Origin of the sequence: Mammaliicoccus sp. F-M27 (genome assembly GCF_022387115.1) — a bacterium.
GTDB lineage: Bacteria > Bacillota > Bacilli > Staphylococcales > Staphylococcaceae > Mammaliicoccus > Mammaliicoccus vitulinus.
In genome coordinates, this window is the sequence record NZ_JAJNIE010000011.1 from 1 (window position 1) to 85,433 (window position 85,433).

Below are 85,433 nucleotides of genomic sequence, written 5' to 3' on the forward strand. Positions count from 1 at the left end.
CAGGATCAAACTCTCCATAATAGAAGTAAGCTTGATTAGCTCATCTTTGATTGGTTAAGCCAATCACTCTTTGAAGTACTTTCAGTACTCATTTATCAGAATTAAACGTTGACATATTGTCATTCAGTTTTCAATGTTCATGTTAAAAAATTTATGGAGCGGGTGATCGGAATCGAACCGACAACATCAGCTTGGAAGGCTGAGGTTTTACCACTAAACTACACCCGCTTAGCTCTATTATTAATTTGATGAATGGTGCGGCCGAGAGGAGTTGAACCTCCACGGGATTTCTCCCACTAGGCCCTCAACCTAGCGCGTCTGCCATTCCGCCACGACCGCGCATGGTTTGCAGTACTTTAATCAATATGTTGTTCAAGTGACTGTCATTAATTATATTACATCGCATTTACAAAGTCAACACAATCGCTCAACTTTTAAATGTAATTTTACATTGCTTACTAACTCTTAAAGTTTGTTGCGTTTTGTTTAAGCAACGTTTACTATCATACGACGAATCTTACATTTCGTCAATAACTTTCACTCATTTTTTTACAAAAAAAGTACTACACCCCAAATTATCAGTGTAGTACTTTCCTTAATATAATTTATGTTATATTTTTTAACTTTCCACCACAACGTCCGCATCTATATTTAACCGTATTCACCTTTCTAATACGTTTGAATTCTAGATTGCAACTTGAACATTTGTATAAATAGTTCGCTCTTTCATTATAACTTTTAACAGGTTTGCAAAATCTCGGTGCACCAACTTCTTTACTCAACGCCCTAAAATCTTTATCTCTATGCTGGTAACCTTTACCTTCTATATGTAAATGGTAATGGCACAGTTCATGTTTAATAATGTCTTTTAGAGCTTCGATACCATAATATTCAAGTTGCTGAGGATTGATTTCGATATTATGACTACTAAGTATATAACGTCCACCAGTTGTCTTCAGTCTTTTGTTAAAAGTTGCGTTATGTTTAAATGGTTTCTTAAATGATTCTAAAGAGATGTTTGTTACAAGTTCTTGAAGTTCATTATTTTCCATTAGGATCTATCATTGTTAATGAAACTTTTTGCCTTTCATGATTAACATCTAATACCCACACATCTACTATATCTCCGACGCTCACGATATTCATCGGATGTTTAACATACCCTTTAGATAATTTTGAAATATGGACTAACCCATCTTGCTTAACACCAATATCTACGAAAGCACCAAAGTCTACAACATTTCTCACAGTTCCGCTTAAAGCCATATTTGGTTTCAAGTCTTCCATAGAGAGTACATCAGATTTTAAAATTGGTGTTTCAAATTCATCTCTAGGATCTCTTAAAGGTGCTATTAAAGAAACAATAATATCCTCTAATGTTGGAACCCCTATATTGAGGGTTGTACTTGTCTCTTGTAAATCTAGTTTATTCAATTTATCTTTAAGCACATCTGTACCGATATCTTCTTTACTTAACCCTACATGTTTTATCAATTGATAAGCAGCGTTATAGCTTTCTGGATGTATAGCAGTTTTATCAAGAGGTTCTGTTCCATCTAATATTCTTAAGAAACCTATACTTTGTTCAAAAGTTTTGTTACCTAACCTTGGTACTTTAGCAATTTCTGAATGATGTGAAATGGCGCCTTTTTCTTCTCTAAATTTTATAATATTATTTGCAACAGTATTACTCAATCCTGAAACATAGCTTAACAACGAAGGAGATGCCGTATTAACATCTACACCTACTTGGTTTACAGCCGTTTCAACAACGAATTTCAATGTCTCACTTAATGCTTTTTGATTCACATCATGTTGATATTGACCTACGCCTATAGATTTAGGATCTATTTTCACAAGTTCGCTTAATGGATCTTGCACACGTCTACCTATTGAAACTGCACTTCTTTCTTCTACTTTAAAATCTGGGAATTCAGCTCGCGCGATGTCTGAAGCAGAATATACAGAAGCACCCGCTTCATTTACAATTACAAATTGACAAGCTAGTTGATGTTTTTTAATCATTTCTGCTACAAACTGTTCTGATTCTCTACTTGCTGTTCCGTTACCAATAGCTACCAATTCAATACTATGTTTATTAATCAGGTCTATAAATATCTTCTCGGCTTGATCAGTTTTTGAAACTGGAGGATGAGGATAAATAACATTTTTATCTACGAATGACCCGTATTCATTAATAACCGCCAATTTACAGCCTGTTCTATATGCTGGATCGAGACCTAATATTTTCTTGCCCTTCAACGGGGCTTGTAATAGAAGGTTTTTTAAATTCTCTGAGAAAATCTCTATAGCATGCTCTTCAGCTTTTTGTGTAAGCTCACTTCTAATTTCTCTTTCAATTGAAGGAAGGATTAATCTTTTCAAGCTATCTTCAATAGCTTCAGTGATAATTCCAACATGTTTATGATTCTCTTTAATGTATTGAGTTACTAAATATTTTTTCATTGTATCATTATCAATTTCGAAACTCACTTTCAAAATACCTTCTGCTTCACCACGGTTAATAGCTAACACTCTATGAGGCACTATTTTTTTAAGTGGTTCTTCATAATCATAGTACATTTCAAATACGTTTTTTTCATCTTCTGCTTTCTTTTTCTTTTCTGTAACCAATTTACCTTGTCTTTCAATATTATTTAAAATATATTTACGATATTTCGGTTCATCTGAAACAATTTCAGCAATAATATCTTGTGCACCTTTTATAGCATCTTCAATCGTTTCTATTTCTTCAGTTAAATAGTGAGATGCTTCATTTGTTAATGGTTCTTCAGAATTTCCTTCAATGATCCATTTCGCTAACGGCTCAAGTCCTTTACGTTTCGCTTCAGTTGCTCTCGTTTTTTTCTTTTTCTTAAATGGACGATACAAATCTTCAATTCTTTGTAATTTTGTTTGCTTGAGTATATCGCTTTTTAAATCTTCAGTTAGTAACCCTTGCTCATCTATTAAACGAATAACTTCTTCTTTTCTTTTATGTAAGTTAACCGCGTATGTATATTCATTTTCAATGAGCTTGATTTCTACCTCATCTAATCCGCCAGTTAACTCTTTTCTATATCTTGCTATAAAAGGCACTGTATTTTTATCTTCTAGCAATTCTAGTACAGTTTTAATTTGTTTTTCTGTAAAAGGATGATTATTTTTTATAATGTCTATTAATTCTTGATTCATAATTTCCTCCTAAAAATGGTTATATTCTATTTTAACATAAAAATAATGTACGCTTTATGTGGTTGTAGCTGAATCTTTCACATATAAAATAAAAACAACCTGATCGAATAAAATCGATTAGATTGTTTTTATTATTTCATTGCTGCTTCTTTTAATTTTTTGATTGCCGTTCTTTGTAATCTTGAAACATGCATTTGGCTGAGACCGATTTTTTCTCCAGTCTCTTTTTGACTCAATCCAGTTATAAACGTATATTGAATAATTTCTCTTTCTCTATCTGTTAAGATAGGAAGAATTTTTTCTAATATCATTCTTTTTTCTGTTAAGTCATAACCATCTTCAGATTCACCCATTATATCTAGTAAAGTCACAGTCGAACCATCTTTATCAGCTTCAATCGAATGGTCCACACTTAAAGCATTATAGCTTTGACCCATTTCCATAGCCTCTAACACATCTTCTTCTGTAACTTCTAGCCTATTCGCTATTTCAATAATTTTAGGTGATCTTCCTAGCTCATTTGTCAGTTCTTCGTTAGCTTTTTTGATTTTAGGACCTATTTCTTTAATACGTCTCGGTACGTGTACACTCCACGTTTTATCTCTTAAATACCTTTTTATTTCACCGATTACTGTTGGTACTAAAAAAGCTTCAAACTTTCGCTCGAAAGATACATCAAACCTTTTAATAGCTCCTAACAAGCCGACCATACCTACTTGTACTAAATCCTCATGGTGAGCTTGCCCTTTAGAATATTTATATGCTAGAGACTCTACTAGTTTTTGATAATGTATGACAAGCTTTTCTTGAGCTTGTTTATTATCATTTTCTTGGTAATCTGCAATCCATGCATTAATATCTTTTGGAGAAACTTCTTTATAAGCTTTGGACTCTTCCGTCATGTGTTTGCACCTGCTCTTTAGATAAATACTTTGTCATACTCATAGTAACACCAGCATCTTTTTGAACGCTTACTTCGTCCATTAATGATTCAATAAGAAATAGTCCTAAACCACCTTGTCTTAAGAAATTAATATTATCACTTTCTTGATAAGGTCCAAGTACTTTTTTAGCTTCTTCATAGTTAAAGCTTTTTCCTGAATCAGATACAATGATTTCTATTTTATCTTCGAACACAAGATAGCCAATAAGAATTTCGCCTTCAACATTTTCAGTATATGCATGTTTAACAGCATTTGTTACTGCTTCTGATACAGCGATTTTCGAATCTTCTATATCTTCGTATGAAGCGCCAGCTCTATTGAATACACCCGACAAAGTCAATCTGACTAGTCCTACGTATTCCGGAGCAGCAGGAAATCTCATCTCTATATAATCATAGTTAGATGTCATCTTCTTATACCTCCGTTCCTTTGTTGACATGCATTAATTCTTTAAGGCCTGTAATATCAAATAATCTCTCAATTCTTTCAGACACACCAAGTACATATAGTGATTTGTCATGTTCATTGAGCGATTTTAATGTGCCAACAAATAAACCTAAGCCAGTAGAATCCATATAACTTACATTCTCCAAGTTAACATGTATATCATGTGTTCCTTTTTGTCTAATTGGTTGTAATACTTCTTGTAGTTCAGGCGCTGTATAAACATCTAGTTCTCCGCCAACTTTAATTTCATAGTGTTTTTCATGCTCAGTAGTTTCAATGTTAAGATTCATTCCTTGTTACACCCCTAAATATATTAGACTTTCATCATTTATGTTTACCCGATTATATATTTCTTAATCTTAATTATTTAACACGTTTTACAATAAGTATTGTTAAATCATCTCTTTTGCTAGGATTTTGTAATTTAACAAGTTCTTCATATAGTATTTGTACGATATCTTGTGGATGCAGTTGTTTATGCTCATTAATCATGTTAAGTAAATCTTTAGTTTTAATAAATTCATCTTGTTGATTTCTCAACTCGGTTACACCGTCTGTAAACACAATAATCATATCTTGTAATTCTATTTTAACTTCGCTTTGTTTATATCTTGTATGTTTATGGACACCCAGTACAATCCCTCGTTCTGACATCTCTTTAAACTCGCCAGTTTGACTTCTGAAAATATAACCTGGTTCATGACCTGCAGAGCTATAGTAAAGCATATTATTGATTTCTTCATAAAGGCCATAAAACATTGTCACAAACATATTTTGATTAACGTTCTTTTCAACAACTCGGTTTAGACGCTTTAAACCATCACTTGGAAGTTGAGAATGTCCATAAGAGTCCATTCCAAATTTAATCATACTCATAGCCAATGCTGCTGGTATACCTTTACCGATTACATCGGCTACAGCAAAACTCATCGTACCATCATTATGATCAATTAAATTAAAATAATCTCCACTTACTTTCTGTGCCGGCACAGAAATGGCCCCTATTTGAATACTATCAAATTGAGGTATTTGTGGTTTAAGCATAGTTTGTTGCAGACTAGAGGCAACTTCCATCTCTTTATCATGCATTTTAATTTTGTTTAATAACTTTTTATAGTCACGGTATGTAAATCCATAGCCTATCATTACTTCTAAGAGAACATCAAATGAACTGATAATCTGTGATTTATCAAGACTTTGTTCATTATCTACGATTTCTTGATGTAATTGCACAATCTCTTCTGGCGAAACATTATCTTCAATTGCTTCAGTCGAATACGTTTGACAAGCTGATAAAAATTCATCATTACCAGTATTCACATAATCTACTAATAATTGTTGATACTGTTGCTTCTTTTGATCTGACACAAAGTCACCTCGTTTCAAATAGACTAAAAAAGCTTTAGGCTAATCCTAAAGCGGAGAATGTTTTAAAGGTATATTAATTCTTTTAAAACATTTTTAAATTGTTTATGTATTACCTAATGCATCAAATTTTTGTTGCAAAGTTAGGTTGAGGCTGATTGCTATAGCTGTATCAACCTCTTTCATCTTTGCATCAGATAAATATGTTAATTTTTCTTTTAAACGTTTCTTATCAATGGTTCTAATTTGTTCTAGCAAAATAACTGAATCTCTATCTAGTTTATATTTCGCTGCTTCAATTTCTACGTGTGTAGGTATTTTAGCTTTATTTATCTTACCAGTAATTGCTGCTACAATAACAGTCGGACTATATCTGTTACCCGTATCATTTTGGATAATTACGACTGGTCTTGTCCCCCCTTGTTCAGAACCAGTGACTGGTGAAAGATCTGCGAGATATACATCTCCTCTTCTCATCTATTCACCTTGTTGCGATGCTAAGTGCGATTCATTAGAATCACAAGCTTCACATTCACTATAGTATGCTTCAGATGCAAGGGAGAGATTTAAATCAGCCATAGAACGATATCCTTCTTTCAGTGTTTGTTCTATACTTTGAGTACGATTTTGTGTTAAAGATGTCATAACAAATACCTCCAGATAAATTAAGTGTAAATTATGTTCATTAAGTTATTAATATCATAACAAATGTAACTCTGTTTGACTATGCTATTTTAACAATTCGTTTGTAACTTCCTTATTTTCACCATCGTGATAAATACGAGGTAACCTCTTTTTTAAGTTACAAAGTACTTCATAATTAATTGTATCTAAAGCATTTGCAATCTTTTCAGCTGATTGTTCAGAATCAACGTGATTATCCATTAAAATAACTTTATCACCTGTTTCAATATCATCAGGTACTTTAATCATTGTTTGATCCATGCAAACTCTTCCAATAACAGGACAGTTAATACCATTTACATTAACTAAAGTATTTTGCATTTTTCTTAAGTATCCATCTGCGTACCCTATAGGGAGTGTAGCTACTTTAATACGCTCATCAGCTGTATAAGTAGTACCATAACTTACCGTGTCTCCTGGTTCTAAATACTTAGTTTGAACAATTTCAGTTACTAATTGTGCTGCTGGTTTTAATTTTAAATTCGAAATTTCTTGAATATATTTTGAAGGGTAATACCCATATAAAGATATTCCAAATCTTATCGCAGTACAAATTGAGGCATTGTATCTAAGTGCACCAGCTGAATTTTGTGAGTGAATATACTCAGGCGTTTCTGAAGATTGTACAAACTCTTCAAATAAGTCATATTGATTTTCAGAAAAATCATTTGGCTCATCTGCTGAAGCAAAGTGCGTATACACACCTTCAAATATTAAACGATCTTGTTGTTCTATTTTATTAACAACAGTTTGATAACTTTTAATGTCTCTCAAACCAATTCTACCCATACCAGTATCTATTTTTACATGCATCCATAACGGTTTGTCAGTATCGTCATCAAGTGATTCGATTGCTTCATCTAACCATTTTTCAGATGGGATGGTCAGTGCAACTCTATGTTGAACTGCTTTATTAATATCTTTCGTATTAATAACGCCTAACACTAATATTTTAGCTTTTATGCCATGCATTCTTAACTCAATTGCTTCATCTAAAGTAGCAACCGCAAAGAAGTCAACGCCTTCATTCATTAAATAAGATGCAATCTGCACGCTACCTAGCCCATAACCATTCGCTTTAACAACGGCCATAATTTTCTTGTTTGGATGTAGCCTACCTACAGCTTGATAATTCTCTAATATTGCCTTTAAATCAACATTGATATAAGTTGGCCTATAATATTTTTCGGACAACAGCAAGGCACCTCCTCTTATAATATTTGTATTTTATCATATAGATATTATTCTTGCTTAATATCTTCTGTTTCTATCATAACAATAGCTTCTGCATAATGTTTTGTATGTGTAATAGAAGCATGCACATGAAAACCGTCACACGCTATTTCAGGTTTGCCATTTTCATCAGGTAAACAATTAATAGAATGAAATCCATATTTTTTTCCAATGCCCGAACCCATCGCTTTACTAAAGGCTTCCTTAACTGCAAAACGTCCTGCTACAAATTCAACTTTTCTATCTTCTAAATTTATGTTATTAAAAATTTTCAGTTCATCATCTGTTAAAATTTTGTTAACCATCGTTGGTCTTTTCACATACCAATCTCGGATACGATCTATTTCAACTAAATCAATTCCAATACCATGAATCATATTTTACACCTTCATTTATGTTGATTAAAGTCATTTTCAATTCTATTTTGTATTGCGTGTTTTAAATCATTCGCTTTATCTTTATTTAAATACTGTATCGTTTCATTACCACCAGCTGTAGATAACGTAATATTAGCTAAATGATACTTTCTCATAATGAAACCTTCATATAAGTCGACATTTTGAATTCTTCCCATTGGTATCGTTGTTTCTCTAATCATAAAAATTCCGGATTTAATATTAATTTCATCATCATGAATTTCATAACGAAAGTTTCGATACATGTAATAAGGTTGAATAATCATGCCATATATACATGTAAATACAATGAGTGCTAATGGAATACTTAAAAACCATTTAGAAACATCCTTCAACCAAATTTCAAACACTACTAACAATATAATAAATATCAATGTAAAAATTGAAATTGTAATTAAAGAACCGATTCTTTCTACGGTCATTCCTTTTTTATCCATTCTATATCTAGGAAGCATCGTCTCTACCTCCTTTATACCAATTGTAAATATTTAACGCGTCTTTTTTATGAATAAATCTCATCCCTCTTGAAATCATGCTATTTCCATAAGCTAAATGAATATTGAAATGAGCTATATCTTTTCTTTTAATTATAGGATTTTCATGTAATTCGAACGTTAATATCTTATCTCTTTTCGCCCAAATTGTTGAATATTCAAATGGTGATGCATTCAATAATACAATTGAATCATCATAAACTTTGAAACCTGACTTCAAAGTAATAACAGATGCAAAAAGTAGCATAATTAAAAAAATCACGAGTCCAATTATCCATGTATATGACCATAAATATATTTGTATAGGTACGACTGCTATCAATAATATTAACGTTGGTATAAATATTCTTCTGCGTATTCCTTGAATTGGTAGTCCTTTATCAACAGAATTATATTGAAATTGTGGAATGATTTCTTCTAGTAATTTATAAGCTTCTTTCTTTTTCATAAATGGAAGTATTGTAACATTCCCTATATCTGTTTCTTCATTACTATCAAAATGCCCATCTGTCGTAATAATTGCAGAAATTTTCGTATAACCAATTGCACGTCTAAATAGTGATTCTTCTTCTTTTAAAGCTTGAATTCTTCTGATCGGAACAGTTCTTTTTTGCACAGTTAATAAACCATATTTAACAGTAAGTAATTCACCATCAAACGTTAATTGATATTTATAGTTTCTAATGAACACGATAAGCGATCCTATAATGTAGCTGATAAAAATAAATAAAATGACAAATGAAATAATAACAAATGTTAAATTTACGATTTGATTAAGTAATGGACTAATATAATCTTCAACATCTATAACTTGGCTTAGAAATCCGAATAATGAACCTAATGCAGCAAAGACAATGAAAATACCACCGCTTGTAAAACTCATTTTTAATAAGTCTTTGACCGATAGCTGAAAGAAAACGACATCTTCTTTCGGTTTATACTCAGCTAGATTACTTTCATTTTGCTCACTTTCATTTTCTGAAGGTTCAACTTCAACTGCTTCTTTGTTTTTGAGTTTATGCTTTCTTTCTTTAATATATTTAGATAATTCATCACTTTGTTTTTTTGTAATTGTATCTAATTCTATCCCGTCACTAGGGGTTTTTACACTTAAATTAACACCACCTAATAATTGGTGTGCAATATTTTGTGAAGTATCCACAGATTGAATTCTTTCAATGTTTAGCTCTTTTCTATTTTTAGAAAAGACACCCCAAGTCATAATCAATTGATCATTTTCAATCCAATAACGCGTTTTATAAATTTTGATTGCTTTAAACACACTACTAATTAAAGAAATAGATAAAATAGCTATTGGAAATATAAGGTCCCCTATATTGTCGAGACCACGTGTCATAACGATAAATACTGCGAAAATTAATGGAAATACATTTTCTTTTAAACTTCTTAAAAAACCACTTACGTATGAAATTGGATGTAATTTCTGTGGATTAAACATCATCTGTCACCTCTTTAACTTTTGACATGATATTTAATCTCGTTTGTTCAGCAATATTTCGGTCAACCATGGGTAATATTTGAGAACTACCAGCCGTTACAACAACAACAAAGTATATATTTAACATTCTCGAAATCGGTCCATGCTTCACTTTTACAAACTGGACTCTATTATACGGTTGTACCAACCTTTTTTGATAATATAAACCTTTCTGAACTTCTATATATTGTTCGCCTATTTCAAATGAGGTTCTTCTTAATCTAATAATAGGATTAATAAATCCTGCCAAAATAATAACGATGGCTATTGGTAAAATTAAATAAATAAGATACGTCCACCATTCAAATTTGTACCATAAAAATACAAATACACTAAACAATATTAGGATAACTATGACATTCAAAATATGATGAATATACTCGTATTTTATAGACTGTTTTGACATTTTATTATCGAGTACTTGTTTATACATATAATCTCCTTATTAAACAATTTAAGTGTATTATATCACAAAAAAAGTGCGTGTAACCTTAGAGATTACACACACTTTCATGATTTTATTTTGAATGCTCAGCGAATGTTCTACCTGAGAATTGTTTTTTTGAACGTGGTTTACTTGAATTAGTATTTTTACCTTTATTGCGGTCAAAATTACTATTTTTGTCGTTACTACGACGGTTGCTGTTTTTACCTTCGAATCTAGTTCTAGATTTACCACGAGAGTTTCCTCCACCGCGGTTACCTTGCTTACCTCTTTGACCAGATTTTTTAGATAATGGTTTTTCAAATGTTAATTGAACATCTGCATCGTTACTTGAAGTGATTAACTCTTGTAATAAAGCAGCAACTAATTTTTGGTCACCATATTCGCTGATTAACTCTTCAGCTATTTTTTCAACGCGACCTTCGATTGAGCTTTCTACCCAACCTTTAACTTTAGCTTTAACATCTGATTCTTTAGCTTTCATTACTTCACCAGGTGTTGGTGGACGTAATGACGTCATTTCACGTTTGAAAGCTTTTTCGATTTGACGGATATAATCCATTTCAACTGGGTTAACAAATGTTACCGCAGCACCTTTTTTACCAGCTCTACCTGTACGGCCAATACGGTGAGTATAGCTTTCAGTATCTTGTGGTATATCAAAGTTATAAACGTGACTTACGTCTGAAATATCCAAACCACGTGCAGCTACATCAGTAGCAACTAAAATGTCGATTTGATCATTTTTGAATTTCTTCAATACTTCTAAACGTTTAGCTTGTGTAATATCTCCGTGTAATCCTTCAGCGCGATAACCTTTAGTAATTAAAGCACTTGATAATTCATCAACACGACGTTTCGTACGACCAAACACAATCGCTAATTCTGGGTTTTGTACGTCTAGTAAATTAGTGAATGTCTCAAATTTTTCTAATTCTTTAACGATTGTATAATACTCATCGATTTGAGGATTTGATAATTCGTTAGACATTGTTTTAACGATTTGTGGTTTCTTCATGAATTTTTGCACTAAATCTTGGATAGCTTTAGGCATAGTCGCTGAGAATAGTAATGTTTGACGATTTTCAGAAGGAAGTTTAGACATTATAAATCTCATATCATCTATAAAGCCCATGTTCATCATTTCATCTGCTTCATCTAATATTAACGTTGTAATAGATTCCGTTTTTAACGTCTTTCTATTTAAATGGTCAATAACACGGCCAGGTGTACCTACCACAATTTGTGGACCTTTTTTAAGTGATTTAATTTGTCTGTCTATTGGCATACCACCAAATACAGTTACAACAGTTACACTTTGTCCTTTACTAAAACTACGTAATTGCTCTGCTACTTGGTTAGCTAATTCACGTGTTGGTGCAAGGATTAATGCTTGAACACCTTGTTTATTTGCTACTTTATCTATTAATGGGATACCAAATGCACCAGTTTTTCCTGTTCCAGTTTGTGCTTGTCCTAGCACGTCCGTTCCTTTTACTGTGTGAGGAATACTTTCGATTTGTATTGGTGTCGGTTCAGTAAAGCCCATTCCGTCCAAAGCGTTTAAGGTAGCTTCGGAAATACCTAATTCTTTAAATTTTTGCAAAATAATTCTCCTTTTATATAGTTAATTCTTCTCTTGTTTTTATTCAACTTCTATATACTACCACCCTTTTACCAATAGCGCAATCGGATTAAACTGTCGTTTACATTTTGTTTTCATAGATTGAAACATGAAAAAACTGCACTAAAAAGGGATTTAGTACAGTTTTACATCATTATTTATTTTTAAATATAAATTTTTCAACTTCATAAAAAACCTTATTATTTACTTTTGACAGGCAAATTTCATGTGGTCCTCTATCAATTTCGACTAAACGAGCATTCTTCATTCTTTTTACAAGTTCTCGAGATTTATCAATTGGAACAAGGCCATCAATCGTACCGTGTATTATTAATGTTTTAGCATCAATTTGTTCAGGTACATATAATGCACTTTGTTGTAAGTTTTTAAATGCTAAAAAAGATTTGTAATTTATTTTAACTGTTCTTAACAACATAAATTCTAATATTTTTAAATCGGCGTGTCGCATATTATTGATAAAACGATATGGCGATTTAACAAAATGTTGAATATTAATATTTTCATAGGCTGGAGCGATTAAAATTAATTTATCTGGCTGCTCAATTTTAGCTAGTAGACCAGCAATAACCCCTCCCATTGAAAAACCAATAACAATAACGACATCCGATTTTTCTCTAAGTATTTCATATGACTGTTGCGCTCTTTCATGCCACATATGTTCATTTGTATCTTTTATTAATAAATTGATACCATGTCCAGGATATTCTGGCGCTTCAAGAACAAAATCATAGCGACTACTTAAATATTCGATCAAAGGAAGTAATTCATATCTTCCACCAGTGTACCCATGCAAAAATAAAATGCCTATTTTCATATTAATGAATTAATAATCGTTTCGAGTGACATTCCCCTTGATCCTTTAAATAAAGTTACAGAATCATCATTCAAATTCGTTTTTAAATAGTCTGCTATTTCATCTTTAGATTCAAAATGATATACGTTTTTAATATATGCGCTAGCAATATTTGATATATGAGCCGCTTCATCACCAAATGTAATCAATGTTTGAATATGCTTATCTTCTAAGTAATATCCAACTTGTTGGTGCATGTCTTTACTCATGTCACCTAATTCTAAAACATCTGCTAATACCAATGTCTTGTCATCTTGCTCCATGATGTGAAGCGTATCAATTGCTGCTTTCATACTTGTTGGACTAGCATTATATGCATCATTAATGAGTAACCCATATTGATTTGTTTCAATACGTTGCATTCTCATATCAGTTAATACTAAATTATCTAACGTACTTTGAATAACGTCTTCTGTCACGCCGAATTGTTTTGCAACTTGTATCGCATATGTAGCATTTTTAACATTATGCTCACCTAAAATATTCAAATGATAAATAATATTGCTATTATTCAACTGAAAATTAATGCCGTTACTAGACGATTGATTCGTTTTGATCATCACATCATTATCATCGTTTATGCCAACAGAAACTTTAGCGTTATTTATTGAAGATTCTAGGGATTTGAGCAACGGTTCATCCCCATCATAAATAAATAAACCATCATCATTAAGTCCTTCTGTTATTTCAAATTTAGCTTTCGCAATACCTTCTCTTGAACCGAGATCTTGCATGTGCGACTCGCCAATATTAGTAATAATTGCGATATCAGGTTCAGCTAAAAGTGTTAATTCTCTAATTTCTCCAAAACCGCTCATACCCATTTCTAAGATGGATACCTCAGTATCTTCATCTAAATCCAATATCGTAAGTGGACAACCGATTTCATTATTGTAATTACCTTGCGTTTTTTTCACTTTGAAAGATTCGCGAAGTACACATTCAACCATATCTTTAGTCGTCGTTTTACCATTTGAACCAGTAATGGCCACCACTTTAGGATTAACGTATTTCAAATAAGACTTGGCTAATTCTTGCAATGCTTCAAGTGTATCATCTACAAATATAATCGGCCCTTTAGGTGGATTAGGTATATCTTTTTGCCAAAACGAAGCACCTGCACCATTTTCTAACGTTTGATTTACGAATCGGTGTCCATCAACATTCTCGCCTTTAAAAGGAATAAACAAATTTGATTGTTCAATTTTTCTAGAGTCAATACAAGTTCCTTGTACTACATGATCTAGATATTCTTCCTGAATTTCACAATTAATCCATTCTTTTATTTTACGTAATTTAATATTCATTATGATTACCCTCAGTCAATTTTGTATTTAATATTTTTCTTGTTATCGTATCTCTCAATAGCAAGTTCAATTAACTTCGTTATTAATTCAGTATAGCTTAAATTCATATTCTCCCATAATAATGGATACATACTATATTGTGTGAAACCTGGCATTGCATTTGTTTCATTAATATAAATCGTATTGTCTTCTGTTAAGAAGAAATCTGCTCTCACTAACCCTGAACAATCCGTTGCTTTAAACGCTTCTACAGCCATATTTCTTAAAGTAGTAGCTGTCTCTTCATCGATATCAGCTGGAATTTGAAGTTGTACTTTTCCATCTTTGTATTTCGATTTATAGTCATAAAACTGTACGTCTTTAACAACTTCACCAGGTAAAGTTGTTTCTGGATAATCATTACCCAATACTGCAACTTCAATTTCTCTTGCATCAACACCTTGTTCAATTACGAGTTTACGATCAAATTGAAATGCTTCATCAATACCAGAGATAAGTTCTTCTTTATTTGTACATTTACTTATACCAACACTTGAACCTAAGTTAGCTGGTTTTACGAAAACAGGATATTCAAGTTTGTTTTGAATTAATTCAACTATATTATGTTCGTATTTTTCATATTCACTTTTTAAGAAGCTTACATACGGTAATTGAGGTAATCCTCTATGTGCAAATAAATGTTTCATTACTAATTTATCCATTGAACTTGAAGCTGCTAGAACACCGTTACCGACATATGGAATATCTAATACTTCAAATAGACCTTGAATCGTACCATCTTCGCCATTAGGACCATGTAATAATGGGAATACAGCACTATAAGCTTCTCCATCATTACTTACTTCTAATAATTTAGAAATTGGCGTTAATTCATCACATTTTAATTTTAATTGTTCTATATCATTGATCTTTTCATTTATTGATTGATTACTTTTAATCCAATCACCATCATTTGTTATGTATATGATATCAATAATGTATTTTGATGTATCAACAGCATTTATAACATTTTGAGCTGTTAATATTGATACATCGTGCTCAGCACTTTTCCCACCATATATAACACAAATATTTTTTTTAGACATAAAGACGCCTCCATGTAGATTATTAGCCTACATTTTATCACGTTTTGCTCCTTCGATGCACCTATCAACATTACTATTTTAAAAATAAGCATTCTGAGAATAGCAAAATTGTACCACTTTATGTACAATCAAGTTATAATGATAATTATGAAATTCAGCGTTAATTAAAGGAGTCTTTTAATGGAAACTTCTACTCGAACATTAAATAAATCGTTCCTAGAAAGAATTGATTGGCGATTAATTACAATCATTCTTATATTATTCGGAACAAGTTGTTTAATCATCAATTCTGCAATGTCTGGCGGACAATATGAAACAAACTTTCTACTTAAACAAATCTTATACTATGTACTTGGATTTCTTTTAGCAATTGTCTTAATGTTTATTTCACCTAAGACTTTAAGGAAATATGTATGGCTTATTTACATAATTGGTAACTTATCTTTAGTTGGGTTATTAATATTACCAGAATCTAGTTTCACACCTATCATAAATGGTGCAAAAAGTTGGTATAGACTTGGACCTATAAGTCTACAACCATCAGAATTTATGAAGATTATTTTAATAATGGCGCTTGCTAATGTCGTATATCAACATAATCGGTTTACATATAATAAATCTTTATCAAGAGACTTGAACTTACTTATGAAAATTGGTTTAACGTCATTAGTTCCTATGGCATTAATTCTCCTTCAAAATGATTTAGGTACAACACTCGTACTCATTGCGATTATACTTGGTATCGTGATTGTTTCAGGTGTTACGTGGAGAATACTTGCCCCTGTTTTCATTGGTTTATTTGCAATCGGTTCAAGTATTATATTGCTCATGATTTTCAAACCTATTGTGATTGAAAAGATATCTGGTATTAAAACATACCAACTAGGACGTATCAATTCATGGTTAGATCCATATGCATATAGCTCTGGTGATGGCTATCATTTAACTGAATCTTTAAAAGCAATTGGATCCGGACAAATATTTGGTAAGGGGCTTAATAATGGTGAAGTTTACATTCCTGAAAACCATACCGATTTTATATTTTCTGTTATTGGTGAAGAATTAGGATTTATAGGAACTATGGTTGTTCTCATCGTATTCCTAGCATTATTTATTCACTTAATAAAATTGGCTACTACTACAAGCCATCCATTTAATGTGATTTTTATCATAGGATATTTGTCATTTGTGCTATTCCATGTCGTTCAAAATATCGGCATGACAATACAGCTACTCCCAATAACAGGTATACCTCTACCATTTATAAGTTATGGTGGGTCAGCGTTATGGTCTCTAATGGCTGGAGTCGGAATCTTACTATCTATCACTTATCACGAAAAAGATAAATTCACGATAGCTAAAGAAATTACAGAAAACGAAAAAGAATAAAACATAAAAAACGCACCCTCAACTGAGGATGCGTTTTTTAATTCATCATTATATTATTTTAGTTTATTTGTAGCTACGTTAGGTAAGCTACGCATAATTTCTATTCGTGACTTAGTTTCAGTTATGTTAACACCTAATGATGATAAAAGTTTGACCGCATTCTTTACCTTTGATTTAGGTTGTTTCATGGGTACCACCTCTTATTCAATTTAATTACCTTAACTACATTCTACTCTAAAATAATATATTTGACTATAGTTCATTCGGACTATATTGTTATTTTTTTTGTTTAATTTGTTAATTTTTTATAATAATTATAAAAATGATTATACGACTTCATAACCTGCATCAAAAATTGCATTTTCAATATTATCTATGCTAGCAGGATCCTGATACACTACTCTAACTTGGTTATCATCTGGACTTGCTACTACTTCAGTCACACCGATTAATTGTCCAACTGATTCTTCTACTGCTTGTTTACAATGAGCACATGACATGCCTTCAACGTTTATAATTTGTTCTTTCATGTTAAACACTCCTATATATTTATTTGATTTAAGTTCATACCTTTTCATTTAATTATATGCATATGTGTTATAACGGTCAAATACAACCTTTTCAATTTTATTTTAAATGTATTATACTAGTTTAAAGATAAAGAAACGGAGGCATTGATATGAACTACTTATCATATTTTTCATTTGATTTTTCACTCATAGTATCAGTGCTACTTATTACGGCTTTTGTTTTAAACGTCGTATTTGGATTCATTATTATCTTTTTAGAACCGAGAGAAGCTGGTGCAATTTGGGCATGGTTATTAGTACTATTATTTATTCCTATATTAGGCTTCATACTTTACCTACTATTTGGAAGACAGATTCAAAGAAAAAGTATTTTTAACTTAGATGAAAATGATAAAATTGGTCTTGAACATATTATTAATGAGCAAATTAAAGCAATAGATGAAAATAATTTTGAAATTGATAAACCTGAAATATCTAATTACAAACATCTTATTCATATGCTTTTATATAATAATTCAGCATTCTTAACAACAGATAACAAAGTTGAAATGTTTACTGACGGTCATGATAAATTTGATGCTCTGATTGAAGATATTCGAAACGCTAAGGAATATGTCCATATTCAATATTATATTTTCAAAAAAGATAACTTAGGCAAGAAAATCTTAAATGAACTTGAAAAGAAATTACAACAAGGTATAGAAGTTAAAATGTTATATGATGATATGGGTTCTCGTAAATTGAATTTAGCATCATTCAAGAAATTCAGAGAACAAGGTGGCGAAGTAGCGAGTTTCTTCCCATCAAAATTACCTTTGATCAACTTTAGAATGAACAACCGAAACCATAGAAAAATTGTTGTGATAGACGGAAAAATTGGCTACGTTGGTGGATTTAATGTGGGCGACGAGTACTTAGGTCTAGATAAAAAGTTTGGATACTGGAGAGATACGCATTTAAGACTAGAAGGAGATTCTGTTAACGCATTGCAATTAAGATTTATGATGGATTGGAACTCTCAATCGACTCGTGATAAAATGCGCTACGAATCTAGATACTTTCCAGATGTGGAATCTGGGGGAAAAGTTGGTATTCAGATTGCTTCAAGTGGGCCTGATGAAGAATGGGAACAGATTAAATACGGTTATTTAAAATTGATCTCCGAAGCAAAAAAACGTATATATATTCAAACGCCATATTTCATACCTGACTTGTCATTTTTAGATGCCATTAAAATAGCTTCCCTATCCGGTGTAGAAGTAAATGTGATGATTCCTAATAAACCTGATCATCCTTTCGTATATTGGGCTACATACGCAAACGTAGGCGAATTAATTAAAGCTGGCGTAAATGTTCATATTTATGAAAATGGCTTTATACACACCAAAATGGTGGCCATAGACGATGAAGTAGTGAGCATTGGTACTGCGAATATGGATAATAGAAGCTTTGTACTAAACTTTGAAGTGAATGCATTCATTTATGATCATGAAATCGCAAAAAATTCACGACTTGCATATGAACACGATATGACGCATTCATCTTTACTTACTGTTGAAAAATACGAAAACAGAAGTACATGGATTAAATTAAAAGAAGGCATCGCTAGATTATTATCACCAATATTATAAAGTTTAAGCAGATAGAAGCGATTATATATATATCACTTTACTATCTGCTTTTTTAAGGAGAAAAAGATGAATAACGAAGAAATTATTAAAAAAGCAGAAAAATACATTGAGCAGCTACATCAACACGATACAACTGGACATGACTTTAATCATATATTGAGGGTAAGGCATCACGCGTTAGACATTGCGCAATTCGAAGAGGTAGATGTATTTGTTGTTGAATTAGCGAGTCTTTTACATGATGCTGTAGATAAAAAATTATTCAAAGATACCACTACAGCATGGGAACAATTAAACCGATGGATGAATGAGGTGCAAATAAGTTCAGACATTCAAGAAGAAATTATTCATATTCTGAAATTCATGAGTTTTAATGGTGGTAAAAACAATGGGAAATTAACAAGTTTAGCCGGTAAAATTGTACAAGATGCAGATAGAATTGATGCACTTGGTGCGATTGGTATAGCAAGAACCTTTCAATATGCAGGCCACTTTAAAGAACCTATGCATATATCAACTTATAAGCCTAGAGATTTAACTACTTTAGAACAACATCAATATCATGATGAACCGAATACAGCAATTAATCATTTCTATGAAAAATTATTATTATTAAAAGACATGATGAATACTGAAAGAGGGAAACAAATTGCACAAGAACGACATGCATATATGGAAAACTTTCTAGAACAATTTTATAAAGAATGGGACATAACTAAAAAAACAAACTAATCGATATCGATTAGTTTGTTTTACTTTTTATTTCTTTTTGTTTGAAACAAGCTTAGCTGGTTTCTTATCTTTGTTTGCTTCTTTTTGATTTTTTTCGTGTGCTTCGATAATTGGTTTCATTTCTTCTTCTACTTTTTTATTGTAGAACACATTACCTAACCAAGTTTGAACAACTAAGAATGCACCACCGACAGCCCAATATAAACCTAAAGCTGAAGCTGAGATGTATGACATATAAATGATCATAATTGGAGATATGAACATCATCATTCTCATCATGTTCTTTTGTTCATCAGGAACATTTGCATATTTCATTGATACAAATGCTTGCAACGCATAAATAATACCTGCAATGATTGTAACGTAAAGGTCTGGTAAAGTTAAATTAAACCATAAGAAATTAGGATATTCTGTAATCCCACCTTCTGTAGGGTATTTTAATACATAGAACAGACCCATAACGATTGGCATTTGAATGACAATCGGTAAACAACCCATATTCATCGGATTAATACCGTGTTTCTTGTATAAAGCCATCATTTCTTGATTGGCTTCCATTTTTTCTTCTTGCGTACGAGAACGTTTAACTTTCTCTTGAATTGCTTCCATTTCTGGTTTAGCAAGTTTCATTTTTTCACGCATTAATTTTTGATTTTTATACGTCTTCATCATAAATGGGAATAACGCAAAACGAACAATTAATGTTAATACTATAATAGCTAGACCATAGTCATTATTCAAATGAGCACCAAGCCAATGAATGACACTATCCATTGGTTTTACGAATGTATTATAAAAGAACCCATCCCTATTCTCAGGTTTAGAATAATCACAACCAGCTAGCACAACCATTACACCAAATAATAATGGCCACAAAGCTTTTTTCTTCATTTTTCCACCTCTATTGATATACTCACATAAAGGTTATTCTATCATAGAATGATGACAACATAAATCAATATATTAATTTTATTAAAGATTTTTATATTGATTATGAAAGCCCTTCACAGTTTGTTCAATATTTCCACTTCTTGCAATTGCTGAAATTACACTGACACCATTTGCACCAGCATCAACTAAAGGTGCTACATCTACTTCTGTGATGCCGCCTATAGCGACAATTGGTATTTCATTATCAATTTTCCTAAGATTTTTGATTAAATCATACCCACCTTCTTCTCCAGCATCAGCTTTAGAGTTTGTAGAATGTATTGGGCCTGTACCGATGTAATCTACTTCTGTAATATCTGATTGCTGATATTCTTCTCTATTAGCGACACTTAGACCGATAATTTTACCTTTAAATTTTTTTTTAAATTCAGACACATTGCGATCATCTTGACCAACATGTATCCCATCAGCATTTAATTTTACAGATAAATCTACATCATCATTTACTATAAAAGGTACTTCATACTTTTTACATAGTTCAAATAATTCTTTAGCGAGCACTTCTTTTTCTAATCCTTTTTTACTATTTTTTCCTTTTTCACGAAACTGAAACATCGTAATGCCACCTATTAATGCTTGCTCAACGACCTTATATAAATCGCCGTTAGGCAAATCTTGACTTCCTGCTATAAAATATACTTTCAAAGTATTTATATCGAACATTTATTTCACTTCTTTCACATTCTTTTTCTCTGCTACTTGTTCATCTGTTATTATATTTAATTGGTCTATAAAAGCAATTTGGAATGTTCCAGGTAAATGAGCGCCAGGCTGTTGGCTTGCTAACTCACTTGCAATATTATAAGTTGATAAAGCTTCTTCTAAAAGTTCTATTTTTATAGATTTTTCGTTTGATAAAAATGCAGCTACAACAGCACCTAATAAACAACCTCCACCAGTCACTTTAGTCAACATTTCACTACCATTATGCAATTCTATAATTTTATTATTACAAGCAATAACATCTACTTTTCCAGTTAAAATAATCGGTAAATTTAATTGTTGATGTGCTTTTTTGGCGATTTTAACAGCGTCTAAAGAACCATCACTGTCAGTCCCTTTCATCGTCGTATCTTCTTCGATAAGTGCCAATATTTCAGATGCATTACCTCGAATGACATCTACAACTTCATCATTTAATAAAGTTGTACAGAAAGTCTTTCTTAACAGTGATGCGCCTACTGCTACTGGATCTAGAATAACTGGCACACCATGTTCATGCATAATTGCAGCATACTCTTTCATATCATATGCTTTATCTGTTGTAATCGTGCCGATATTAATTAAAAAGGCACCAGCTGCTTTTGAAAATTCTTTTGCTTCATCAGGTTCTTCACTCATAGCAGGACTAACACCTAACGATATTAATCCATTCGCAGTAAAATTCTTAACTACATCATTTGTATAACAAACGATTAATGGACTGTTTTCTCTTATTTGTTTTAGTTTACTCATAATCTAATCCCTCGATTTTTTGATATGCAAAGTGATTTACTGGTCCTCTGCCTTTACCGATTTCAGGTGTGTGTTTAATTGCTAAAGTAATAAATCTCTTTGCTACTTCCACCGCTTCTTCTATGGCATGACCTTTCGCTAACTCCGCAGTTATTACAGCACTGAAAGTACATCCTGTGCCATGCGTATGTTTTGTACTAAATCTTTCACTTGTCCAAGTTCTCATGCCATTATTTGTGAATAAATAATCAATTGCATCACCTTCTAGATGTCCACCTTTTATGACGACTCCTTTAGATCCAATTTCATTTAAGAAAAAGTCACCAGCTTTTTTGATTTCCTCTTCAGTTTGAATTTTAAAACCAGTAATGTCTTCCGCTTCAGGAATATTTGGTGTAACGACAGTAGCTTTAGGTAATAATATTTCCTGCAATTTACGCTTACCTTTATCATCCATCAATGAATCACCACTTTTAGCAACCATTACTGGATCAATAACATATGGCTTACCCGATTGTTCTATAAACGGTTTGATGACGTTCATCATATCTTCTGATGCTATCATACCTGTTTTAATAGCGTGTGGCGCTTCATCATCGAACACACTCTTTAACTGACTTTCTATAACTTCAACAGGTAAATGGTAAACATCTTGAACCCCTAATGTATTTTGGGAAACTATACTCGTTGCTATGGCCATACCATAAACACCAGAAGCTTGAAATGATTTTAAATCAGCCATTATACCTGCTCCACCCGTTGGATCAGTACCAGCTATTGTTAATGCTATGTTTGGTTTTTTCATGTTATTCCACCTCAAATTTATTTTTCAATAATTTATCATGTCTCTACATAGTTATTGTTTACTTCATAAAAAAATGACCTCTTTTGTAAAAAAGAAGTCAATTAAGTGTATAACATACGTTAATTGACTACTTTCCTACGTTGGCATTATCCAAATCAGGTGTTAAGGGACTGATTAATATCATCTCAGCCAACAGGCGCCCCTAGTAGTCATTTATCTATTTAGTTAATTTAAGATTATCAAATTGAAGCTACACGGTCAAATTAAAAAATCGCCTAGGATATTTCCTAGACGATTGGATTAATACATATTAAGTCACTTTAAATTAAAGTGTATGGTTTACCACCAGTTATTTTGAGAACGGAATGCTAATGCAGCATCTACTGAACCATAACGATCTTTTGCATAGTTTAACATACCTTTAGTTTGTTGTTCTACTGAACCAGTTCCCCAACCTTCTTTAGTTTGACCAAGACCTCTGTAGCCATTAGGACTTACAGCATTTGGATTACCACTTGATTCAGGTAAAACGATTGTATTCCACATAGCTTCAGTACCACCTGCAGCTAAGAATTGAGCTTTTGTTGATCCACCAGTGCTAGCTGTTGAAGTTTGAGTCGTTCTAACTTTTTGAGCTGGCTGGTAAGATTGTTGAGCTGGTGCTTGGTAGCTTTGTTGTTGAGCAGGCGCTTTATATGATTGTTGCGCTGGTGCTTTATATGATTGTTTAGGTGCTTGATAGCTTTGTTGTTGAGCTGGTGCTGCAACTTGTTCTTGAGCTTGTTGAACTGGCGCTTGTTGAGCTACTGGCGCTTGAGCTGGCTCAGCTGATTGAGCAGGCGCTTGTAATGATAATTTTTGTCCAACGATGATTAAGTCTGAAGATAAGTTGTTCCATGCTTTTAATTGAGATACTGTTACATCATATTTAGATGCAATTTTACCTAAAGTATCTCCTGAAACTACAGTATATTCTGTAGTTGATGCTGAAGCTGCTTTAGCTTCGTTAACTTTGATGACTTGGTTTGGTAAAATCAAGTTAGATTTTATACCATTTTCTGATTTAATAGCACTTACTGAAGTACCATATTGTTGTGAAATACTAAATAAAGTATCACCAGATTTAACTGTATGAGTTGCTGCATCAGCTGTAGCTGTTACCCCTGTAGTAACTGCAACTGCCGCTGTTGAAACTGCTAATAATTTTTTCATGATTGAATGTTTCCTCCTGTAAGGTTTTCACTTTTTATATGATTTTTACTTTCTAAACTATACCATTTTTTTTATTGTCATAGGTTACAGATATATGAAAAAACATCATTGAATATTACAGTTAGATTACAACAATTTTCAGGCTTTATATATGTTGGAATGCTTATAAAAACTGTTATGAAAGCTTTTATAAAGATTGGGCAAAATTAATTATCAGACAATTTGTCATATAGGTGTAATTTATTATACAATTGTAATCTTTTATGTATCCTTGCTGTCCTACAGCAAGACAGCAAGTTTCGGAATTTAGAATCAAGAATTATATAACTTAGATTGAAGTTTAAAATTGAAGGTATATTACTATGAGGTTGGAACTTTAGGATTGGAAGATGGATTTTCATTATTTGAACTATCTTCAATTTCTTTCATGACTTTTACAACATTACTATATTGGTTGTATATTTCATCATTAATATTATTTTCGTTATTATCTTTAGCAGTATTTTTCGCTCTTAACTTTTCTTTATTAAAATTAGAAGATAGATCGTTAGAATAACTTTCAGCACTTTCACTTATTTCTTCTTTAGACTGAGGGATAATCGATTTACTCGATGCAGGCATATTTAAAAATTTAATCGTCTCGCAAATGATTTCTGTTATATATTGTTTCTTGTCATCTTTAATATATGCACGAGACTGTATTTGCCCCGTTAATGCAACAAGTTGCCCTTTCTTCGTATACTCATGAATGTTATAAGCAAGCTTGCCGAAAGCTTTACACACTATAAAATCTACAGCAATATTACCATCTTTCGTTTTATATCCACGTTCAACAGCTAAACAGAAAGTTGAAATCATAATATCACCTTTTTTGAAATATGCAGGATCTTTAGTCAAACGTCCTACTAATACAGATTTATTTAACATAACCTCACCTCCTTATAGTACTAATATAATAAGATGCATATTTTTCGTCAAAGTCCATAATATTATAATTGAGGTAATAATTTTTTACTTTATTTAGAGATTATTGTTAATTCGATTAAAAGTGCTTTATAATAAGAATCAAAGTTAAACATTCGTATATTTAACTATAAGGGGGATGTTTATGAAGACATTTAAAGCAGTGCGTTTTCAAATTGTAAATGACGAACAAATTACAGAATTCGAATTGTTAGATGGCATTATCATTAATAAAGAAAACAGTGGAACAGGTTGGCTTTTAGAAATCTTAATATCTGATATTCATTATGAACAAATGAAAGAATATCACGATAGTCAAACTTTGCTCGATACACGTGTAGTTATTACCAGACCTTCCAATGACCCAGCTTTATTCGATGCAACAATCAAATATATTGAACAACTTGAAGATACGATTTCTGTTGTATTTGAATGCCACATTTATACTTTAAGACAAGTATATGCTGAAAGATTATTGGAACAACTTATTGATGAAGGACTTACCGGTGATGAACTTAAAACATCTTTTAATAGATTGATGCAATCTAAACCAAAATTGAAAGACGAGAAAAGCAACATATAAAAAAAGAAAGAACAGATAACTGTTCTTTCTTTTTTTATTGATCTACAAGAGCAAAGCTAATTTCACAACTACATGCAATTTCTCCATCGACAGTTGCTTTAGCAGTACCTTTGCCTATTGGGCCTTTAATTTTATTAATTTCTACTTCTAATCTTAAAGTATCACCAGGTGTTACTTGTTTTTTGAAACGACATTTATCAATTCCTGCAAACATAGCTAGTTTACCTTCGTTTTCTTCTAAACGTAACATCGCTACTGCTCCAGTTTGAGCTAAAGCTTCTACTATAAGAACACCAGGCATAACAGCATAATCTGGAAAATGTCCTTGGAAAAATGGTTCATTACCAGCTACTTGCTTAATACCTACACAGCGCTTACCATCTTCTAATTCTACTATTCTGTCTAACAATAGAAATGGGTAACGGTGTGGAATTATTTTTTTAATTTCATTAAAATCATAAATTGTCTCCATTATGAGCTCCTTCCAGTTAAATCAAAGATGTGTTGCCAAGTTTCAGGATTCAATACCCCAAAAGGATTATGAAGTATACCGTATCCAATCATAGTCCCAACAATAAATAACAAAATCATTAATACTAATAATATAAGTAATTTAATCCATAATGGAATAACTCGATGCTCAACTTCTACTCCTTGAATTGTTTCTACTCTATTCTTTTGAATTTTTTCTTTGAAATTTTTATATGGTGACTTTTTTTGTTTATTGTCAGACCTTGATGATTGTGTTTCAGTCATACTAAACCCTCGCTTTATCGTTTAACTTCCCATTATCATTAATACGTTCTACGTCCGCACCTAATGCTTTAAGTTTACCATGAAAATCGACATAACCTCTATCTAAATGTTTAAGTTCTGTAACATTTGTGTATCCATCAGATACTAATCCAGCAAGAATTAAAGATGCACCTGCTCTTAAATCCGTAGCTTTAACATCAGCACCTTGTAATTTGTTGTTTCCAGTAACCATTGCACTTCTTCCATTAATGAAGATATCAGCATTCATACGTTTGAATTCTTCTACATGCATAAATCTGTTTTCAAATACTGTTTCAGTCACTTTACTTGTTCCATTGGCTGTTAATAATAAGGCCATAATTTGTGACTGCATATCTGTTGGGAAACCTGGATGAGGCATCGTTTTAATATCTATTGCTTTTATTTCTCCTGGTACTTGGATGTTCAAACCGTCTTCAATATCTGTGATTTGAACGCCAGCTTCTTCTAATTTAGAAACTAAGCTTGTCATATGTTCTCTAATTGCACCAATAACATTGACATTTCCTCTTGTAATTGCACTAGCAATCATAAATGTTCCAGCTTCGATTCTATCTGGAATAATTGAATGTTCTGCTCCATATAATTGTTGTACACCAGTAATTCTTATCGTATCAGTGCCAGCATCATGTACTTTAGCACCCATTTCATTTAAATAGTTTGCTAAGTCAACAATTTCAGGCTCTCTAGCAACGTTTTGAATTTCTGTTTTACCTTCTGCTAATACAGCTGCCATCATAATATTTTGAGTAGCACCTACACTAGGAAAGTCTAAATAAATTTTCGTACCTTTTAGTCCATTAGGTGTTTTTGCTTCAATAAATCCATTATGAAGTTCAATTTCTGCACCTAATGCTTCAAAACCTTTTAAATGTTGCTCGATTGGTCTAGATCCAATTGCACAACCACCTGGTAATGCAACTCTAGCGTGACCTTCTCTTGCTAATAATGGTCCCATTACTAATATGCTCGCTCTCATTTTACTAACATATTCATAAGGCGCTTCAATTTTCAATTGATTTGATGCATCAACTTTAACTGTATTTTTATCTGCTTCATACTCAACATCAGCATTTAAATGTGTTAGTACTGTATTTATAGTATCTACATCACTTAGTTTAGGTACATTAGTTAATACACTTTGACCTGTGCTTGGTAAAAGTGTAGCTGTTAATATAGGTAGTACTGCGTTTTTTGCCCCTTCGACTACTACTGTGCCATTAAGACTTGCTCCGCCTTTTACGACGATTTTATCCATATAATTATCCTCCAAAAAAAACTTCACTGTTATTTATTTTACAAATGTATATATATATTTAATACACATTTTTCTTGATTCATAAACATCACCAAAACATTATACTACTTTTTTGTTCTTTTTTCATTTATTTATGTAATTTCTAGTAATTATTAGAATAGTAGTTTTAATTGTAGCGAATATTGGAGTATATCTAAAATAAAACGACTTACAGCTGTACCTAATATAATAGATAAAATAATTATAAATGTCTGTGCCTGTGCAACATGATTTTTTTTGAATATATATTCTAATCGAACACCTTGTAAAGCCCAAAATGCCAAACAAACACAAATGACATGTAAAACAAGTCCAATGATGCCTAATTGTCCATAATATTCCATAACAAAAATCCTTTCTATAGTATAAAAAGCTGTCTCATATAGAGACAGCTTAATATATTATCTAAATTTAGCCACTTCAATTCGATTAACTGCACGATGAAGTGCACGTTCAGCACGTCTAAAGTCTACTTCGTCTTGATTGCTATTCAATCGCTCTTCAGCACGTTCTTTAGAATTAATCGCACGCTCTTTATCTATTTCTTCAGCAGTTTCTGCCGATTGAACTAGAACTGTAACTTTATTGGTTCTTACTTCAACAAATCCTTCGGAAACAGCTAAATACTCTGTACCACTTGCTTTGTTTACTTTAACGTATCCAGTTTTTAAAGCTGCAACAGTTGGAATATGTCCAGCCATTACACCCATTTCACCAGTTTCAGTATGTAAAACAACAAGTTCTACTTCTTTTGCTGAGTAAACAGATCCATTAGGAGTGACAACATCTAAGGTAAATGTATTCATTTTCCATTCCTCCTAATTATTATTAGACCTCTACACCCATGTTTTTAGCATTTTCAAGAACTGCTTCAATACCACCGACTAAACGGAAAGCATCTTCTGGGATATGGTCATATTGCCCCTCTAGTATTGCTTTGAAATCTTGTACAGTTTGGCTAACTGGTACATATGATCCTTTTTGACCAGTAAATTGTTCAGCTACATGGAAGTTTTGAGATAAGAAGAACTGGATACGGCGTGCACGTTCAACCGTTTTCTTATCATCATCAGATAACTCATCCATACCAAGGATAGCTATGATATCTTGTAATTCTCTATATTTTTGTAAAGTTTGTTGTACTCGACGTGCAACATCGTAATGCTCATCTCCAACAATTTCAGGAGTTAATGCACGTGATGTTGATGCTAATGGGTCAACTGCAGGATAAATACCCATCTCAGTTAATTTACGTTCTAAGTTCGTTGTTGCATCTAAGTGAGCGAAAGCAGTTGCTGGCGCTGGGTCAGTATAGTCATCGGCAGGTACGAATACTGCTTGAATAGAAGTTACTGATCCTTTATTTGTAGATGTAATACGTTCTTGTAATTGTCCCATTTCAGTAGCAAGTGTTGGTTGGTAACCAACTGCAGAAGGCATACGACCTAATAGTGCTGATACCTCTGAACCTGCTTGAGTAAAACGGAATATGTTATCGATGAATAAAAGAACGTCTTGTCCTTGTTCATCACGGAAGTATTCTGCCATTGTTAAACCAGAAAGTGCTACTCTAGCACGAGCACCAGGTGGCTCATTCATTTGACCGAAGACCATAGCTGTTTTCTTAATAACGCCTGACTCGCTCATTTCATAGTATAAATCGTTACCTTCACGTGTACGTTCACCTACACCTGCGAAAACTGAAATACCACCATGTTCTTGAGCGATATTATTAATTAATTCTTGAATAAGTACAGTTTTACCTACACCGGCACCACCGAATAGACCGATTTTACCACCTTTAATATATGGTGCTAATAAGTCTACTACTTTAATACCTGTTTCAAGAATTTCTACGTTAGTCGTTAAGTCTTCAAATTTAGGAGCTAAACGATGAATTGGGTCACGACGTACACTTTCATCAATTTCTTCACCTAAATCAATTTTTTCGCCTAATACATTAAAAACGCGACCTAATGTTACATCACCAACAGGTACTGATATCGCTCTACCTGTATCAGTAACTTCTTGTCCACGCTTAACACCGTCAGTTGACGCCATTGCTATAGAACGTACTACATCATCACCAAGGTGTAATGCAACTTCTAATGCTAAGTTAAAGCTAGTACCGTTTGGACGGTCTACTTTAACTGTTAAAGCATTATTAATTTCTGGCAATTCACCATGTGGAAATCGTACGTCAATAACTGGGCCTGTAATTTGCGTTACTCGGCCTATTGCCATGTAAATTCCTCCTAATCATTATTCGAGTGCAGCTGCTCCGCCGACAATTTCAGTAATTTGCTGAGTAATTGCAGCTTGTCGAGCTCTGTTATATTGTAATGATAAATCATCAATTAATTCTGAAGCGTTATCTGTTGCATTCTTCATAGCTGTCATTCTAGAAGCGTGCTCACTAGCTTTACCATCTAATAATGCACCATATATTAAACTAATTGTATATTGCGGTAAGATAACTTTTAAAATTGTTTCTTTATCTGGTTCAAATTCATAACCAGCCATCATACTTGAACCTTTACCTGTATCTTCATCAGATAATGGTAAGATTCGTTTAGATTTTACTTGCTGTTCAAGTACACTTACAAAATGACTGTAGTAAACAGTTAATTCATCATAGAATTCTTCGTTAAATAAATCTACAGTTTTTTCAGTTAACGCTTGAACGTTTTTAAATGTTGGTTGATCTGGTAAGCCTACATATTCTTCAACTACATTATATCCTCTAGCTTTGAAGAAATCTCGACCTACTCGACCTACAACAATAATTGCATATTCATCAGCATTGTTGTTGTGTCTTTCTTTTATATCATTTACTACATTTTTTAAAATGTTAGCGCTGTATGGTCCTGCTAATCCTTTGTCACACGTAATAACTAAGTAACCAGAACGTTTTACAGGTCTTTTCTTAAGCATTGGATGTGAGACATCTGTGCTTTTAGAAGCGATTGCCGTTACTGCATCTTGAATCTTATCCATATAAGGTTGAAATGCATGAGTATTCTCTTCTGCTTTACGCAATTTCGAATTCGACACCATATTCATCGCTTTAGTAATTTGACTCGTTTTTTGCGTAGAAGTGATTCTTCCTTTGATTTCTCTTAGTGAAGCCACAATTTCACCACCTTTTATTTAAAGCTTAATATTACTCTACGTGAGATTTATTAAATACTTTTTTGAATGCATCGATTGCTGAAACAAATTTATCATCAGATGGTAATTGTTTTGTTTCACGAATTTCTTTAAATAGATCGCTAGAATTAGCATCAATCCAATTTAAAAATTCATCTTCAAATCGTGTAATATCTCCAACTGGAATATCATCTAAATGTCCTTTAGTTAAAGCATATAAAATCACAACTTGACGTTCTACAGTCAATGGTTTGTTTTGATCTTGTTTTAGAACTTCAACAGTACGTTTACCACGTTCTAATTTAGATTTAGTAGCTTGATCTAAATCTGAACCAAATTGAGCAAATGATTCTAATTCACGATAAGATGCTAAATCAAGACGTAATGTACCTGCAACTTTTTTCATTGCTTTGATTTGAGCTGAACCACCAACACGTGATACAGATAAACCAGCATTAATGGCAGGTCTTACACCTGAGAAGAATAAGTCAGATTGTAAGAATATTTGTCCGTCTGTAATAGAAATAACGTTTGTAGGTACATATGAAGAAATATCTCCTGCTTGAGTTTCAACAAATGGTAACGCAGTAATTGAACCGCCACCTAAATCATCATTTAATTTAGCAGCACGTTCTAATAAACGGCTATGTAAGTAGAATACATCACCTGGGTATGCTTCACGACCTGGTGGACGACGAAGTAATAGTGATAACTCACGATATGCTGCTGCTTGTTTAGTTAAATCATCATATACGATTAAGACATGTTTACCATTAAACATGAATTCTTCACCCATACTTACACCCGCATAAGGCGCGATGTAAAGTAATGGCGCAGGTTGTGCTGCAGATGCAGATACAACAATTGTATAATCAAGAGCACCGTGTCGGCGTAATGTTTCAACAGCAGTACGTACAGTAGATTCTTTCTGACCAATAGCAACGTAAATACAAATCATATCTTCGTCTTTTTGGTTAAGAATTGTATCGATAGCTACTGTTGTTTTACCAGTTTGACGATCTCCAATGATTAACTCACGTTGACCACGTCCAATTGGTACTAATGCATCAATTGCTTTAATACCAGTTTGTAATGGTTCATCAACTGATTTACGATCCATTACACCTGTTGCTGGTGATTCAACAGGACGAGTTTTAGATGTGTTGATTGGACCTAGTCCATCGATAGGTTGTCCTAAAGGATTCACAACACGTCCGATTAATTCTTCTCCTACAGGTACTTCCATAATACGACCAGTACGTTTAACTTCGTCGCCTTCTTTAATACCATCTGCAGGTCCTAAAATAACGATACCTACATTATTTTCTTCTAAATTTTGTGCTAAACCTAAAACGCCAGTATGGAATTCTAATAGTTCGCCTGCCATAACGTCGTTTAAGCCATGAGCTAATGCAATACCATCTCCGACTTGGATTACTGTACCAACATCGGTAACTGACATTTCTGACTCATAGTTTTCAATTTGAGAGCGTAATAAAGCACTGATTTCTTCAGCTTTAATGGCCATCTATGTCACTCCTTAATATTATTTCATTTGTTGAAATGATTTTGATAATTGATTTAAATCATTTTGAATTGATCCATCGTATACTTTTGTACCAATGGATACGCGTATGCCACCAATTAATGCATCATTAACTTGATTTTCTAATATGAGTTTTTTCAAACCCGTTCTTTTAATAAACGCTTTACCAATTTCATCTAATTCTTCATTAGATAACGGATAGACAGATTCAACTTTCATTAAATCTTGGCTATGTACCTGATTATAAATATTTCTATAATCTTCATATATTTCTGGGATTAAAGATAATTTATTATTATTAGCTAGTAAGAATAATGTATTTAATAACGGTTTAGAAACACCTTTAAATACTTTTTCAACAAATTGTTGTCTTTCATCTTTAGCTAATTTAGGATTGCTATCTATTGATCTTAAATCACTTATTTGATCTTTAACACTTATTGTTATTTGATCAAGCTCGTTTAATATGTCATTTGTTAAATTTTGCTCTTCTGCTACATCATATAGAGCTTGGGCATATTTTTGACTAATGTTCGCCATTATTTATCCCCTGCCTCTTTAATGTATTTTTCAACAAGGTCTTTTTGATCTTGTTCAGAGATTTCTTTATTAATTACTTTTGAAGCAATTAATACAGAAAGCTCAGATACACGATTATTGATATCAGAAATAGCTCTTTGTTTTTCTTGTTGAATTTCTGCTTGAGCTGTTTGAACTAAGCCATTCGCTTTAACATTTGCTTCATTAATCATTTGCTCTTGTTGTATTTTTGCTTGATGTTTAGCATCGTCAAGAATTGTTTGCACTTCTTCTTGAGTTTTTTTAAGTAAATCTTTGTTTTCTTCTTCTAATTTTTTAGCTTTTACTTTTGCATCGTGAGCATCATCGATATCTTTATTGATTGAGTTTTCACGCTCGTCCATGATAGATTTTAATGGTCCCCAAGCAAACTTTTTTAATAAAGCTAACAAGACGATAAATGTGACTAATGTGAACAAAGCTGTTCCCCATTCGACACCGCCACTTGCTGCACCTAAAACTAATACGTTTTGATCCACTGCCAATTACACTCCTTTCATTGCAATTCAAGATGTAAAACATCTCATAAATGAATGGCGAAATCCTTTTAAGGTAGACTCCGCCTGTTCTGAAAATATGTTAAATTATTTATTCATTACCATGAATGCTACTACTACTGCAATGATAGGAAGGGCTTCAACTAAACCAACACCGATAAACATTATTGTCATTAATGGACCACGTGCTTCTGGTTGACGTGCAACACCTTCTACTGTTCTTGATACGATAAGACCGTTACCAATACCTGCTCCTAATGCTGCTAAACCAATCGCGATTGCTGCTGCTATTACACCTAAACTCATTATAAATTTCCTCCTAGAATTAAAAATATTAATTGTTTTTTTAAATTATATATTAATGATCGTCTGCCACTTTATGAGACATATAAACCATTGATAACATTACGAATATGTAAGCTTGAATTGACCCGATGAATATTGAGAATCCTTGCCATACTATCGCTGGTAAAATTGCTCCGAAAAGACCAAGTGCGCCTCCTGTAGCTAATGTTGCTAATAAACCTAGTAATACTTCACCTGCAAATATATTACCGTATAAACGTAGACCAAGCGTTAATGTTGAAGCGAATTCTTCAACAATTTTGAAAGGGACCATGAATGCCACAGGTTGTACGAATGATTTCAAGTACGCCCCTGTTCCACGCATTTTAACACCATAATAATGTGTTAGTAGAACCATCAATGTCGCTAATGTTAGGGTAACTGTTGGATCTGCAGTAGGTGATTTCCACCATAATGTATGCCCAACAACAATTGAGAATGGTAACCCTAGCATATTTGATACAAATATGAAGAATATTAATGTAACTGCCAAGAAGTGGAATTTCCCTCCGTCTTTCCAAGCCATATTACTTTGGATAATGCCTTTTACAAAGTCAAATATCCATTCAATAAAATTTTGAGCACCAGTAGGTCTAACTTTTAGGTTCCTAGTACAAAAAACAGCTATTCCGAAAACGATTACGGCAGTAACGACTAACATTAACATACTCGAAAGATTGAATAGTAAATCAAATCCTCCTAAATTGATGGACCACATAGGTGATTCGTGTTCCATATCTTCACCTCTTTTCACAATTTTAATTATTTAATCGAGACTTTTTAACGACCTAAACATAATTAACACATATGCAATCATAAGTCCTACTAAAATCCCGATAATATCAACGATTAGTGGATATTTAAGCCAAAAACAACATGCAACAATAGTCACAAGATATCTGACCCAGTTTCCTGTTGATAATTGTAATGATTCAGCATTTTTTGCTCGATTGAGGTAAACTTCCCATGAAAACAAGTTAACAGCTGATGCTATTGTTCCAATAATAAGCCCTAAAACGAACTCATGTTTCAAGAAGAAATACACTACAAATAGAATAATTATGAAGAAAATAAAATACTGTAAATAAGACTTAAAAAAGCCCTTTATATCAAACATTCTGCTGAAACTCCTTAAATAAGTGTTATATCTTTGAAAACCATTTCATCACACAATTTTCATGATAATATAGTGGCTCTATAGTGTCAATGCTATGACAAAAATAGAAAACAAATTTTTGTCATTCATTTGTCACAGAATTGACACAAACCACCACTTTTATTATTTTGTTTTAAATGGTTCTGGTGCTTCAGTCAAAATATCAAAATAATATTTAATATTTTCACAAATTCTCTTAGATGCTAAGCCATCACCATATGGATTTTGAGCAATACTCATTCTCTCATATAATGCTTGATCTGTTAACAATGCTTTCGTTTCTTTATAAACATTGTCTTCCTCTACTCCTACAAGCTTCAACGTACCAGCTTCAACACCTTCTGGTCTCTCAGTTGTATCTCTTAATACAAGAACTGGTTTACCCAATGAAGGCGCCTCTTCTTGTACACCACCTGAATCTGTAAGGATTAGATGAGAGTTTGCAGCAAAGTTATGGAAATCAATAACTTCTAAAGGTTCAATCAATTCTATACGTTCATGATCACTTAAAATTTGATTGGCAATACTTCTAACTTTTGGATTTTTGTGCATTGGATAAACAACGACAACATCTTCATGCTCTTCAACAATTTGTCTAACAGCATTAAAGATATTTTCCATAGGTTTACCAATGTTTTCACGTCTATGCGCAGTTAATAACACGATACGTTTACCTTCATGACGTTTAATAATATCACTTTCATAACCGTCACTTACAGTAGTTGATAACGCATCAATCGCTGTATTTCCTGTAACAACAATAGATTCGTCATTTTTATTTTCTTGAAGTAAATTATGTTTAGACTGATCAGTTGGTGAGAAGTGTAAATCAGCAAGGACCCCCGTCATTTGTCGATTCATTTCTTCTGGGAATGGAGAGTATTTATTCCAAGTTCTTAACCCTGCTTCTACATGACCAATGGCAACTTCGTTATAAAAAGCTGCTAAACTGCCTGCAAAAGTAGTTGTTGTATCTCCATGTACCAATATCATATCTGGCTTCGCTTCTTGAATAACACTTTCTAGCCCACCTAATACTCTTGATGTTACTTCTGAAAGTGTTTGCCCTTGTTTCATAATATTTAAATCATAATCTGGTGTTATATCAAATGTCTCTAGAACTGAATCTAGCATTTCTCTATGTTGCGCTGTTACAACTACAATAGGTTGTAGCTCCGGATCATTTTTTAATTCTAAAACTAAAGGTGCCATTTTAATAGCTTCAGGTCGCGTACCAAATATCGTCATAATTTTCTTCATTGTAATAAAATCCTCCTATTATTATTTAGTGCCAAATAATCGATCGCCAGCATCACCTAAACCAGGTATGATATATGCATGGTCATCTAATTTTTCGTCTAATGCAGCAATATAAATATCTACGTCATCATGTGCTTCTTGTAATGCTTTAACCCCTTCAGGTGCAGCAATCAAGCCCATAAAACGTATTTTATTTGCTCCACGATTCTTTAATGATTGAATCGCTTCGATTGCTGATGCACCTGTAGCAAGCATAGGATCTACTACAATAATTTCACGTTCTTCAATATCTTGTGGTAATTTCACAAAATATTCTACCGCTTCTAACGTTTCAGGATCACGGTATAAACCTACGTGACCAACTCTTGCAGCTGGTACAAGTTTCATAATACCGTCTGTCATACCTAATCCTGCACGCAAAATAGGTATAAGCGCTAATTTCTTACCGGATAATCTTTGAGCTTTCATCTTAGTTACTGGTGTTTCAATTTCGACATCTGTCGTTTCGAAATCTCTCGTAACTTCATATGCCATTAGCATACCTACTTCGTCGACAAGCTCTCTAAACTCCTTAGTGCCAGTTTTTTGATCACGTATATAACTCAGTTTGTGCTGAATTAACGGGTGATCAAAAACATGTACTTTACCCATAAGTCTAGCCTCCATTAAATATTTATTTGTTGTAAAGTGGGAATTTAGAAGTTAATGATAATACACGTTCATGTGCTGTTTTCAATGTTTGTTCATCTTCAGGGTTTTTAAGCACTAACGCTATAATTCTACCCACTTCTTCAATTGCATCTTCATCGAATCCACGTGATGTAACAGCTGGTGTTCCAAGACGAATACCACTTGTTACGAAAGGCTTTTCTTGATCAAAAGGTATCGTATTTTTATTACATGTTATACCTACTTCATCTAAAGCATTTTCAGCTAATTTGCCTGTAATACCAAGTGAGCCCTTAACATCTACACAGATTAAATGATTATCAGTACCTCCAGAAACTATACGTAAACCTTCTTCTTCTAGAGTCGCTGCTAATTTTTGAGCATTCTTAATTACTTGTTTTTGATATTCCTTAAATTCTGGTTTTAATGCTTCACCGAATGAAACAGCTTTACCAGCGATAACATGCATTAATGGACCACCTTGTATTCCTGGGAAAATCGTTTTATCAATTTCTTTAGCATACTCTTCTTTACAGAAAATCATGCCCCCTCTTGGTCCTCTTAATGTTTTATGCGTTGTTGTTGTAACAAAGTCAGCATATTCAATAGGATTTTGGTGTAAACCTGCTGCTACTAAGCCAGCGATATGTGCCATATCTACCATTAATTTAGCGCCAACTTCATCTGCTATTTCTTTGAATCGTTTAAAATCAATTTGTCTTGGGTAAGCAGATGCTCCGGCAACAATTAATTTTGGTTTTGATTCTTTTGCTACTTTTAAAATTTCATCATAGTCGATTTGTTCATTTTCTTTTGAAACACCGTACTCAACAAAGTTATATAATTTCCCACTGAAATTAACTTTTGCTCCGTGAGTTAAGTGTCCACCATGACTTAAGTTCATTCCAAGTACAGTATCACCAGGCTCTAAAGCTACAAAGTATACAGCCATATTCGCTTGTGATCCTGAATGAGGTTGTACGTTAACGTGATCTCCACCGAAAATAGCTTTAGCTCTATCACGCGCTAAATCTTCTACGATATCAACATAGTCACAGCCACCATAATAACGACGACCTGGATAACCTTCTGCATATTTGTTAGTTAATACAGAACCTTGAGCTTCCATTACTGTTTCAGAAACAAAGTTCTCTGATGCTATAAGTTCAATATTATTATTCTGTCTATCAAACTCTTTTTCCATTGCTTTGAAAAGTTCTTTGTCTTGCTTTTTAATTAATGACATGTACAATCCCTCACTTTTAAGAATTTAATACTTTGCTCTTGCGCCACCAATTAATTTGGGGCGACTTTTAGCTACTGTAACAATAGCTTCTCCAATACATTTAGTTTCAATGGATATTGGCACTGCGACGTGCTTTAAATGCATACCAATCAGAGTTTGACCAATATCAATGCCTTTATCACATTGAATATGTTCAACAACAACTGGGTCTTTCATATGTTGATATGCATAAGTTGATAAGCTTCCTCCAGCGTTTACTTGAGGTACGACAGAAACTTCAGTCATAGAGTGCGCATCGAATAGTTCACGTTCAATTGTTATAGCACGATTAATATGTTCACAACCTTGAAACGCAAAATGAACACCTGTCTCTTTATGTATCAATTCAAGACTATTAAACAACTCTTTTGCTATGTCCATTGATCCATTCGATCCAATTTTAGAACCTCTAATTTCTGACGTTGAACAGCCAATGATGCATAATTCATTCTTGTTAAAGAATTCAATTGATTTAAGTTCGTCCAATAATTGTTTTAAATGCTCTATCATGAACAACCGCCTTCAATCTTATCTATGCGTCTTTGATGTCTTCCGCCTTCGAATTCACTAGTCAACCATGTTCTGACGATGAGAAGTGCTAAACCTTCGCCTATAACACGTTGGCCCATTGCTAATACGTTAGAATCATTATGCTGTCTCGTAACTTCTGCGGTAAAAACATCATGCACAAGTGCACAACGAATCCCCTTTACCTTATTCGAAGCGATAGACATACCAATTCCAGTTCCACAAATCAAAATCCCTTTATCAAATGAGCCATCTGCAACACTTTCTGACACTGGTCTTGCATAATCGGGATAATCTACTGACTCACCTTCATGTGTACCAAAGTCTTTATATTCAATGTTCATTTCATCAAGTAAACGTTTTATTGCTTCTTTGTATTCAAAGCCACCGTGGTCTGCTGCAATAGCTACTTTCATCTTCCCACCTCCCAAATTGTTTATACTATAATATTATAACTTATTTTCAATGTGTGTTATAGCAATTCTTCAAATTATTTAAATTCTTAACTGCTCTGTAATAATTCCTTAATGAGCATACTTAGTTCTTCGTAGGTGTTTTGATAAATATTTTGTGGCTGCCCATAAGGGTCCAAGACATCTCCTTTTTCACCTTTCACATAGTGTTTTAAGGCATGAATATTTTCATGTGTGAATTGAGACTCTAAAATCGATTTGTGTGCTTCAGTCATAGTGAGTATTAAATCTGCATCTAAATCCTCTTCAGAAAATTGTTGAGCCGTTCCAGGAACTGGCAAATTATTAGTCACTATTATTTCCATAGATTGCATTGAAATGGGCGTGCCATTAAAAGCAGAAATACCTCTTGATTGAATATCATAATTTGGCTTTAAATCTTTAGCAATGGCTTCAGCTAATGGACTTCTACATGTGTTTCCTGTACAAACAAAAACTATTTTCACAATTCATCTTCCCCTTTAATATTATGACCACTTGCTTTATCAATTCTATTCATGAGTGCAACAGTATTTTTATTTCTATTGTATCCACTAATATATATATGGTCTATATCTGTAAGTTGGTCGGCAATTCGCAATGCATCATATAAATCATGATGTGCGCCTCTTATGTCGTTTTCATCATTTCCTAGAGGGATGAAAATCATTTCTTCTGAAATAAATGATTCAATGCTCTTAGGTCCTATAACAGCTATTTTATGTTCTTTTATCACTGAACTTATTATAGGTTTAGTAATACCCCCTTCAACTAAAGTTACAGGTTGCGTAGGTGCGTAATGTTTATACTTCATTCCAGGAGCAATCGGCTTATCCATATCTATTTTTGTATCTACTACGCTGTATGGTAATACTTTATTGATCATCTCAGCTGTTATTGATCCAGGTCGTGCAATTTTAAATGGGTAACTTGTACAATCTATTACAGTACTTTCAATCCCTTCATCTATATCATCAGCTTGAATGATCCCAAAAATTCTACCATCTAAATCATGTTTCACATGTTCAAATTTTGTAGGAGAAGGTCTACCACTAATATTTGCACTTGGCGCAGCAATTGGTAAATGCGTCAAGTGAAGTATTGCTCTACCGATAACATGGCTCGGCATACGTACTGCAACAGATTTTAAACCACCTGTTACGCGGTCACTTAAGAAGCCTGATTTATAAGGCACTATAAATGAAATAGGTCCAGGCCAAAAAGCATCCATTAATATTTCTGTTTCTTTTGATATGTTCTGAGTAAAATCATCCAATTGAGATTTATCGTGAATATGAACAATCAAAGGGTTATCAGACGGTCTACCTTTTGCTAAATATATTTTTTCAACTGCTTGTTCATCTTTAGCGTTTGCACCTAAACCATATACTGTTTCAGTAGGTAATGCGATAAGCTCATTTTGATGATATCCCTCTACAATTTGATTGATTTGTGGATAACTTTGTAAGTTATGAACATACTTACGCACATCCCAAACATATGTTTCCAAGACGATTCTTCCCTTCTCTAAAGCGTTTATTATATGCAAATAAAAGTTATCCACATAACGTGGATAACTCCAACTATTTTGTGTATAACTTTTATTGATTCATCCAATTAAATTGTATCATACGATTGTTTTGATTTATATCTTTGATAATTTTCAAATTTTCTACATTATAATGTTCTAAAATATAAGTTTTTAAAATATCACCTTGTAAATGTCCAATTTCAAATATAACAAGGCCACCTTTAGTAATGACTTTATCAAGATTTGAAAGTATATCTTTATATATAGCTAAACCATCATCAGGTGCGAACAGCGCTAAATGTGGCTCATAATCTAATACCGTTCCTGACATTTCCTTTTGCTCTTCATATGAAATATATGGTGGATTAGACACTAACACATCTACTTTAATCTTTTTATCAATAAGCGGCTTAAGCGTTTCACCTAATAAAAATTCAACTTGAGCATCAAGCATCTCTGCATTTTCTTTAGCTATTGAAATAGCGCAAGCGCTAATATCCGTTGCAAAAACTGATAAATCTGGTCGTTCTTTTTTAAAAGAAATTGCAATCGCACCTGAGCCAGTCCCAATATCACACAAAATTTTATTTTTCGAGTTGAGCATCTCAAGTGTTTGATAAATAAGCTCTTCAGTTTCTGGCCTTGGTATCAAGACATCTCGGTTTACTTTAAACTTTCTGCCATAAAATTCAGCAAAACCAGCAATATATTGTACAGGTTCACCTTTATACATGCGCTCTCTATATGATAAATATTCATTTAAAATATGCTCAGGTACATTTCCTCGAAAGTTTAAAGCTATTTCTGTACGAGACATACCTGTTATATCTTCTAATAACCAATCAGCACGAGAGGTTTCAAACCCTCGTGCTGATAATCCATCATAAGTTTCTTTCAATAATTGTTGAAAATTATAATTGTCCATTATTAAGTTCTTCCAATTTTTCTGTTTGTTCATGCATTGTTAATGCATCTATAATTTCGTCAACTTTGCCTTCCATTATTTGATCTAATTTTTGCAAAGTTAAACCGATACGGTGGTCAGTCACTCTGTTTTGAGGATAATTATATGTTCTTATTCTCTCAGAACGGTCACCACTACCTACAGCTGATTTTCTCTTCTCAGCATATTTAGCATTTTCTTCTCTAACCATCATGTCGTATACTCTAGCTTTTAATACTTTAAAAGCTTTTTCACGGTTTTTAATTTGTGATTTTTCTGATGAAGTTGCAACTATTCCTGTTGGTACATGTGTAATACGTACGGCTGAATCCGTTGTATTAACATGCTGTCCACCTGAGCCACTAGAACGATACGTTTCAATTTTTAAATCTTCTGCTCTAATATCGATTTCAACATCTTCTGCTTCAGGTAGCACCGCAACTGTTGCAGTTGATGTATGGATTCTACCACCCGACTCAGTTTCTGGTACACGTTGAACACGGTGCGCACCATTTTCATATTTAAGTTTACTGAAAGCACCATTACCTTGAATAGAAAAACTCACTTCTTTATATCCACCATGGTCAGTTATATTTTCTTCGACAACGTCAATTTTATATCCATTCGCTTCAGCAAATCTAGAATACATTCTAAATAAGTCACCTGCAAATATCGCCGCTTCATCTCCACCTGCAGCACCACGAATTTCCATAATAACGTTTTTACCGTCGTTAGGATCTTTTGGTATCAACAATAGCTTCATTTCTGATTCGAGCTCAGGAACACGCTTAGTTAAACTATTAATTTCTTCTTTTAACATGTCTTGTTCTTCTTTATCTGTAGTTTCATCAAGCATTAATTTCGCGTCTTCTATATCACCTTTTACAGATTTATAAGTTCTATATACCTCGACCGTTTGTTGTAAATCAGATTGCTCTTTTGAATACTTTCTCAATTTATCAGTATCTGACACTACATCTGGATCGCTTAACATTTCATTTAACTGTTCATATCTATTTTCAACAATATCTAATTGATCAAACATTTATATCACTCCTTGTTTCAGTTCTTATTATATGATGATCTCTACATCTTGGTTCATAACTTTCATCTGCTCCGACTAATATAATCGGATCTTCAATGTGGGCAGGTTCACCGTTGATTAGCCTTTGTGTTCTACTCGATGGTGAGCCACATACTGCACAAACAGCTTGTAATTTTGTAACGATTTCAGCAACTGCCATCATTTCTGGCATTGGCTCAAATGGTACGCCTTTAAAGTCCATATCTAAACCTGCAACTACTACACGGTAACCTTCTTCCGCTAATTTTTGAGCCACTTCAACGACTTCATTATCGAAAAATTGAACTTCATCAATACCAATTATATCTATGCCTTGCAAGTCTTGATGTAAGATTTCGCTTGAGTGTTCAATACTTATTGCATCTAGTTGATTGCCATTATGAGATACTACAGCTTCTTCACTATACCGATTATCGATAGATGGCTTAAATACTTTCACATTTTGTTTAGCATATAAACCTCTTCTTAGACGTCTTATAAGCTCTTCTGACTTACCACTAAACATACTTCCGCAAATACATTCTATCCATCCGGAATGGTAATTTTCGTACATATTACTTATCCACCTTTTCCAACATAATCGCTTAATTATATCATATTCTTTTTACATATTTATTAATTATTACAAAAAAAGCACCCTTTAAAAAAGGATGCTTGATTGGCTTCATATTTAGTTTTCTGATTTTAAACCAAATTTTTTGTTGAAGCGTTCTACACGACCATCCGCAGATGCGAACTTTTGACGTCCTGTATAGAATGGATGTGAATCTGAAGAGATATCTAAACGGATAACTGGGTATTCGTTACCATCTTCCCATTCCATAGTTTCGTTAGAACTACGTGTTGAACCACTTAAGAATTTGAAGTCTGTAGTTGTATCTAAAAAGATAACTTTATTATACTCTGGATGAATTCCTTGTTTCATTATTTTCAGCTCCTTTGCCCTGAACCATCTGGAACAGAGTTTATTTGTGACTTATTCACTCAATACTTACATATTATATATGTTGAAGAATTAAAATGCAACCTTAAATTATATAATCGGTTTACCTGTTTTAGCACTTTCAACCATTGCTTTTCTCAAAACTTCGAAAAATTCGGCGTTAGACTTAGTGCGTTTTAACTTTCTAATAAACCTTTCAGAAAAATCATTTTGATCAGTAAATAAATTACGTAACTGCCAAATCATTTCAAGTTCTTTCTTCTCTAGTAACAATTCTTCTTTACGAGTAGAACTTCTTCTAATATCAATTGCTGGGAACACTCTCTTTTCAGATAATTTACGATCTAAATGAAGTTCCATATTACCTGTACCTTTGAACTCTTCATAAATCATGTCATCCATACGTGATCCTGTCTCAACTAAAGCTGTCGCTAAAATCGTTAAGCTACCACCAGCTTCAATGTTTCTCGCCGCACCAAAGAAGTGTTTAGGTCTATGAAGTGATGCTGGGTCCAAACCACCTGATAATGTTCTACCACTAGGTGGCACTACTAGATTATAAGCTCTCGCAAGCCTTGTAAGTGAGTCCATCAAAATAATAACATCCTCACCAATTTCAACTAAACGTTTCGCTCTTTCTAATAACAATTCTGCTACCTTTACGTGGTGTTCAGGTGGCTCATCAAAAGTAGAGTTAACAACTTCAGCTTGTTCAACAGAACGTTCAATATCTGTTACTTCTTCTGGACGTTCTCCTATTAATAATACAAATAATTTCGCTTTAGGTTGATTAATCGCAATAGCATTTGCAATTTCTTTAAGCAATGATGTTTTACCAGCTTTCGGAGGCGCAACAATCATTCCACGTTGACCAAGACCTATAGGTGTAATTAAATCCATTATTCTTGTTGAATGCTTCTCATCTGTCGTTTCTAATCGGATACGTTCTTGTGGGTAGAGAGGAGTTAATGCTTGAAAGTGTGGTCTTTTCTTTACTTCTTCTGCATTTTGATCGTTTACAAAATCAACTTGCAGTAATCCGTAATATTTTTCGTTTTCTTTAGGTTTTCTAACTTTACCCGTTACTCTGTCACCTTTTTTAATCTCAAACCTTCTAATTTGACTAGCAGATATATAAATATCTTTTTCGCCTTTAGAATAATTTACAGTACGAAGAAAACCATACCCATCTGGCTGAATATCATCTAAGATACCTTCCATATAGTAATTACCGTCTTTCTCCATTTGAGCTTCCATAATTGCTAAGACTAGTTCTTTTTTATTTAATTTACTATAGTTTGTTATTCTAAGCTCTTTTGCCTTAGTTGTTAATTCTTTAGTTGTATAGTTCTTGTATAATTCGTGAAACGATTCATACTGAGGACTTGTTCTAACTCTTTCAGCCATTTTTATGACACCCATTTCTTAAAAATCTAATTCATTTATTGTAATACCAGATTTATAATCTGCCTTTAAACTATAGCATTTTTTTATGATGATGACAAAATATGTTTATAGATATAAACAAATAAAATCCGTTCTAAAGCTTTCGCTTTAAAACGGATTTAAAACATTTAATATTTATTTGAAATAACCAGGGATTGCTTTTACTTCAAGGAATTCTTCAATTCCATAATCTCCCCATTCTCTACCAATACCTGATTGTTTATAACCACCGAATGGTAAATTTGGTTTTCTTCCTGCATCATTGATTTCAACAGTACCTGCTTCTAATGATCTCGCTACTTTTTTCACTGTTTCTTTGTCATTTCCGTAAACGTAAGCAGCTAATCCGTAAATTGTATCATTTGCAATTTCGATTGCTTCATCAATATCTTTATAAGTGATGATTGTACCTACTGGACCAAATATTTCTTCTTGAGCAATTGTCATATCATTTGTAACATCTGTAAATAATGTCGGTTTAACAAAGTAACCTTTTTCGATTCCTTCAGGTTTACCAACACCACCATGTAGTAATGTTGCGCCTTCATCAATACCTTTTTGAATATAGCTTTGAACAGTATCGAATTGTTTTTTAGATACTACTGGGCCAGCGTCTTGACCTTCTTCTCTAGGATTACCAACTTTAACATTTTCCATTGCTTTTTTAGCTGCTGCAATAAATTCATCTTTAATACTTTCTGGAACTAATGTACGCGTTGCTGCCGTACATACTTGACCTGTATTTTGTACAAATTTAGCAACTGCGCCTTTAGCAGCTTTCTCAATATCAACATCATCTAAGACTACTAATGGTGATTTACCACCTAGTTCTAATGAAACTTTTTTGAAATCTTTAGCTGAGTTTTCCATAATTCTTCTACCAGTTGGGCCAGAACCTGTAAATGACATCATGCGAACATCTGGATGAGAACTTAATGGATCACCAACACTTTGTCCATCACCATTTACTAAGTTAAATACACCTTTAGGTACGCCAGCTTTTTCAAATATTTCTGCTAAAATGATTGCTGCAAATGGTGTTTCTTCAGAAGGTTTTAACACTACTGGTGAACCAGAAGCGAAAGCACCAGCTAATTTTAGTGAAGTCTGGTTAGTTGGGAAGTTCCAAGGTGTTACTAAACCTGAAACACCAATTGCTTCTTTAACAACTAAATCGTCACCGCGACGTTCTTCAAATGCGATTGAGTCGATTGCTTTGCTTGCTTCTCTAAAATGATTTAATCCCATTTGATAGTGAACTGATTCAGATTTTTCAATTGGAGAACCTAATTCATCTGTCATAACATCAATTAAATCGTCTTTTCTATTTTCATATTCGTCTGCAATTCTTTCTAATAAAGCTTTTCTATCTTCTAAAGAAGTATTTCTGAACTCTACATACACTTTTTTAGCTGCTGCAACTGCATCATCAACATCTTGTTTATTACCTGCAGCTATTTGTCCCATTACTTCTTCTGTTGCCGGATTGATTACATCAAGTGTTTGTCCGTTATGGCTACTTACCCATTCACCATTAATATATTGTTTGATATCTTGTCTCATCAATTATCTACTCCTTTATATTCGATTCATTGAATATTATAGTACGAATCATGCACTTAATAAAAATGATGTGTTTATAAATCGAGAATTTCTTAAAAACATTAATAAAAAATCCCATCAGCGAAAGTCTTCTTTACTTCGCTAATGGGATTTTTTTATTTTTACATATCTTAATTTCTATTAAGAATGGTTTTCTTCTAATTGCACATTACGCTGTGCCCATTCTTCCAATGGTACAAGAGCTTGTGCTAACTCATAACCTTTATTAGTTAGATGATATTCAACAGATAGAGGCGTTGTTGTAACAACTTTCTTTTCAACTAATTCCCAATCACTTAATTCAGTTAATTTAAGTGATAATGCTCTAGGTGTAATACGTTTAAGATCTCTTTTCATATCAGAAAAATGAGCAGAACGTTCATCACAACGTGATAAATAATTGAGTATTAAACCATTCCAACTGCGTCCTATTACTTTAAATGTTTCCTCTAAATAAGGACAAACTTCCATGTTACTCACCTCTTTAACTTCTATATTGCAATTATACTACACTTAGTATACAAAGTATACATTTTATACTCATTATACAGTTTCAGTCCAAATGTCTGCACCTAATGCTTTTAATTTGTCTACAATACCACTGTAGCCTCTATATATATGGTTTACATTATAAACCGTTGTGACTCCTTCAGAAATTAAACCTGCGATTAGTAGCGAAGCACCAGCTCTTAAATCACTTGCTGCTACACTTGCACCTGTTAATTCTGAAGGATAATAAATAGCTGTTCCATTTTCTAAATTCACTTTAGCACCCATTCTTTTAAGCTCATCAACATGCTTAAATCTAGCTGGGTATATTGTTTCTGTTATTTTACTTTGACCATTAGCTTTTAATAATAATGGTGTAAACGGCTGTTGTAAATCAGTCGCAAAACCAGGGTAAACTGATGTTTGAATATCTACTGGTTTATACTCATCTTTACCTCTAATAATAATAGAGTCTTCACCTAAATCTATATCCGTACCCATTTCTTTTAATTTAGCAATTAACGGTTCTAAATGTAATGGAATAATATTCTCGATATACACTTCTTCACCCATGGCTGCTGCTGCACACATATACGTACCTGCTTCGATTCTATCAGGTATGATTGTATGTTTAGTACCATGTAATGATTCTACACCTTCAATTTTCAACGTATCCGTACCTGCGCCTCTAATTTTAGCACCCATATTATTTAAAAGTGTAGCAACGTCCACTATCTCAGGTTCTTTAGCAGCATTTTCGATTACTGTTTTACCTTTAGCTAGTGAGGCAGCTAACATAATATTAATTGTAGCACCAACACTTACAACGTCCATGAAGATTTTTGCTCCAACTAATTCTTCAGCAATTAAATACATTGCACCTTGTTCATTTGTCACTTTTGCACCTAATGCTTCAAAGCCTTTTATATGTTGATCTATTGGTCTAGGACCTAACGGGCAACCACCAGGTAACCCAATCACACATTTTTTGAATCGTCCTAACATAGCACCCATCATATAATAAGAAGCTCTTAAAGATTGAACTTTATTATTAGCTAGTGGTAAATTAACCGCATTACTAGAGTCCACTACAAGTTGATCACCATTTAAGTCTGTCTTTATATTTAAATCGCCTAGCAGGCTCATTAATGTTTTTACATCAGAAATATCAGGAAGACCATCTAAAGTTACAACATCATTTGCCATTAAAGTAGCTGGAATTAATGCGACTGCACTATTTTTAGCCCCACTTATTTGCACTTTACCGTTTAACTTATTGCCGCCTTTTATTTTTATAACTTCTTGAGACATATGTTTACTCCTTTACTTCATCGTCTTAGAGAATGCATACTCTCTCAACATGAATAGATAATTATTTCCATTATATACTATTCAATAACATAAACGCAAAAACATAAAAAGTAAATAGTAACATCTTAAATAATTAAAAATTGATTTTATAAACAAAGTTTTTTTGAGAAAAAATTATTGATAAAAGAGAATGTTGTTCTACTTTTATCAATAAAAAAACTACTCCAAGTCAATGACTTAGAGTAGTTTAAAATATTTCTATAAAAAGAACTTATTTTAATTAAGCTTGGTTAGAAGTACCAAATTCTTGGATTTTACCTTTAACTGTAGCTTTAATTGCTTCACGAGCAGGTCCTAAATATTTACGTGGATCGTAAACTTCGCTGTCGTTATTTAATACTTCACGAACGGCTTTAACAGATGAAATTTGATTTTCAGTGTTAACGTTGATTTTAGCTGTACCGAAAGTGATTGCTTTTTTGATATCGTGTGTTGGGATACCAGTACCACCGTGTAATACTAATGGTACACCAGTTGAAGCACCGATTTCTTCCATTTCTTTGAAACCTAAGTTTGGTTCACCTTTGTAAGGTCCGTGAACTGAACCTAATGCAGGTGCTAAAGTATCAATACCAGTTCTTTCAACTAGTTCTTGACATTCTTTAGGGTCAGCATAGATAACGCCTTCTGCAACAACGTCATCTTCTTGTCCACCAACAGTTCCTAATTCTGCTTCAACAGAAACACCGTTAGCATGAGCATATTCAACTACTTTAGAAGTAATTTCGATGTTTTCTTCGAATGAATGATGAGAAGCATCGATCATTACTGAAGTGAATCCAGCATCAATTGCTTCTTTACATTTTTCGAAACTTGAACCATGGTCAAGGTGAATGGCAACTGGAATTGTAACGTTATAATCTTCAATTAATCCTTCAACGATTTTAACAACAGTTTTGAAACCACCGATGTAACGGCCAGCTCCTTCAGATACACCTAAAATAACTGGTGCATTTTCTTCTTGTGAAGCTTGAAGAATTGCTTGTGCGAATTCTAAGTTATTGATGTTGTATTGTCCAACAGCATAACCGTTTTCTTTTGCTTTAATTAACATTTCTTTCATTGAAACTAAAGGCATTGAGTTTCCTCCTAATGTGCAAGGCACGTATTATTTACAAAAGTAATTATATCAAACTTTATGAACATATGCACCTTTTGAAAGCCCTATCCTAAATGTTTTCTTACAATTTTCATAACTTCTTCAATTGTAAACGGCTTCATTAGCACACCTGTAATATTTGCTTCTTTTAAGATTTCTAGCTCTGTCGTTGATTGAAAAGCAGAAATGATATATACAGGTATCATTTTATTCGTCTTTCTAATTTCTGAAAACACTTCTTCTCCAGAAATTCCCGGCATTCTTTTATCTATAAATACCAATTTATAAGTATGCTCTTTAAATAAATCAATGCCTTCACGACCATTTTTGGCAGTATCCACTTTGAAATTATTTAATTCTAATATTTCCTTTAATAATTGTCTTATATTCTTTTCGTCATCTATAATAAGTACATCCATTGAAGGTACCCCACTTTTTCTATAAAATAAATTTAAGTACATATATAAGGAGAATACAAATTGCTTAAAATTTTCAATACACAATTGAATGGTATATTCAGTAAAATAGATGCTCAATTAGAAGAAATTGAAATTGCATCACAATTACTTATGCAAGCAGCTAACGGAGAAGGTAGCATATTTATAAAAACTTTTGATGAAATCGACTACTTTAATGATTTCATGACAAAAAGTAATGAAAGTCTACCACATTCTAAAACACTTGATCATTTAGACGAAATACATACGATTGATTCAACAGATCGTGTCTTATTAGTAGGTTCGTTCTTTACAGCTGAATTAAATCATTGGATACAAAAATTGAATGACTTAGATATTGATTTTGTCGTGATTGCCAATAAAGACAAAGATCATAAATCACACGAAAACTTAATGCATTATATAGATTTATCAACACCAAGAGCAATCGTTCCAACAGCAGACTTTAGTAAAATTATTACCCCACATATAATGGCTTTAAATTATATATATTATATCATGTTTGCTGAAATGTACGAGATGACCCAAGATTTAAATGAAGTATAAAAAAAGAAGATGGGACATAAATCTACGATTTTGTGAAGAATATCATGGTCCACTCAAAATAAAAAAGCATATCACACTACTGATATTTGTAAGTAATGTGATGTGTTTATTTTTATATTAAAATCGTGAGTAATATTCATTTTTCTTATATTTTTTTGTTTGTTCTTTTAAGTACATACTGTATGTTGCAAGACTGATCAAACAAGCGACATAGAACGCCTGTATGTTGCAAGACTTACTAAACAAGCAACATAGAACGTCCGTATGTTGCAAGACTCACCAAACAAGCAACATTCAGATACCGACTCCTCTCCCACCAACCTTATCCAATCACAAAATCGTTACAAATATCTAATTTCATATAAAAAAGAGCAGAAATTCAATTTTAAAAATGAATTTCTGCTCTTTTTAAGTTTTTAGGACATTTATGTCTCAGACTATTTCGTCTACTTATTATTTGTTTTTTATACTTGCTTCTACAAATCCTCTAAATAATTTTTGTGGACGTGTAGGTCTTGATAAGAATTCTGGGTGGAATTGACATGCTACAAACCATGGATGATTTTCTAATTCTACTATTTCAACTAAACGACCATCTGGGCTTGTTCCAGAGAACTTCATGCCTGCTTCTTCTAATTTTTCACGATATTCGTTATTAAATTCATAACGGTGACGATGTCTTTCTTCTACTTCTGACTCGCCGTATACATCATGTGCAATTGTTCCTTCTTCAATTTTACATGGATAAACGCCTAATCTTAAAGTTCCGCCTAAGTCTTCGATATCTTTTTGTTCAGGTAATAAGTCAATGATTGGATAAGGAGTGTTTGGATTTAATTCTGCTGAATGAGCGTCTTGTAATCCAACTACATTTCTAGCAAATTCTACTGTTGCTAATTGCATACCTAAACAAATACCTAAATAAGGCACATTGTTTTCACGAGCATATTGAATCGCTAACACTTTTCCTTCAACACCTCTATCACCAAAACCACCAGGTACTAAAATACCATCTACATCTGTTAATTCTTGTTGATAGTTTGATTCATTTAACTTTTCAGAATTAATCCATTTAATATCTATATCTGATTTAAAGTCGTAACCAGCATGTTTCAATGCTTCAACTACTGATAAATAAGCATCTTGTAAACTTACATACTTACCAACTAAACCAATTTTCACTGTTCCTTCTAAATTACGTACAGTATCCAACAATTGGTTCCATTCCGTTAATTCCGCTTCTGCTGCAGCATCTAATGATAATCTTTCGATCACTATATCATCCATATGCTGTTCTTGTAGAGCTAATGGGATTTGATACAATGTATCAGCATCTCGACATTCAATAACAGCACGTTTGTTAATATCACAGAATAATGCAATCTTATCTCTTAAGTCTTGTGTCATTTCATATTCTGTACGTACAACAATTAAATCTGGTTGAATACCTAAACCTCTTAATTCTTTAACACTATGTTGTGTTGGTTTAGTCTTCATTTCACCTGCAGCTTTAATATATGGAAGTAGCGTACAATGGATATACATAACATTTTCTCGACCGAGATCACTCTTAATTTGTCTAATTGCTTCAATAAATGGTAGTGATTCAATGTCACCTGTTGTACCACCGATTTCAGTGATAACAACATCAGCGTTTGTACTTTCACCAGCCATCAATAATCTTGATTTAATTTCATTTGTAATATGTGGGATAACTTGAACTGTTCCACCTAAGAAGTCTCCACGTCTTTCTTTTTTAAGAACGTGTGAATATACTTTACCAGCTGTTACGTTAGAATATTTATTTAAACTTATGTCAATAAATCTTTCATAATGTCCTAAGTCTAAATCTGTTTCCGCACCATCTTCAGTCACAAATACTTCACCATGTTGATAAGGACTCATTGTACCTGGATCAACGTTCAAGTATGGATCGAATTTTTGAATTGTTACATTTAGTCCTCTATTTTTAAGTAATCTCCCTAGTGATGCTGCAGTGATGCCTTTACCAAGAGACGAAACGACGCCACCTGTTACGAAAATGAACTTTGTCATATCTTTACCTCCAATTGATAATTAAAAAATAAAAAACGCTCCCACTTACATTAATTAAAATGTAAGGAGGGAGCGTTATATTTATACGTTTGTCCTACTTAAAGGAGCCCAAATAGAATATTACCATCTTTTAAAGAAAAGTCAATTAAAATTCTTATTATTTTTCTTCTTCTTCTTCTTCTTCTTCTTCGTCTTCCTCTTCATCAACAACAAGACCAGCTTCTTCTAATTCATCCTCAACCTCTTCATCTTCTGGGTCTGCAGGATCATTTAGTCCTTCTTCATCATCTTGTACTATAGTAATGTCAAGGTCCTTCGTTTTATCTTCTTCACCTAGAAGTGAAATTTCTGAATCTACTTCATCTTCTTCATCAAGCACTGTGAATTTTTGGATTGTCGGAGCAATTTTTTCTTCAATGTCATCTACTGAATACCAATCACGTAAACCCCAAATGTTTTCTCCAACGCTTAAAAATCTTCCATCAGTATTTAAGTCTGTATAAAACTGTAAAATACGATTTTCAATTTCTGAATCTTTATAATTACCTAATCTTTTAAATTCGTCTACCATGTCATATAAGTTTGTTTCTTTGCCGTTCTCTGATAATAAAATATAAGCCATTTCGATAAATGAATGCTCATCTACCATTTCTTTACTGAAATCTTTTAGTTTCATGCTTTACTCTTCCTTTCAACAATCGAACTATTGTCGCGCATTAATATTTATAATCATAACAGTTTACGATTATAATTGACAACCTGATTTTTAGCAAATGTTAGTTAATACTTAATATATTTCAACAGTTTGATATAGTCTTCTGATTTTTGTATTTCTACAAACCTCGCTTTTTCGCATAAAGGCTTCAATTTATTGTTTGAGCCGAATAAAGTTATATGTATTTCTTTTTTATCTTCAAATCGTCTACGTACGAAAGCACTTAATTGTCTTAAGGCACTTTCAGCAATGCCTTCTTTTCTTTCATTTTCTTCGACTTCTATACTACGAATATCAAAATATTCCCCTTTATCTTCTAGTACGATAATGCCTACTTTTTGATTATCTTTCATTAAATGGATATCAACAAACTCATTGTCTAAATCGTCTTCTTTTATTACTAACTTTAATGATGACACGTATTTAGAATCTAAATCCAAATAATATAAGCGCTCTTTTCCTAATGGTCCTTCTTCTTTAGTAGCTGTATGCATAAATCCGGCTCTTTCATATAAATTCCATGCAGCCTCATTTTCAGCATCTACTACTAAATATAAATGATCAAAATCAGGAAACACATACTGTACATATTCTGGTAAATTCATCATAATTGTTGTTCCATAGCCATTGCCTTGATACTTCTCATTAATTGATAAAGATCGAATATACACTACATTATCTGGCGTATCATACCCCTCATGCTGATAATATTTATGAAGTACAAAGAAACCTATAATTTCATCGTGTTTATTTACAACGATATTTGGTCTTCTATCAGGATCATTAATTGCACCATCTAATACATCTTTAGGCAAAGAAGAATAGATTTGTTGACGCTCATTAAGGTGAAAATCATATAGTGCTGTTCTCATACTTTCTTCAAAAGGTTTAATGACAATATCATCAAATTGTTTAGCTTTCATTATTTATATCCCCCTGTGTCTTTAAATATATCATAACGAATTTTACGTTCATTGCGCAATTAAGAACCTATAATCTATATATAAATAATTATATGACAAGCCATTTTATAAAAGTAATAGAATAAAGCCCTCCTTCCAACTCGCTATTCATTTATCTCATTTCGTTAATTTATCAAATACAATTTTTTATAGTATAATAGCAATAATTTATTACTCAATATGAAGAGGTGCAATTGTGAAAATCGGAATTGATGCAGGAGGCACACTTATTAAAGTTGTCACTGAAATGAACAATGAAAGAACATATAAAAAGTGGTTAACTACAGAAATTGATCAAGTCGCTGAATGGTTAAGCCAATTAGATGATGTTGATATTTCCATAACTGGTGGTAAAGCACAATATTTAGATTCATTAATTAAGCATAATGTGAAACGTAGTATTGAATTTGATGCTACTTATAAAGGTATTCAACTCTTCTTAAAAGAAAACGACATTCATTTAAATACTTATATATTTTCTAATGTAGGAACGGGTACATCTATCCATTACGCTACAACACACAATCAAGAACGTGCCGGTGGTACAGGAGCTGGTGGTGGTATGATACAAGGCTTAGGTTATTTACTGACTCAAATCAGTGATTATGACGAATTAGTACAAACTGCATTAAATGGGAATAGAGACAAGATAGACTTAAAAGTGAAACACATCTATAAAGATGATAAAACGCCTATCTCAGGAGATTTAACAGCGGCAAACTTTGGGCACGTGTTACAACATATAAATGAAGATTTCCCAAAGTCAGACCGATTAGCAGCCGTAATGGGAATTGTTGGTGAAACAGTTACGACAGTTTCTATTCATGCCGCAAGACAATTCAAAACTGAAAATGTCGTGTTTATTGGTTCATCATTTATCAATAATGAATTGCTAAAAAACATTGTCGTAGATTACACTGTATTGCGCGGTTTGAATCCATACTTCATAGAAAACGGAGAATTCTCTGGCGCACTAGGTTCAATTTATTGCTAAAAAGTAAGGAGGATTTCTCATGAAAATTATAGAACCAAAGTTAAAAACAGCATTCCAGTTTGCCGAAGATAAATCATTTACGCTTTTACAATCTTCATATGACCTATATTTTAATAAAGCAAAGATTCATATGGATGAAGAAACAAGCCAAATAGATACCGTGTATTTCAATCAATGCACATTTGAATCCGTTGATTTCACGAAATTACACGCCTTAGATGTTGTGTTTAAAGGATGCGATTTATCAAATTGTACTTTCAATGACGCTTCTCTCAATAGAGTTCAATTTATCGACTGTCGTATGATGGGTGCAACATTTACAGACCTTAAACTTAAACATGTACAATTCTCTAATTGCCAATTGAAAATGAGTCAATTTTTAAACTGTAAGTTTGATCATGTACGATTCAATGAGAATCAAATGGCCGAAACTTATATTTCATTTTGCTCACAAAAATCAATGGAACTTGTACGTTGTTCACTTGAATCTTTAGAAGTCGTTGAAACATCGTTAAACAATATTGATTTATCCACTAATGAAATCGAGCAATTAATCATACAACCTTCCGACTTAAAAGGTGCCACCGTTTCAGAATACCAAGCATATGATATACTCCCATTATTCGGAGTGAGTGTGACTTCAAACTAGAAGGTGATTATTATGGATCAAATGATAGATATTTTAAAACGCTTTGGATTAAGCGAATATGGATCTAAAGCTTATATTTCTTTAGTACAAAATCCAGGTATAACAGCTTATAAATTAAGTGAAATATCAAGTGTACCTAGATCGAAAATATATGAAGCACTTAACAAAATCGAAGAACAAGGGATTGCATATTTTAACTTACAAGACCAAAAGAAATATTATTATGCATTACCTCCGAAACAAACGATTCATTTATTTGAACAAAAACAAAACGAAGAATTAGTTCAACTTGAAAAAGAAATCAACAAATTAAATATCGTAACCGAAAATACACCTATACAAATAGAAGTCCTTACAAACGAGACGACTATTTTCAATAATATTGAATACGCAATAAAAAAAGCGAATACGCAAATCACCGTTTCAATTTGGTCAGATATATATCAAATCTTAACTAAAAACATCAACAAAGACATTCATGTACAAGGCATTACTTTCCAAGTCGACCAACCAGGATATGATTTAATCAATCATCGCTACACAAATTATGTGAAAAACTCATTAACATTAAAACCATTTGTAGTGATCGTCGATGATGAATATATGATTTACGGACAGACAGCTGAAACAAATATGCGTGCATATATTAGTCGTGACCGTACACAAATAAAAATGATGAAAGATTATATATGGCATGACGTATTAGTGAATACATATGTCAGTAAATTTGAAGAAGATATAGAAGACGAAATAACCCTTAAGAGAAAAACCTTTTTCTCTTAAGGGTTATTTTATGGGATAATAATTTTACTACGTTGGGATGTAGTAACTACTTTAGTAGTCACTAATAATGTATCAAACTATTTTCCCTCCGTCAACTTTAATTGGTAAATATAATTTCTTTAATTTGTGACCGTCGCGATCTAAATATGCAAGCTCTAAATCATGTTCTCCATTAAGGTCTATAGGCATATAACTAAAAGTCATACGGCCTTCATAAGCACTATGCTTATTAAAATATGCTCGGTCTGGCGTTAATGTTTTACCATTTTTCAGTTTAAAGTCATCAGTTTGCTGTAAGACTTCATCATTTACGCGTAGAAATAAACTTGCATCAAAATTATTATAAAATTTATCTTTATAGTCAGCAGTTTTCTTAATTTTAACATCCATACTTACGAACATTTCTTTTCCTTTAACATCATAACTTAAATTACTAAATTCCATCGTTCCGACACTTATATTATGTTTATGATTGAGAATGATTTTCTCTTCAGTAAAATGATAGTCTTGATATTCTGCATTTACTTTATGATACTGAATACAACCTAAAGTAATAAGTACAACCAAAACTATAAGAGTAGCTACTAGAATTATTTTATTCTTCATTCTAACGCACCTGCTTCAATATGAACCACCTTATCTACAACACTTTCAATATCTTCAAATTGATGGGAAGCGATTAAGATTGTACATCCTTGTTGCTTTAATCTTTCAAGAATTTGTACGAGTATTTCAATACTCTTTCTATCGAGTGCATTGGTTGGTTCATCTAATACAATTAGTTCAGGATCCCCCATTAAAGTTTGAGCAATCCCTACTTTCTGTTTCATTCCTAAAGAGTACTTTCTAACTTTTCGTTTATCTTTAGGATCTAAACCAAGTTATAGTAAATATTTAGTAATTTCATTGATATCCGTTATTCCTTTTAATGCAGCTACTAATTTAAGATTTTTCAAAGCAGTAAATTCAGGTATAATACTAGGTTTCTCAATGAAGACACCTACTTTAAGTGGATATTTTGACCCAAATTTAAGTGGTTCATTATTAATGAGGACTTTCCCATCAACTTTAATCAATCCTAATATAGCTCGTAATAACATTGTCTTACCAGAACCATTACGTCCTTTAAATCCATATACCTTTCCACGCTCAATTTCTAAATTTATATTCTTTAATAACATATGATGCTGATGTTCTTTCGATACACCTATCAATTTAATCATATTTCATCATCACCTCTTTGAAATTTCATGTGATGATCACGTCCTAATTCAAATAACAACATATTCACCACGATAATAAACAGCGCACAATATAAAAAATACGTAAAAGAAAAGCCATGTATCCTCGAAATCAATGATTCATTTAAAATATTAAAATTCAAATCAAATCTTGTTGTGGCAATAATCCAAATTAACGATACCATAAAGCTTATATAAAACTTATAAGCAATGTAACTCCAAATAAATACAATCATTAAGAAATAGACACTTATGATTAAATACGATAAGTGAGCTACGTTATTCCATAGTTCTCCATCAATAATAGAAATGATTAACCATATACCTAGAATGTAAATCAAACTCATAATGAAGGGTATCATGATAAGAATTATCCATCTGCTCTTAATATTTAATAGCATTTGCCACTCTACAATATAATATTGATAGATAACATGTATAAAGCGATAAATGAAAAAAAGAGCAAGAAACATTACCAATATATATAATCCCGGTATCCTATATAAATGCATGTTTAACTCAACATCATTATTACCACGAAAAATAAAACGCCATAAACTCTCTCTTATATATGGTCTAAATAACATTAACACCAACATAAATATTCCGTTTATAATCATGAATGTTTTCCATAAACTTTGTATGACGCCAACAGTAAATTTTAGAATATTCATCGCATTATTTCCTTTTTCGTTATAATCCATTCAGCAATTAAATATATAAACATTATGAGTACCAATTGATACATAATCCATGACCAAGAAATTGAAAATAATCTTTTTGAGTCAATAATCAACCAATTCCACTTTCCACCTTGCATTATGACAAAATCTATAAACACCATCATATTTACAAATACTAATGATATTGCACGGTTAAAAAACTTTAAATACAGAGTAAGTGACAATAATGAAATCGTAAAATGACCTACTATCATCATGCAAGCTGTTACAACAAACACCATATTAAATCGAACTTGGAAGTTCATGGCAATCGTACTTGCCAACAACATTTCGACACTTAATAGTAATGATATGACACCCACATATAGCAACACATCGATCTTTAAATTCTTCCTATATTCAATAAACACTTTATGAACGAACTCATCTCGATAAAACACTATCGTCATAATAGTTAATATAGGTAAAACAACATAAGTAAGCGTAAACTTACTTAATACTAAATTTGTAAATTGAAATTCATCAGAAGGAAAATTACCCACGTTTCCCTTCTGATAGAAAGTCATTAAAGCAAAGAACAGAATATTCCACAGTAGAAATTTTGTATTAATCAATGATGTAAATCTATATTTAATCAAGTTCATATTTGCGTATACCTCTTATATAGAAATACATTGATAAACTGATAAACAATATAAAAGTTAACACAATCGGTAAAACTTCTATATACATAAATTCTGTCCTTCCCATTAAGAAATATATTGGTGGAACTATAAATGGTTTATAAGGCAAGTTTGTTAATATAATTAATAAAATTTGAAAGATAAAGGGACCAATAATTGCTAATATCCTTCTAATAGCATATAAAGAAAGTGTTATCGCAAACACATTCATGATGGCACCCCATATACCGGCCAATAAGATATATAAGAATATATATAGTAACGGCATTGCATAATATAAAGAGACACTTAAAGTCGAAAAACGATATATGCCTATTGGTTTGTTCGTAAATCTTTCCGGAAGTATATTAGGTAGTATTAAAAATTCACCTATAAAATTTATTAACAAAGGGATTATTACAAGTAGCGAAGCAATAACACTTGAGTATAAGATCACCTTTATATCTACTGACTTATTCCCGTGATTTATATATGCATGATGCAGTAAATGTTGTTTACGATCTTGTATAAAAATATCACTTACACCAACAGATACAGCTAAAGGCATAATCAATAGATAAACGATTCGAAAACCACTAGAACCATCAAATAATAAAGATTGTGTATAAGGTGTGTTTTCTAACAGTCCATAAATACCGTAAGTCTGATAAGCATCGGATAAATGCAACAGAGCAATTGTCGTTAAAATGATAAATGATATAAAGAGCTGCAACCTCATTATGCGTAATTTCATATATTTTTAAATTGTTAACACCTTCTTTTAGAACCAAAACATGGCATAATTACTTACTATCTGGACTCCAAAACACCATCACATTTTTCCCATCATGATGTTGGCAATATTATAATACTTTATAAGCATTTTTACTATAATCAGATAATATTATATTATTAATTAATTGCGATTAATTCTTAAAACAAAAAAAGACTGTTGCTATTTAGCAAAAGTCTTTTTAAATCACTATTTGTTTAATTTTCTAGCAAGGCATCGCTTTTAATACTGCTTTTGGATCTGTAATTGTACCAATCATACCTGATTTCAAGTTAATACCTAAAGCGATATTTTCTTGTTTCAAGTCTTCTAACCATTCTTCAAATACTTCTGTTTCTACTTCGATAATATCGTATTCTTCAAAGTCATCACGTTGTACTTTTTCAGCGAGTTTACGTGTACTCCAAACAGTCATCATGTTCGGCAAACTTGCATCTTCTTCTGATACAATGATGAATTGTTTTTGCCCCTTAACTGTTAACCCGTATACATAACTTTCATAACAAATATCTTCTGCAAACTCATCAATTCGGATATCATCTAGCTCACTCATAATTTCTTCAATAAATGAAATTGCTTCTAATTCTATTCCCTTGTTATTTTCATATTTTTCTATGATGAATTTATCTTCTTCATCTAGAATGTCATCCATTTCATATGTTACAAATCTGTCTAGATCTAATTCCATAATTTTATCATATTGAGTTATGTTAAACTCTTTTAAATATGATTCAGCAAATTCTTTTTTCGACCAAATAAGACGGTTGTCTGTATTTTCATCTCTTAGAATCTTGCGATCAATTAAAACAACGTAAAATTTTTCTTTAGCTAATATTTGTTTGAACATAGACATATCCTGGATAGCCATTGTCATACCACCCTTATTTTTATATTTAATCCCAATAAAATATAGTATAGTTAAAAGGTATAAGTCAATAAAAATTACATTAAATGAAGAAAAATTTTTATTCGCTGTTTTTACTTAGTTCTTCAAGAAATGATTGTTCTCTTTCTAAAGCTTTAGATTCGTTTTCTGCATGCCATATTCCAGCAAATCTTGACTTCACTTTACCTTTACCAAAGTAATCTCCATCATAGTAAGAAAGTGGATATAAATATCCTTCTTCGATGTATTTTTTGATTGTATTTATGAAATGTGTATTATCCCCTTTAGCGTGATAACTTAAAAATTTGTGGAATCCTTTGTTCAATCGTTCATTAAGTAAAAGCATGCTCGTTGAGCCATTTTGTCTAAAGTTTAAATCAATCGCAAATATTTGTTCATCTTTATCGATTAATAGGTCAAAACCTGAAACGCCTTTATACCCATGCTCTACACCTTTTTTCATAATTTCGCACCCTGCATCTATTACACTTTTCGGTACTTCTTTTGAATTGATGTTGCCATTATAAAAGCCATATTTATCCGTGAGTTGTTTTACAGCGCCTATATATTGAATACCTGTTTTTTCACTATACGCATATTGTACACAATAATTTTCGATTTCTTCTATAAATTGCTCAATGATAATTTGCTTTGTGTCAGTAGCTTCTTTAATGCGTGATATTGCTTTTTGTAAGTCTTCTTCATTATAACATATCATCACGCCGTAACCGCCGGCAGTGGGCAACTCATCACCTGGTTTAAGAACGACTGGTAGTTTCCAACTTTTCATTTTTTCTTCAAAGTCTTTACTATTTACTATTTCTCGCTTAGGTAAATATTTACCATCTGTCCATTGGTCTAATTTAGATTTATTATTTAAGTCTATAAACCGTGATTTATGGACTGCATATAAGTCATCTTCACACAAATGTTCTCCATGAATATATTGGAAAAATATTTTCTTATTATCATGGGTTAATTGTTGAATTAAATTCTCATAACTCTCTCTGTCTTTATAAGTATAAATATTATTTGGAATTTCCACATTTACTAATTTTAATAAACTTTTAACATTATTGGTTAAACATGCTTCATGAACGATCATAGGCATATTACTTATGATTAATTCTCTAGCAGTTAAAAAATCGGATTGTGCTTCTTCAGTTATTAACCATGGATTATCTTCATATGAAGGTCTCGAATTATAAACGACATAATCTCCATACAAATCTTTAAGTGTTAATGTTAGTGGCTTCCCATACTCATTTTTCATAATAAGTTCTCCCTTAACGTTTGATGATGCTCGATAATTTCATTTCTAAGGGACGCGTTTTCTATAAGTTCTAAACCCATTGAGGCTAGTATTTTCGCACCACTTATTAATGCTTTATCGCCTTGCTTACTGGCAGCTGCCTGACAAAATTCTTTCGTGTGGCCGACTAGATTAGATGGTCCTATTTTAATGTGTGGATGTATAGTCGGTACGATATGACTTACATTCCCTGTATCTGTCGAACCGAAACCAAAATCATCATCAATTACTGCTTCACCAATATTTTCAGCGTGTTTTCTAAACAATTCATCTAGAGGTTTATTAATAATGAATTCATTCACACCATTTTGTATTGGTCGCAATTCATATGTACCACCCGTTTGTATAGCTGCCCCTTCAGCTATTTTGCGTACTTTATCTGTCAGCACATCTAATTGTTTACGAGAAGTCGCACGTGTATAGAAACGTGCATGCGTGAAATCAGGAATAATATTCGCCGCTTCTCCCCCATTTAAAATAACGCCATGTACTTTATCTGTTTTTTTAATTTGTTGTCTTAACATACTTACCCCATTAAAAAATGACAACATAGCATCGAGTGCATTTACAGCTTCAAAAGCGTTCTCAGAAGCATGCGCACTTTTCCCATAGAACTTCACATCAAATACGTCAACAGCCAGTGAAGGCACTGTTACATAAGTCTCATGCCCTGGATGTACCATTAGCGCGACATCGATGTTATCTATAACGCCTGCTTTAACATAACTCGCTTTGGCACTACCGTTAATACCGCCTTCTTCAGCTGGACAACCTAGTACAACGACTTTACCACCTACTTGATCCACAACTTTAGACAAACTTATACCGGCTAATACACTAGACGTTCCGATAATGTTATGGCCACACGCATGACCTAGTCCAGGTAGTGCATCGTATTCAGCTAAATAAGCAATCGTAGGTCCTTCTTTGTTAGAATCATATGTCGCAATGAAACCTGTTGGATGATTCGCAATGTTTTTCTCTATTTTAAAATGATGACTTTTCAATTGATCACTTAATAATCGAGATGCAAAAACTTCTTCATTCCCTAGTTCAGGACGTTCATGAATTTGATGACTCATTGATAAATACAGGTGCTTATTCTGTTCTATATAATTTATAATATTTTGTGATAAATTGCTCATTAACGATTCACCTTTCCAATATAAAGGCGCACTACTTTGTAAGGAGTGCGCCAATCGATCATTTATCTTCCAGTTAACAACTGTAGGAATTGGCACCTTTCCATCATAGGAGGTTGCTGGACTTCATCGGGCCCTTCCCTCAGTCACTCTTGATAATACGTATGAAATTTGATTTTAATTCTAACCTTACCACTCGGATATGTCAATGATTTGTCGCAATATCATTTGACTTTAAATACCATTTCTCTGCTTTTTTCTCAAACTCTTTAATCATACTATCTTTACCTTTATAGTATTCGTCACTATCACCAGGATAATCGACAACTAAATCATGTTTTAAGCGACTATATCTTTCTCTCTCTCCGTTAAAAGTTCTTAAATAATCTCTAAAAGATAATAATCTTAATATATGTGGACTATCTTCATCATATATATGTAAGTGGTGAGAAACCTCTCCATAATTATCGTATTTTTTAAAATACCTATTTCCGATGACACCACGTTCACCTTTAGATTCATATCCTAAAGCTGATAATTCTTGGGTAAACGCATCAATAGCTTTACTATCTTTTACCACTATTAATATATCTATAATCGGCTTCGCAGATAATCCAGGAATTGCCGTTGACCCAATATGCTCTATGTTTATACTATGTTCTTTCAATAACGACTGTAAATGTTTTTTCTCTTCAAGAAAAAGATGTTGCCATATACTGTCGTAAGGGACTACTTGTAACCTTTCCATCTCTTCACCTAATTTCAGAATAATTTATTATATTATCTTATAAAGTAACACATAAAGAAAGTAAAAGAAATCTGAATTGATTGTTTTTTCAAAACTTAGTTGATATAATCAATCCGAAATCAAAGGAGGAATCTTCATGACAAAAATGAATGTTGAAAGTTTTAATTTAGATCATACGATAGTAGACGCACCATTTGTAAGACTTGCTGGAATCAAAGAAGGACAAAATGGTGATGTTATTCATAAATATGATATTCGTTTCAAACAACCAAACAAAGAACATATGGAAATGCCTGCATTACACTCATTAGAACATTTAATGGCAGAAAACATTAGAAACCATACTGACAAAGTAGTAGACGTAAGTCCAATGGGTTGTCAAACAGGTTTCTATGCTTCATTTATAAACCATGATGATTATGACGATGTACTTTCTATTTTAGAAAAAACATTGAAAGATGTTGAAAAAGCAACTGAAGTGCCAGCTTGTAATGAAGTACAATGCGGTTGGGCTGCAAGTCACTCATTAGAAGGCGCTCAACAATTAGCAACTGAATTTTTAGCTAAAAAAGATAGCTGGAAAAATATTTTTAAAGAAGATTAATAAAATAAAAGATCTCCTCATTAGGTTAAGCCTAGTGAGGAGATCTTTTATTTTACATTTTTCTTACTAATTTAATGAGTACATATTGTAAAGGTAGTCTTCCCCACAATGCCCATTTTGGTAATACTTTGCCGTTTAATGGAATATTTTTTTGTGCCATATAAACGTTTGCTGGAAATACTGCTACTAAGAACCATTCGATTAGTTTTTTAGTTAGCTCACTTGGCTTTTTCAATATTAAAAGTAAACCAAATATGATTTCCATTACGCCAGTTATCCAAATAATCGCTTTTTTAAATGGTAAATAACTTGGTACAATGGCTTCAAAACCTTCTGATCTTACAAAATGCATAACACCAGCAAAAGTAAATCCTATTCCAAAAATTCGTCTAACCCATTTCATTACTTAATCCCCATTTCCTTTAAATAACTTTTCCCGAATTTAGGTAATGTTACTTTAAAGTTATCGGCAATTGTTGCACCTATTGAGCTAAATGTATTATCTCCAGATAATTCACGATACTCATTTATACTTGGACTAAATATTAATAACGGTACATATTCACGTGTATGATCTGTTCCAGGCGCCGTTGGATCATTGCCGTGGTCAGCAGTAATGATGACTAAATCATCTTTTTGCAAGGCAGATTGTAGCTCTTCTAGTCGATTGTCAAACGCTTTAATAGCTTGAGCATAGCCTTCTTTATCTCTTCTATGACCATATAAAGCATCGAAATCAACTAAGTTTAAGAAACTGATTCCTGTAAAATCACTTTTCACAACATCGATAAGTTTATCCATGCCATCCATGTTATCTTTTGTTCTAATAGATTTTGTAACGCCTTCGCCATCATAGATGTCATTAATTTTACCGATTGCAATAACATCATAGTCAGCATCTTTCAAAGTATTCATAACTGTTTCGCCAAATGGTTTCAATGCATAGTCATGTCTATTTGAAGTTCTTGTGAAATTACCTGGTTCTCCTACATATGGACGTGCAATAATTCTACCTATTAAATATTTTGGATCTTTTGTTAATTCTCTTACTTTCTCACAAATATCATATAATTCTTCTAAAGGAATAACATCTTCATGAGCAGCAATTTGTAAGACTGGGTCTGCTGAAGTATAAACAATTAAATCGCCTGTTTCCATTTGATGTTTACCATATTCATCGATAATCTCTGTACCAGAAGCTGGTTTATTAGCGACAACTTTTCTACCAGTCATTGATTCAATTTCTTTAACTAACTCTTCTGGAAAACCTTCTGGATAAACTTTAAATGGTTTATCGATATTTAAGCCCATGATTTCCCAATGTCCTGTCATTGTATCTTTGCCTACTGAAGCTTCACTTAATTTAGTGTAAAAAGCTTCTGGCTGATCCACTTTATTAACAACTGGTAAATCAGCTATATTGCCTAGTCCTAATTTTTCAAGGTTAGGCAAAGTTTCATTAAAACCTTCAAGTGTATGTTTTAATGTATGTGAACCTTCGTCACCGAATGCTTTAGCATCTGGTGCTTCCCCTATTCCTACTGAATCCATTACAATTAAATGAATACGTTTAAAACGGTTTGTCATTTGACACACTCCTAATCTGTAATCACTTTATGGATTAAAGTTGGTTGAACTTGTTCATCAGAAATTGTGATGTTCTCTAATATTTTAGACTCTACATCTTCAACATCTTTATTATTAGCATAAATAGTAACTAACGATTCACCTTTTTCAACTTTATCTCCAACTTTTTTATTTAATACTAAACCGACTGCCAAGTCAATTATATCATCCTTTGTTGCTCTACCTGCACCTAAGAGCATTGAAGCTACTCCGATTTCATCAGCTACGATATGAGATACATAACCTGATTCTTGTGCTTTAACTTCGAATGTATATTGAGCTTGTGGTAATTTAGATAAGTCTTCTACGACTGATCCGTCTCCACCTTGGTTTTCAAGGAATACTTTGAATTTTTCTAAAGCTTTACCATTTTGAATTACTTCTAAAAGTTTTTCTCTCGCTTCATCTAAAGTTTCTGCTTTTTTAGCTAGTACAACCATTTGAGATCCTAAAGTTAATACAAGTTCCGTTAAATCCTCTGGTCCTTCACCTTTTAGTGTTTCAATCGCTTCTTTTACTTCTAATCCATTACCGATAGCTCTTCCTAAAGGCTGGCTCATATCAGAAATGATAGCCATCGTATTTCTACCTACATTATTCCCGATTTTAACCATTGCATGCGCAAGTAATTCAGAATCTTCAATTGTCTTCATAAATGCACCGGCGCCTGTTTTAACATCTAATACAATTGCGTCTGCTCCGGCTGCAATCTTTTTACTCATGATTGATGAAGCGATAAGCGGAATAGAGTTTACAGTTCCTGTTACATCTCTTAAGCTATAAAGCTTTTTATCAGCCGGCGTTAAATTGCCTGATTGACCAATAACTGCAACTTTATCTTTATTAACTAAATTGATAAAATCTTGTTCAGTGATTTCTACATGGAAACCTTCAACAGCTTCTAATTTATCAATCGTACCACCTGTATGACCTAAACCTCGACCACTCATCTTAGCAACTGGTACATCAAGCGCTGCTACTAATGGTGCCAACACAAGCGTAGTTGTATCTCCTACTCCACCTGTAGAATGTTTATCAACTTTTATACCTTCAATTTCTGACAAGTCGATTTGATCGCCTGACTCAACCATAGCCATTGTTAAATGAGCACGCTCATCATCAGTCATATCTTGAAAGTATATTGCCATTGCTAAACTTGATGCTTGATAATCTGGTATTTCTCCCGATGTATAACCTTTAACAAAATACTCAATTTCTTCTTTCGTTAATGCTTTCCCGTCACGTTTCTTTGCAATTACATCTACCATTCTCATAGTTATTACCCTCCTGTTTATAAATGAATACGCTTACCTTCAACACAAAATATTAAAGGTACTAAAATAGTACCTTTAATTTTAGTAATCTGAATCAGATGATTCACCTTTTAAAATTTTCACGCCTGCTGAAGCGCCAATACGAGTTGCACCATTATCAATCATAGTTTTAACATCTTCGTATGATCGGATACCGCCAGAAGCTTTGACGCCTAAATCTGGACCTACTATTTCTCTCATCAATTTGATATCTTCTGCAGTTGCACCACCAGTTGAGAAACCAGTTGAAGTTTTAACGAAATCTGCACCAGCTGCTAAAGCTAATTCACAAGCTCTTACTTTTTCAGCGTCTGTTAATAAAGAAGTTTCAATAATGACTTTAGTCGTTACGCCATTAGCTGCAGAAATGACGCTTTCAATATCTTTTTTAACATCTTCATCTCTACCATCTTTCAATGCACCAATGTTAATGACCATATCTACTTCTGAAGCACCTTTTTTAATCGCATCTTCTGTTTCGAATGCTTTAACTTCACTTGTAGTTGCGCCAAGTGGAAATCCGATTACAGTACATACAAGTACATCTGAACCTTCTAGAACTTTTTTAGCATGTGCAACATGTGTAGGATTAACACATACTGATTTGAAACCATATTCTTTCGCTTCTTCTAATAAAGCATCAATTTGTTCCAAAGTTGTATCTGGTTTTAAAGCTGTGTGATCGATATATCTAGCTAATGACATATTGAATCCTCCTAATATTTTTATATTAACTTCATTATAAATGAGCTTTGAACATTTGTAAAATGATACAAGAAAATTTGTTCATCAATCGATTAATGCCTGTGCTGTGTACTGGTCGGTGATTAAAATATTGCTCAATTGACCTTCAAGTGCCCCTCTAATTGCTTCTACTTTATGCTCACCTCCAGCAACTAACACACTATTTTCAATTTCTTTTAGTGCATCCAATTCAATTCCAATTGTACGTTGATTAATTGCTTGATCTGCTACTTTTCCATGTTCATTATAAAATCTTGAGCAAATATCTCCTACTGCTGTTTTCTTAAGTCTTTCTTTTTCTTCTTCATTCAAAAATCCAAGTTTAAATAATAGGGACGAATCTCTCACTGTTCCAACTGTGAAAATAGCTATATCTACTTGTCTACCTTGTTCTAAAATAGATTTAATATGCCGATCTTTTTCAACCATTTCTTTCACTTCTTTAACATCGAAAATTACAGGCAAAGGCAAATCTCGTGGTGTGGCATTATATGCTTGTGCAAATCTTTCAAGTATTTGGTGACTTCGTGTATCTACATGAGAAAAACTAATACCACCTTTCAACTGTATAATACCAATATCTTTCAAATGACTTTGTTCCAAATATTGAGAAACTTGGTACATCGTTTTACCCCAACTGATTCCAATCTTGTCTCCGCTTTTTACAATTTTCTTTAAATATTCTGCAGTTCTTTTACCGATGGCGCTTTGTACATTTAAATAGTCATTGTATGATGCATGTTCGACAATACAATCTTTTAAATTATATTTTGATTTTATGAGTAAAGCTAAACTTTCAGCATTTTGATACGGATCATCAATCTTAATCGTGACGAAGCCATGATCTTTCGCATGATTTAATAACCTTGATACAGTAGGTCTTGATATATTCATCTTTTTAGCAATTGCTTCTTGACTCATTCCTTCTTGATAATAGAGCTTTGCAATTTTGATACTATCCTTGTTCTTTTGTAAATCCATCCCTATTCACCACTTTCTTTCATTCTTATCGTACAAAAATTCGCAAAAAATTGAAACAAATGTTATCTTTAAATTGAAAAAACTTTTATATTTAAAGGAGAAGATAGTTATGACTCAAGGGACACCACATATTCAACCAAATGGTGTAAAAATTGCTAAGACAGTACTAATGCCAGGGGATCCATTACGTGCTAAATTTATCGCAGAAAATTTCTTAGAAAATGTCGAACAATTTAACGACGTAAGAAATATGTTAGGTTATACAGGAACATATAAAGGCAAAGAAGTATCCGTAATGGGTTCAGGAATGGGTATTGCTTCAATTGGTATTTATTCATACGAGCTTTATAATTTCTTTGATGTAGATACAATTATCCGAATTGGTTCATGTGGTGCCATGCAAGAAAATATCAACTTATATGATATTATCATTGCACAAGGAGCTTCTACTAACTCACGTTATGTTGATCAATTTAATGTACCAGGTTATTTCGCGCCAATCGCAGACTTCGGATTAGTTTCAAGCGCTAAAAACAAAGCAGACGAAATCGGTGCAACAACACACGTTGGTAATATATTCTCAAGTGATATATTCTATAACGCGGATACAGAAGTAACGAGCAAATGGGCTAAATTAGGTATTTTAGGTGTTGAAATGGAATCAGCTGGATTATACGTTAACGCTGCAGCAGCTGGTAAAAAAGCTTTAGGAATCTTCACAGTAAGTGACCACTTACTTAGAGATGAAGCTACAACAGCAGAAGAAAGACAAAATTCATTCACTCAAATGATGGAAATCGCTCTAGAAATAGCTGAATAATTATAAATATAGAATAAGAGTCTGGATGCAAACACCCAACTCAAAATAAAAAACAACTCATTTCACTGATTTATTCAGCTAGAAATGAGTTGTTTTTTGTTTTTTAAAATCTACGATTTTGTTCGTGCATGCTTGCCTAGGGTACGCTTCATCGTATACCACATGCTTCTGCAACAACTTCAACAATGTGTTTTACTTTTATATTTTCTTCTAACCCTTCTTTTTTTACACCGAGCAACATTTGTAAATGACAACCTGGATTAGATGTAATGATTAACTGCGGTTCGACTTCTTTGACGTGTGACATTTTTCTATCGAGTATGTCCATTGATGCATCATAATTCACGATATTATAAATACCTGCTGAACCACAGCATATATCTTTTTCTGGCAAGACTTTATAATCAAGTCCTTTAATTCGTTGTATAATTTTCTCAGGTTCATTAAATACGTGTTGCACGTTTTGTAAGTGACATGATGGTTGATATGTTGCTTTTATGTTAATTGGAATGTCTAAATTCAAATTAATATTGTCTAATATGACTGAAATATCTCTTACTTTTCCAACAAATTTTTCTGCGCGCGCTTTCCAACTTTCATCATCTCTCAATAAATGATCATATTCAATTAATGATGCACCACATCCGCCTATAGCATTCACATAATAGTCTACATCATATTTTTCAAGTGCTTCTATATTTAGTTTAGCTAGTTTTTTTGATTTTTCCATTTCTCCTGCATGGTGTTGAAGTGCGCCACAACAAGTTTGCTGTTTAATTTCTACAACTTGTATATCATGTGCTTGTAATATTTTAATTGCTAAATCATTTATATTTGAGAAAAATGCATCCATCATACAACCTCTAAAGAAACCTACTGTTATTTTCTTAGTTCTAAATGGATTTTGTGTTTGCGTCTTTTCTTTTTTTACTGGTGGTAATATTGCTGCCATGTTACCCAGTCTTTCGGGTAATACATCTAATGCTTTTGTCTTATTTATAACAGTCGATATTAAAGGCGTATGATATAACTTCAATCCTTGATACATAATATCTAACATATAATTACGTTCTAAAAATAATGACATAAGTCGAGTATCTAATTTTTTATTTCTTTTTTCTCTTAATACTTCAACGGCAGACTCATATATATCACCATACTTTACATCAGTTGGACAAACTGTTTCACATTGTCTGCATCCTAAGCATAAGTCTATCGCTTCTTCTAAATCTTTTAATGTTACTTTTCCTTCTACAGCGTATTTAACTAAATTAATCCTGCCACGTGGTGAATGTTTTTCTTCTTTCATTGTTAAATATGTAGGGCACGATGGTAAACAAAATCCACATTGCACACAATCAAAAGTCGCATCATAATCCAATTTATCTATTAAATTACTCGTCATGGACTAATACAAACCTTTCATTCTCGTCTGGGAATATTTTTCCTGGATTCAGACGATTATTTGGATCTAGTGCTTGTTTCACATCTTTCATAAACTTCATTCCAGCTTCATCAAATTCATTGTACATAAATGGCTTTTTAAATAAGCCGATACCATGTTCTCCACTTAAAGTGCCACCGAGTTTTAAGGAAGCTTTAAATATTTCAGCAACCGCTTTTTCTGCACGCTTCATTTCTTCAGGTTTACGTTTATCGGTAATAATATTCGGATGTAAGTTCCCATCACCTGCATGTCCGAATACGACTAAATTTAAATCATATGCTTGCCTAATTCTCTCTATTTCTTCAAAAAATGCTGGTATTTGGCTAATAGGAACACTCGTATCTTCGCTAATTTTAGTTGGCCCAAATTTTACAATTGCTGGTGATACAAGTTTTCTAACTTCCCATAATTCTGAAGCTTGTTGCTCATCTTGTGCAATAATCATTTTACAACCTGGTAATGATGCACACGTTTCTTCGATAATTTTCATTTCTGCTTCCAAAGCTAAAGGATGTCCGTCCAGTTCAACTAATAATAACGATTCAGAATCAGCTGTAATATTCTCAATAGGATGCGTAGATAAAACGGCATCTACACAATATTTATCCATTATCTCAATTTTAGAAGGTAGTATACCTGACCTTAAAATTTTAGAAACTGCTTTTCCTGAAGTAATAAAATCATCAAACTGAAGCATCGCCGTTTTAGTATCGATTGGTTTAGGAATAAGTTGTAAAGTCGCTTTCGTAATAATACCGAGTGTCCCTTCAGATCCAACTATTAACTTAGTCATATCATAGCCTGTTACATTTTTCACAGTGCGTCCCCCACAATGAATCACATCACCATTTGCCGTAACAACTTCTAAACCGACAACATAATCTTTTGTTACACCGTATTTTAAACATCTCGGGCCACCAGCATTTTCAGCTAAATTTCCTCCGATAGTCGATATTCTAGAACTTGAAGGATCTGGTGGATACATGAGACCATAAGATTCTGCTACTTTATGAATCTTTTCAGTAATAACACCTGGTGAAACTTCCATCATTAAATCATTCTCATAAACTGTAATGTCATTGTCCCATCTTGAAAAATCAAGTACGAGACCACCATGAACAGCTAGTGGACCGCCACTCAAACTCGTACCGCTTCCTCTTGGATAAATTGGCACATCATATTCATTACACAATTTAACAATATGTACCACTTCTTCTGTAGACATTGGCTGACATATAATATCAGGCATATACTCTCCAAATGAAGCATCAAAACTATAACTTGAAAGATCAGCAACTTCTATAGAAACACGCCCATCGTCCAATTGTTTCTTTAAAGCTTTATAAAGTTCTTCCATGTTATCCCCCCTAAATATCTAAATGTAATTGTGTTTATGATAGCACTGTTTTATGTAATTTTCACTTCATGTGAATACGGTTTCAACAAGGAGAATAGTAGACGCGCACGACTACACTAGGCAAGCACGCACTTTCAAAATCGTAATATTCCAAAATAAAAAAATCTCTTCATTAGGCTACAACCTAATAAAGAGATCTTTAATTCATATATAGATAATACACAGTAAATGATAATTGATTAACCTAAGAATGATTTCAACATCCAGTTATGTTTCTCTAGACTTGTTACCATCGCTAATAGCATATCACCAGTCATATCATCGTTCAGTTTTTCTGCTAATTGAATACCTTCTTCTAATTGTGCAATGACTGTTGTAAAGTCTTTAGATAATTGTTCAACCATTTGATTAGCTGATAAGTTTTTCTCTGCTTCTTCAATTTGTGACCATTCTAAAGCTTCTTTCAATGTTGCAATTGGGTTACCTTCTATTGCTAAAATACGTTCTGCTAAGTCGTCGATATAAACGCTAGCTTCATTATATAATTCTTCAAATTTTTCATGTAGAGAGAAGAAGTTTGGTCCTTTTACATACCAATGATAATTGTGTAATTTAGTATATAATACTGTCCACTCTGCTACTTGTTTGTTTAATACTTCAATTACTTCTTTATTGTTTGTCATTTACTTACACTCCTCTGTAGTTTTCTTTTCTTGATTACAATAATTATTATATTATAATCATTCTAATCTGTCAACGTTTTAGGCGCACTTATTTATAATCATTATAAATAAGGATAGAATAGAAAAAAGAAGGTAAAGTCCTCATTAGGCTTATACCTTCTTTCTATATATATAAACATTTATTTAGCTTTCTCGAGTTTAAGCGGTATTTTTATCTCTTTATCGAGTTTCTTTCCATCCATTAACTTGATGATAGACTCTACGGAAGCTTTACCCATTTTATCTGGTTGTTGTGCGACTGTAGCATCCAACTTACCGTCTTTAATAGATTTCATTGCATCTTCATTGCCATCAAATCCAACAACAATGATATCTTTATCTCCAATAGCTTCTATTGCACCAAGCGCCATTTCATCATTATGTGAAAATATAGCTTCTACTTCAGGATGTGCTTGTAAGATGTTTTGAGTAACATTTAGACCTTCCGCACGATCAAATTTAGCGCTTTGTTTAGCTATTACATCAAGCGATTTGTCTGCAACTTCATGGAAACCTTTACCACGTTCTCTAGTTGCACTAGCTCCAGGAACACCTTCTAATTCAGCTACTTTAGCATTTTTACTCAGTTCATCTAGAATAAACTGACCGCCCATTTTACCCCCTTCAACATTGTCTGAAGCGATAAATGTTGCAACATCACCTTTATCAACTGATCTGTCTAATGTGATAACTGGAATGCCTTCATTGTTAGCTGATTGTACTGAACTTGAAATTGCACTTGAATCAGTAGGATTGATAACTAAATAATCCACTTGTTGTTGAACTAAGTCTTCTATATCATTAGTCTGCTTAGCTGAATCGTCTCTTGCATCTACTACTTTAACTTTCATACCTTGTTTTTTCGCTTCTTTTTCAATACCTTCTTTAATTGAAACGAAGAATGGGTTATTTAATGTAGAAACACTGACCCCAATTGTAACTTCTGATTTCTTCTTATTTGTTTTTCCTTCATTGTCTTTTTTCAATGGTGACTCAAGTGAACATGCCGCTAAAAATAACATAGTTGTCATTAAAAGGATTAAAATTTTCTTCATTTGTTTCTCCTCACTTTAATTGATTATTTTTTTCTATCTATTAAGACTGCTATTAAAATAACTATACCTTTTACAACTTGTTGATAGAATGATGATACACCCAATAAATTCAATCCATTATTAAGCACACCAATGATGAGTACCCCTATTAATGTTCCGACGATGCGCCCTTTACCACCAGTTAATGAAGTTCCACCTAGAACAACTGCAGCGATAGCATCTAATTCGTATGATGTACCTGCTGTTGGTTGTGCTGAATTTAAACGAGAAGTTAAAATCGCACCTGCTAATGCTGACATTAAACCAGAAATACCATAGATTAAAATTTTGACTCTATTTACTTTAATACCAGAAATTTTTGAAGCAATTTCATTTCCACCGATAGCATATGTATGTCTACCGAATGTTGTCTTTTGTAATATAATTGCTAATACGATAAATACGATAATCATTGTGACTGCTGGTACTGGAATACCGAAGAAGTACCCTTTACCAAATAATTGGAACATATAACTATCACCTAAATTGGTAATAGGATTGCCATCCGTTACGACGAGTGTCAAACCTCTAAATATCGTCATCGTAGCAAGCGTTGCTATAAATGGTGCCATGCTACCAAATGTCACTAACACACCATTAAACACACCTAATAAGAAGCCTCCAAGCACACCTACTATCAATGCAACGATTGGATCTAAACCGCTTGTAATTAAAATTGCTGTAAATGCACTAGATAACGCAAGTATAGAACCAACAGATAAGTCTATCCCCCCTGTTAAAATAACAAATGTCATACCAAATGCTATTAACCCATTGATAGACACTTGTCTTAATAAGTTCAATAAGTTGGATAAATCTAGAAACGCTGAATTCATAATACTAATTACTACCACTAATAAAATAAGTCCTATAAATGGAATGATTTTTTCGACAAATGATGTCTTAGCTGCGATTTGTTGCATGTAATTCCCCTCCTGTAGCTAACGTCATAATATTTTCTTCTGTAATATAATCGCCTTCAACTTCACCTTTAATGCTACCTTCTTGAACAACAATCACGCGATCACTCATACCGATTACTTCAGGAAGTTCTGAAGATATCATAATAATTGAAACACCACGTTCTGTTAATTCATTCATCAATTGATAAATTTCCCTTTTTGCACCAACATCTATACCTCTCGTTGGTTCATCTAAAATTAATATTTGAGCGCCAGTACCAATCCATTTTGCTAATACAACTTTTTGCTGATTACCACCTGATAGCGAAGAAACAATTGCCTTACGGTGTGTCTTAATATTTAATCTTTTACTCATTTGATCAGCAAATAAGTGCGTGGATTGCTCTTTTATAAATCCTTTATTAGAAAAACTTTTAAGTGATGGCAACACCATATTATGTTCAATTGAGAAATCTAGTATTAAACCTTCATCTTTCCTGTTTTCAGTAATTAAACCTAACCCATGCTTCATTGCATCTTCAGGCGTTTTTATGGAAACAGCTTGCCCCTTGATTTCAATATCTTTATGACCTTTATCTATTCCGAACAAACTTCGCATAATTTCGGTTCTACCTGCTCCCATCAAACCACTAAATCCAAGAATTTCACCTTGTCTCAATGAGAATGAAATATCTTTAATACCTTGTTCATCATTGTTGAGTGTATTTACTTTCATAATCGTCTCACCTGGTGTAACGGTTCTTTCAGGAAACTGTTCAGTTAAATCTCGACCTACCATTGATTTAACAATTTCATCATAATTCGTATCTTTCGTTTCTTTGTATAAGACAGTTTTACCGTCTCTCATGACAGTTATTTCATCTGAAATCTCAAATATTTCTGCCATTCTATGAGAAATATAAACGAATGAAACACCTTGGCTTTGCAATGTTCTAATCAGTTTAAATAGCTGAGTAATTTCTTTATCAGTTAAAGCTGCTGTAGGCTCATCCATTATAATTATTTTCGCATTAGTCATTAATGCTTTAGCAATTTCAATCATTTGTTGTTCCCCAATGGAACATCTACCTGCTACTTTTTTTAATGAGATGCTGAAATTGAGCTTTTCAAATACTTTTAAAGCTTCTTGTTTCATTTTCTTCTCGTTTAAAATACCAAATTTATTTCTCACTTCTTTACCTATAAACAAGTTCTCTAGAACTGTTAACTCAGGCCATATATTTAATTCTTGATGGATAAACGTAATACCTGCGTCTTCTGACATCTGTGCATCTTTATATTCTACTTGTTCATTTTGAAACTTAATTTCCCCTTTATCTTTTGCATGAATACCTACAAGAATTTTCATTAATGTTGATTTCCCTGCACCGTTTTCTCCCATAAGTGCATGAACTGAAACTTCTTTAAGATTAAAATCTACGCCAGTTAATACTTTATTTTGGCCAAATGCCTTATGTATTCCAGTCATTTCTAACATGGAACCCCTCCTTTAAAATAAAACATCACTTTCCAATATTACATTTGCAAATGGTGTTGCTTCCCCTGTTCTAATGATGGCTACTGTATCTTGAGTTAATACTTTAAAAGTTTCATGTGATACAAATTGCTGCTCTACTTTTGTTTGACTCACTTTTTCGAAGAGTGCTTTATTTTCTGTTTTAATTTCTTCAGCAAAAATCATTTTTTGAACTGACATATGTTTTAATACAATTTCGAAAACGCTTTCAAAACTTGGTACACCAAAAGTCAGTGCTAAATCTATTTTACGCACGCCTTTTGGTATCGGTAATCCACAATCTGCTATCACAATGCGATCTGTATGTCCAAGATCGCTTAATACTTTTGATATGTCGCTATTTAATATGCCAGTTTTATACATCCCATTCTCCTTTAATATCTTCTAATGTAGGCATGCCACTTTGTGCACCCATTCCTGTAACTGAATGACTTGCTGCTAGATTAGCAAAAGCCAATGCTTTTTCTAAGTTATATTCTTTTTGAAGTGCTACAGCAAATGCACCATTAAATGTATCTCCTGCACCTGTTGTGTCTTTAACATCACGTATAAATCCATCTACTTGCACTTTTTCATGACCATTATGATAAACTGCACCTTTTTCCCCTAACGTGACGATTAATTTCATAGGATAAGCTGAAAGTGCATCATCTAAATCACCTTTAAACATAGCATCACTTTCTGTTTCATTCGGCGTTAAATAGTCTACTTTTCCAATGATAGAATCACTAATTTCTCTGTAAGGAGCTGGATTTAAAATTGACACTAAACCATTTTTCGAACAATAGTCTATTACAAATTCAACCGTCTCACTTGGAATTTCTTGTTGCAACAACACGATATCTCCTTCAGATAAAGATTCTAAATGTTTCTGTACAAATGTTGGCGTAACTTCATAATTAGCTGAAGGAACGACAATAATACTGTTGTCTTGTTCTGATAAAGTGATATGAGCAGTTCCAGAAGGCAAATGTGTAACGCGTTCCACACCACTCACAATTACATTGTTATTCTTCAAATTTTCATATATTTCTTTGCCGAAATCATCTTCACCAATTCTGCCAACCATATGTACTTGTTCTCCTAGTCTAGCTGCAGCCACTGCTTGGTTAGCACCTTTACCACCAGGTGTCGTGAAGAAGTCATCTCCTAAAATCGTTTCTCCTTTACCAGGTCTCTTAGATGCAGAGACTACTAAATCTATAGACATACTACCGATTACTATAATATTCTTCATATTAACCTCTCCTCGTTGATTGTCTTTCTATTAAAGTTACATCTAATATTTGATGGTGATCTCTTTTCACACCTTCTAATTGTTTAATCAATTGCTGACATGCTTTTTTCCCAATTAAATATGCCGGTTGATGTATCGTCGTTAAACTTGGCGAATATGTACTTGATAAAGGGATATCGTCATAACCAACAACTTGAATATCATTGGGTACGTTGTAGTTATAGTTATAAAGTATACTCATCACTTTAAATGCCCCAACATCATTACTACAAATAATACTATCGATATGATGTTCTATAATCATGTTGATTAAATCTTCGTCGGATAGTTCTAGTTCGTTGGCTGATATGTAATGCACATGTGCTTGATCTAACGTTGTCTTCGCACCATGAAACCTTTCTCTAAATGATTTATAATTTAAATTCTGTTCTAAAATGAGAACTGACTTTGCATGACCTTTAATCATCGCTTGAGCTTGAAGTTGACCACCTTTAAAGTGATTCGTTTCAACAAATTCATGATTTTCGTACACACGGTCTAATAATACGAAAGGCATATTATATGATTTAAATGAATCAAATGTTTCTTTGCTCGATAGTTGAGACGCTATAATTCCACTGCAATTATGAACATTAAACGTATTTAAATAAGCAAGTTCTTTCTCATCATTGTTATCTCCATTACCTAAAATAATATGATAACCTTGTTCCATTGCTTCGTCTTCAACACCTCTTGCAACGACTGTAAAAAAAGGATTACTAATATCAGGAAGTAATAGACCAATCATTTTAGACTTACGTTTATATAAAGTTCTTGCTGTTTCATTAGGACTATAATTTAAATCTTGAATTGCTTTGTCGATTTTATCTTGTGTTTCCTTTTTAACATAACCACTCTTATTTAAGGCTCTAGACACAGTTGCAACAGATACTCCTGCATATTGAGCGACTTGTTTAATTGTTGCCATCATTCAACTTCCTTTTTGTGTAACCGTTTACATAAAAGGATATCACGCTATCTTTATTTATGCAATATTAATCTAAAAAATATTTTCTTTCTTCAATAGTTGGTAACTTACATTCATTTTTAAACTGCATTTTATGTCGGATTTGAGCAAATAAATCGTATCCAAAGTTTCGAATACATTTCGGAATGCATTTTAAAATCCAACCTAGTAATTGATAGTTTTTTATATTTCGCAGTAAATGTACAATAGCATCCGATTTGATATAAACATCATCCCCGTCAACAACTACAATCGTATCGACATTTTTCAAATCTGGTCTAACAGCTGTTAGATTTTTTCCGTATGCACCTTCAAGTTGAGCAAATTGAAATCTAGTAGAAATTTTATGATCAATTACCCACATAACTGCTCTATTACAATAGCCACAATCTCCATCATAGTAAACAATAGCCATCTGTATCACTCCTAATATCTATTTTCTTTAACGTAACACGTCTTCAATCCAAATAAAACCGAGACGATATTTTCGCCTCGGTTTTATTTTATGATGCTTTACTAAATTCTTTATATTCTTCTTCGTTAATTGTAATAATCTTAAATCCTAAATATCCAAATATAACTGAAATAATTGGAACTGTATAATTGAACACGGCATAAAGACCATAATCCAATACATTTACATTCAATGTTTGTGCGATAAATACGCCACAAGTGTTCCACAAGAAAAATACTGACGTTACTGTACCACCGTCTTCTAGAGCGCGTGATAAATTTTTAGGATGCAAGCGTCTATCTAAAAATGTATTGATATACATTCTTGAAGGTACGACGATTGATATGTATTGTTCTGAACATGAAGCGTTTGTACCTATACATGAAACGATAACTGAAGCGATAAGGCCGCCAGTTCCTTTAGCTATTTTTAATATTTGCGTAATAATAGCTTTCAACATACCCGAATATTCAAGAATTCCGCCAAAAGTCATCGCGACAATTGTCATCGATATCGTATAGAACATCGATTCTAATCCACCTCTATTGAACAATTCTTTAACTAAATCATTTTTAGAATCCAGCACATATCCAGTTTGTAATGTTTGAACGCTATCATGAAGGCTTACACCTTGAATAAATATTTGTGATAAGAACCCTAATACAATACCTACTACAAGTGCAGGGATCGCTGGAACTTTTAATGCTACTAAAATAATAACTATGACTGGTACTAATATGAGCCATGGTGAAATTGTAAATTTATCTAACATTTCAGCGTTAATGCCATCAATCTTTTCTTGATTCATATTAGCTACTGAAAATTGTTGTCCTAGTATAAAGAACACGATTAGCGAAATGATCACAGCAGGTACCGTCGTATAAAACATATGTTTTATATGATCAAATAGATCTGTCCCTGTTAAACCGGCTGCTAAGTTTGTTGTATCTGATAATGGGCTCATTTTATCTCCAAAGTAAGAGCCTGAAATAATTGCACCAGCTATCATGCCAGCAGGTATATCCATACTTAAACCGATACCCATTCCTGCAACGCCTACTGTAGCCATAGTTGACCAACTGCTTCCGATTGCTAGTGAAACAATTGCACATATAACTGCTATCGTAACTAAGAATAAAGAAGGTGTTATAAGTTGCAAACCATAATATATCATTGTGGCTACAACACCGCCCCCAATCCAAGCACCGATAATTAATCCAACTAATATAATGATAACTATCGCTGGTAATGCTAACCTTATACCTTTATACATCATTTCTTCGATTTCTTTCCAACTATAGCCGTGATAGTATGCTACTATCGCCGCAATTGCTGTACCTATCATAAGCGGAATATGAGGTGCTTGTTCTAATACAACTACTGTAAACAGCATACTCATAATCATGAATGCAAAAGGCACAACAGCCCAAATGAAACTTATGCTTTTCTTCGATGTTGATTCATTTTCCATAGAGAAACCTCCTCGCAAATTAAAGCGCTTACATTTTTATATTTTAATATTTTATGACTGTTTATACAACACTATATTTATATGGACCTACAATAAAGTTATAGGTCCACGTAAGTACATCCATATTTATTGATCTTTAAGCATAAATAATACTTCTTGCATGATTTTATTAAACTCTTCTTTGTAGTCATCATTGAAACGTAATATGACTGCTCTTTCGTCAGATTTCAATCTATTTTTTAATATGTATTTCTTCTCAAATAATCTTTTAATTGCGCGAGCAGATTTGTTCTGTTTAATATAACCCTTTTCTATAGCATCTTTTAGATGAACTTCTCCTACTTCGTTTAACTTCATTAAAAAGAAGAATTCATGCTTCTTTAGACCATAATTTTGTTCAATAACTAAAAAGATGTTATCAATTTTATTTTGGTAGTCGAAAAATTCGGAACATGTTGTAATTGCTTCTGAATAAGATTGAGTTGTCATAGTCAGGCCTCCTGATTATTAGTTAATTAAATTATCTTAAAATAATTTTAACACAAAATTAAATAACATCAATATGGAATTTAATAATATATTTGACAATTTATGTATTTTTTAGTGGTCAATTAGCAAACTGATATGACATACTCACAAAATTTATAAATGAACGATTATTGTTAAAACAAAAAAAGATTATAACAGCTTTCTTTATAATCTCAGACTGTCAACAAAGTCACTTAAAGTGAACTTGTTGGCGGTTTTTTAGTAAACAGCGTGATATGTTTTAAAATCTTACGATTTTGAAAGTGCATGCTTGCCTAGGGGTATGGCTCGAGCCTGTAGTGTCTCACTCATACTATTCCCCGGGCGTCAGCACTTTGCAAAATCGTGGAGAATATTTTAAAGATTTTTTGCTATTTATCATGTGGACCTTCACTTGATAAATTCAACGGCTCTATTTATCATGTGGATTCTGACTTGATAAATTCAAAATAAAATTTAACATAGAATCAACTCCTAAATAAAATTTCATCTATTTTATAATTTGATTTGTTAATATTCGGTATTTTTTTAGCGCTGACTCCTGCGGGAACAGCATGATTCGAAGACTACAGGCTGAGAACATGCCCGCGGAAAGCTTGCGCATAAAAAAATGCCGGCAAAGTTTAAAAAACTTTGTCGACACACTGAGATTAAGTGATTGATGTTACTTACCTTTTTTATCTTTCAAATAAAATTCTTTCCCTGTAAAAAACTCTTTCGTTAATGCTTTAACTTTAGGTGATAACATGACAACAGCTATAATATTCGGAATTAAAATACATGCTAAAGCAATATCTAATAAGTTCCATAGTTGTGTTCCTGCACCAAAAGCTCCAAGCGCAATTGATAATACGTAAACTATTTTCATAATAAATCCTGCTGTGAGTCCAAATAAGTATTCTGCCATCCTTGAGCCATAATATATAACGACTATAATTGTAGAGAACACGAAGAACACCATCGAAATAGATACTATCCAACTTCCAAATGTTCCGAAAGCATTATTAAATGCTCTCGCCGTTAGCGCTGCTGATTGTTCCGTTGCATCATCATCTTTCCATACATCTGAAACGAGCACTACGAATGCAGTCGTACTACAAATAATTAAAGTATCTACTACAATTTCACTCACACTCCAGAAAGCTTGTCTAACTGGATGATCTGTCTTTGCTGCTGCATGCGCAATTGGTGATGTACCTAAACCAGCTTCATTAGAATAAATACCTCTCGCGAACCCCCAACGAACCGTAGTCGCTAGCGCTGCACCAAAACTACCACCTAAAGCAGCATCTGGGTTAAAAGCTTTTTCAACAACTAAAGCGATGACACCCGGTACATGCTGAATATTGATCGCAATTATAATGAATCCCATAATACAATACAATCCAACCATTATCGGAACAATCATTTCAGTAAACGTTGCAATACGCTTAATACCGCCAAATACAACCATTGCCGCTGCAATAGCTAATAAAATGCCTGTAATACCCATATCGATATTGAATGTATCTTCAACTGTACTTGCTGCTGAATTACCTTGTACCATAATACTTGGTATAAGCTCAATCATTAATGCAAACGCAAATACAAAGGAAAATATGAGACCGACTTTCTTATTTTTAAAACCTTTTTTCATGTAATAAGTTGGCCCACCTACAAACTCACCTTTATCATTCTTTTCTCGATAATGAATACCTAATACGTTCTCGCTATATTTTAAAGCCATACCTAAAAAGGCGATGACCATCATCCAAAATACAGCACCTGGACCACCCATCATAATGGCAGTAGGCACACCAACAATATTTGCTGCACCAACTGTAGAAGATAACGCCGATGTTAATGCTTGTCTTGGTGTAATGGTTCCTTCACCCTTTGGCTTTTTATTAATGCTGCCAAATGTTTGTTTCATCATATATCCAAAATGTCTAAATTGAATAAAACATAAGTATAATGTTAAAAATAAACTAGATAATAATAAAAGTGTGACGATTGGATACCCCCATAACCAATCAGAAAATGCTACGATTTTTTCCATAAAATGACCCCTTCTCTTTCCTACGATTAGTCAAGTGCTTAAGTTTAAAATAGTCATCACTTAATAAGACCGTCCAATTTTATTTTTTTGAATAAGGTGTTAGACTATATGTGATTATACGATTTAATGTGGGGACATTTCGTAATCGTATAGTTTATGTTTCATTATTAAATAATGAAATGTTTTTAATAGTCGATTAATACATGCGACAATAGCAGTCTTATGAGATTTCTCATTAGGCTGCTTTCTTAATTTATAGTAATAATCTACAATATGATTATTATAACGATGTTGTCCACGAATAATATTCATTATTACCAAAAATAATAAGCGTCTCGCCTTTTTATTACCGCGTTTATTGATGGTATCTCTATAATGTGTCCCACCAGATTGACATCGTTTGATATCAATTCCTACAAAAGCATTTAACTGTTTATTTGATTTGAATCGAGATATATCTCCAAGCTCACCGATTATCATGGCTGCAGTTAGATCTCCAATTCCTGGTATAGAACAAATAATTTCAAAGCAGTCAAGTTCTTGAGCTAATTGAATCATTTCTTTATCTAATTGTGATAATTGTCCAATGGACTTTTTCAATTTTTGAATTAATAATTGTGCTTTTTTAACTAGGAACGAAGATGAATTGACGTTAGGGTAACTATCATTCGCTAATTTAAAAAGTGTTTCTCCATAACTTTCTGCTTTTCGTTGAGATAATCCTTTATCTGTAGATTTTAAAATTGTAGAAATGATACTTTCCATATCATTTTGTTGAACAAAATCAGGATGAGTAAATATTTCAGCGATATTTAAGGCAATCATTGAATAACGATTTTTAAATAGTTTTTTTAAGCCAGGAAATGTTTGATGAAGTATCTCAATAATTTCAACTTTCAATCGATTTTGTTCATTTTCGAATTCTAGATGAAATCGAGCACGCTCACGTAATTCAAAGTAAATATCATCATTTGTATTATTTAAACTATCGGAA

The 85,433-nt window shown here is 32.9% G+C and carries 94 protein-coding genes, 2 tRNA genes, 1 pseudogene and 2 riboswitches; of the genes and pseudogenes, 10 read left to right on the forward strand and 87 right to left on the reverse strand.

Annotated features, from left to right (window positions below):
* Positions 1 to 154 precede the first annotated feature (154 nt).
* From LQ598_RS10580 to LQ598_RS10670, 19 genes are all read right to left on the reverse strand, one after another.
* Positions 155 to 228, reverse strand: a tRNA-Gly gene (locus tag LQ598_RS10580).
* A 25-nt stretch (positions 229 to 253) separates the two neighbouring features.
* A tRNA-Leu gene (locus LQ598_RS10585) sits at positions 254 to 339 on the reverse strand.
* 266 nt (positions 340 to 605) lie between these two features.
* Positions 606 to 1,052 carry a SprT family protein gene (locus LQ598_RS10590; protein WP_016910936.1) on the reverse strand — a complete coding sequence of 149 codons (447 nt, stop codon included), beginning with the start codon at positions 1,050 to 1,052 and terminating at the stop codon, positions 606 to 608.
* Positions 1,042 to 3,195 (reverse strand): Tex family protein, encoded by a 2,154-nt coding sequence (locus LQ598_RS10595; RefSeq protein ID WP_016910937.1) that lies wholly within the window; start codon positions 3,193 to 3,195, stop codon positions 1,042 to 1,044. The genes LQ598_RS10590 and LQ598_RS10595 overlap by 11 nt, the downstream gene beginning before the upstream one ends.
* A gap of 131 nt (positions 3,196 to 3,326) precedes the next feature.
* Complete coding sequence (gene sigB, locus LQ598_RS10600; RefSeq protein WP_016910938.1) at positions 3,327 to 4,097, reverse strand: RNA polymerase sigma factor SigB; 771 nt, start codon at positions 4,095 to 4,097, stop codon at positions 3,327 to 3,329.
* Positions 4,072 to 4,548, reverse strand: a complete 477-nt coding sequence (rsbW, locus tag LQ598_RS10605) for an anti-sigma B factor RsbW (protein ID WP_016910939.1) — start codon at positions 4,546 to 4,548, stop codon at positions 4,072 to 4,074. The genes sigB and rsbW overlap by 26 nt, the downstream gene beginning before the upstream one ends.
* Positions 4,549 to 4,552: 4 nt before the next feature.
* A complete protein-coding gene (locus LQ598_RS10610) occupies positions 4,553 to 4,876 on the reverse strand; it encodes an anti-sigma factor antagonist (protein WP_016910940.1) in 324 nt (107 codons plus the stop codon).
* Between the two features lie 73 nt (positions 4,877 to 4,949).
* On the reverse strand, positions 4,950 to 5,954 hold the full coding sequence (locus tag LQ598_RS10615) for a SpoIIE family protein phosphatase (RefSeq protein WP_239745497.1): 1,005 nt from the start codon (positions 5,952 to 5,954) through the stop codon (positions 4,950 to 4,952).
* Between the two features lie 102 nt (positions 5,955 to 6,056).
* A complete protein-coding gene (locus LQ598_RS10620; RefSeq protein ID WP_016910942.1) occupies positions 6,057 to 6,428 on the reverse strand; it encodes a type II toxin-antitoxin system PemK/MazF family toxin in 372 nt (123 codons plus the stop codon).
* The gene (gene mazE / locus LQ598_RS10625) at positions 6,429 to 6,596 is read right to left on the reverse strand and encodes a type II toxin-antitoxin system antitoxin MazE (protein WP_016910943.1); all 168 of its coding nucleotides are present in this window, start codon (positions 6,594 to 6,596) and stop codon (positions 6,429 to 6,431) included.
* An 84-nt stretch (positions 6,597 to 6,680) separates the two neighbouring features.
* The gene (gene alr / locus LQ598_RS10630; protein WP_016910944.1) at positions 6,681 to 7,829 is read right to left on the reverse strand and encodes an alanine racemase; all 1,149 of its coding nucleotides are present in this window, start codon (positions 7,827 to 7,829) and stop codon (positions 6,681 to 6,683) included.
* Between the two features lie 47 nt (positions 7,830 to 7,876).
* The gene (gene acpS / locus LQ598_RS10635; protein WP_016910945.1) at positions 7,877 to 8,245 is read right to left on the reverse strand and encodes a holo-ACP synthase; all 369 of its coding nucleotides are present in this window, start codon (positions 8,243 to 8,245) and stop codon (positions 7,877 to 7,879) included.
* A gap of 11 nt (positions 8,246 to 8,256) precedes the next feature.
* Positions 8,257 to 8,739, reverse strand: a complete 483-nt coding sequence (locus tag LQ598_RS10640) for a PH domain-containing protein (protein WP_016910946.1) — start codon at positions 8,737 to 8,739, stop codon at positions 8,257 to 8,259.
* Positions 8,729 to 10,240, reverse strand: a complete 1,512-nt coding sequence (locus tag LQ598_RS10645; protein WP_239745498.1) for a PH domain-containing protein — start codon at positions 10,238 to 10,240, stop codon at positions 8,729 to 8,731. Before LQ598_RS10645 ends, LQ598_RS10640 begins: the two co-directional genes overlap by 11 nt.
* Positions 10,230 to 10,709: a PH domain-containing protein gene (locus LQ598_RS10650; RefSeq protein WP_016910948.1), complete on the reverse strand. Its 480-nt coding sequence runs from the start codon at positions 10,707 to 10,709 to the stop codon at positions 10,230 to 10,232. Before LQ598_RS10650 ends, LQ598_RS10645 begins: the two co-directional genes overlap by 11 nt.
* Before the next feature lie 85 nt (positions 10,710 to 10,794).
* Positions 10,795 to 12,327 carry a degradosome RNA helicase CshA gene (cshA, locus tag LQ598_RS10655; RefSeq protein WP_107559190.1) on the reverse strand — a complete coding sequence of 511 codons (1,533 nt, stop codon included), beginning with the start codon at positions 12,325 to 12,327 and terminating at the stop codon, positions 10,795 to 10,797.
* Positions 12,328 to 12,499: 172 nt separating this feature from the next.
* Complete coding sequence (locus LQ598_RS10660; RefSeq protein WP_239745499.1) at positions 12,500 to 13,180, reverse strand: alpha/beta hydrolase; 681 nt, start codon at positions 13,178 to 13,180, stop codon at positions 12,500 to 12,502.
* Positions 13,177 to 14,529 carry a UDP-N-acetylmuramoyl-tripeptide--D-alanyl-D-alanine ligase gene (locus LQ598_RS10665; protein ID WP_239745504.1) on the reverse strand — a complete coding sequence of 451 codons (1,353 nt, stop codon included), beginning with the start codon at positions 14,527 to 14,529 and terminating at the stop codon, positions 13,177 to 13,179. The genes LQ598_RS10660 and LQ598_RS10665 overlap by 4 nt, the downstream gene beginning before the upstream one ends.
* An 8-nt stretch (positions 14,530 to 14,537) precedes the next feature.
* On the reverse strand, positions 14,538 to 15,611 hold the full coding sequence (locus LQ598_RS10670) for a D-alanine--D-alanine ligase (protein WP_016910952.1): 1,074 nt from the start codon (positions 15,609 to 15,611) through the stop codon (positions 14,538 to 14,540).
* A 180-nt stretch (positions 15,612 to 15,791) separates the two neighbouring features.
* On the opposite strand from LQ598_RS10670, the gene LQ598_RS10675 reads away from it, so the two are divergent.
* A complete protein-coding gene (locus LQ598_RS10675) occupies positions 15,792 to 17,000 on the forward strand; it encodes an FtsW/RodA/SpoVE family cell cycle protein (protein ID WP_107559193.1) in 1,209 nt (402 codons plus the stop codon).
* Between the two features lie 53 nt (positions 17,001 to 17,053).
* On the opposite strand, the gene LQ598_RS10680 is transcribed toward LQ598_RS10675, so the two are convergent.
* Together LQ598_RS10680 and LQ598_RS10685 are read right to left on the reverse strand one after the other, a co-directional pair.
* Positions 17,054 to 17,188 carry an Lmo0850 family protein gene (locus tag LQ598_RS10680; RefSeq protein ID WP_016910954.1) on the reverse strand — a complete coding sequence of 45 codons (135 nt, stop codon included), beginning with the start codon at positions 17,186 to 17,188 and terminating at the stop codon, positions 17,054 to 17,056.
* Positions 17,189 to 17,326: 138 nt separating this feature from the next.
* Positions 17,327 to 17,530, reverse strand: coding sequence for a copper ion binding protein (locus LQ598_RS10685; RefSeq protein ID WP_016910955.1), 204 nt, complete (start codon positions 17,528 to 17,530; stop codon positions 17,327 to 17,329).
* Between the two features lie 149 nt (positions 17,531 to 17,679).
* Here LQ598_RS10685 and cls point away from each other — a divergent pair, with 149 nt between their 5' ends.
* Both cls and LQ598_RS10695 read left to right on the forward strand, forming a co-directional pair.
* Positions 17,680 to 19,161, forward strand: a complete 1,482-nt coding sequence (cls, locus tag LQ598_RS10690; protein ID WP_016910956.1) for a cardiolipin synthase — start codon at positions 17,680 to 17,682, stop codon at positions 19,159 to 19,161.
* Positions 19,162 to 19,227: 66 nt separating this feature from the next.
* Positions 19,228 to 19,893: an HD domain-containing protein gene (locus tag LQ598_RS10695; RefSeq protein WP_016910957.1), complete on the forward strand. Its 666-nt coding sequence runs from the start codon at positions 19,228 to 19,230 to the stop codon at positions 19,891 to 19,893.
* Between the two features lie 27 nt (positions 19,894 to 19,920).
* Here LQ598_RS10695 and yidC read toward each other — a convergent pair whose 3' ends face one another.
* The 6 genes from yidC to LQ598_RS10725 form a co-directional block, all read right to left on the reverse strand.
* Complete coding sequence (gene yidC, locus LQ598_RS10700) at positions 19,921 to 20,784, reverse strand: membrane protein insertase YidC (RefSeq protein ID WP_016910958.1); 864 nt, start codon at positions 20,782 to 20,784, stop codon at positions 19,921 to 19,923.
* A gap of 81 nt (positions 20,785 to 20,865) precedes the next feature.
* Positions 20,866 to 21,507: a thiamine phosphate synthase gene (gene thiE, locus LQ598_RS10705; RefSeq protein ID WP_239745500.1), complete on the reverse strand. Its 642-nt coding sequence runs from the start codon at positions 21,505 to 21,507 to the stop codon at positions 20,866 to 20,868.
* On the reverse strand, positions 21,508 to 22,299 hold the full coding sequence (gene thiM, locus LQ598_RS10710) for a hydroxyethylthiazole kinase (RefSeq protein WP_107559195.1): 792 nt from the start codon (positions 22,297 to 22,299) through the stop codon (positions 21,508 to 21,510). It lies immediately after the preceding gene.
* Positions 22,292 to 23,104, reverse strand: a complete 813-nt coding sequence (gene thiD, locus LQ598_RS10715; RefSeq protein WP_107559196.1) for a bifunctional hydroxymethylpyrimidine kinase/phosphomethylpyrimidine kinase — start codon at positions 23,102 to 23,104, stop codon at positions 22,292 to 22,294. Before thiD ends, thiM begins: the two co-directional genes overlap by 8 nt.
* A gap of 115 nt (positions 23,105 to 23,219) precedes the next feature.
* Positions 23,220 to 23,318: riboswitch (TPP riboswitch) on the reverse strand.
* Positions 23,319 to 23,443: 125 nt separating this feature from the next.
* Positions 23,444 to 24,316, reverse strand: coding sequence for an aggregation-promoting factor C-terminal-like domain-containing protein (locus LQ598_RS10720; RefSeq protein WP_192977951.1), 873 nt, complete (start codon positions 24,314 to 24,316; stop codon positions 23,444 to 23,446).
* Between the two features lie 360 nt (positions 24,317 to 24,676).
* A complete protein-coding gene (locus LQ598_RS10725) occupies positions 24,677 to 25,243 on the reverse strand; it encodes a single-stranded DNA-binding protein (RefSeq protein ID WP_107559198.1) in 567 nt (188 codons plus the stop codon).
* A 181-nt stretch (positions 25,244 to 25,424) separates the two neighbouring features.
* Here LQ598_RS10725 and LQ598_RS10730 point away from each other — a divergent pair, with 181 nt between their 5' ends.
* Positions 25,425 to 25,862 carry a YwpF-like family protein gene (locus LQ598_RS10730; RefSeq protein WP_016910964.1) on the forward strand — a complete coding sequence of 146 codons (438 nt, stop codon included), beginning with the start codon at positions 25,425 to 25,427 and terminating at the stop codon, positions 25,860 to 25,862.
* Between the two features lie 34 nt (positions 25,863 to 25,896).
* On the opposite strand, the gene fabZ is transcribed toward LQ598_RS10730, so the two are convergent.
* The 30 genes from fabZ to LQ598_RS10880 form a co-directional block, all read right to left on the reverse strand.
* Positions 25,897 to 26,334, reverse strand: coding sequence for a 3-hydroxyacyl-ACP dehydratase FabZ (fabZ, locus tag LQ598_RS10735; protein WP_016910965.1), 438 nt, complete (start codon positions 26,332 to 26,334; stop codon positions 25,897 to 25,899).
* Positions 26,334 to 26,618: a DNA-directed RNA polymerase subunit beta gene (locus tag LQ598_RS10740; protein ID WP_107559199.1), complete on the reverse strand. Its 285-nt coding sequence runs from the start codon at positions 26,616 to 26,618 to the stop codon at positions 26,334 to 26,336. Before LQ598_RS10740 ends, fabZ begins: the two co-directional genes overlap by 1 nt.
* Position 26,619: 1 nt before the next feature.
* The gene (gene murA, locus LQ598_RS10745; RefSeq protein WP_239745501.1) at positions 26,620 to 27,915 is read right to left on the reverse strand and encodes a UDP-N-acetylglucosamine 1-carboxyvinyltransferase; all 1,296 of its coding nucleotides are present in this window, start codon (positions 27,913 to 27,915) and stop codon (positions 26,620 to 26,622) included.
* Between the two features lie 152 nt (positions 27,916 to 28,067).
* Positions 28,068 to 28,298 (reverse strand): DUF1146 family protein, encoded by a 231-nt coding sequence (locus LQ598_RS10750; protein WP_016910967.1) that lies wholly within the window; start codon positions 28,296 to 28,298, stop codon positions 28,068 to 28,070.
* Positions 28,299 to 28,355: 57 nt separating this feature from the next.
* Positions 28,356 to 28,760 (reverse strand): F0F1 ATP synthase subunit epsilon, encoded by a 405-nt coding sequence (locus LQ598_RS10755; RefSeq protein WP_016910968.1) that lies wholly within the window; start codon positions 28,758 to 28,760, stop codon positions 28,356 to 28,358.
* Positions 28,761 to 28,782: 22 nt separating this feature from the next.
* Positions 28,783 to 30,198: a F0F1 ATP synthase subunit beta gene (gene atpD / locus LQ598_RS10760; RefSeq protein WP_103322377.1), complete on the reverse strand. Its 1,416-nt coding sequence runs from the start codon at positions 30,196 to 30,198 to the stop codon at positions 28,783 to 28,785.
* Between the two features lie 18 nt (positions 30,199 to 30,216).
* Complete coding sequence (atpG, locus tag LQ598_RS10765) at positions 30,217 to 31,086, reverse strand: ATP synthase F1 subunit gamma (RefSeq protein WP_107559200.1); 870 nt, start codon at positions 31,084 to 31,086, stop codon at positions 30,217 to 30,219.
* A gap of 31 nt (positions 31,087 to 31,117) precedes the next feature.
* Positions 31,118 to 32,632 (reverse strand): F0F1 ATP synthase subunit alpha, encoded by a 1,515-nt coding sequence (gene atpA / locus LQ598_RS10770; RefSeq protein WP_107559201.1) that lies wholly within the window; start codon positions 32,630 to 32,632, stop codon positions 31,118 to 31,120.
* A gap of 18 nt (positions 32,633 to 32,650) precedes the next feature.
* Positions 32,651 to 33,190, reverse strand: a complete 540-nt coding sequence (locus LQ598_RS10775) for a F0F1 ATP synthase subunit delta (protein ID WP_016910971.1) — start codon at positions 33,188 to 33,190, stop codon at positions 32,651 to 32,653.
* Complete coding sequence (locus LQ598_RS10780; protein ID WP_026023175.1) at positions 33,190 to 33,714, reverse strand: F0F1 ATP synthase subunit B; 525 nt, start codon at positions 33,712 to 33,714, stop codon at positions 33,190 to 33,192. Before LQ598_RS10780 ends, LQ598_RS10775 begins: the two co-directional genes overlap by 1 nt.
* A gap of 99 nt (positions 33,715 to 33,813) precedes the next feature.
* Complete coding sequence (gene atpE / locus LQ598_RS10785; RefSeq protein ID WP_016910973.1) at positions 33,814 to 34,032, reverse strand: F0F1 ATP synthase subunit C; 219 nt, start codon at positions 34,030 to 34,032, stop codon at positions 33,814 to 33,816.
* Between the two features lie 52 nt (positions 34,033 to 34,084).
* Positions 34,085 to 34,807, reverse strand: a complete 723-nt coding sequence (gene atpB / locus LQ598_RS10790) for a F0F1 ATP synthase subunit A (protein ID WP_016910974.1) — start codon at positions 34,805 to 34,807, stop codon at positions 34,085 to 34,087.
* 30 nt (positions 34,808 to 34,837) lie between these two features.
* Positions 34,838 to 35,188, reverse strand: a complete 351-nt coding sequence (locus LQ598_RS10795; RefSeq protein ID WP_016910975.1) for an ATP synthase subunit I — start codon at positions 35,186 to 35,188, stop codon at positions 34,838 to 34,840.
* Between the two features lie 162 nt (positions 35,189 to 35,350).
* Entirely contained in the window at positions 35,351 to 36,487 is a 1,137-nt protein-coding gene (gene wecB / locus LQ598_RS10800) for a non-hydrolyzing UDP-N-acetylglucosamine 2-epimerase (RefSeq protein WP_016910976.1), read from the reverse strand.
* A gap of 21 nt (positions 36,488 to 36,508) precedes the next feature.
* Complete coding sequence (gene upp / locus LQ598_RS10805; RefSeq protein ID WP_016910977.1) at positions 36,509 to 37,138, reverse strand: uracil phosphoribosyltransferase; 630 nt, start codon at positions 37,136 to 37,138, stop codon at positions 36,509 to 36,511.
* Positions 37,139 to 37,160: 22 nt separating this feature from the next.
* A complete protein-coding gene (locus LQ598_RS10810) occupies positions 37,161 to 38,402 on the reverse strand; it encodes a serine hydroxymethyltransferase (protein WP_107559202.1) in 1,242 nt (413 codons plus the stop codon).
* Between the two features lie 24 nt (positions 38,403 to 38,426).
* On the reverse strand, positions 38,427 to 38,948 hold the full coding sequence (locus LQ598_RS10815) for a TIGR01440 family protein (RefSeq protein WP_103322393.1): 522 nt from the start codon (positions 38,946 to 38,948) through the stop codon (positions 38,427 to 38,429).
* On the reverse strand, positions 38,948 to 39,385 hold the full coding sequence (gene rpiB, locus LQ598_RS10820) for a ribose 5-phosphate isomerase B (RefSeq protein WP_016910980.1): 438 nt from the start codon (positions 39,383 to 39,385) through the stop codon (positions 38,948 to 38,950). The genes LQ598_RS10815 and rpiB overlap by 1 nt, the downstream gene beginning before the upstream one ends.
* An 86-nt stretch (positions 39,386 to 39,471) precedes the next feature.
* Positions 39,472 to 39,888, reverse strand: a complete 417-nt coding sequence (locus LQ598_RS10825; protein ID WP_107557038.1) for a low molecular weight protein arginine phosphatase — start codon at positions 39,886 to 39,888, stop codon at positions 39,472 to 39,474.
* Entirely contained in the window at positions 39,885 to 40,931 is a 1,047-nt protein-coding gene (locus LQ598_RS10830; RefSeq protein ID WP_107559203.1) for an L-threonylcarbamoyladenylate synthase, read from the reverse strand. Before LQ598_RS10830 ends, LQ598_RS10825 begins: the two co-directional genes overlap by 4 nt.
* 91 nt (positions 40,932 to 41,022) lie before the next feature.
* Complete coding sequence (gene prmC, locus LQ598_RS10835) at positions 41,023 to 41,877, reverse strand: peptide chain release factor N(5)-glutamine methyltransferase (protein WP_107559204.1); 855 nt, start codon at positions 41,875 to 41,877, stop codon at positions 41,023 to 41,025.
* Positions 41,864 to 42,940 (reverse strand): peptide chain release factor 1, encoded by a 1,077-nt coding sequence (gene prfA, locus LQ598_RS10840; RefSeq protein WP_107559205.1) that lies wholly within the window; start codon positions 42,938 to 42,940, stop codon positions 41,864 to 41,866. Before prfA ends, prmC begins: the two co-directional genes overlap by 14 nt.
* Positions 42,933 to 43,532 carry a thymidine kinase gene (locus LQ598_RS10845; RefSeq protein WP_016910985.1) on the reverse strand — a complete coding sequence of 200 codons (600 nt, stop codon included), beginning with the start codon at positions 43,530 to 43,532 and terminating at the stop codon, positions 42,933 to 42,935. Before LQ598_RS10845 ends, prfA begins: the two co-directional genes overlap by 8 nt.
* 117 nt (positions 43,533 to 43,649) lie before the next feature.
* Positions 43,650 to 43,904, reverse strand: coding sequence for a type B 50S ribosomal protein L31 (locus LQ598_RS10850; protein ID WP_016910986.1), 255 nt, complete (start codon positions 43,902 to 43,904; stop codon positions 43,650 to 43,652).
* Positions 43,905 to 44,012: 108 nt separating this feature from the next.
* Positions 44,013 to 45,329, reverse strand: coding sequence for a transcription termination factor Rho (gene rho / locus LQ598_RS10855; protein WP_107559206.1), 1,317 nt, complete (start codon positions 45,327 to 45,329; stop codon positions 44,013 to 44,015).
* A 174-nt stretch (positions 45,330 to 45,503) separates the two neighbouring features.
* The gene (locus LQ598_RS10860; protein ID WP_107557037.1) at positions 45,504 to 46,931 is read right to left on the reverse strand and encodes an aldehyde dehydrogenase family protein; all 1,428 of its coding nucleotides are present in this window, start codon (positions 46,929 to 46,931) and stop codon (positions 45,504 to 45,506) included.
* 180 nt (positions 46,932 to 47,111) lie between these two features.
* Complete coding sequence (locus tag LQ598_RS10865; RefSeq protein ID WP_016910989.1) at positions 47,112 to 47,441, reverse strand: winged helix-turn-helix transcriptional regulator; 330 nt, start codon at positions 47,439 to 47,441, stop codon at positions 47,112 to 47,114.
* A gap of 72 nt (positions 47,442 to 47,513) precedes the next feature.
* Entirely contained in the window at positions 47,514 to 48,770 is a 1,257-nt protein-coding gene (locus LQ598_RS10870; protein ID WP_016910990.1) for a UDP-N-acetylglucosamine 1-carboxyvinyltransferase, read from the reverse strand.
* A 280-nt stretch (positions 48,771 to 49,050) separates the two neighbouring features.
* Positions 49,051 to 49,908 carry a class IIb fructose-bisphosphate aldolase FdaB gene (gene fdaB / locus LQ598_RS10875; protein WP_016910991.1) on the reverse strand — a complete coding sequence of 286 codons (858 nt, stop codon included), beginning with the start codon at positions 49,906 to 49,908 and terminating at the stop codon, positions 49,051 to 49,053.
* Positions 49,909 to 49,994: 86 nt separating this feature from the next.
* On the reverse strand, positions 49,995 to 50,348 hold the full coding sequence (locus tag LQ598_RS10880; RefSeq protein ID WP_103322371.1) for a response regulator: 354 nt from the start codon (positions 50,346 to 50,348) through the stop codon (positions 49,995 to 49,997).
* Between the two features lie 60 nt (positions 50,349 to 50,408).
* On the opposite strand from LQ598_RS10880, the gene LQ598_RS10885 reads away from it, so the two are divergent.
* Entirely contained in the window at positions 50,409 to 50,933 is a 525-nt protein-coding gene (locus tag LQ598_RS10885) for a DUF2529 family protein (RefSeq protein WP_107557036.1), read from the forward strand.
* A gap of 453 nt (positions 50,934 to 51,386) precedes the next feature.
* Here LQ598_RS10885 and LQ598_RS10890 read toward each other — a convergent pair whose 3' ends face one another.
* From LQ598_RS10890 to LQ598_RS10900, 3 genes are all read right to left on the reverse strand, one after another.
* Complete coding sequence (locus LQ598_RS10890) at positions 51,387 to 52,988, reverse strand: CTP synthase (protein ID WP_107557035.1); 1,602 nt, start codon at positions 52,986 to 52,988, stop codon at positions 51,387 to 51,389.
* Positions 52,989 to 53,145: 157 nt separating this feature from the next.
* Positions 53,146 to 53,664: a DNA-directed RNA polymerase subunit delta gene (gene rpoE, locus LQ598_RS10895; protein WP_107559262.1), complete on the reverse strand. Its 519-nt coding sequence runs from the start codon at positions 53,662 to 53,664 to the stop codon at positions 53,146 to 53,148.
* Between the two features lie 104 nt (positions 53,665 to 53,768).
* Positions 53,769 to 54,629 carry a GNAT family N-acetyltransferase gene (locus LQ598_RS10900; RefSeq protein ID WP_182475400.1) on the reverse strand — a complete coding sequence of 287 codons (861 nt, stop codon included), beginning with the start codon at positions 54,627 to 54,629 and terminating at the stop codon, positions 53,769 to 53,771.
* 232 nt (positions 54,630 to 54,861) lie between these two features.
* Between LQ598_RS10900 and coaW the strand changes: the two genes are divergently transcribed.
* Genes coaW through LQ598_RS10915 form a run of 3 tightly spaced genes read left to right on the forward strand, consistent with a single transcriptional unit; the run spans position 54,862 to position 57,091 of the window.
* Positions 54,862 to 55,659: a type II pantothenate kinase gene (gene coaW / locus LQ598_RS10905; RefSeq protein WP_107557032.1), complete on the forward strand. Its 798-nt coding sequence runs from the start codon at positions 54,862 to 54,864 to the stop codon at positions 55,657 to 55,659.
* A gap of 19 nt (positions 55,660 to 55,678) precedes the next feature.
* Positions 55,679 to 56,308 carry a pentapeptide repeat-containing protein gene (locus LQ598_RS10910; RefSeq protein WP_107559261.1) on the forward strand — a complete coding sequence of 210 codons (630 nt, stop codon included), beginning with the start codon at positions 55,679 to 55,681 and terminating at the stop codon, positions 56,306 to 56,308.
* Between the two features lie 12 nt (positions 56,309 to 56,320).
* Positions 56,321 to 57,091 (forward strand): TrmB family transcriptional regulator, encoded by a 771-nt coding sequence (locus tag LQ598_RS10915; RefSeq protein WP_103322363.1) that lies wholly within the window; start codon positions 56,321 to 56,323, stop codon positions 57,089 to 57,091.
* Positions 57,092 to 57,163: 72 nt separating this feature from the next.
* Here LQ598_RS10915 and LQ598_RS10920 read toward each other — a convergent pair whose 3' ends face one another.
* The 8 genes and pseudogenes from LQ598_RS10920 to LQ598_RS10960 form a co-directional block, all read right to left on the reverse strand.
* A complete protein-coding gene (locus tag LQ598_RS10920) occupies positions 57,164 to 57,697 on the reverse strand; it encodes a hypothetical protein (protein WP_107559260.1) in 534 nt (177 codons plus the stop codon).
* A pseudogene (locus tag LQ598_RS13815) lies at positions 57,694 to 58,314 on the reverse strand (ABC transporter ATP-binding protein). The gene LQ598_RS10920 and the pseudogene LQ598_RS13815 overlap by 4 nt, the downstream one beginning before the upstream one ends.
* 688 nt (positions 58,315 to 59,002) lie before the next feature.
* The gene (locus LQ598_RS10935; RefSeq protein ID WP_239745502.1) at positions 59,003 to 59,557 is read right to left on the reverse strand and encodes a hypothetical protein; all 555 of its coding nucleotides are present in this window, start codon (positions 59,555 to 59,557) and stop codon (positions 59,003 to 59,005) included.
* An 88-nt stretch (positions 59,558 to 59,645) separates the two neighbouring features.
* Positions 59,646 to 60,431 (reverse strand): hypothetical protein, encoded by a 786-nt coding sequence (locus LQ598_RS10940; protein ID WP_226908901.1) that lies wholly within the window; start codon positions 60,429 to 60,431, stop codon positions 59,646 to 59,648.
* A gap of 244 nt (positions 60,432 to 60,675) precedes the next feature.
* The gene (locus tag LQ598_RS10945) at positions 60,676 to 61,338 is read right to left on the reverse strand and encodes a DUF2750 domain-containing protein (RefSeq protein ID WP_107537098.1); all 663 of its coding nucleotides are present in this window, start codon (positions 61,336 to 61,338) and stop codon (positions 60,676 to 60,678) included.
* Positions 61,339 to 61,435: 97 nt separating this feature from the next.
* Positions 61,436 to 62,629, reverse strand: a complete 1,194-nt coding sequence (gene ldmS / locus LQ598_RS10950) for an L-aspartate--L-methionine ligase LdmS (RefSeq protein ID WP_107557026.1) — start codon at positions 62,627 to 62,629, stop codon at positions 61,436 to 61,438.
* Positions 62,626 to 63,813 (reverse strand): M20 family metallopeptidase, encoded by a 1,188-nt coding sequence (locus LQ598_RS10955; protein ID WP_107557025.1) that lies wholly within the window; start codon positions 63,811 to 63,813, stop codon positions 62,626 to 62,628. The genes ldmS and LQ598_RS10955 overlap by 4 nt, the downstream gene beginning before the upstream one ends.
* Positions 63,814 to 63,872: 59 nt before the next feature.
* Positions 63,873 to 63,972, reverse strand: a riboswitch (SAM riboswitch).
* Positions 63,973 to 64,015: 43 nt separating this feature from the next.
* Positions 64,016 to 64,558 (reverse strand): GrpB family protein, encoded by a 543-nt coding sequence (locus LQ598_RS10960; protein WP_016911952.1) that lies wholly within the window; start codon positions 64,556 to 64,558, stop codon positions 64,016 to 64,018.
* Between the two features lie 136 nt (positions 64,559 to 64,694).
* Here LQ598_RS10960 and LQ598_RS10965 point away from each other — a divergent pair, with 136 nt between their 5' ends.
* Positions 64,695 to 65,162: an S-ribosylhomocysteine lyase gene (locus LQ598_RS10965; RefSeq protein ID WP_107557024.1), complete on the forward strand. Its 468-nt coding sequence runs from the start codon at positions 64,695 to 64,697 to the stop codon at positions 65,160 to 65,162.
* A gap of 52 nt (positions 65,163 to 65,214) precedes the next feature.
* Here LQ598_RS10965 and LQ598_RS10970 read toward each other — a convergent pair whose 3' ends face one another.
* The 5 genes from LQ598_RS10970 to LQ598_RS10990 all read right to left on the reverse strand — a co-directional run bounded on the left by LQ598_RS10970 (position 65,215) and on the right by LQ598_RS10990 (position 69,826).
* On the reverse strand, positions 65,215 to 65,565 hold the full coding sequence (locus LQ598_RS10970; protein WP_016911950.1) for a DoxX family protein: 351 nt from the start codon (positions 65,563 to 65,565) through the stop codon (positions 65,215 to 65,217).
* Positions 65,565 to 66,749 carry a phosphopentomutase gene (deoB, locus tag LQ598_RS10975; RefSeq protein ID WP_107557023.1) on the reverse strand — a complete coding sequence of 395 codons (1,185 nt, stop codon included), beginning with the start codon at positions 66,747 to 66,749 and terminating at the stop codon, positions 65,565 to 65,567. Before deoB ends, LQ598_RS10970 begins: the two co-directional genes overlap by 1 nt.
* A gap of 11 nt (positions 66,750 to 66,760) precedes the next feature.
* The gene (locus LQ598_RS10980; RefSeq protein WP_016911948.1) at positions 66,761 to 68,062 is read right to left on the reverse strand and encodes a pyrimidine-nucleoside phosphorylase; all 1,302 of its coding nucleotides are present in this window, start codon (positions 68,060 to 68,062) and stop codon (positions 66,761 to 66,763) included.
* Positions 68,063 to 68,143: 81 nt separating this feature from the next.
* Positions 68,144 to 68,806, reverse strand: a complete 663-nt coding sequence (deoC, locus tag LQ598_RS10985) for a deoxyribose-phosphate aldolase (protein WP_107557022.1) — start codon at positions 68,804 to 68,806, stop codon at positions 68,144 to 68,146.
* Between the two features lie 84 nt (positions 68,807 to 68,890).
* The gene (locus LQ598_RS10990; RefSeq protein ID WP_107557021.1) at positions 68,891 to 69,826 is read right to left on the reverse strand and encodes a sugar-binding transcriptional regulator; all 936 of its coding nucleotides are present in this window, start codon (positions 69,824 to 69,826) and stop codon (positions 68,891 to 68,893) included.
* 109 nt (positions 69,827 to 69,935) lie between these two features.
* Between LQ598_RS10990 and deoD the strand changes: the two genes are divergently transcribed.
* A complete protein-coding gene (gene deoD / locus LQ598_RS10995; RefSeq protein WP_016911945.1) occupies positions 69,936 to 70,646 on the forward strand; it encodes a purine-nucleoside phosphorylase in 711 nt (236 codons plus the stop codon).
* Between the two features lie 148 nt (positions 70,647 to 70,794).
* Here deoD and LQ598_RS11000 read toward each other — a convergent pair whose 3' ends face one another.
* From LQ598_RS11000 to LQ598_RS11065, 14 genes are all read right to left on the reverse strand, one after another.
* Positions 70,795 to 72,051, reverse strand: coding sequence for a (Fe-S)-binding protein (locus tag LQ598_RS11000; protein ID WP_107557020.1), 1,257 nt, complete (start codon positions 72,049 to 72,051; stop codon positions 70,795 to 70,797).
* Complete coding sequence (locus LQ598_RS11005) at positions 72,041 to 73,450, reverse strand: FAD-binding oxidoreductase (protein ID WP_107557019.1); 1,410 nt, start codon at positions 73,448 to 73,450, stop codon at positions 72,041 to 72,043. Before LQ598_RS11005 ends, LQ598_RS11000 begins: the two co-directional genes overlap by 11 nt.
* Before the next feature lie 239 nt (positions 73,451 to 73,689).
* A complete protein-coding gene (locus tag LQ598_RS11010; RefSeq protein ID WP_016912487.1) occupies positions 73,690 to 74,133 on the reverse strand; it encodes a Dps family protein in 444 nt (147 codons plus the stop codon).
* Between the two features lie 179 nt (positions 74,134 to 74,312).
* Positions 74,313 to 75,227 (reverse strand): D-ribose ABC transporter substrate-binding protein, encoded by a 915-nt coding sequence (locus LQ598_RS11015; protein ID WP_103322770.1) that lies wholly within the window; start codon positions 75,225 to 75,227, stop codon positions 74,313 to 74,315.
* A gap of 23 nt (positions 75,228 to 75,250) precedes the next feature.
* On the reverse strand, positions 75,251 to 76,189 hold the full coding sequence (locus LQ598_RS11020; RefSeq protein ID WP_016912485.1) for an ABC transporter permease: 939 nt from the start codon (positions 76,187 to 76,189) through the stop codon (positions 75,251 to 75,253).
* Positions 76,170 to 77,666: a sugar ABC transporter ATP-binding protein gene (locus LQ598_RS11025; protein WP_107559258.1), complete on the reverse strand. Its 1,497-nt coding sequence runs from the start codon at positions 77,664 to 77,666 to the stop codon at positions 76,170 to 76,172. Before LQ598_RS11025 ends, LQ598_RS11020 begins: the two co-directional genes overlap by 20 nt.
* 12 nt (positions 77,667 to 77,678) lie before the next feature.
* The gene (gene rbsD / locus LQ598_RS11030) at positions 77,679 to 78,068 is read right to left on the reverse strand and encodes a D-ribose pyranase (RefSeq protein WP_016912483.1); all 390 of its coding nucleotides are present in this window, start codon (positions 78,066 to 78,068) and stop codon (positions 77,679 to 77,681) included.
* Entirely contained in the window at positions 78,061 to 78,942 is an 882-nt protein-coding gene (gene rbsK, locus LQ598_RS11035; protein ID WP_107557015.1) for a ribokinase, read from the reverse strand. Before rbsK ends, rbsD begins: the two co-directional genes overlap by 8 nt.
* A 1-nt stretch (position 78,943) precedes the next feature.
* Positions 78,944 to 79,909, reverse strand: a complete 966-nt coding sequence (locus LQ598_RS11040; RefSeq protein WP_107557014.1) for a LacI family DNA-binding transcriptional regulator — start codon at positions 79,907 to 79,909, stop codon at positions 78,944 to 78,946.
* A gap of 67 nt (positions 79,910 to 79,976) precedes the next feature.
* Positions 79,977 to 80,363, reverse strand: a complete 387-nt coding sequence (locus tag LQ598_RS11045) for a thiol-disulfide oxidoreductase DCC family protein (protein WP_107557013.1) — start codon at positions 80,361 to 80,363, stop codon at positions 79,977 to 79,979.
* Between the two features lie 88 nt (positions 80,364 to 80,451).
* On the reverse strand, positions 80,452 to 81,873 hold the full coding sequence (gene nhaC / locus LQ598_RS11050) for a Na+/H+ antiporter NhaC (RefSeq protein WP_192978069.1): 1,422 nt from the start codon (positions 81,871 to 81,873) through the stop codon (positions 80,452 to 80,454).
* A gap of 126 nt (positions 81,874 to 81,999) precedes the next feature.
* Positions 82,000 to 82,362, reverse strand: a complete 363-nt coding sequence (locus LQ598_RS11055) for a transcriptional regulator, SarA/Rot family (RefSeq protein WP_016912478.1) — start codon at positions 82,360 to 82,362, stop codon at positions 82,000 to 82,002.
* Between the two features lie 703 nt (positions 82,363 to 83,065).
* Complete coding sequence (locus tag LQ598_RS11060) at positions 83,066 to 84,439, reverse strand: alanine/glycine:cation symporter family protein (protein ID WP_192978356.1); 1,374 nt, start codon at positions 84,437 to 84,439, stop codon at positions 83,066 to 83,068.
* 123 nt (positions 84,440 to 84,562) lie between these two features.
* Positions 84,563 to 85,433 (reverse strand): transposase (locus LQ598_RS11065; RefSeq protein ID WP_239745503.1); only part of this gene is annotated, 871 nt, incomplete at its 5' end.

What these genes read in the sequence shown, in the direction of transcription:
- LQ598_RS10590 (WP_016910936.1), bottom strand. Translation starts at nt 1,052, where the DNA reads ATGGAAAATAATGAACTTCAAGAACTTGTAACAAACATCTCTTTAGAA.
- LQ598_RS10595 (WP_016910937.1), bottom strand. Translation starts at nt 3,195, where the DNA reads ATGAATCAAGAATTAATAGACATTATAAAAAATAATCATCCTTTTACA.
- sigB (WP_016910938.1), bottom strand. Translation starts at nt 4,097, where the DNA reads ATGACGGAAGAGTCCAAAGCTTATAAAGAAGTTTCTCCAAAAGATATT.
- rsbW (WP_016910939.1), bottom strand. Translation starts at nt 4,548, where the DNA reads ATGACATCTAACTATGATTATATAGAGATGAGATTTCCTGCTGCTCCG.
- LQ598_RS10610 (WP_016910940.1), bottom strand. Translation starts at nt 4,876, where the DNA reads ATGAATCTTAACATTGAAACTACTGAGCATGAAAAACACTATGAAATT.
- LQ598_RS10620 (WP_016910942.1), bottom strand. Translation starts at nt 6,428, where the DNA reads ATGAGAAGAGGAGATGTATATCTCGCAGATCTTTCACCAGTCACTGGT.
- mazE (WP_016910943.1), bottom strand. Translation starts at nt 6,596, where the DNA reads ATGACATCTTTAACACAAAATCGTACTCAAAGTATAGAACAAACACTG.
- acpS (WP_016910945.1), bottom strand. Translation starts at nt 8,245, where the DNA reads ATGATTCATGGTATTGGAATTGATTTAGTTGAAATAGATCGTATCCGA.
- LQ598_RS10640 (WP_016910946.1), bottom strand. Translation starts at nt 8,739, where the DNA reads ATGCTTCCTAGATATAGAATGGATAAAAAAGGAATGACCGTAGAAAGA.
- LQ598_RS10645 (WP_239745498.1), bottom strand. Translation starts at nt 10,240, where the DNA reads ATGATGTTTAATCCACAGAAATTACATCCAATTTCATACGTAAGTGGT.
- LQ598_RS10650 (WP_016910948.1), bottom strand. Translation starts at nt 10,709, where the DNA reads ATGTATAAACAAGTACTCGATAATAAAATGTCAAAACAGTCTATAAAA.
- LQ598_RS10660 (WP_239745499.1), bottom strand. Translation starts at nt 13,180, where the DNA reads ATGAAAATAGGCATTTTATTTTTGCATGGGTACACTGGTGGAAGATAT.
- LQ598_RS10670 (WP_016910952.1), bottom strand. Translation starts at nt 15,611, where the DNA reads ATGTCTAAAAAAAATATTTGTGTTATATATGGTGGGAAAAGTGCTGAG.
- LQ598_RS10675 (WP_107559193.1), top strand. Translation starts at nt 15,792, where the DNA reads ATGGAAACTTCTACTCGAACATTAAATAAATCGTTCCTAGAAAGAATT.
- LQ598_RS10680 (WP_016910954.1), bottom strand. Translation starts at nt 17,188, where the DNA reads ATGAAACAACCTAAATCAAAGGTAAAGAATGCGGTCAAACTTTTATCA.
- LQ598_RS10685 (WP_016910955.1), bottom strand. Translation starts at nt 17,530, where the DNA reads ATGAAAGAACAAATTATAAACGTTGAAGGCATGTCATGTGCTCATTGT.
- cls (WP_016910956.1), top strand. Translation starts at nt 17,680, where the DNA reads ATGAACTACTTATCATATTTTTCATTTGATTTTTCACTCATAGTATCA.
- LQ598_RS10695 (WP_016910957.1), top strand. Translation starts at nt 19,228, where the DNA reads ATGAATAACGAAGAAATTATTAAAAAAGCAGAAAAATACATTGAGCAG.
- yidC (WP_016910958.1), bottom strand. Translation starts at nt 20,784, where the DNA reads ATGAAGAAAAAAGCTTTGTGGCCATTATTATTTGGTGTAATGGTTGTG.
- thiE (WP_239745500.1), bottom strand. Translation starts at nt 21,507, where the DNA reads ATGTTCGATATAAATACTTTGAAAGTATATTTTATAGCAGGAAGTCAA.
- thiM (WP_107559195.1), bottom strand. Translation starts at nt 22,299, where the DNA reads ATGAGTAAACTAAAACAAATAAGAGAAAACAGTCCATTAATCGTTTGT.
- thiD (WP_107559196.1), bottom strand. Translation starts at nt 23,104, where the DNA reads ATGAAAAAACCAAACATAGCATTAACAATAGCTGGTACTGATCCAACG.
- LQ598_RS10720 (WP_192977951.1), bottom strand. Translation starts at nt 24,316, where the DNA reads ATGAAAAAATTATTAGCAGTTTCAACAGCGGCAGTTGCAGTTACTACA.
- LQ598_RS10725 (WP_107559198.1), bottom strand. Translation starts at nt 25,243, where the DNA reads ATGTTAAATAAATCTGTATTAGTAGGACGTTTGACTAAAGATCCTGCA.
- LQ598_RS10730 (WP_016910964.1), top strand. Translation starts at nt 25,425, where the DNA reads ATGAAGACATTTAAAGCAGTGCGTTTTCAAATTGTAAATGACGAACAA.
- fabZ (WP_016910965.1), bottom strand. Translation starts at nt 26,334, where the DNA reads ATGGAGACAATTTATGATTTTAATGAAATTAAAAAAATAATTCCACAC.
- LQ598_RS10740 (WP_107559199.1), bottom strand. Translation starts at nt 26,618, where the DNA reads ATGACTGAAACACAATCATCAAGGTCTGACAATAAACAAAAAAAGTCA.
- murA (WP_239745501.1), bottom strand. Translation starts at nt 27,915, where the DNA reads ATGGATAAAATCGTCGTAAAAGGCGGAGCAAGTCTTAATGGCACAGTA.
- LQ598_RS10750 (WP_016910967.1), bottom strand. Translation starts at nt 28,298, where the DNA reads ATGGAATATTATGGACAATTAGGCATCATTGGACTTGTTTTACATGTC.
- LQ598_RS10755 (WP_016910968.1), bottom strand. Translation starts at nt 28,760, where the DNA reads ATGAATACATTTACCTTAGATGTTGTCACTCCTAATGGATCTGTTTAC.
- atpD (WP_103322377.1), bottom strand. Translation starts at nt 30,198, where the DNA reads ATGGCAATAGGCCGAGTAACGCAAATTACAGGCCCAGTTATTGACGTA.
- atpA (WP_107559201.1), bottom strand. Translation starts at nt 32,632, where the DNA reads ATGGCCATTAAAGCTGAAGAAATCAGTGCTTTATTACGCTCTCAAATT.
- LQ598_RS10775 (WP_016910971.1), bottom strand. Translation starts at nt 33,190, where the DNA reads ATGGCGAACATTAGTCAAAAATATGCCCAAGCTCTATATGATGTAGCA.
- atpE (WP_016910973.1), bottom strand. Translation starts at nt 34,032, where the DNA reads ATGAGTTTAGGTGTAATAGCAGCAGCAATCGCGATTGGTTTAGCAGCA.
- atpB (WP_016910974.1), bottom strand. Translation starts at nt 34,807, where the DNA reads ATGGAACACGAATCACCTATGTGGTCCATCAATTTAGGAGGATTTGAT.
- LQ598_RS10795 (WP_016910975.1), bottom strand. Translation starts at nt 35,188, where the DNA reads ATGTTTGATATAAAGGGCTTTTTTAAGTCTTATTTACAGTATTTTATT.
- wecB (WP_016910976.1), bottom strand. Translation starts at nt 36,487, where the DNA reads ATGAAGAAAATTATGACGATATTTGGTACGCGACCTGAAGCTATTAAA.
- upp (WP_016910977.1), bottom strand. Translation starts at nt 37,138, where the DNA reads ATGGGTAAAGTACATGTTTTTGATCACCCGTTAATTCAGCACAAACTG.
- LQ598_RS10810 (WP_107559202.1), bottom strand. Translation starts at nt 38,402, where the DNA reads ATGTCATTAATTAAAAAGCAAGACAAAGAACTTTTCAAAGCAATGGAA.
- rpiB (WP_016910980.1), bottom strand. Translation starts at nt 39,385, where the DNA reads ATGAAAGTAGCTATTGCAGCAGACCACGGTGGCTTTGAATACAAAGAA.
- prmC (WP_107559204.1), bottom strand. Translation starts at nt 41,877, where the DNA reads ATGGACAATTATAATTTTCAACAATTATTGAAAGAAACTTATGATGGA.
- prfA (WP_107559205.1), bottom strand. Translation starts at nt 42,940, where the DNA reads ATGTTTGATCAATTAGATATTGTTGAAAATAGATATGAACAGTTAAAT.
- LQ598_RS10845 (WP_016910985.1), bottom strand. Translation starts at nt 43,532, where the DNA reads ATGTACGAAAATTACCATTCCGGATGGATAGAATGTATTTGCGGAAGT.
- LQ598_RS10850 (WP_016910986.1), bottom strand. Translation starts at nt 43,904, where the DNA reads ATGAAACAAGGAATTCATCCAGAGTATAATAAAGTTATCTTTTTAGAT.
- rho (WP_107559206.1), bottom strand. Translation starts at nt 45,329, where the DNA reads ATGGCTGAAAGAGTTAGAACAAGTCCTCAGTATGAATCGTTTCACGAA.
- LQ598_RS10860 (WP_107557037.1), bottom strand. Translation starts at nt 46,931, where the DNA reads ATGAGACAAGATATCAAACAATATATTAATGGTGAATGGGTAAGTAGC.
- LQ598_RS10865 (WP_016910989.1), bottom strand. Translation starts at nt 47,441, where the DNA reads ATGGAAGTTTGTCCTTATTTAGAGGAAACATTTAAAGTAATAGGACGC.
- LQ598_RS10870 (WP_016910990.1), bottom strand. Translation starts at nt 48,770, where the DNA reads ATGTCTCAAGAAGTTATAAAAATAAAAGGCGGCAATAAGTTAAACGGT.
- fdaB (WP_016910991.1), bottom strand. Translation starts at nt 49,908, where the DNA reads ATGCCTTTAGTTTCAATGAAAGAAATGTTAATTAAAGCAAAAGAAAAC.
- LQ598_RS10880 (WP_103322371.1), bottom strand. Translation starts at nt 50,348, where the DNA reads ATGGATGTACTTATTATAGATGACGAAAAGAATATAAGACAATTATTA.
- LQ598_RS10890 (WP_107557035.1), bottom strand. Translation starts at nt 52,988, where the DNA reads ATGACAAAGTTCATTTTCGTAACAGGTGGCGTCGTTTCGTCTCTTGGT.
- rpoE (WP_107559262.1), bottom strand. Translation starts at nt 53,664, where the DNA reads ATGAAACTAAAAGATTTCAGTAAAGAAATGGTAGATGAGCATTCATTT.
- LQ598_RS10910 (WP_107559261.1), top strand. Translation starts at nt 55,679, where the DNA reads ATGAAAATTATAGAACCAAAGTTAAAAACAGCATTCCAGTTTGCCGAA.
- LQ598_RS10915 (WP_103322363.1), top strand. Translation starts at nt 56,321, where the DNA reads ATGGATCAAATGATAGATATTTTAAAACGCTTTGGATTAAGCGAATAT.
- LQ598_RS10920 (WP_107559260.1), bottom strand. Translation starts at nt 57,697, where the DNA reads ATGAAGAATAAAATAATTCTAGTAGCTACTCTTATAGTTTTGGTTGTA.
- LQ598_RS10940 (WP_226908901.1), bottom strand. Translation starts at nt 60,431, where the DNA reads ATGAAATTACGCATAATGAGGTTGCAGCTCTTTATATCATTTATCATT.
- LQ598_RS10945 (WP_107537098.1), bottom strand. Translation starts at nt 61,338, where the DNA reads ATGGCTATCCAGGATATGTCTATGTTCAAACAAATATTAGCTAAAGAA.
- ldmS (WP_107557026.1), bottom strand. Translation starts at nt 62,629, where the DNA reads ATGAAAAATGAGTATGGGAAGCCACTAACATTAACACTTAAAGATTTG.
- LQ598_RS10955 (WP_107557025.1), bottom strand. Translation starts at nt 63,813, where the DNA reads ATGAGCAATTTATCACAAAATATTATAAATTATATAGAACAGAATAAG.
- LQ598_RS10960 (WP_016911952.1), bottom strand. Translation starts at nt 64,558, where the DNA reads ATGGAAAGGTTACAAGTAGTCCCTTACGACAGTATATGGCAACATCTT.
- LQ598_RS10965 (WP_107557024.1), top strand. Translation starts at nt 64,695, where the DNA reads ATGACAAAAATGAATGTTGAAAGTTTTAATTTAGATCATACGATAGTA.
- LQ598_RS10970 (WP_016911950.1), bottom strand. Translation starts at nt 65,565, where the DNA reads ATGAAATGGGTTAGACGAATTTTTGGAATAGGATTTACTTTTGCTGGT.
- deoB (WP_107557023.1), bottom strand. Translation starts at nt 66,749, where the DNA reads ATGACAAACCGTTTTAAACGTATTCATTTAATTGTAATGGATTCAGTA.
- LQ598_RS10980 (WP_016911948.1), bottom strand. Translation starts at nt 68,062, where the DNA reads ATGAGAATGGTAGATGTAATTGCAAAGAAACGTGACGGGAAAGCATTA.
- deoC (WP_107557022.1), bottom strand. Translation starts at nt 68,806, where the DNA reads ATGTCATTAGCTAGATATATCGATCACACAGCTTTAAAACCAGATACA.
- LQ598_RS10990 (WP_107557021.1), bottom strand. Translation starts at nt 69,826, where the DNA reads ATGGATTTACAAAAGAACAAGGATAGTATCAAAATTGCAAAGCTCTAT.
- deoD (WP_016911945.1), top strand. Translation starts at nt 69,936, where the DNA reads ATGACTCAAGGGACACCACATATTCAACCAAATGGTGTAAAAATTGCT.
- LQ598_RS11000 (WP_107557020.1), bottom strand. Translation starts at nt 72,051, where the DNA reads ATGACGAGTAATTTAATAGATAAATTGGATTATGATGCGACTTTTGAT.
- LQ598_RS11005 (WP_107557019.1), bottom strand. Translation starts at nt 73,450, where the DNA reads ATGGAAGAACTTTATAAAGCTTTAAAGAAACAATTGGACGATGGGCGT.
- LQ598_RS11010 (WP_016912487.1), bottom strand. Translation starts at nt 74,133, where the DNA reads ATGACAAACAATAAAGAAGTAATTGAAGTATTAAACAAACAAGTAGCA.
- LQ598_RS11015 (WP_103322770.1), bottom strand. Translation starts at nt 75,227, where the DNA reads ATGAAGAAAATTTTAATCCTTTTAATGACAACTATGTTATTTTTAGCG.
- LQ598_RS11020 (WP_016912485.1), bottom strand. Translation starts at nt 76,189, where the DNA reads ATGCAACAAATCGCAGCTAAGACATCATTTGTCGAAAAAATCATTCCA.
- LQ598_RS11025 (WP_107559258.1), bottom strand. Translation starts at nt 77,666, where the DNA reads ATGTTAGAAATGACTGGAATACATAAGGCATTTGGCCAAAATAAAGTA.
- rbsD (WP_016912483.1), bottom strand. Translation starts at nt 78,068, where the DNA reads ATGTATAAAACTGGCATATTAAATAGCGACATATCAAAAGTATTAAGC.
- rbsK (WP_107557015.1), bottom strand. Translation starts at nt 78,942, where the DNA reads ATGAAGAATATTATAGTAATCGGTAGTATGTCTATAGATTTAGTAGTC.
- LQ598_RS11040 (WP_107557014.1), bottom strand. Translation starts at nt 79,909, where the DNA reads ATGGCAACAATTAAACAAGTCGCTCAATATGCAGGAGTATCTGTTGCA.
- LQ598_RS11045 (WP_107557013.1), bottom strand. Translation starts at nt 80,363, where the DNA reads ATGGCTATTGTTTACTATGATGGAGATTGTGGCTATTGTAATAGAGCA.
- nhaC (WP_192978069.1), bottom strand. Translation starts at nt 81,873, where the DNA reads ATGGAAAATGAATCAACATCGAAGAAAAGCATAAGTTTCATTTGGGCT.
- LQ598_RS11055 (WP_016912478.1), bottom strand. Translation starts at nt 82,362, where the DNA reads ATGACAACTCAATCTTATTCAGAAGCAATTACAACATGTTCCGAATTT.
- LQ598_RS11060 (WP_192978356.1), bottom strand. Translation starts at nt 84,439, where the DNA reads ATGGAAAAAATCGTAGCATTTTCTGATTGGTTATGGGGGTATCCAATC.